This window comes from Streptomyces sp. NPDC048506 (assembly GCF_040651315.1).
GTDB lineage: Bacteria > Actinomycetota > Actinomycetes > Streptomycetales > Streptomycetaceae > Streptomyces.
Genome location: NZ_JBEZIX010000042.1, coordinates 1 through 97,768, shown reverse-complemented (window position 1 = coordinate 97,768; position 97,768 = coordinate 1). Strand labels below are relative to the sequence as shown.

General features: G+C 72.5%; 86 protein-coding genes and 5 pseudogenes. 35 read left to right on the top strand and 56 right to left on the bottom strand.

Translation table 11 applies throughout. From position 1 onward, the window contains the following. Window positions 1-38: 38 nt before the first annotated feature. Window positions 39-515: pseudogene (locus AB0C96_RS29855) on the top strand (hypothetical protein). On the opposite strand, the gene AB0C96_RS29850 reads toward AB0C96_RS29855, so the two are convergent. Then, the gene (locus AB0C96_RS29850) at window positions 512-1,336 is read right to left on the bottom strand and encodes an alpha/beta hydrolase (RefSeq protein WP_362921579.1); all 825 of its coding nucleotides are present in this window, start codon (window positions 1,334-1,336) and stop codon (window positions 512-514) included. The pseudogene AB0C96_RS29855 and the gene AB0C96_RS29850 overlap by 4 nt on opposite strands. 65 nt (window positions 1,337-1,401) lie before the next feature. On the opposite strand from AB0C96_RS29850, the gene AB0C96_RS29845 reads away from it, so the two are divergent. From AB0C96_RS29845 to AB0C96_RS29820, 6 genes are all read left to right on the top strand, one after another. Continuing rightward, on the top strand, window positions 1,402-2,001 hold the full coding sequence (locus AB0C96_RS29845; RefSeq protein ID WP_362921577.1) for a TetR/AcrR family transcriptional regulator: 600 nt from the start codon (window positions 1,402-1,404) through the stop codon (window positions 1,999-2,001). Between the two features lie 280 nt (window positions 2,002-2,281). After that, complete coding sequence (locus tag AB0C96_RS29840) at window positions 2,282-2,965, top strand: hypothetical protein (protein WP_362921576.1); 684 nt, start codon at window positions 2,282-2,284, stop codon at window positions 2,963-2,965. Between the two features lie 180 nt (window positions 2,966-3,145). Then, a complete protein-coding gene (locus AB0C96_RS29835) occupies window positions 3,146-3,352 on the top strand; it encodes a hypothetical protein (protein ID WP_362921574.1) in 207 nt (68 codons plus the stop codon). Between the two features lie 201 nt (window positions 3,353-3,553). Continuing rightward, window positions 3,554-4,480, top strand: a complete 927-nt coding sequence (locus AB0C96_RS29830; protein ID WP_362921572.1) for a carbohydrate kinase family protein — start codon at window positions 3,554-3,556, stop codon at window positions 4,478-4,480. Window positions 4,481-4,493: 13 nt separating this feature from the next. Then, on the top strand, window positions 4,494-6,725 hold the full coding sequence (locus tag AB0C96_RS29825) for a trehalose-6-phosphate synthase (protein ID WP_362921570.1): 2,232 nt from the start codon (window positions 4,494-4,496) through the stop codon (window positions 6,723-6,725). A gap of 220 nt (window positions 6,726-6,945) precedes the next feature. Further along, window positions 6,946-7,455, top strand: a complete 510-nt coding sequence (locus tag AB0C96_RS29820; protein ID WP_362921569.1) for a hypothetical protein — start codon at window positions 6,946-6,948, stop codon at window positions 7,453-7,455. A 73-nt stretch (window positions 7,456-7,528) separates the two neighbouring features. Here AB0C96_RS29820 and AB0C96_RS29815 read toward each other — a convergent pair whose 3' ends face one another. After that, window positions 7,529-8,263 carry a L,D-transpeptidase family protein gene (locus AB0C96_RS29815; protein ID WP_362921567.1) on the bottom strand — a complete coding sequence of 245 codons (735 nt, stop codon included), beginning with the start codon at window positions 8,261-8,263 and terminating at the stop codon, window positions 7,529-7,531. Between the two features lie 216 nt (window positions 8,264-8,479). Between AB0C96_RS29815 and AB0C96_RS29810 the strand changes: the two genes are divergently transcribed. After that, complete coding sequence (locus tag AB0C96_RS29810) at window positions 8,480-8,989, top strand: DUF664 domain-containing protein (RefSeq protein ID WP_362921565.1); 510 nt, start codon at window positions 8,480-8,482, stop codon at window positions 8,987-8,989. Here the strand turns inward: AB0C96_RS29810 and AB0C96_RS29805 are convergent. The 5 genes from AB0C96_RS29805 to AB0C96_RS29785 all read right to left on the bottom strand — a co-directional run bounded on the left by AB0C96_RS29805 (window position 8,962) and on the right by AB0C96_RS29785 (window position 12,374). Next, window positions 8,962-9,486 carry a metallophosphoesterase gene (locus tag AB0C96_RS29805; protein WP_362921563.1) on the bottom strand — a complete coding sequence of 175 codons (525 nt, stop codon included), beginning with the start codon at window positions 9,484-9,486 and terminating at the stop codon, window positions 8,962-8,964. The genes AB0C96_RS29810 and AB0C96_RS29805 overlap by 28 nt on opposite strands. Window positions 9,487-9,535: 49 nt before the next feature. Then, on the bottom strand, window positions 9,536-10,372 hold the full coding sequence (locus tag AB0C96_RS29800) for an SDR family oxidoreductase (protein WP_362921561.1): 837 nt from the start codon (window positions 10,370-10,372) through the stop codon (window positions 9,536-9,538). A 519-nt stretch (window positions 10,373-10,891) separates the two neighbouring features. Further along, window positions 10,892-11,551, bottom strand: coding sequence for a hypothetical protein (locus AB0C96_RS29795; protein ID WP_362921560.1), 660 nt, complete (start codon window positions 11,549-11,551; stop codon window positions 10,892-10,894). Continuing rightward, a complete protein-coding gene (locus AB0C96_RS29790) occupies window positions 11,551-12,093 on the bottom strand; it encodes a sigma-70 family RNA polymerase sigma factor (RefSeq protein ID WP_362921559.1) in 543 nt (180 codons plus the stop codon). Before AB0C96_RS29790 ends, AB0C96_RS29795 begins: the two co-directional genes overlap by 1 nt. After that, a complete protein-coding gene (locus AB0C96_RS29785; RefSeq protein ID WP_362921557.1) occupies window positions 12,090-12,374 on the bottom strand; it encodes a hypothetical protein in 285 nt (94 codons plus the stop codon). The genes AB0C96_RS29790 and AB0C96_RS29785 overlap by 4 nt, the downstream gene beginning before the upstream one ends. An 825-nt stretch (window positions 12,375-13,199) precedes the next feature. Between AB0C96_RS29785 and AB0C96_RS29780 the strand changes: the two genes are divergently transcribed. Then, window positions 13,200-13,886 carry a transglycosylase family protein gene (locus AB0C96_RS29780; RefSeq protein ID WP_362921556.1) on the top strand — a complete coding sequence of 229 codons (687 nt, stop codon included), beginning with the start codon at window positions 13,200-13,202 and terminating at the stop codon, window positions 13,884-13,886. Between the two features lie 411 nt (window positions 13,887-14,297). Here AB0C96_RS29780 and AB0C96_RS29775 read toward each other — a convergent pair whose 3' ends face one another. Next, window positions 14,298-14,732, bottom strand: a complete 435-nt coding sequence (locus AB0C96_RS29775; RefSeq protein ID WP_362921554.1) for a CBS domain-containing protein — start codon at window positions 14,730-14,732, stop codon at window positions 14,298-14,300. 206 nt (window positions 14,733-14,938) lie between these two features. Here AB0C96_RS29775 and AB0C96_RS29770 point away from each other — a divergent pair, with 206 nt between their 5' ends. Next, window positions 14,939-16,981 (top strand): M3 family metallopeptidase, encoded by a 2,043-nt coding sequence (locus AB0C96_RS29770; RefSeq protein ID WP_362921552.1) that lies wholly within the window; start codon window positions 14,939-14,941, stop codon window positions 16,979-16,981. 248 nt (window positions 16,982-17,229) lie between these two features. On the opposite strand, the gene AB0C96_RS29765 is transcribed toward AB0C96_RS29770, so the two are convergent. Continuing rightward, on the bottom strand, window positions 17,230-17,847 hold the full coding sequence (locus AB0C96_RS29765; RefSeq protein ID WP_362921551.1) for a maleylpyruvate isomerase family mycothiol-dependent enzyme: 618 nt from the start codon (window positions 17,845-17,847) through the stop codon (window positions 17,230-17,232). 84 nt (window positions 17,848-17,931) lie between these two features. Here AB0C96_RS29765 and AB0C96_RS29760 point away from each other — a divergent pair, with 84 nt between their 5' ends. Then, the gene (locus AB0C96_RS29760; RefSeq protein ID WP_362921549.1) at window positions 17,932-18,837 is read left to right on the top strand and encodes a LysR substrate-binding domain-containing protein; all 906 of its coding nucleotides are present in this window, start codon (window positions 17,932-17,934) and stop codon (window positions 18,835-18,837) included. Between the two features lie 171 nt (window positions 18,838-19,008). Here the strand turns inward: AB0C96_RS29760 and AB0C96_RS29755 are convergent, their stop codons facing one another. The 4 genes from AB0C96_RS29755 to AB0C96_RS29740 form a co-directional block, all read right to left on the bottom strand. Further along, window positions 19,009-20,472 carry an SDR family NAD(P)-dependent oxidoreductase gene (locus AB0C96_RS29755; RefSeq protein WP_362921547.1) on the bottom strand — a complete coding sequence of 488 codons (1,464 nt, stop codon included), beginning with the start codon at window positions 20,470-20,472 and terminating at the stop codon, window positions 19,009-19,011. A 151-nt stretch (window positions 20,473-20,623) separates the two neighbouring features. Beyond that, window positions 20,624-23,281 (bottom strand): MFS transporter, encoded by a 2,658-nt coding sequence (locus AB0C96_RS29750; RefSeq protein ID WP_362921546.1) that lies wholly within the window; start codon window positions 23,279-23,281, stop codon window positions 20,624-20,626. Continuing rightward, window positions 23,278-23,829, bottom strand: a complete 552-nt coding sequence (locus AB0C96_RS29745; protein WP_362921544.1) for a MarR family winged helix-turn-helix transcriptional regulator — start codon at window positions 23,827-23,829, stop codon at window positions 23,278-23,280. Before AB0C96_RS29745 ends, AB0C96_RS29750 begins: the two co-directional genes overlap by 4 nt. A 369-nt stretch (window positions 23,830-24,198) precedes the next feature. Continuing rightward, a complete protein-coding gene (locus tag AB0C96_RS29740) occupies window positions 24,199-25,125 on the bottom strand; it encodes a DMT family transporter (RefSeq protein ID WP_362921543.1) in 927 nt (308 codons plus the stop codon). Between the two features lie 257 nt (window positions 25,126-25,382). Between AB0C96_RS29740 and AB0C96_RS29735 the strand changes: the two genes are divergently transcribed. The 12 genes and pseudogenes from AB0C96_RS29735 to AB0C96_RS29680 all read left to right on the top strand — a co-directional run bounded on the left by AB0C96_RS29735 (window position 25,383) and on the right by AB0C96_RS29680 (window position 38,662). Then, window positions 25,383-26,153 (top strand): GntR family transcriptional regulator, encoded by a 771-nt coding sequence (locus tag AB0C96_RS29735; protein ID WP_362921541.1) that lies wholly within the window; start codon window positions 25,383-25,385, stop codon window positions 26,151-26,153. A 140-nt stretch (window positions 26,154-26,293) separates the two neighbouring features. Then, complete coding sequence (locus AB0C96_RS29730; protein WP_362921540.1) at window positions 26,294-26,521, top strand: ferredoxin family protein; 228 nt, start codon at window positions 26,294-26,296, stop codon at window positions 26,519-26,521. 95 nt (window positions 26,522-26,616) lie between these two features. Continuing rightward, window positions 26,617-27,498: pseudogene (locus tag AB0C96_RS29725) on the top strand (ABC transporter substrate-binding protein); the annotation flags it as partial. A 40-nt stretch (window positions 27,499-27,538) separates the two neighbouring features. Then, window positions 27,539-28,249, top strand: a pseudogene (locus AB0C96_RS29720) (ABC transporter permease); the annotation flags it as partial. A 41-nt stretch (window positions 28,250-28,290) separates the two neighbouring features. Further along, window positions 28,291-29,025: an ABC transporter ATP-binding protein gene (locus tag AB0C96_RS29715; RefSeq protein WP_362921589.1), complete on the top strand. Its 735-nt coding sequence runs from the start codon at window positions 28,291-28,293 to the stop codon at window positions 29,023-29,025. A gap of 13 nt (window positions 29,026-29,038) precedes the next feature. Then, a pseudogene (locus AB0C96_RS29710) lies at window positions 29,039-31,761 on the top strand (fumarate reductase/succinate dehydrogenase flavoprotein subunit). Between the two features lie 90 nt (window positions 31,762-31,851). Continuing rightward, window positions 31,852-32,565 carry a flavodoxin family protein gene (locus AB0C96_RS29705; protein ID WP_362921538.1) on the top strand — a complete coding sequence of 238 codons (714 nt, stop codon included), beginning with the start codon at window positions 31,852-31,854 and terminating at the stop codon, window positions 32,563-32,565. 20 nt (window positions 32,566-32,585) lie between these two features. Continuing rightward, a complete protein-coding gene (locus tag AB0C96_RS29700; RefSeq protein WP_362921536.1) occupies window positions 32,586-33,695 on the top strand; it encodes a PP2C family protein-serine/threonine phosphatase in 1,110 nt (369 codons plus the stop codon). A gap of 47 nt (window positions 33,696-33,742) precedes the next feature. Then, a complete protein-coding gene (locus AB0C96_RS29695) occupies window positions 33,743-34,024 on the top strand; it encodes a hypothetical protein (RefSeq protein WP_362921534.1) in 282 nt (93 codons plus the stop codon). A 678-nt stretch (window positions 34,025-34,702) separates the two neighbouring features. Beyond that, a complete protein-coding gene (locus AB0C96_RS29690) occupies window positions 34,703-35,041 on the top strand; it encodes a hypothetical protein (protein WP_362921532.1) in 339 nt (112 codons plus the stop codon). A 504-nt stretch (window positions 35,042-35,545) separates the two neighbouring features. Next, entirely contained in the window at window positions 35,546-37,354 is a 1,809-nt protein-coding gene (locus tag AB0C96_RS29685) for a M4 family metallopeptidase (RefSeq protein ID WP_362921531.1), read from the top strand. A gap of 108 nt (window positions 37,355-37,462) precedes the next feature. Then, complete coding sequence (locus tag AB0C96_RS29680; protein ID WP_362921529.1) at window positions 37,463-38,662, top strand: MFS transporter; 1,200 nt, start codon at window positions 37,463-37,465, stop codon at window positions 38,660-38,662. A gap of 63 nt (window positions 38,663-38,725) precedes the next feature. Here AB0C96_RS29680 and AB0C96_RS29675 read toward each other — a convergent pair whose 3' ends face one another. The 3 genes from AB0C96_RS29675 to AB0C96_RS29665 all read right to left on the bottom strand — a co-directional run bounded on the left by AB0C96_RS29675 (window position 38,726) and on the right by AB0C96_RS29665 (window position 42,058). Beyond that, window positions 38,726-39,973: a cytochrome P450 gene (locus AB0C96_RS29675; RefSeq protein WP_362921527.1), complete on the bottom strand. Its 1,248-nt coding sequence runs from the start codon at window positions 39,971-39,973 to the stop codon at window positions 38,726-38,728. Window positions 39,974-40,100: 127 nt separating this feature from the next. Further along, the gene (locus tag AB0C96_RS29670) at window positions 40,101-41,225 is read right to left on the bottom strand and encodes a 2-oxoglutarate and iron-dependent oxygenase domain-containing protein (RefSeq protein ID WP_362921525.1); all 1,125 of its coding nucleotides are present in this window, start codon (window positions 41,223-41,225) and stop codon (window positions 40,101-40,103) included. Between the two features lie 200 nt (window positions 41,226-41,425). Then, on the bottom strand, window positions 41,426-42,058 hold the full coding sequence (locus AB0C96_RS29665; RefSeq protein ID WP_362921523.1) for a TIGR03086 family metal-binding protein: 633 nt from the start codon (window positions 42,056-42,058) through the stop codon (window positions 41,426-41,428). A gap of 52 nt (window positions 42,059-42,110) precedes the next feature. Here AB0C96_RS29665 and AB0C96_RS29660 point away from each other — a divergent pair, with 52 nt between their 5' ends. Next, complete coding sequence (locus tag AB0C96_RS29660; RefSeq protein ID WP_362921522.1) at window positions 42,111-42,620, top strand: MarR family transcriptional regulator; 510 nt, start codon at window positions 42,111-42,113, stop codon at window positions 42,618-42,620. Between the two features lie 142 nt (window positions 42,621-42,762). Further along, window positions 42,763-43,236: an NUDIX domain-containing protein gene (locus tag AB0C96_RS29655; protein WP_362921520.1), complete on the top strand. Its 474-nt coding sequence runs from the start codon at window positions 42,763-42,765 to the stop codon at window positions 43,234-43,236. Between the two features lie 76 nt (window positions 43,237-43,312). Here AB0C96_RS29655 and AB0C96_RS29650 read toward each other — a convergent pair whose 3' ends face one another. From AB0C96_RS29650 to AB0C96_RS29615, 8 genes are all read right to left on the bottom strand, one after another. After that, window positions 43,313-45,283, bottom strand: coding sequence for an esterase-like activity of phytase family protein (locus AB0C96_RS29650; protein WP_362921518.1), 1,971 nt, complete (start codon window positions 45,281-45,283; stop codon window positions 43,313-43,315). Further along, window positions 45,280-45,669 carry a hypothetical protein gene (locus AB0C96_RS29645; RefSeq protein ID WP_362921516.1) on the bottom strand — a complete coding sequence of 130 codons (390 nt, stop codon included), beginning with the start codon at window positions 45,667-45,669 and terminating at the stop codon, window positions 45,280-45,282. Before AB0C96_RS29645 ends, AB0C96_RS29650 begins: the two co-directional genes overlap by 4 nt. Window positions 45,670-45,824: 155 nt before the next feature. Further along, window positions 45,825-47,147: an MFS transporter gene (locus AB0C96_RS29640; protein WP_362921514.1), complete on the bottom strand. Its 1,323-nt coding sequence runs from the start codon at window positions 47,145-47,147 to the stop codon at window positions 45,825-45,827. After that, entirely contained in the window at window positions 47,144-48,217 is a 1,074-nt protein-coding gene (gene pdxA / locus AB0C96_RS29635) for a 4-hydroxythreonine-4-phosphate dehydrogenase PdxA (protein WP_362921512.1), read from the bottom strand. The genes AB0C96_RS29640 and pdxA overlap by 4 nt, the downstream gene beginning before the upstream one ends. A 55-nt stretch (window positions 48,218-48,272) precedes the next feature. Continuing rightward, the gene (locus tag AB0C96_RS29630; protein ID WP_362921510.1) at window positions 48,273-49,592 is read right to left on the bottom strand and encodes a four-carbon acid sugar kinase family protein; all 1,320 of its coding nucleotides are present in this window, start codon (window positions 49,590-49,592) and stop codon (window positions 48,273-48,275) included. Window positions 49,593-49,677: 85 nt separating this feature from the next. Then, entirely contained in the window at window positions 49,678-50,466 is a 789-nt protein-coding gene (locus AB0C96_RS29625; RefSeq protein ID WP_362921508.1) for a DeoR/GlpR family DNA-binding transcription regulator, read from the bottom strand. Window positions 50,467-50,559: 93 nt separating this feature from the next. Continuing rightward, window positions 50,560-50,955, bottom strand: coding sequence for an SHOCT domain-containing protein (locus AB0C96_RS29620; RefSeq protein WP_362921506.1), 396 nt, complete (start codon window positions 50,953-50,955; stop codon window positions 50,560-50,562). Window positions 50,956-50,992: 37 nt separating this feature from the next. After that, the gene (locus tag AB0C96_RS29615) at window positions 50,993-53,716 is read right to left on the bottom strand and encodes a SpoIIE family protein phosphatase (protein ID WP_362921505.1); all 2,724 of its coding nucleotides are present in this window, start codon (window positions 53,714-53,716) and stop codon (window positions 50,993-50,995) included. Between the two features lie 448 nt (window positions 53,717-54,164). Between AB0C96_RS29615 and AB0C96_RS29610 the strand changes: the two genes are divergently transcribed. Then, a complete protein-coding gene (locus AB0C96_RS29610) occupies window positions 54,165-54,503 on the top strand; it encodes a hypothetical protein (protein ID WP_362921503.1) in 339 nt (112 codons plus the stop codon). Between the two features lie 133 nt (window positions 54,504-54,636). Here the strand turns inward: AB0C96_RS29610 and AB0C96_RS29605 are convergent, their stop codons facing one another. Then, window positions 54,637-56,112 (bottom strand): APC family permease, encoded by a 1,476-nt coding sequence (locus AB0C96_RS29605; RefSeq protein ID WP_362921502.1) that lies wholly within the window; start codon window positions 56,110-56,112, stop codon window positions 54,637-54,639. A 333-nt stretch (window positions 56,113-56,445) separates the two neighbouring features. Continuing rightward, window positions 56,446-58,530, bottom strand: a complete 2,085-nt coding sequence (locus AB0C96_RS29600; protein ID WP_362921501.1) for a SpoIIE family protein phosphatase — start codon at window positions 58,528-58,530, stop codon at window positions 56,446-56,448. A gap of 445 nt (window positions 58,531-58,975) precedes the next feature. Here AB0C96_RS29600 and AB0C96_RS29595 point away from each other — a divergent pair, with 445 nt between their 5' ends. Then, window positions 58,976-60,523: an AMP-binding protein gene (locus AB0C96_RS29595; RefSeq protein ID WP_362921499.1), complete on the top strand. Its 1,548-nt coding sequence runs from the start codon at window positions 58,976-58,978 to the stop codon at window positions 60,521-60,523. A gap of 59 nt (window positions 60,524-60,582) precedes the next feature. On the opposite strand, the gene AB0C96_RS29590 is transcribed toward AB0C96_RS29595, so the two are convergent. From AB0C96_RS29590 to ligD, 3 genes are all read right to left on the bottom strand, one after another. Continuing rightward, window positions 60,583-60,822, bottom strand: coding sequence for a hypothetical protein (locus AB0C96_RS29590; protein WP_362921498.1), 240 nt, complete (start codon window positions 60,820-60,822; stop codon window positions 60,583-60,585). A gap of 133 nt (window positions 60,823-60,955) precedes the next feature. Beyond that, window positions 60,956-62,182 carry a SpoIIE family protein phosphatase gene (locus AB0C96_RS29585; RefSeq protein WP_362921496.1) on the bottom strand — a complete coding sequence of 409 codons (1,227 nt, stop codon included), beginning with the start codon at window positions 62,180-62,182 and terminating at the stop codon, window positions 60,956-60,958. A gap of 199 nt (window positions 62,183-62,381) precedes the next feature. Continuing rightward, on the bottom strand, window positions 62,382-63,395 hold the full coding sequence (gene ligD / locus AB0C96_RS29580; RefSeq protein ID WP_362921495.1) for a non-homologous end-joining DNA ligase: 1,014 nt from the start codon (window positions 63,393-63,395) through the stop codon (window positions 62,382-62,384). 88 nt (window positions 63,396-63,483) lie between these two features. Here ligD and AB0C96_RS29575 point away from each other — a divergent pair, with 88 nt between their 5' ends. Then, window positions 63,484-64,545 carry an ATP-dependent DNA ligase gene (locus tag AB0C96_RS29575; protein WP_362921493.1) on the top strand — a complete coding sequence of 354 codons (1,062 nt, stop codon included), beginning with the start codon at window positions 63,484-63,486 and terminating at the stop codon, window positions 64,543-64,545. A gap of 18 nt (window positions 64,546-64,563) precedes the next feature. Here AB0C96_RS29575 and AB0C96_RS29570 read toward each other — a convergent pair whose 3' ends face one another. From AB0C96_RS29570 to AB0C96_RS29560, 3 genes are all read right to left on the bottom strand, one after another. Then, window positions 64,564-65,550, bottom strand: coding sequence for an MASE1 domain-containing protein (locus tag AB0C96_RS29570; protein ID WP_362921587.1), 987 nt, complete (start codon window positions 65,548-65,550; stop codon window positions 64,564-64,566). 1 nt (window position 65,551) lies between these two features. Continuing rightward, window positions 65,552-66,448: a PP2C family protein-serine/threonine phosphatase gene (locus AB0C96_RS29565; protein WP_362921586.1), complete on the bottom strand. Its 897-nt coding sequence runs from the start codon at window positions 66,446-66,448 to the stop codon at window positions 65,552-65,554. 294 nt (window positions 66,449-66,742) lie between these two features. Beyond that, window positions 66,743-68,314 carry an APC family permease gene (locus tag AB0C96_RS29560; RefSeq protein ID WP_362921584.1) on the bottom strand — a complete coding sequence of 524 codons (1,572 nt, stop codon included), beginning with the start codon at window positions 68,312-68,314 and terminating at the stop codon, window positions 66,743-66,745. 314 nt (window positions 68,315-68,628) lie between these two features. Here AB0C96_RS29560 and AB0C96_RS29555 point away from each other — a divergent pair, with 314 nt between their 5' ends. Next, a complete protein-coding gene (locus AB0C96_RS29555; protein WP_362921491.1) occupies window positions 68,629-68,883 on the top strand; it encodes a hypothetical protein in 255 nt (84 codons plus the stop codon). A gap of 137 nt (window positions 68,884-69,020) precedes the next feature. Here AB0C96_RS29555 and AB0C96_RS29550 read toward each other — a convergent pair whose 3' ends face one another. After that, window positions 69,021-69,374: an acyl-CoA carboxylase epsilon subunit gene (locus AB0C96_RS29550; protein WP_362921489.1), complete on the bottom strand. Its 354-nt coding sequence runs from the start codon at window positions 69,372-69,374 to the stop codon at window positions 69,021-69,023. 312 nt (window positions 69,375-69,686) lie between these two features. Between AB0C96_RS29550 and efeB the strand changes: the two genes are divergently transcribed. Together efeB and AB0C96_RS29540 are read left to right on the top strand one after the other, a co-directional pair. Further along, window positions 69,687-70,961 carry an iron uptake transporter deferrochelatase/peroxidase subunit gene (gene efeB, locus AB0C96_RS29545; protein WP_362921487.1) on the top strand — a complete coding sequence of 425 codons (1,275 nt, stop codon included), beginning with the start codon at window positions 69,687-69,689 and terminating at the stop codon, window positions 70,959-70,961. Window positions 70,962-71,247: 286 nt separating this feature from the next. Continuing rightward, window positions 71,248-71,499, top strand: coding sequence for a hypothetical protein (locus AB0C96_RS29540; RefSeq protein ID WP_362921486.1), 252 nt, complete (start codon window positions 71,248-71,250; stop codon window positions 71,497-71,499). 10 nt (window positions 71,500-71,509) lie between these two features. Here AB0C96_RS29540 and hypE read toward each other — a convergent pair whose 3' ends face one another. The 17 genes from hypE to AB0C96_RS29455 all read right to left on the bottom strand — a co-directional run bounded on the left by hypE (window position 71,510) and on the right by AB0C96_RS29455 (window position 89,794). Continuing rightward, a complete protein-coding gene (gene hypE / locus AB0C96_RS29535) occupies window positions 71,510-72,565 on the bottom strand; it encodes a hydrogenase expression/formation protein HypE (RefSeq protein WP_362921582.1) in 1,056 nt (351 codons plus the stop codon). A 64-nt stretch (window positions 72,566-72,629) separates the two neighbouring features. Further along, a complete protein-coding gene (hypD, locus tag AB0C96_RS29530; RefSeq protein ID WP_362921484.1) occupies window positions 72,630-73,754 on the bottom strand; it encodes a hydrogenase formation protein HypD in 1,125 nt (374 codons plus the stop codon). Next, on the bottom strand, window positions 73,751-74,047 hold the full coding sequence (locus tag AB0C96_RS29525; RefSeq protein WP_362921482.1) for a HypC/HybG/HupF family hydrogenase formation chaperone: 297 nt from the start codon (window positions 74,045-74,047) through the stop codon (window positions 73,751-73,753). Before AB0C96_RS29525 ends, hypD begins: the two co-directional genes overlap by 4 nt. A gap of 50 nt (window positions 74,048-74,097) precedes the next feature. Continuing rightward, window positions 74,098-76,545 (bottom strand): carbamoyltransferase HypF, encoded by a 2,448-nt coding sequence (gene hypF / locus AB0C96_RS29520; RefSeq protein WP_362921481.1) that lies wholly within the window; start codon window positions 76,543-76,545, stop codon window positions 74,098-74,100. Next, window positions 76,542-77,369: a hydrogenase nickel incorporation protein HypB gene (hypB, locus tag AB0C96_RS29515; RefSeq protein ID WP_362921479.1), complete on the bottom strand. Its 828-nt coding sequence runs from the start codon at window positions 77,367-77,369 to the stop codon at window positions 76,542-76,544. Before hypB ends, hypF begins: the two co-directional genes overlap by 4 nt. A 3-nt stretch (window positions 77,370-77,372) precedes the next feature. Then, entirely contained in the window at window positions 77,373-77,753 is a 381-nt protein-coding gene (locus AB0C96_RS29510) for a hydrogenase maturation nickel metallochaperone HypA (protein WP_362921477.1), read from the bottom strand. 236 nt (window positions 77,754-77,989) lie between these two features. Continuing rightward, window positions 77,990-78,712, bottom strand: coding sequence for a hydrogenase maturation protease (locus AB0C96_RS29505; RefSeq protein ID WP_362921475.1), 723 nt, complete (start codon window positions 78,710-78,712; stop codon window positions 77,990-77,992). Next, window positions 78,709-80,133, bottom strand: a complete 1,425-nt coding sequence (locus AB0C96_RS29500; RefSeq protein WP_362921473.1) for a hypothetical protein — start codon at window positions 80,131-80,133, stop codon at window positions 78,709-78,711. The genes AB0C96_RS29505 and AB0C96_RS29500 overlap by 4 nt, the downstream gene beginning before the upstream one ends. After that, window positions 80,130-80,840 (bottom strand): DUF6084 family protein, encoded by a 711-nt coding sequence (locus tag AB0C96_RS29495; protein WP_362921472.1) that lies wholly within the window; start codon window positions 80,838-80,840, stop codon window positions 80,130-80,132. Before AB0C96_RS29495 ends, AB0C96_RS29500 begins: the two co-directional genes overlap by 4 nt. Continuing rightward, entirely contained in the window at window positions 80,837-81,481 is a 645-nt protein-coding gene (locus AB0C96_RS29490; RefSeq protein ID WP_362921471.1) for a DUF5947 family protein, read from the bottom strand. Before AB0C96_RS29490 ends, AB0C96_RS29495 begins: the two co-directional genes overlap by 4 nt. 14 nt (window positions 81,482-81,495) lie before the next feature. After that, the gene (locus AB0C96_RS29485; protein ID WP_362921469.1) at window positions 81,496-82,065 is read right to left on the bottom strand and encodes a hypothetical protein; all 570 of its coding nucleotides are present in this window, start codon (window positions 82,063-82,065) and stop codon (window positions 81,496-81,498) included. Beyond that, the gene (locus AB0C96_RS29480) at window positions 82,062-83,846 is read right to left on the bottom strand and encodes a nickel-dependent hydrogenase large subunit (protein ID WP_362921467.1); all 1,785 of its coding nucleotides are present in this window, start codon (window positions 83,844-83,846) and stop codon (window positions 82,062-82,064) included. The genes AB0C96_RS29485 and AB0C96_RS29480 overlap by 4 nt, the downstream gene beginning before the upstream one ends. An 85-nt stretch (window positions 83,847-83,931) precedes the next feature. After that, complete coding sequence (locus AB0C96_RS29475) at window positions 83,932-85,020, bottom strand: hydrogenase expression protein HypE (RefSeq protein ID WP_362921466.1); 1,089 nt, start codon at window positions 85,018-85,020, stop codon at window positions 83,932-83,934. Window positions 85,021-85,211: 191 nt separating this feature from the next. Continuing rightward, window positions 85,212-85,949 carry a DUF4232 domain-containing protein gene (locus tag AB0C96_RS29470; protein WP_362921464.1) on the bottom strand — a complete coding sequence of 246 codons (738 nt, stop codon included), beginning with the start codon at window positions 85,947-85,949 and terminating at the stop codon, window positions 85,212-85,214. Window positions 85,950-86,203: 254 nt separating this feature from the next. Continuing rightward, a complete protein-coding gene (locus tag AB0C96_RS29465) occupies window positions 86,204-86,437 on the bottom strand; it encodes a hypothetical protein (protein WP_362921462.1) in 234 nt (77 codons plus the stop codon). 27 nt (window positions 86,438-86,464) lie between these two features. Continuing rightward, on the bottom strand, window positions 86,465-88,876 hold the full coding sequence (locus AB0C96_RS29460; protein ID WP_362921461.1) for an MFS transporter: 2,412 nt from the start codon (window positions 88,874-88,876) through the stop codon (window positions 86,465-86,467). Window positions 88,877-89,077: 201 nt separating this feature from the next. Continuing rightward, window positions 89,078-89,794: a ScbR family autoregulator-binding transcription factor gene (locus AB0C96_RS29455; protein WP_362921459.1), complete on the bottom strand. Its 717-nt coding sequence runs from the start codon at window positions 89,792-89,794 to the stop codon at window positions 89,078-89,080. 145 nt (window positions 89,795-89,939) lie between these two features. Here AB0C96_RS29455 and AB0C96_RS29450 point away from each other — a divergent pair, with 145 nt between their 5' ends. Both AB0C96_RS29450 and AB0C96_RS29445 read left to right on the top strand, forming a co-directional pair. After that, on the top strand, window positions 89,940-90,923 hold the full coding sequence (locus tag AB0C96_RS29450; RefSeq protein ID WP_362921458.1) for a ScbA/BarX family gamma-butyrolactone biosynthesis protein: 984 nt from the start codon (window positions 89,940-89,942) through the stop codon (window positions 90,921-90,923). A gap of 140 nt (window positions 90,924-91,063) precedes the next feature. Then, on the top strand, window positions 91,064-91,828 hold the full coding sequence (locus AB0C96_RS29445; protein WP_362921456.1) for an SDR family oxidoreductase: 765 nt from the start codon (window positions 91,064-91,066) through the stop codon (window positions 91,826-91,828). 37 nt (window positions 91,829-91,865) lie between these two features. On the opposite strand, the gene AB0C96_RS29440 is transcribed toward AB0C96_RS29445, so the two are convergent. From AB0C96_RS29440 to AB0C96_RS29420, 5 genes are all read right to left on the bottom strand, one after another. Then, window positions 91,866-92,633 (bottom strand): 2OG-Fe(II) oxygenase, encoded by a 768-nt coding sequence (locus AB0C96_RS29440; RefSeq protein WP_362921454.1) that lies wholly within the window; start codon window positions 92,631-92,633, stop codon window positions 91,866-91,868. Beyond that, entirely contained in the window at window positions 92,630-93,175 is a 546-nt protein-coding gene (locus AB0C96_RS29435) for a methylated-DNA--[protein]-cysteine S-methyltransferase (RefSeq protein WP_362921452.1), read from the bottom strand. The genes AB0C96_RS29440 and AB0C96_RS29435 overlap by 4 nt, the downstream gene beginning before the upstream one ends. A gap of 39 nt (window positions 93,176-93,214) precedes the next feature. After that, complete coding sequence (locus AB0C96_RS29430; RefSeq protein WP_362921451.1) at window positions 93,215-94,711, bottom strand: AlkA N-terminal domain-containing protein; 1,497 nt, start codon at window positions 94,709-94,711, stop codon at window positions 93,215-93,217. Between the two features lie 319 nt (window positions 94,712-95,030). After that, entirely contained in the window at window positions 95,031-95,318 is a 288-nt protein-coding gene (locus AB0C96_RS29425; RefSeq protein ID WP_362921449.1) for a hypothetical protein, read from the bottom strand. Then, window positions 95,315-95,542, bottom strand: coding sequence for a hypothetical protein (locus AB0C96_RS29420; RefSeq protein WP_362921448.1), 228 nt, complete (start codon window positions 95,540-95,542; stop codon window positions 95,315-95,317). The genes AB0C96_RS29425 and AB0C96_RS29420 overlap by 4 nt, the downstream gene beginning before the upstream one ends. Window positions 95,543-95,654: 112 nt before the next feature. Between AB0C96_RS29420 and AB0C96_RS29415 the strand changes: the two genes are divergently transcribed. Next, a complete protein-coding gene (locus tag AB0C96_RS29415) occupies window positions 95,655-96,878 on the top strand; it encodes a cytochrome P450 (RefSeq protein ID WP_362921580.1) in 1,224 nt (407 codons plus the stop codon). Next, a complete protein-coding gene (locus AB0C96_RS29410; protein ID WP_362921447.1) occupies window positions 96,865-97,470 on the top strand; it encodes an HD domain-containing protein in 606 nt (201 codons plus the stop codon). Before AB0C96_RS29415 ends, AB0C96_RS29410 begins: the two co-directional genes overlap by 14 nt. A gap of 198 nt (window positions 97,471-97,668) precedes the next feature. On the opposite strand, the pseudogene AB0C96_RS29405 reads toward AB0C96_RS29410, so the two are convergent. Continuing rightward, a pseudogene (locus AB0C96_RS29405) lies at window positions 97,669-97,768 on the bottom strand (2-hydroxy-3-oxopropionate reductase); the annotation flags it as partial.

Here is a 97,768-nt window from a genome sequence, read left to right as displayed (position 1 = left end):
ACCCCCCGGATCATGTGGTCCAACAGGGGGGAGAAGTCATGCCGGGCCCGGAGGCCGGGAGCCCCGTTGCGGGGCCGTGGAGAAGATAACGGGGGGGGAGCGCCGCGGCCCGCAGGAGCGCGGCGCCGGTCGGATTCGTGGTGCCGCCCGGGTTGCCGCCCCTCGCGCACGTGGTGCGGATGCACGAGAGGGACGGCTTCACTCCGTACGACAGCAGGGAAGAGCTGAGCAGGGTCGATGTGCAACTCCGGGAGGCGGACGGCCGGCTGCGCGTCCTCCCGCGGGTGGCACCGCTGTTCGGACTGCCGCCCCGGCCACGCCGCCCCCCGGCGGTACGCCTCGCCCTCGGCCAGTGGGTCCGCTGGCAGCTCAACTACCGCTTCAGCGGCGCGGCAGGCATGCAGGACTGGTCGTACTGGCTGGACACCTTCAACATTGCCTACGGCCCGGTGGCCGAGGGGGTGTTCCTGTCGGAGCCGAGCGTCCGCGTCGACGAGCGGGGGCCGGTTCGCTAGGCCGCGTCGTCCGCCGGTAGCGCGGCGCCGTCCAGCCGATCCGCGGGCCCGCGCTTCGGTACGGCCGGGCGGTCCGGGGGTGCCGGCGTCGGGTTCGACCGGGACGCGGTGGCGGCCGCCGCGGCGTCGAGCACCTGTCGCGCGACCGCCGTCGGATCGGCGAGGCTGCTGATGTGGCCCCGGCCCGGCAGGATCGTGAGGCGTCCCTGGTGGCAGGCGCGGGCGAAGCGGCCTTCCTGGCGGCGGAAGCGGTCGCGTTCACCGTTCACCAGCCAGACCGGTCCCGGATACGCCGCGAGTGACGCCAAGGGGTCCTGGCCGGCCACGGCGGCGACGATGTCCGAAATGATCTCGCTGTTCAAGCCGCCCGCGACCATGGCCTCGGCCAACGGGCCGGGGAGCGCACGGCGGAACGAGAAGACGCTGAGCCGATCGACCCCTTTCGGGTAGCGCGCGGCGACCCGTCCCGCTCCTCGATAGGTGGCACCGAAGAGCCCACGGGGCAGCGCCGTACAGCCCATCGCCACCAGACCGGCGACCCGCTCCGGGTGGCTGCCGGCCGTGGCCATCGCGACGTAGCCGCCCAGGGAGAGCCCCACGACCATTGCCCGGCCGCCGAGTTCGTCCACCGCTTCGGCGACCGCCGCCACGGCACCGGGCATGGTGAACGGCTCGCCGCGCCGGGCACCATGGCCCGGTAGGTCGGGCGCCGCCATGGGGTGGCGCGTTCCGATGGCCTGCATCACGGGCTGCCACATCGTGTGGCTCACGCGCATGCCGTGCACAAAGACGAGAGGCAGCGCGGGTTCGTTGGAATCCATGGTCGGCACGCTACATCAAATGCAACGCAACGTTGCGTTGTTTTTCGATGTTAGACTCTGACCTCATGAGCGAGCAGCGGCGGTACGCAGAGGGAGCCGGGCGCAGTGGCGGCCCCCGCAAGGCACAGCAGATCTTCGACGCCACACTGGACCTGCTCGCGGAGAAGGGTTACGAGGGACTCACCGTCGAGGGAGTCGCCCAGCGGTCCGGGGTCAACAAGACCACGCTCTACCGCTGGTGGCCCTCCAAGGGCGCACTCCTGGGCGCCGCACTCACCGGGGCACGCCAGCTCGACCTCGTCGCCCCCGACACCGGCAGCCTCCGCGGGGACCTGGAGGCCCTGATGCGGACGATGACGACGCTCCTCACCGCGCCACCGGCCGCCGAGATCGTCGTCGCGACCCTCGGCGCCGTCACCCACAGCCCCGAACTCGCCGGTCTCGTACGGGACTTCCTCGCCGACCGGTTCGCCCGCGAGCAGCCGATCTTCGACCGCGCGAAGGCCCGCGGCGAACTCCCCGCGGACGCCGATCCGATGCTGCTGGTGGACCTGCTGGCCGGGGCCGTCTGGGTGCGGGCCGTCCTGCGCCAACTCCCCCTCGACGACGACTTCCCCACCCGAGTCGTCGCAACGGTCCTCAACGGGGCCCGCACGGCCGGGTGATGTGACCAGTCGCCCGCACGGGCGGCTGATCCATCCAGCCGTTCACGAGGGCGCCACCCATGCCCTGCGCGCTACCTGACGGACCCTCCGGTTCGTTCCCCCTTAAAGGGACTGTTTCACCATCAACTATAACTTTACCGATTCTTGGTGTAGTTGACTCAGATTTCACTCCAGTCTCGAACGCAACGGCGACGGACGCGATCCGGCCCCCACTTCACGCCGGAACCGTCGCTTCCATGTGACGTGCGAACTGCCGAGAGGCACGAGAGGCAACAGCAAGATGACGCACAGGAACAGTAGGACGATCCGCTACGGGAGCCGGCTGGTGGCGCTGTCCACCGCCGCGCTGGGGCTGGTCGCGGCGATGACCATACCGGCGGCTGCCGCGGACGACGGCCCGACCCCGCAGCAGATCAAGGCCGACTGCGCTTCCGGCGAGGGGAAGTGCAGCTTCAACGAACCGACCCTCGGCAAGGCGTACCTCGGAGAATTCCGCCAGGTCTCCAACTCCCTCTACAATTGCAGCACTTCGGACGCCACCCAGTCGATGGGCTGGGCGGACACGGTGGGGTCGACGGACTCCGCGGGTGTCTCGGTCACCGTCGGCGGGAAGATCGCCGAGCTGATCGACGTGAGCGTGACCGCCACCTACAGCCACACCTGGTCCAGCTCGCACACCGAGAACAGCTCGCTGAACATGACGGTCAAGCCGGGTGAGGTGGGCTGGATCTCCCGGGCACAGGTCATGCAGACCGTCTCGGGCACCTGGCAGACGCATTACGACAGCCCGAAGTGGGGGCACTACTACTGGTTCGTGCCGGACACCGTCACCGGTCCCGCGGCCAACGGTACGGACGGGCAGAGCAATGCGGTGACGGTCAAGACCCGCAAGATGACCGACGAGGAAAAGGCTTCCTGCTCGTCCGGTGCGAAGCAGGGCCGGGCGTTCGTCGTCAAGCGCTGACGTCACGAACTGAGGACTGACGTCGAACGCTCACGTCGAGAGCTGACGTCGAACGCGCACGTCGAGGCCTGTCTTCAGCCTCGACGTGCGCAGGTCCTCCCCCGGCCGCGGGCATCCTCCCTCCTCCACGGAGGGCCCCGGTCCTTTACCGGGAGACTCCGCGCTCGGACTCCGGGGGTCTTGCTCGACGACCCCCTGCTCCGCCACCGCATCCACCCGTTGCCCTCCGCCCTCGTCCACACCGGCGACGCGTTCGAAGCCGAGTCCCGCCTGGCCTTCGTCCGGGAGCGGCCGCACCACCACCTCGACCCCCTCCTCCCCCGCACACCGGGCCGCGAGACGCACCGGCTGGCGGCCGAGCTGCGCGACGGTCGTCGGATTCCATGACCAGGCCCATCTGAACCGGCACTTCAGGCGCCATATGGGCACCACCCCGGCGCGCTACGCCACCTACGCGGTGTCCACCGACATCGACCGACGGTGACTTTTGGTCAACGGGCGCGTGGTGACGGACCGGAGTGCCGTCATTTCGGCCATCTCTCCCGGTTGTCGGCCCGATGCGCTGGGAGTTCTCCCTACAGTCCCGCCATGACGCATGGGCAGGTCGGGGCCGGGGGCGGGGTGCTGGTGGCCGGGGCGTACTCGGTCGATCTGGTGTTCCGGGGGTCGGCCGCCCCCGTCGCCTACGGGACGGAAGTGTGGGCCGAGGGGTTCGGCATGGTGCCCGGCGGGGCGTTCACCCTGGCCATGGGGCTGCGGCGGCTGGGCCGTGAGGTGGTGTGGGCGGCGGACTTCGGCACCGATCCGTTCAGCCGGGAGGTGCTGGCGGCCGCACGGGCCGAGGGGCTGGACGAGCGGGGCTTCCGGCACCACCGGCGCCCGGTGCGGAACGTCACGGTCGCGCTGTCCGGTCCGGACGACCGGGCGATGGTCTCCTACGCGGAGCCGGTCGCCACCCGCCCGTTGGCGGAGTTGATCGCGGCGTACCGCCCGACCCTGGTGATGCTGCCCTACCTCCAGTACGGGCCCGGGGTGTCCGCGGCCCTGGATGTCGCCGCGGAGTTGGGCACGGAGGTGTTCATGGACTGTCAGGACTTCGCCGGCAGCGTCGACATGCCGGAGGTGGCGAAGGTCCTCGGTCGGGTGACGGTGTTCGCGCCCAATGCGGCCGAGGCGCTGCGGGTGACCGGGACCGCGTCCGTCGACGATGCGCTGGAGGTGCTGGCGGGCATCGTGCGCACGGTGGTCATCAAGCGGGACAGCAGGGGTGCCGTGGCCGCCGAGGGCGGTGCCCGGATCGCTCAGCCGTCGCTGCCGGTGGACGTCGTGGACACCACCGGAGCGGGCGACTGTTTCAACGTGGGCTTCGTGCACCGGCGCCTGGCGGGCGGTTCGCTCGCCGCGTGTCTGGCAGCCGGTGTCGCCTGCGGCGCGGCGTCCGTCACCGCCGCGGGATCGGGCGCCGCGCCGGACGCGGACGGACTGGAAGAGTGGCTCGCGCGCCTCGGTGACTAGCGGGGAGCGGCCGGTGCGGACGACGGAGGACACCGCGCAGCGGGCTTCGGCGCAGGCTTCCGACGACAGCGGGAGGAACATGGCGGCGCTGGTGCCGGACGAGCAGGCAGGGTGGGAGCCGTCGACCACGGGGGCCGGTGTCAGGGTCCTGGTGACCGACCTGGACGGCACCCTGCTCGGCGGTGACACCACGGACCGCCGGCGGCTTCGGGCAGCACTCGACCGGCACCCCGAAGTGACCCTGGTGTTCGCGACCGGCCGTTCGCTGGCGTCCGTCGAGCAGATCCTGCGCAGCGATCCGCTGGTGCCCACCCCCCGGTGGATCATCGCGGACGTCGGGGCGAGTGTGATCGACGGGGCGGACCGCAGCCGCGTGGAAGCCGTGCAGCGGCGCCTGCGCCGCGGCTGGCCGGGGCGACGGCGGGTACGCGAGCGGCTGTCGGGCTTTCCCGGGCTGGTGTATCAGGAGGGGGTCGTTCAGGAGGCCCGTTGCTCGTTCTTCCTCCGCCCCGAGCAGCTCTCCGAGGAGCTCCTGGACGCGGTGCGGGAGCTGGGCTGTGGTTGGACGTACTCGGCGGGCCGCTACTTCGACGTCCTGCCGGCCCCGGCGAGCAAGGGCCATGCGCTGGCGCTGCTCGCCCGTGAGCAGCGGTGGCCGATGGGCTCGGTCCTCGTCGCCGGCGACTCCCTCAACGATCTGTCGCTGTTCCAACTCGGCGCGCTTGGAGTGATCATGAGTGGTGCGGAGCCCGCCCTGCGGGAGCGGGTTCCCGACGGTGCCCGTGTGCACCGGGCGGAGCGCCCCGGGGCGGGCGGCATCCTGTCGGCGCTGGCGGAGCTGGGCTGGACGGAGCGGGCCCGCCCGGTCGTGGTCGGGTACCACCGCCCGCCGGTGCGCTGGGCCGACGGGCGGTGGCAGCAGCCGCTGAGTCCGAACGGCGTACTGCCCACCCTCCAGGGCCTGTTCGGCCCGGACGGCCCGGACGCCGTGTGGGCCACCGCGCTGGTCGAGGACGGCACCCCGCACGCCCGCACCGGCCGACCGCACCGGACCGGTCTCCCGTTGGCGTTCCTGCCGGTGAACGCCGCCCAGTGGACGGAGTACTTCCACCGCGCCTGCAAGGAGACGCTGTGGCCCGCCCTGATGTGCCAGCCCGACCGGATCCGGTTCAGTCCGTCGGCATGGAGCCACTACGAGGAGTTCAACGCGCGCTTCGCCGAGCACATCAGCGCCCACGCGGACCGCGGCGCGACCGTCTGGCTGCACGACTACAACCTCTGGCTGGTTCCCGGCATCCTGCGCGCCACACGACCGGACCTGCACCTCGGGCTGTTCCACCACACGCCGTTCCCGCCCCCGGACACCTTCGCCCGCATCCCCACCGCCGGGCAGCTCCGCGAGGCGCTCGCCTGCCTGGACTGGGCCGGATTCCACACCGCCACGTTCGCGGACCACTTCCGGCGGGCGCTGGCCGGCGCCAGCAGGTCGCCCCGTACCGGTGTGCACCCTCTGGGCATCGACCGGCGGGCCGTCGAGGACCTCGCCCGTGCGCGCGCCCGGAACGCGGCGCCAGGGGAACGACAGGGTGCGCCACGGCCGGCCCTGATCCTGTCGGTGGAACGGCTCGACTACGCCAAGGCCCCGCTGGAGAAGGTCCACGCGATCGCCACGCTGCTGTCCCAACACCCGGGAATGCGCGGCCAGTTGACGTTCCGCCTGGTGTGCCCGCCGCCGGAGCCGGGCATCCGCGTCCACGATGCCACCCGCGCTTCCGTTGAGCGGGCCGTCGCCGAGGTCAACGACCGCTGGCGGGCCGACGGCTGGGAGCCCGTCGAGTACCTCCCCCGGCACCTGTCCTTCGGTGAGGTGCTCGACCACTACCTCGCCGCGGACGTGTTCTGGGTGACGTCGCTCCAGGACGGGATGAACCTGACCGCCAAGGAGTTCATCGCCAGCCACGCCGCCACCGGCCGTTCCGGGGTGCTCGTCCTCTCCCGGCACACCGGGGCGGCCAGCCAGCTCGGCGCCGCGGCCCTGCTCACCGATCCGCGCTCACCACAGGACCTCGTCGACGCCCTGCACCGCGCGCTGACCATGTCACCCGAGGAGCGCACGACCCACCTCACCCGTCTCGCCGCGCTGCTCGACGACCAGACCCCGACCCGGTGGGCCCGCCGGATCATCACCGCCATCCGCCGGCCGGCCCCGGCGACGTCCCGGACGCAGCCGGCGTCCCTCCGCTGACCTTCGCATACTCCCGTCACACCGCGCCGACTCCCGTCGCGCCGCCAACTCCCGCCGCCCCGACCCGACTTCCCCGTCCGGTCGCCCGGCCACCCGGCCGCCGCGGGTCCCCACTCCTCCGGGGCGACCGGTCAACCGACCGTTCGGGAGCGGGGTGCGCAGGGGCGAACAGCGGGTATCACCCCGGGGAATCCGCTTTTTGCGCTCCCGGGAGCCGCTCATGAAGCACACCCATCCCCTGCCCGGCGACATCGGACTCACCCAGATCTCCGGCGTCACCGGCCGCCTGATCCGCTTCGGACAGTGGATCAACGGAGACGGCTTCGCCGACTACCAACACGCCTTCCTCGTCCTGCCCGATGACCGGCTGCTGGAAGCCGAGCCGGGTGGGGCCCGCATCCGCCCCCTCACCGACTACGCCGCCGACGACGACGTGCTCTACGTCTGCCCGGCAGGCCTCACCGAACAGCAGCGCGCCGGCATCTGCACGGCGGCCACCCGCTACGTCGGGGTGCCGTACAGCTTCCTCGACTACCTCGCGATCGCCACGCACCGCTTCCGCGTCCCCGTTCCGGGGCTGCGGCGCTATGTCGCCAGCACCCGGCACATGATCTGCTCCCAGCTCGTCGACCAGTGCTACCAGGACGCCGGGGTGCATCTGTTCGCCGATCACCGCTGGCCCGGCTATGTGACGCCGCTGGCGCTCTACCAACGGCTGGCGACCGACTGACCCCACGCGGTCGCGGCACGGGCCCGCCCCGACGCCCCCGTCGGGGCGGGCTCCGGCCCGGGCGTGCCAGGGGTCAGGTGCCGGGCTTCCGCCCGAAGACCTGGACGTCGTCACCGGTCCGGAGCAGGGACCAGTACTTCTTGGCGTCGCCGGTGCGCATGTTGACGCAGCCGTGCGAGCCGGGCGCCGACCAGACACTGCCGCTGATCGAGTGGAAGGCCTGCCCGCCGTCGAAGAACTGGCTGTACGGCATCGCCACGTGGTAGAGGGTCGACACGTGGTGCAGATGGCGCCAGTAGATCTTCTTGGCGCCGGTACGGGTCTCGTATCCGTTCCGGCCGCTGCGGATCGGCACCGGCCCGAACACCAGCCGCGAGCCGTCCTGGATCCAGCTGAGCTGACGGGTCAGGTCGACGCAGGCGATGCGCCCCTTGTTGGTGGGGCACTTGTGGTCCTTGTTCGGATGGTGACCGGCCGCCTTCTGCTGCGCGACGACCCGCATCACGCCCCAGGTGACGGGGCCGGCGTAGCCGATGTCGGGGGTGATCCCGTGGCTGGTCTGGAAGGCGCGGATCGCCCGGCAGTCGGACGCCGACTGCCGGCCGTCCACCCGGAGCCCGAGGAACTTCTCGGCCTGCTTCTGATAGGGGCCGCGGGCCGCGGTGCAGGCGGACGCGGTGGCGGCCTGGGCGGTGGAGCCGAGGGCCACCGTCAGGGGGACGGTCAGCGCCGTGAGGGCGAGCGCCGCACCCGCCCGACGGCCGGCGCCGGACCGTCGCCGTATGCGCAGGTTCAGTCGTCTCTTCATGACCGGTATGACAATGTGCCGGACCCGACGGTTGCAGGCGTGACCGACCCGAAATATCGGCTATGCCGTGCTGAGGCCGGACGTCCCCGGTCGTCCCGTTCGACGGTGGCGCGGACGGAGCGGCCTCCCACCATTCGCCGCCCCGGCTTGCGACCATGGGCGCGCCGCCCGGGCCGCTGCCCTCCAGGGGCTGACCGTCGTCGCAAGGGAGCCGCCATGACCGCCAGCACGGATCTGCTCGTCGACGCCTTCGGCCGTGTCCGGGAGGCCGTCGAGGACGTGGTCGACGGACTCGACGTCGACGAGCTCGGCACCCGCCCGGCCGACCACGCCAACTCGATCGGCTGGCTGGTCTGGCACCTCACCCGGATCCAGGACGACCACCTCGCCGGTGCGGCCGACGCCGAGCAGATCTGGACCTCGGACGGCTGGTACGAACGCTTCGGCCTGCCGTTCACGGCCGACGACACCGGCTACGGCCACGCGCGCAAGGACGTGGCGAAGGTCAGCGGCCTGACCGCGGAGCTGCTGACGGGCTATCACGGGGCGGTCCACGCCAACACGGTGCAGTACCTCGCCGGGATCACCGACAAGGACCTCAAGCGCATCGTCGACCGCTCCTGGTCGCCGCCCGTCACCCTCGGCATCCGGCTCATCAGCGTGATCACCGACACCTTGCAGCACTCCGGCCAGGCGGCCTACGTCCGGGGTCTGCTGGGCCGTTGAGCCGGGGGCAGCCGGTGCAGCTCCACCGCGGTGAGCCGGCCCGCGCGCACCTCGGCCGTCATGTACGTGCAGTACGGCTGGCGCCGGCGGTCGGTCGGCGAGCCGGGGTTCAGCAGCCGTAGCCGGCCGTCGGCCACGGAGTCCCAGGGGATGTGGCTGTGCCCGAACACCAACACGTCGAGGTCGGGGAACCGCTCGGCGCAGCGGCGCTCGCGCCCCTTCGCGGCCCCGGTCTCGTGCACCACGCCGAGCCGCACGCCTTCCAGCTCCGCATGGGCCACCTCCGGCAGCCGTGCCCGGAGCTCGGGCCCGTCGTTGTTGCCGTACACCCCGATCAGCCGTTGGGCGCGGGCCTCCAGCAGGTCCAGGGTCGCGGTGTCGACCCAGTCGCCGGCATGGACGACGACATCGGCGCGGGGTACCTCGTCCAGCAGCTGCGGCGGGAGGACCTTGGCGCGCCGGGGCAGGTGGGTGTCGGAGAGGAGCAGGAGGCGCACGAGGCGACGGTAGCCGTCCGGGGCCCGGACGTCGCGGACGCGCCGCCGATCAGCGCTCCTGCGCGGTGGGCCGCACCATGATCTCGTTGATGGCGACATGGGGCGGCTGGGTGACCATGAAGGCGATGGTGCGGGCGATGTCGTCGGCCCTGAGCCAGGCGTCCTGCGGCAGTCCGTGGGCCGCGCCCGCCTGGCTGCGGCCGACCGTCGTCATCTCCGTCTCGGTCATGCCCGGTTCCACCAGCCCGACCCGGACGCCCCGCCCGGTCACCTCCTGGCGGAGCGCCTCGCTGAAGACGCAGACCGCGTGTTTGGTGGCCGAGTAGACGCTGTTGTCCCTGCGGGGCACCCGACCTGCGACCGAGCTGACGTTGACCAGGTCGGCGACGCCCCGGGGCCCCTCACCCGCCGCGCGCAGCAGGTGCGGGAGCGCGGCGTGCGACATCCGCAGCACCGCCTTGAGGTTGAGGTCGACCATCACCTCCCAGTCCTCGGGGTCGCTGTCCTCCACGGCGCTGCGCGCGCCGAAGCCCGCGTTGTTCACGAGGACGTCGAGCCGGCCGAAGCGGTCCACGACCTGCTCGACGGCCTGCGCCGCCTGCGCGGCGTCACGGAGGTCGGCGGTGACGGCGACGGCCGCGCCACTCCCCTGTTCCCGGACGGCCGCGGCGAGCTCCGCCAACCGTTCGGTGCGGCGGGCGACCAGTGCGAGCGCACAGCCCTCCCGGGCGAGCGCCCGGGCGGTGGCCGCACCGATTCCGCTGGAGGCACCGGTCACCAGCGCGACGCTGCCCGACAGCGCGGCGGTCCGCGCGTCGCCGGTGCCCGCCGCGGATTCGTCCCGGCGTGTCGTGCCGGCATTCGAGGTCTGCTGGGCGCCGCCCATGGTGTTCCCGCTCCTCTGCTCGATCCGTTTCCGACCTGGGCCGCGCTGCCCGTATGCCGCATGCCGCACCGCATGCCCGCATGCCCGCACCGCAACGAGTCGTACCCCGCCGCGCGTCCGATTCCCCTTCCCCTCCGCCATCCGCCATGCGCCACCCGCGCCGGCCAATTCCCACGACGGGCGTTTCCGCTACGCGATGTGTTCCGTGGGGCTCTGCCGCGACCCCGCCCCGTGCCGTACGGGCCATCGTCGGCTCTCCGAGTACCGGGCCGCATACCCGGACTGTCCGGCGGGCATACTGCGACCGCCGGACACTCACGGCATTCCTCCTTGTCGGCCTCGTCGGCCTCGTCGGCCTTGTAGGCCTTCTCCGTCTTCCCGGCCTACTCCGTCTTCTCGGCTCTTCTCCGCCCTCTCAGCTCTTCTTCGTCTTCTCGGCTCTTCTTCGTCTTCTCGGCTCTTCTCCGCCCTCTCGGCTCTTCTCCGCCCTCTCGGCTCTTCTCCGTCCTTTCCGTCTTCTCAGTGCGTCACGAGGTCGCGCGGCAGGTGGTTCTCCTGAAGGAAGGTCTGAAGGCTCCGGTCCCAGGTGCGGGCGAATCCCTGGGCGAGTTCCGAGGTTCCTCTGACGGGGACGGGAAGGTGGAGGTCGAGGGCGAATCCCATCATCCGGGCAATCGTGCGCCAGAGCCGGGCATCGGTGGTGCGGCCGACGGCGGCGTGGTGCACGGCCAGCAGATGTGCGGCGAGCTCGTCGCCGGCGCCGGCGGCGAAGCGCCACCAATACAGGGCGCTCTCCCACTTGTCGAGGGTGTAGAGGAGGCAGGCGAAGGTCCGTGCGCCGGCCGCGTCGTAGTCGGCGGCGAACGCCCCGAGGGTGTCGATGTCCTTGGAGCGGAGCACGACGTTGCACAGCCGTCGGGCCTCGGCGAGGACGGCCGCGGGAGGGGTCGCCTGGTCGACGATGGGGGTGGGCCGGCGGCGCCGGCGGGCGCGGGTGGGCGTCGGGCGTACGGGGGTGGGGCGGATGCCACCGACCGCGCCTCGGGTGACCGGGTCGGGGTCGCGGCCGGTGCCGTCGGCGATGCGGGCGGCCAGCCGTTGGGTGAAGGCCACCGGGTCGTGGTCGGCGAACTCCTGGTTGAGGGCCTCTGCTTGGCGTCGTAGCAGGTCTTCGAGCATCACGCGTCCTCTCCGGCTCCGCAGGAACCGTTCGTCATGATCGCTTTGAGCCGCTGAAGTCCGATGCTGGTGCTGACCTTCGCGGCGCCGGGGGTGGTGCCCAGCCGCTCGGCGATCTGGTCGTACGACAGGCCCGCGAGGTGGCGCAGGCGCACGGAGTTGGCCTGTAGGGGCGCAAGGGACTCCAGCTCGTCCAGTGCGAGGTCGAGCGGTTCGTGGCTGCGCAGCTCCTGGAGGTAGGCGGTGTCGGGCGGGTCGGCAAAGGGCTGTACGCAGCTGTTGCGGACCTCGCGACGGTAGAAGTCGGCGATCACCCCGTTGAGGATGGTGTACGCCATGGCCTTGGGGTTGACGTGCGCCAGGATGCGCTCCCACTTGGTGTACATCCGGCGGCCGGCCTCCAAGGTGGCCTCCTCCGCGTCCCGGCGGTCGCGGAGACGGGCGGCGGCGACGGCGAGGAGGGCCTTCTGCTCACGCTGGAAGAAGACCTCGAAGTCCAGCGGCAGGTCGGTCGGGCTGGCCAGGGGAGAGTGCTCGTTCACCGGGCCCCCTCACAACGGTGGCCCACCGGTGGTCGGGGCGGGGGCGGGACGGTGGCGTCCGGGGACGCGCCGCACCGCGGGCGGTCCGGGGTACGCGCGCCGCGCTGCGGGGGCGCGACGGTGGTACGGGCGGCGACGGTGGCGTGGTGGTGGTCGGCGCGGGCCTGCGAGGCGGTGCGCACCACGCGCCGGACAAGGGCGTCGAGTCCTGTGGCGGTCAACCGGTAGACGCCGACCAGTGCCAGCGCGTACCAGGGCCATGAGTGCCCCAAGTGCTCCACGAGCCCTCCCTTCATAAGAGTTGCTGCCACCCGCGTCGTTGCGGGTGGGTCGGAACGAGAGATGCGTTCCTTGCCCCTCTCACCGACGAGAGGGGCCCTCAGGGTTAACCAGGGTTCGTACATAATCAGCAGAAAGTGATCGATCAATTGCACACTGTGCCCTCACCTGCACTTTTGCCCTACGGGAGTGATCAACGCCACATTGACTACAGGTTTAACGACCAGTAACTCCCGTTCGAAAAGTGCCGGTTCACGTTCGCCAGCCAGACGACAGGGCGTCAGCAGCTCACCCTCACACCCCGGAGCGGTCGATTCCACTCACCCACGGGGGCCGCCATCCGTTTCGCCCCGATGAGGAGGGTTACGAACTCGTATGGCAGGATGGGTTGTTGCACCATCACTCCAGGAGCGGGACGAGACGGTGCACTCCCCAAAGGTCTGTGCGCGGTGCATGCGGTACTGCGCAGCGCGTGCACCAAGTGCGGTGGATGCGCTCGGCGGACACCCCCGTACCAAGCCCGTGATCATCCGGCCCCGGGGCGCCCTGCGCGGATGACGAGACGGGTGCGCCCCTGCCGGTCGGAGCGGCTGCGCCGTGGGCAGGCATGCCCGTGCTCCGGAGACAAGGGGGCAGGCCGAGCCGGTGCGGCGCTCCCGCGCGCTCTGCCGATGCGAACTCGGTGCGTGGTTGTCTCGTCCCCGTCGAATTCATGGCGCCGCACGGAAATCCCGAATCGGGTCCGGCTCGAACGCGATTACCGCGGCGGCGTCAGGTTTCCTCAAGAGCCGCCGGGGAACTGCGCGGCGAACGACGGGAGCAAACGCATGGAATTTCCTCACGAATCGGAGTCGACCGCCCGGAACGAATTCCGGGGCTATGGGGTCCGCGGCATCACGGCAGCCGCCGTACTACTGGCGGCCGGCGCACTGAACGTGGCGACCGAGCAGCCGGCCGAGGCCGTGGCGAGCGGCACGTGGGACCGCCTGGCCGGGTGCGAGAGCGGAGGGAACTGGCGTATCGATACCGGGAACGGGTTCTCCGGGGGGCTTCAGCTCGCCCACTCCACCTGGCGGTCCTTCGGCGGCCGGGCGTACGGGGGACGGGCCGCGCAGGCCAGCCGAACGCAGCAGATCCACGTGGCAGAACGGGTGTTGGCCCGGCAGGGATGGGGCGCCTGGCCGGCCTGCTCGGCGCGGTTGGGACTCTCGGGTTCCGCGCACCGCGCCCCGCACACCACCCGCGCGCACCACGCGCCGCAGCGCGAGGCACATGCGGCCCGGGAGCGCGTCCGGCACCCGCAACTGCCGGCGAAGCGGCACAAGGCGCGCACGCTGCCGAGCGTCGGCGGCGCCGTCGTCGTCAACTCCGGGGACACGCTGAGCGGTATCTCGTATGCGCACGGATTCCGCTGGCAGGAATTCTACCGGGTGAATCGCGAGACGATCGGTGCGGATCCGGATCTCATTTTCCCGGGTATGCGCCTGGCCGTACCGCACACCCACCGCAACTGAACACGAAAAGGCGGTCTGTTTGAGGGCCTGTTGAGGTCCTCATTGCGGGTCGATTGAACGCCGACAGGCGCCGATGGAGCGCATTGAGGAATACCCGGGTATTCCCTGGCGGTGGGTAGCAGGCCGTCCGTGGCGCCGCGGACGGCCTGCCCGCGTGGCGGCGGGCGCGGCGCGATGGGGGCGGCGCGGCGAGTGCAGCGCGATGCGGCAGAGGCTTGCGCTGCGGGTTGCGGCGTTGGCCTGTCGATCCGATGTCGGCATTCGCCTGTCGATGCCGGACGTTCGTGTCGAGCTCCGCCGGTGGGCGATCCCGGGCCCCCGGGAATACGCCCCGCCCCCACCACGTTGTGGCCCCGCAGGGGGCGCTGCCGTCCCCTACGGGATGTGTTCGCCCACCCCCTAAGGCCCGACCTAGGCCGTCGCGTACACGCGGGTCGCGAACTCCGCGATCTGTTTGTCGTTGAGGTTCTTGGCGACGTTGGCCTCGGTGATCATGCCGACCAGGCGGTGGCCGCCCTTGACGTCGATCACCGGCAGCCGCTTGATGTGGTTGTTCTCCATGGTCTCCAGGGCCTTGGAGGCGTCCGCATCGGCATCGATCCAGTGCAGTTCACCGGCCAGGGAACCGGCCTGCACGGTCGCCGGGTCGATCCCTTCGGCACAACAGGTGACGATGATGTCGCGGTCGGTGATCATGCCCGTGAGCTTGTTGTTGTCACCGCAGATGGGCAGGCATCCGACGTCGAGGTCGCGCATCATCTTGGCTGCGTCGTAGAGCGATTCATGCGCGCCCACGCAGCGCACACCGCCGGTCATGATGTCTCGCGCTGTCAATTTGCCGGCCATGGTTCCTCCCGTCTCAGGAGCGTTGCTTACCTCGCCTTCGATGACACCACGAATGGCCCCGTGTCGCTTCCCGGGAACGGGCCGGAGTGTGCGCTCACTCGGTGCGGTCCGGACAGGGCCGTCACGCGCGGGGTGACGCACCGCCTTTCGGCCGTCTTCGGTGACTACCGGGCCCGGTCGCACTCCCGCGAGTAGGGTCGGCGTCCGTGACGGCGAACCCCTTCTTCGAGCCGAGTGAGCTGCCCTACGAGCTGCCGCCCTTCGCGCGGATCCGGCACGAGCACTATCTGCCGGCGTTCGAGCACGGGATGGCCGAGCAACTGCGCGAGGTGGCGGCCATCGGCGCCACCACCGCGCCGCCGACGTTCGAGAACACCGTGGAGGCGCTGGAGCGCAGCGGCGCGGTGCTGAGCCGGGTGCGCGCGGTGTTCTTCAACAAGACGGCATCGGACACCGACGACGAGCTCCAGGCGCTGGAGGCGGAGATCGTTCCCCGGCAGGCCGCCCACGACGATGCGCTGCTGCTCGATCCCGCGCTGTTCGCCCGGCTGGACGAGCTGTTCCGCAAGCGGGATCAACTCGGGCTGGACGGTGAGCAGTTGCGCGTGCTGGAGCAGCACCATGCCCGCCGCGTACGGGCCGGGGTGCGGCTCGCCCCGGAGCAGCAGCAGCGGTTGCGCGAGCTGAACGCGGAGATCGCCGCGCGGAGCGCCGAGTTCCGGCGGAACCTGCGCGTGGCCACCGCCGGGGCCGCGCTGGTGCTGGACCATGCCGAGGAGTTGGCGGGTCTGCCCGAGGACGAGATCGCGGCCGCCGCGGAGGCCGCCAGGGCCCTCGGGCACAACGGCCGGTATGTGCTCGGCATGAAGAACTTCACCCAGCAGACCCAGCTCGGTTCGCTCCACGAACCGGCGCTGCGCGAACGGCTGCTGGCCGCCTCGCTCGGGCGGGGCGCCGACGCCAACGGTCGGGTCGCCGTCGCCCTGGCCGGGCTGCGGGCGGAGCGCGCCGCCCTGCTCGGCTACCCCAACCACGCCGCATGGCAGGTCGCCGATCAGACCGCCGGCACCACCGGCGCGGTCGAGGACCTCTTCCGCCGGCTGATCGCACCGGCCGTCGCCAACGCCGAGCGCGAAGCGGCGGCGCTGGCCCGCGAGGCCGGTGTCGCGGAGATCGGCGCGGCGGACTGGCAGTACTACGCGGAGCGGATCCGCAAGCGGCGATGCGGGCTGGATGCGGCGGCGCTGCGCCCGTACCTGGAGCTGGAGGCCGTCCTGCACGACGGCGTCTTCCACGCCGCGGAGCTGGTCTACGGGATCACCGTCACCGAACGCCCGGACCTGGTCGCGTACCACCCGGATGCCCGGGTCTTCGAGGTGCACGAGGCCGACGGCAGCCCGCTCGGCCTGTACATCGGCGACTTCCACGCCCGCGCGTCGAAGCGCGGCGGTGCCTGGGAGAAGGACTTGGTGACCCAGTCGCATCTGCTGGGCCGGCGGCCGGTGGTGGTCAACAACCTGAACATCGCCAAACCGCCGGCGGGCGAGCCCACGCTGCTGACCTGGCGCGAAGTCACCACGCTGTTCCACGAGTTCGGCCACGCGCTGCACGGCTTGTTCTCCGACGTCCGCTACCCGCTGCTGGCCGGGACGCAGGTACCGCGCGACTTCGTGGAGTTCCCCTCGCAGGTCAACGAGGTGTGGGCGGACTGGCCCGAGGTGTTGGCCCGCTACGCCCGGCACCACGTCACCGGCGAGCCGATGCCGCAGGAGCTGCCGGCCCGGCTGAGCGAGGCGGAGGGCTTCGGCGTCGGCTTCCGGATGGTGGAGCATCTGGCGGCGGCGATGCTGGACTGGTCCTGGCACACCCTGCCGGCCGGGCGGACGCCGGACGAGGACGGTGCGGAGGCGTTCGAGGCCGCGGCGCTGGAGCGCTGGGGCCTCTCCCTGGCCGCGATCCCGCCGCGCTACCGCACCGGCTACTTCGCCCATGTCTTCAGCGGTAGTTACCCGGCCGGCTACTACGGCTACCGCTGGGCCGAGGTACTGGACGCGGACGCCGCGCAGTGGTTCCGCGAGAACGGGAAGACGATCCGCGAGAGCGGTGAGATCTTCCGCCGGGAACTCCTGGGCAGGGGCGGCAGCGTCGACCCCCTCGAAGCGTTCCGGGCGGTGGTCGGGCGTGATCCGGAGGTCGGGCCGTTGCTCACCCGTCACGGGCTGGACGGGCTGGACGCGTTGGACGGCTGAACTCCGGTTCGTCCAGGGCGTGTTCGGTGCGAGCGGCGCAGTTAGCCGTTCGGCGGGAGCCGGTCCGGGGCCGGGGCCGGTAGCCGTTCGACGGGCGCGGGACCGAGGCCGGGGCCGGGGCCGGTAGCCGTTCGACGGGAGCCGGTCCGGGGCCGGGGCCGGTAGCCGTTCGACGGGCGCGGGACCGAGGCCGGGGCCGGGGCCGGGGCCGGTAGCCGTTCGGTGGGGCCGGGGCGGGGCGTCCGCCCTCACCCGGCCACGAACTGCTGCTGCCGCGCGCCCCGGAGGCGGCCCTCCGGCACCTTGCGGCCGAAGGCGACCAGCAGCAGGTCCTGGGCGGCGCCGGACAGCGGCGCGCCGGTGCCGAAGGTCCAGTCGAGGTCGTCGGCGCGGAGTTCGACGCCCTTGAGGTCGGCCCCGAAGAACCTGGCCGACCGGAGGGTGACATTGTCCAGGAGGACCCGCAGGCGCTCTGCGGGGACCCGGCGGTCGAGGCCGAGCGCCACGGTGATGTCGAGGCCGTGGACCACATCGTGGCCGAGCGCGGCCGCGACGCCGCCGACCGGGGGCTTCCACGGGTGGTGGGCGTTGTCCCGGAGGAAGTCTGCGAGCTCGTGCGTCGCCGCGGTGGTCGCGTCCTTACGGGCGAGCCGGTCCGCCATCTTGTTGATGTTGCCGCCGGCCTTGAGGAGTTCGGCGGCCACCTTGGGGAGCGGGTATCGGAACCCCATGGACATATGGGCCGCGACCTCGCGTACCCGCCACCCCGCGCACAGGCTCGGAGCGTCCCACTGCGCGTCGGAGAGTCCGTCCAACAGGTCCGCCAGCTCCCGGCGTTCGGCCGCTATCGCCGCTTTGATGTCCATGGGTCCATGCTCGTGCACCCGTTTCCATAAGTCCAAGAGCTAGTCATTCTTCCTTCCATAACCGTCAGTTCTAGAATCGCGGTCATGGAACTCCGGCAGTTGCAGTACTTCGTCGCCGTGGTGGAAGAGGGTGGTTTCACCCGGGCCGCCGCGCGCCTCCATCTGGCACAGCCAGGGGTCAGCGCGCAGATCCGGCAGCTGGAACGCGAGTTGGGGCAGCGGCTACTGGACCGCAGCGGGCGTTCGGTGACCGTGACCGAGGTGGGCGGGGCGGTGCTCGGGTACGCGCGGGCGGCGCTCGCCGCGGTCGAGGGGATCCGGCAGACCGTGGACGAGTACGCCGGGCTGCTCCGCGGCCGGGTCGCGATCGGTCTGCTGTCGGGCGCGGTGATCGGTGCCTTCGGCGTGCCGTCCTTGCTGGCCGACTTCCACGACGACCATCCGCAGGTGGAGATCTCCCTCACCGAGGACACCTCCGAGCGGATGCTCGCCGCGCTGCACGACGGGGCGCTCGACATCGCCGTGATCGGCCTCGCCGAAGAAGCCCCGCCACCGGGCGTCTCACTACAGATGCTGATCGATGTGCCGCTGGTGGTCGCCGTGGCGCCGGACGACCCGCTGTGCGCCGACCCGGGCCGGACCGGCGTCCCGCTGTCCGCGCTCCGCGAGCGCCCGTTGATCAGCCTGCCGCGCGGAACCGGTCTGCGCGGGGTGCTGGAGCGTGCCTGTGCCGAGGCGGGCTTCCGGCCCCGGATCGCCTTCGAGGCGGCCGCCCCGCAGGTGCTGGCGCAGCTCGCCGCCCGGGGGCTGGGTGTGGCGGTGATACCGGAACCGCCGGCGGCGGAGGAGTCCGGGCTGCGGACGTTGCAGATCATCGGGGCGCAGCCGCGCGGCCTGGTGGCGCTGGCCTGGCGCACGGAGGGGCCGGCCGGGCCGGCGGCCAGGGCGCTGCTGGAACGGCTGAGGAGCGGTCTGCCCGCGCCGCGGTGATCCGGGGCCCATACGGTGGTGATCCCGGGCCCACGCCACCGTGATCCGGAGCCCACACCGTGGTGATCCCGGGCCCACGCCATGGTGATACAGAGCCCTCACCGTGGTGGTACAGGGCCCGCGCCTCACCGCGGCGCGGGCCGCCGTCTCACCATGGCGCGGGCCGCCGTCTCACCAGGCCGCCGGCGCGTAGTCCTTCAGGAAGCAGCCGTGGATGTCCTCGCCGCGCTCACCGCGGACGATCGGGTCGTAGACCCGGGCCGCGCCGTCGACCAGGTCGAGCGGGGCGTGGAAGCCCTCGGCGGCCAGCCGCATCTTCTCGGGGTGCGGCCGCTCGTCGGTGATCCAGCCGGTGTCGACGGCGGTCATCAGGATGCCGTCGGTCTCCAGCATCTCGCGGGCGCTGGTGCGGGTGAGCATGTTCAGGGCGGCCTTGGCCATGTTGGTGTGCGGGTGGCCGGGGCCCTTGTAGCCGCGGCTGAACTGGCCTTCCATCGCCGAGACGTTGACGACGTACTTGCGGCGCGCCGGCGAGGCGGCCATCGCCGGGCGGAGCTTGCTGACCAGCAGGAACGGCGCGGTCATATTGCACAGCTGGACTTCGAGCAGCTCCACCGGGTCGACCTCGTCGACCCTCTGGATCCAGCTGTTGCTGGCGTGCAGGTCCGGTACGAGGCCGCCCGCGTCGATGGCCGTGCCCGCCTCGATCCGGGCGGGCGTGGCGGAGCCGGTGGTCAGCGCGAGTGCGGTCACCTCGTCGGCGGTCAGCGCGCCGGGCGCGGTCGTCGAGGCGGCGGGGAGAGCCACCGGGGCACCGCTGCCGAAGTGTCCGAGGACGACGGAGGCGGGCAGTTCACCGGCGGGCAGGGGCGCGGACTCGCCAGCCACCAGCTGCGTGTACGCCTCGGGTGAGCGGCGGACCGTCTGGGCGGCGTTGTTGATCAGGATGTCGAGCGGGCCTTCCGCGCTCACCGTGTCGGCGAGGGCGATGACCTGGGCCGGGTCGCGCAGGTCGATGCCGACGATCTTCAGGCGGTGCAGCCACTCCGCGCTGTCCGGCATCGCCGTGAAGCGGCGGACGGCGTCGTTGGGGAAGCGGGTGGTGATCGTGGTGTGGGCGCCGTCGCGCAGCAGCCGCAGCGCGATGTACATGCCGATCTTCGCCCGGCCGCCGGTGAGCAGTGCGCGCCTGCCGGTGAGGTCGGTGCGGGCGTCCCGGCGGGCCCGGTTCTCCTGGGCGCAGGTCCGGCACAGCTGGTGGTAGAACGCGTCGACCTCGGTGTAGCGGGCCTTGCAGACGTAGCAGCAGCGGGGGCGCTCCAGGATTCCGGCTATCTCCGTGGTCACCGAGGTGGTGAGGGCGAGGCCCTGGGTCTCGTCGTCGATCCGGTCGGCGGCGCCGGTGGCGGTGGCCTCGGTCACGGCACGGTCGTTGGCCGTCTTCGCGGCCCGGCGCTCCTGTCGCCGGCGCTGCTTGACCTTGCGGAAGATGCCGGCGGTGGCGCGACGTATGGTGATCGCGTCGGGGTGGTCGAGCGGGAGTGCGTCCAGCTCTTCGAGCACGCTCAGGCAGAGCGCCATCCGCTCCGCGTCGATACCCGTGCCATCGGCCCGGCCTGTTTCGGTCACCGTCATTGCCGCTGCCGCTTTCCTGGGGTCGTACGTACTGGTCAAGAGCGTGTGCAAGCTTCGGCGGAACTGTACGTAGACGGGGGCGGCTCCGCCAAACCGGCCGGGGCCCGGCGCTTGTCGGCGCCGGGCCCCGGCCATGCCGGCCTCGCGGGGCTCAGCCCACCGGGTCGTGGCGCAGTTCGACGTCGCACTCGGTCGCGCCGTCGGCCCCCAGACGGAGCGGGGTGGCCACCGGCGGGTAGCCGCTGGCGATCAGCGTGTACTCGCCGCCGTCGAGGTCGGTGAAGGCGTACGCGCCGTCCCGACCGCTGGTGGCGGTGCCCACGACGTTGCCGGCCGGGTCCAGCAGGGTCACCCGGGCGTCGTCCAGCGGGCCGCCGCCGGCCGAGCGGACGGTGCCGCGGACCTGTGCGCCCAGGGCCAGCCGGATCTCGTACCAGTTGCGGTGGCCGGTCGTGACCTCCACCTGGAGGGCGGCGGGGCGGTGGTGCTCGGCGTTGACGGCCAGGGTGTAGCTGCCGGGCGTCAGTTCACCGAAGGCGAAGGCACCGTCCTGGTCGGCCACGCCCGAGGCCACGACCTCGCCGCGGACGTCGGTCGCGACGACGAGTGCGCCGGGCACCGGGTCGTCGCCCTTCTCCTCGCGGACCTCACCGGCGAGGCCCGCGGCGCCGCTGAGGGTCAGGTCGAAGGTGAGCGGCTCCTCGCCCACCACGACGGTCATCGCCTGCGGCTGCCGGGACCCGGCGGAGCCGATCAGCACATAGGTGCCGGCGCCGGTGGTGGGCAGGGCGAAGCCGCCGTCGGCCGTGGTGGTGGTACGGCCCAGCTGGCGGCCGCCGACGCTGATCAGGGTGACGGCGGCGCCCGCGACCGGCCGGCCGGCGCCGTCGTGGACAGTGCCCTGGACGACCGGGCCGGTCGGTGCGGCCGCGGCGGTCGGCGGGGTCACCGGCGTCGGGGTGCGGTGGGGTACCGCGTCGGTGGCCGGCGCGCCCGATGCGTCCGGCACACCCGACACGGCCGATACACCCGATGCACTCGATGCGTCCGGTGCATCTGTTGCGTCCGGTGCGTCCTGCGTCGCGGAGGTGGCCGCTTCGCCGGTGGCCGCGGCCGCCCCGTCGGCCTCGGCCTCGGCCTGCGCCCGTGCCTGGAGCCCGGACATCTGCCGGAGCGGAAGCTCCTTGATGAACCACATCAGCACGAAGGCCAGCGCGACGACGATCGCGCCCATCAGGAACACGGTGTGCATGGAGTCGGCGAAACCGCGCTTGAACGGCTCGGCCAGTCGCGGGTCGAGGTGCTGGATGAACGACGAATCGCTGAGCACGCCCGAGGAGTTGCCGTTGCCGGTGTGCTTGAGCATGTCCAGTACGGGCTTGTTGGCCGGGTCGCGCAGAACGGCGGGGTCGTGCAGCGCGGCCTGGAAGCGCTCGGTGGACGCGGCGTGCCGGAACGCCGCGGAGATCTTGTCGCCGACCGTGCTGAACAGCACCGAGAGGAAGATCGCGGTACCGGCGGTGGCGCCCATCTGCCGGAAGAACGTGGACGAGGCGGTGGCCACGCCCATGTCCCGCGGCGGTACCGCGTTCTGCACGGCCAGCACCAGGGTCTGCATACAGCCGCCCAGGCCGAGGCCGAAGACCAGCATGTAGACCATGGTCTCCCACAGCGGGGTGTCCCACTGGACCCGGAAGTGGAAGAGCAGCATCGCCGCGATCATCAGCGCGGTGCCGACGATCGGGAAGACCTTGTAGCGGCCGGTCTTGGCGGTGGTCTGCCCCGACGCGATGGAGGCGATGAACATGCCCGCCATCAGCGGCAGCATCTCCAGGCCGGACCTGGTGGGGCTGGCGCCCTTCACGATCTGGAGGTACTGCGGGATCATCAGCATCCCGCCGAACATGCCCATGCCGATCAGCACGGACAGCAGACTGGTCTTGCTGAAGGTGCCGTTGCGGAACAGCCGCATCGGGATCAGCGCGTCGTCGCCGATCCACCGCTCGACGAAGATCCAGGCGATGATGCCGACGACGCCGATGACGTAGCAGGCGATCGACCGGGAGGAGTCCCAGCCCCACTCCCGGCCCTGCTCGGCGACGAGCAGCAGCGGGACGACGCCGACGGTGATGGTGAGCGCGCCCCACCAGTCGATGCGGTGGTCGCGCCGGGTGTGCGGAATGTTGAGGACCTTGGCGACGACGAACAGCGCGATGATGCCGACGGGCACGTTGACCAGGAAGACCCAGCGCCAGCCGGTGATGCCCAGCAGCTGGTCCTGACCGGCCAGTGCGCCGCCGATCAGCGGCCCGGCGACGCTGGAGGTGGCGAAGGTGCCGAGCATGTAGCCCTGGTACCGGGCGCGCTCCCGGGGCGGGACGATGTCACCGATGATCGCCAGCGCCAGCGACATCAGACCGCCGGCGCCAAGCCCCTGCACCGCACGGAACGCGGCGAGTTCGGTCATCGAGGTGGAGAAGGTGCACAGCACCGAGCCGACGACGAAGATGCTGATCGCGGCGAGGTAGTAGGGCTTGCGGCCGTGCAGGTCGGACAGCTTGCCGTACAGCGGGGTGGCGATCGTCGAGGTGATCAGGTAGGCGGTGGTCGCCCAGGCCTGTTCGCTGAGGCCGTGCAGGTCGTCGGCGATGGTCCGGATGGACGTGCTGACGATCGTCTGGTCGAGCGCGGCGAGGAACATCCCCAGCATCAGTCCGCTGAGGATGGTGAGGATCTGACGGTGGCTCAGGATTCCTGGCCCGGATATGTCCTTGGTTTCCGCCCCGGGCGGAGAGGTGGCGGTGCTCATGTACGTGTCTCTCCCTGCTCCACGGCGGCACCCTGGTCTCCCCCGGGACCCAGCCGTGTGTGTTGTCGTTCTGCCATGTCCTCGTTGAGCCGGCCCAGCAGCCGGATCAGGGCGGCCCGGTCCTCGGGCGACCACGGTTCGAGGAGTGCGGCCAGTTCGGCGTCGCGCTGGCGGCGGTAGTTCTCGAACGTGGCCCGTCCGGCGTCGGTCGCGGTCAGCAGCGACCCGCGACGGTCCTCCGGGTCGGGGCGCCGGGCGACCAGGCCGCGCTCGACCAGCGAGCGCACCTGGCGGCTGACCGTCGACAGGTCGAGGAAGGCGTCCGCGGCCAGGTCGGTCGCCCGCCGGTCGCCACCGACCACCAGCCTCGCCAGCAGCACCCGGTCGGCGGCGCCCCCGTCCGTCTTGGCGCGCTGTTTCCAGGCCGCGATCAGCCGGGAGAAGCGCACGATCTCCGTGCCCAGCCCGGCCGCGGCCTCGGCCAGCCCCGATGCGGCGGTGATCCGCGGGGCCGGCTCGTCACAGGCAGGGCCCCTGCCCTTGCTCATCGTCGTCTTCCTTCGCGGTGCGTCTCGGTCCACCCGAATACATTGCTTGTACCTAGCAAGGTTAACGTCGGGGGGGGTGACCGCCGTGCACCGGGGCTCGGGTGGTGTGCCGGGGCGCACGGGCTCAGATCTCGGGGAAGGCGTCCGGCGCGCCGAGCGCCCCGCGACGGCCCGCCAGATCGCCGCCTGGGCGGCCGGGACGTCGCTCTTGTGTGGCGTGCAGGATGCGGGCCAGAACCACGGGGGCCGACTACGGGCCGCAACAGCGCCGCCCAACTCAGTTCCACGGAAGGGGTGTTGAGCAGCGATCTCTCGCCGGCGGGCCTGCTGGGCTACACACGGATCAAGCACGTCATGCTGTGAGCCGGGTCAGGAGCCCGGGGTCCCGGGCTCCGCACCGGCGTCGGGCGCGGTCGCGGCCCGCTGCTCGGAGACGCCGACCAGGTCCCTCGCCAGGGCGACCCTGGAGAGCAGCAGGGCGCCCCACAGCACCAGGGCGATGCCCAGCGCTTCCGGGACCAGCCACCAGCCGACCCGGACCCGTTCGTCGAAGAGGGTGACGCCCAGCGACAGGCTCACCAGTGCGTCGCCGAGGGTGAGCACCGGCTGGGAGGCGGTCAGCGGGCCGGACTGCATGGCGTTCTCGAAGAGGAAGAGGGCCAGCACTCCGACGGCGGCGAAGCCGTAGGTCTGCCACGAGGAGAAGAACGCGGCCGGGCCGCCGGTCTGCCAGGTGTGGGTGGCGTCCTTCATCAGGGCCGCGGTGAGGGCGTAGGCGACGGCCGCGGAGGCGGCGAAGCAGGCCGCCCGTACGCCACCCGCTCCGCGGCGCAGTGCGGCGCCGGCGGTCGCGACGATCACCCCGGCGCACACCGCGAGGGCGGGCACCCAGCGGCTGAACGGGGCGTGGTCGGTGCCGAAGGTGGGCGCGGCGGCGGCGAGGGCGGTGCCCAACCCCACGACGAGCAGCGTCACTCCGGCCCACCCGGCGCGCGGGATCCGACCGCCCAGCACGGCCCGGCCGATGAGCAGGGTGAGCGGCAGTTCGAGGACGAAGATCGGTTGGACGATCGACAGCGCACCACGGGACAGGGCCAGGGCCTGGAAGCAGGCGGCGGCGATCACCGCGAGCATCCCACCGAGCCAGGCGGCGCGGTGCAGCAGATCGACGAGCAGGCCGAGGCGCAACCCGGACGACAGCGGGACGGTGCGCGCGGCGCGCCGCTGCAACACCGTTGCCAGCGCATTGCTGGCCGCCGCGAGCAGCGCGAACAGCACGGACGGCCATGTGGCCATGGGTCACCTCCTGCGCCGTTTGCCCGGTTTCGACGCTAGCGGGAGGGCGGCACCCAGCGGCCGGCGACACGATGCCGGGCGGTCGTGATCGCCGCGTCGCGCGGCCGCATCCGGTGCCTGCACAGGGCCCGACCGGGGTGGCAGATCTTCCCTCCACGCCCCCGGAACCGCAGGTCAAAGCCATTGTCCGGCGCCTCGGAGGTGGCGCAACACTGTGGCAACACCACTGGCCGGAATGCGTCGGTAAGGTCCCCCGCATGCCAGCCGAACGCACCCGCCAGCACACCACACCGGTCGCCGCCGCGCGCCGCCGCCGGCTGCGTGCCGACCGCGCCCGGCAGCTCGCCGATCTGCTGCGCCACCAGGTGCTCGGCGGGTGTTTCCCGGGCGGTGTGCTGCCGCACGAGGAGGTGATCGGAGCGGATTACGGAGCCTCCCGCAACACCGTGCGGCAGGCCCTCGACCTGCTGCGGGCCGAGCAGCTCGTGGCGCGTCAGCCGGGCGTGGGCACGGTGGTGGTGGGTCAGAAGTATCCGCACGGGCTCGATCGACTGATGGGGCTCGCCGAGACGCTGCACTCGCACGGCCGGGTCACCAATGAGGTGCGCACCATCAGCCCGGTGGCCGCGCCGGCCCCGGTGGCGGACCGGCTGCGGATCCCGCCGCACACCGAGGTGCTCTACGTCGAGCGACTGCGACGGCTGGACGGCCTGCCGCTGTCCCTGGACCTGACGTACGTCCCGATGGACATCGGGATGCCGCTGCTCGACGCCGACCTGGAGAACAACGACGTCTTCCGGCTGATCGAGGAGACCGCCGGGCAGCCGCTGGGCACCGCCGAGATCACCCTGGAGGCCGTCAACGCCGACGTGCACTCGGCCGCCGTGCTCAAGGCGCCGCGCGGCACGGCGGTGCTGATGCTCGAACGGCTCACCCATCTCGCCGACGGCTCCCCCGTCGACCTGGAGTTCATCCGCTTCCGCGGCGACCGCATCACCATGCGGGGCCTGCTGCGCCGCACGCTCTGATCCGCGCCCCCGCAGGCTCCGATTCCCGCCCCTCCGCAGGCTCCGCTTCCCGCCCCTCCGCACGCTCTGATTCCCACCCCACGCCCCGCTTCTCCTCCCCCTTCCCCCTTCCCCGTATCCGCCGTGTCCCGGAGACCCCCATGCCCCTTGCGCCCCAACGGGCCGACGTGCCCGTGACCATCGACGCGTCCAAGTGCATCGACGGCTGCACGCTCTGCGTCGACATGTGCCCGTTGGACTCGCTCGCCATCGATCCGGCCAGCAACAAGGCGTATATGCACGTCGACGAGTGCTGGTACTGCGGCCCGTGCGCCGCCCGCTGTCCCACCGGCGCGGTCACGGTCAACATGCCCTATTTGTTGCGATGAGAGGCACGTCCCCATGCAGCGCACGTCCACGCCCCGCACGCTCCTGAAGCGCACGCTCGTCCAGCGCACCGCCCCCGTCGCGGCCGCCGCCCTGTTCCTCCCGCGGCAGGCAGCTGCACGCTCCGACCCGGCTGGTCTCGGTCACCGGCTACAACCTCCGGGGTGCGCTCAACACCATCGTCACCAAGCCCGGTTCGGCGCTGCGCTCGCCGTCGGACCTGCGCGGCAAGATCGTCTCCAGCAGCGTCGGCTCGGCCGCCGACGGAACCCTGGTACGGGCCCTCACCCGGGCCGGGATCGGCCCGGAGCAGGGCATCCACAAGCTCAACCAGCAGCCGGCCGTGGGCGCTTCGGCGCTCCAGTCGGGCGGCGCGGACGCGCTCTCGCAGTTCGTCGCCTGGCCGGGGCTGCTGGCGTTCCAGGGCAAGGCGCGGGCGCTCTACGACGGGGGCGCGCTCGGTCTGCCCACCTTCCACGGCGTGACCGTACGGGGTGCCTTCGCCGACCGGCGCCCGGGGGTCGTCAAGGCGTTCCTCGCCGCGCAGCGGGAGGCGACCCGGTACCTCCAGCGCCATCCGGTCGCCGCCGCGCAGCAGGTCGCCGAGGCCACCGGGCTGCCGCCCGAGGTGGTCTACCTCTACAACGGCGCCGGCGGTGTCGCGACCTTCGACCCCACCCTCAAGCCGCGGCTGATCGCCGCGCTGAAGCAGGACGTCCCGGTGCTGCGGGCGGCCCGGCTGACCGGTCCGGTCGACGTCGACTCCTTCGTCAACGACCGTTACCTCAAGGAGAGTTACGGCAGCGGATACGCCGCGGCACTGCGCTCCACCGCCCACCCGTCCGCCGACGAGGTGTGGTTGCGCGGCGAGGACCGCACCCACTCCTTCACGGATCCGGCCGCCCTGCTGCGGTTCGTCGCCGCGCACCGCGCCCGGGTGCGGGCCGCGTACGTGGCCGATGCGACGACCGGCAGCCGAGACGGCGGCGGAGTTCGTCCGCCGGCTCGGCACCGCCACGTACTGGCAGGACATCGCCGACAGCCTCACCCGGATCGTCACCGGCTTCGCCCTGGCGGCCGTCCTGGGCGTGGCGGTCGGCACCGCCGTCGCCCGCTCCGCCCTCGCCTCCGACCTGCTCGACCCGCTGCTCGAAGTGCTGCGCCCGATACCGGCGATCGCGCTGGTGCCGGTGGCGATCCTGCTGTTCCCCGGCAATGAACAGGGCATGGTCTTCATCACCTTCGCCGCGGCGTTCTTCCCGGTCATGGTCTCCACCCGGCATGCGGTACGGGCGGTGACACCGGTCTGGGAGGGGGCGGTGCTGACCATGGGCGGCGGCCGGTGGCGGGTGCTGCGCTCGGTGGTGCTGCCGGGGGCGCTGCCCGGCATCGTCGGCGGGCTGTCAGTGGGCATCGGCGTCTCGTGGATCTGTGTGATCTCCGCCGAGATGATCTCCGGCGAGTACGGCGTGGGCTACCGCACCTGGCAGGACTACACCGTCGTCGACTACCCGGGCGTCTTCGTCGGCATGGCCACCATCGGGCTGCTCGGGCGGCTGACCGCCACCGCCGTGGAACGGGCGGGGCGGCGGCTGGTGCGGTGGCTGCCACCGACGGCCGGAAGTCCCGCACCGGTGCGCCGGTCGCCCCGTACGGCGAGCGGGCCGGACGCGTCCTCGGCGGGTCGGACGCGGCGCACCGGCCTGGCGACGACCGGGGAGCGCATGTGACCAGCACCGACCTCACCACCACGGCACCCGCCCAGGCCCCCGTGCGGGGCCTGCGGCTGACCCTCGCCGAGGCCGTGCTCGGCCGGCCCGGCGCGCCCGTCCTGTCCGGCCTGGACCTCGATGTCGCCCCGGGCGAGGTCCTCACCGTCCTTGGACCGTCCGGCTGCGGCAAGTCCACCCTGCTGCGCACCCTGGCCGGTCTGCTGCCACCGCTCGGCGGACGGCTGAGCCAGGACGGCGAGCCGCTCACCGGGCCCGCCGCCGACCGCGCCCTGGTGTTCCAGGAGGATGCACTGCTGCCCTGGCGCACCCTGCGGGGCAACGTCGAACTCCCGCTCGCCATCAGGGGGTTGGCGCGCACGGAGCGCCGGGCGCGGGCCGCGGACTGGCTGGCCCGGGTCGGGCTCGGCGAGCACGCCGGCCGGCTGCCGCACCAGGTCTCCGGCGGCCAGCGGCAGCGCACCCAGCTCGCCCGGGCGCTGGCCGGTCGGCCCCGGGCGGTCCTGATGGACGAGCCGTTCGGTGCGCTCGACGCCCGGACCCGGGCCGGGATGCAAGGCCTCCTCGTCGAAGTGTTGCAGGGCACCGGCGCCACCGTGGTCTTCGTGACGCACGACGTCGACGAGGCGCTCTCCCTCGGCGACCGGGTGGCTCTGCTCGGCACCGGCCGGGTCCTCCAGGTCCTCCCCGTACCCCGCCCCCGCGACCGCGAGGCGCACGCCGACCCGGCGACGGCCGCCCTGCGCCGTACCGCCCTCGCCTCCCTCAGCAGCTGAAAGGCAGCCCCGCATGGACATCCCCGCACTCGCCGACGCCGAGGAGCTGACCTGTGACGTGCTGGTCGTCGGCGGCGGCACGGCCGGCACCATGGCGGCGCTGACCGCTGCCGAACGGGGCGCCCGGGTGCTGCTCCTGGAGAAGGCGCACGTCCGTCACTCCGGTGCGCTGGCCATGGGCATGGACGGCGTCAACAACGCGGTGGTCCCCGGCCGGGCCGAGCCCGACGACTACGTCGCCGAGATCACCCTCGCCAACGACGGCATCGTCGACCAGTCCACCGTCCGCCAGACCGCGACCCGCGGCTTCGCGATGGTGCAGCGGCTGGAGTCGTACGGCGTGAAGTTCGAGAAGGACGAGCACGGCGAGTACGCCGTCCGGCAGGTGCACCGCTCCGGCTCGTACGTGCTGCCGATGCCGGAGGGCAAGGACGTCAAGAAGGTCCTCTACCGGCAACTGCGGCGGCGCGAGATGCGTGAGCGGATCCGCATCGAGAACCGCGTGATGCCGGTGCGGGTTCTGACCGGTGCGGACGGCCGGGCGATCGGGGCTGCCGGCTTCCACACCCGCACCGGCCGGTTCGTGGTGGTGCGCGCGGGCGCCGTGATCCTCGCCACCGGCGCCTGCGGCCGGCTCGGCCTGCCCGCCTCCGGCTACCTCTACGGCACGTACGAGAACCCCACCAACGCCGGCGACGGCTACGCCATGGCGTACCACGCCGGCGCCGAACTGACCGGTATCGAGTGCTTCCAGATCAACCCGCTGATCAAGGACTACAACGGCCCGGCCTGCGCCTACGTCGCCAACCCCTTCGGCGGCTACCAGGTCAACCGGCACGGCGAGCGGTTCGTGGAGTCCGACTACTGGTCGGGGCAGATGATGGCCGAGTTCGCGGCCGAGGTCGCCTCCGAGCGCGGCCCTGTCTACCTCAAGCTCAGCCACCTCCCCGAGGAGTCGGTCGCCGCCCTGGAGACGATCCTGCACACCACCGAGCGCCCGACCCGCGGCACCTTCCACGCCGGGCGCGGCCATGACTACCGCACCCACGACGTGGAGATGCACATCTCCGAGATCGGGCTGTGCGGCGGCCACTCGGCGTCCGGCGTACGGGTCGACGACCATGCCCGCACGACCGTGCCGCGCCTGTACGCGGCGGGTGACCTGGCCTGCGTCCCGCACAACTACATGATCGGCGCGTTCGTCTTCGGCGATCTGGCGGGCGCGGACGCCGCCCGGTTCCGGGCGTACCAGGGCGAGTTGCCCGCCGGCCAGTTGCGCGCGGCCCATGCACTGGTCTACCGGCCGCTCCGCAACCCCGACGGCCCCCCGCAGCCCCAGGTCGAGTACAAGCTGCGGCGCTTCGTCAACGACTACGTGGCGCCGCCCAAGAGCGGTGCCCGGCTGTCGCTGGCCATCGAGCACTTCGAGCGGATGCGGGACGAGATCGCCGGCATGGGCGCCCGGACCCCGCACGAGCTGATGCGCTGCGTCGAGGTCGACTTCGTCCGTGACTGCGCCGAGATGGCCGCCCGGTCCTCACTGGCCCGCACCGAGTCCCGCTGGGGCCTCTACCACCAGCGCACCGACCGCCCCCGGACCGATGACGGCGCCTGGCTGCACCACCTCGACCTGCGCAGATCCCCTTCCGGGAGGATGGAGTTCACCGCCCGTCCGGTGGCTCCGTACCTCGTCCCGGTGGCGGAGTACGCCCCGGTGGGCGTGCCGCCCGGTTCCTCGGTGAGGTCCGTCCCGAACAGGTCGCGACGGCCGGGCGCCGGGACACCCCGCCGGTGGGGTCGACGGCCGGCGGCCCCGGGCCCACCGCCACCGGCACGTCCGGGGCCGGGCCGGCGCCCGGCGCCCCGTCCCCCCGCATCCCGGAACTGCTCGCCCTCGCCGAGGACCAGCCCGACCTCGCGGCGCTGCGCCCGTACCTCACCGACCCGGACCCGGCCGTCCGCCGCGCGGCCGTCGAGGCGCTCACCGAGAGCGTCCCGCCGGGTACCGGCCCGGCCCTGGCCGCCGCGCTCGCCGACACCCACCCCGCCGTACGGGCGGCCGCCGGCGCGTCGCTCCGCGAGCTGGTCGAGGTGCTGCCGCCGGAGGCCGGACTGCGCGAGCCGCTGGCCGCCGCCGTCCGCGGTACCGACGCCCGGGTCCGGGCGGCGGCCCTGGACGTGCTGCGCGCGCTCCGCCTGGGCGACCGGGGGCTGTTCGCCGCCGCGCTCGCCGACCCCGCCGTGGACGTCCGCATCCAGGCGGTCCGCGCCCTGGTCTCGGTGGACGCCGCCGACGACCTGCGGCGCGCCACCGAGGACCGGTCCCGCGAGGTCCGGGTGGCGGTGGCACACGGCCTGGGCACCGTCGGCGGCCCGGACGACCTGGGGGTGCTGGTGCACGACGAGGACCCGCTGGTGCGGGCCGCGGCGCTCGGTGCGCTGGCCGCTACCGGCTGCCCGGCGCCGTACGACGCACTCGCCGTGGCCGCGCTCGGTGATGCCGCCTGGCAGGTGCGTGCCGGTGCCGCCCGGGCCCTGGCCGGTGCCGGACCGGACCGTGCGGTGCCGGCGCTGCGCTCCGCCCTGTCCGACGGGCACGCCGACGTCCGCAAGGCGGCGGTGCTGGCGCTGCGCGCCCACGCGGGCCGCGCGGACGTCCTGAGCGCGCTGGCCTCGGTCGCGGACGACCCGGATGCCGACGTCCGCGCGTACGCCCGGCTCGCGTCAAAGGGGTGACACACGTTCGGGCCGTCCCGGTGGCCCCCCGGCCCCGACGGCCGGAGGCTGGGGGCCGATGGCGCGTCCGCACCGCACGAGGAGTTCTCGATGGCCCCCACCTTCCACGATGACGACCTGAGAGCGCTGTTCGTCAACTGCACGCTCAAGCGGTCCCCGGAGACCAGCAACACCGAGGGGCTGGTCGACAGGAGCCGCGGCGTCATGGAGGAGAACGGCGTCACCACGGAGCTGGTCCGGGCCGTCGACCAGGACATCGCGACCGGCGTCTGGCCGGACATGACGGAGCACGGCTGGGCGTCCGACGCCTGGCCGGAGCTGTACCGGAAGGTGCTGGCCGCCGACATCCTCGTGCTGTGCGGACCGATCTGGCTCGGCGACAACAGCTCCGTGATGAAGCGGGTCGTCGAGCGGCTCTACGCCTGCTCCAGCGTGCTCAACGACCGTGGCCAGTACGCCTATTACGGCCGTGTGGGCGGCTGTCTGATCACCGGGAACGAGGACGGCATCAAGCACTGCGCCATGAACGTCCTCTACAGTCTCCAGCACCTCGGCTACACCATCCCGCCGCAGGCCGACGCGGGCTGGATCGGTGAGGCCGGGCCCGGCCCCTCGTACCTGGACCCGGGTTCCGGCGGCCCGGAGAACGACTTCACCAAGCGCAACACCACGTTCATGAGCTGGAACCTGATGCACCTCGCGGCGATGCTGAAGCGGGCCGGCGGCATCCCGGCGCACGGCAATCAGCGCACCGCGTGGGACGCCGGCTGCCGGGCGGACTCCGCCAACCCCGAGCACCGCTGAGCGGCCGGGCCGGGCACGCGGTGGGCAGCACGAGCGTCGCACCGCGCACCGCGCTCCCCCCTCGGTGGCCGCGCTACGTCGAGTTCGCCCCGAGCGTCCTGGTCGTCGCCGGGCTCGTCTGGAACGCGCTGTCGCCGCAGGAGTATTGGGGCGATCCGATGCTGACGGCGGCCAGTGTGACGGCCGGTGCGCTGCTGTCGCTGCGGCACACCCTCGCGATCGGGGCGACGATCCTCGTCGGCGTGTTCGCGCTGACGGTGAAGGACGGTACCGCCGACGACCTGGTGGGCCACCTGGAGCTGGTCAACACCCTGTTCGCGGCGCTCATGGGGGTCGGGGTCAACCGGGTGATCGCCCGCCACGGCCGTCATCTGGACATCGTCCGCACGGTGGCGGAGGCCGCGCAACGTGCGGTGCTGCCCGAACCGCCGGAGCGCATCGGTCCGCTGGCCGTCGCCGCCCGCTATCAGGCCGCCCAGCGCGAGGCCCAGATCGGGGGCGACGCCTACGCGGTGCAGCAGACCCCGTTCGGTGTCCGACTGCTGATCGCCGACGTGCGCGGCAAGGGGCTGGGCGCGGTGAGCGCGGTGTCGGTGCTGCTGGGTGCCTTCCGTGAGGCCGCGGTGCAGGAGCCGGAGCTGCCGGCGCTGGCCGACCGGATGGAGCGGGCCCTGCTGCGGGAGAGCGACCAGACCTCCGAGGAGGTCCGGCTGGAGGGCTTCATCACCGCGCTGGTCTGCGAAATCCTCCCGGGGGCCGGCGGCTTGCGGCTGCTGAACTGCGGCCACCCCGCGCCGTACCTCTGTCAGGGCGCCGAGGTGCGGGCGCTGGAGGTGGGCGAGACCGGCCTGCCGCTGGGCATGGGCGCACTGGGCGTGGGGCGGCCGCCTCCGGACGTCCGACCGTTCCCGGCGGGCAGCACCCTGCTGCTGATCACCGACGGGGTGACCGAGGCCCGGGACCGTCGGGGGAACTTCTACGACCCGGCGGCGCAGCTGGCGGGGCACGGACCGTTCCATGAGCCGCGGGAGGTGATCGACCTCGTGGTGCGGGACGTCGAGCAGTGGACCGGCGGGCCGCGCGACGACGATATGGCGGTCCTCGCGATCACCCGGCAGCCAACCGCCTAAGCAGGGGAAACTCCGGGCTTTTCGTCGTGTGTTACCGGCTGTGCACGGTGCCGGATGAGAAGATCGACCACAGCATCAGCATCCGCACCGAGCGATTTCCCGCTCCCGCGCAGTTGGGAGTTGATGTGTCCGACAACAGATCAGCACGGAACGACAGAGCAGCTCTGCTGAGTCAGCGCGCCGCCGTCATCTTGCTGCTGGGCGTCCTCACCGCCCTCGGCGCCGGTGCGCTCACCTGCTTCAACGGCGGCACCCTGGCCTCCGCGGCCCTCGTGGGCGGCGCGGCCTTCGGCGCCGGGGTCACCTTCTTCCATACCGTCATCGACTGAACGCTCCCGGGGCGCGCCTCGGCCACGTCGCGGCCGTCGCCGCGGCTTGCACCCGGACCGAGGTCGACACCCAAGTCCTTTGGTCGGCACGGCACTTCGACGAGCCGACGGTGTCGGCCGGGCGCAGTCCGAGGGCGGGTTCGCGACCGTCGATCGGCTGGTCCAGGTCGACGCGGACCGTAACACCGAGGTCGGTGGCGGCCAGGCCGGCACCGGCTCGGTTCGTTGAACGAGAAATCACCATGCCCCACCTTGGCCGGCCCTCCCACATTCCAGCCGTCCCGCATTCCACCCGTCTCGCATTCCAGCCGTGGCGAATCATTGAACTTTCATTGAACGCCTCATACCGCCGCCATCCATGCGGACGCCGGCCGACTACCGCACGTCCCGACCGTGACACCGGCAGACACTCCTCACCCACCGAGTGCCGGCGCGCGGACACGGACCGGGGGCTCGGCGCTCCGGACCGGAGTCCGCCGGGCCGCCGACTCCCCAGCGTGACGGGCGTACCCGATACCGCAGCCACCGCACCGCGACGGAGTCGACCCCCGCGTGGAGAGAGCCGGATATTTGCGGAATCCGGGGCCCCGCATGCGGTGCGCCGCCGCACCGCAAGTGCCAGACTTGAGACACCGCGCCCGGCCGCCGGCCGGAGACCCTGTCGCCGAGGGGAACATCATGACCTGGGCATCTTGGACCACCGTCGGAATCCACGCGCTCCCCAACGCGGTGCGCACCGAGGAGATCGGCGTGATCAACGGCGACCTGACCATCCACACCACCTGGTCCGAGGACCTGGCCCATGTGGCCGTGCAGCACACCGGCTCCTCGGACTGGTACACCATGGCCGGCAGCCCCGTCCCCTGCCCCTCCGAAGAGGCCAGCCGCAGCTTCCACCAGGCCGTGGTCGAGGCCGTACGGGGCGGCGAGCGGGCCGACGCTTCCCTGGAGGAGCTCTTCAACCCGCAGGCCGCCGCCTCGGCGGAGCCGCAGAGCCAGCGGCGCGGCGACTCCTAGCAGATCACCCACGCGGCCGGGCATCCTTCTCCGCTGCCTGACCGATAACGACCGCCCCGTGCGCACACCATCGCCGCGCCGGGGCCGTGTCATGTCTCGCTCCGGTTGACCTCCCCGCTCGGCATGTGGCGCGCCGGGCGGGCAGACCGACCTGCCGATGCGCGCCGTCCGCGTCGCCATCGCGCGCTCGGCCGCGTGCGTTCCGCTCCCTCCTCGGCGCGGCGACAGCAGCCGACATGAATTCCGGCAGCGGAGCAACCCTTTCGCGCCACTCCATGTCTCCTGAGGCAGAGCACAGTTGGTCACCCCGCCATCACCCAAAGGTGATCAATTATCAATTTTGGAACACAAATCTTTAATTCCGATCATTTCGCTTTACATGCCCATGCCAGGCCTTAGAGGGTTTGCGCGGGGCCGCACGGCGGCCCCCGTGGTGCTCAACGGCACCGCGCGTACGGGCGGTTGGGCAGCCGGCCGCCCCCGCATCGCTAAGGACCCTCAGCAGTGCGTAGACCCCACATACGCAGCCACCGCCTGGCCATTGCCGTTGCGGTGACCACTGCGGCGACCCTCACCGCCGGGGTGGCCACCGCCGCCTCCGCGGGCTCCGTGGCCGCTCCGGCCGCGGCCTCCTCCCCCTCCACCCCCTCCCTCGCCAAGGTCGTCGACGCGGCCCGCACCGCCGCGTTCGCCCACGCCTCGGCCACCGGCGTCGGCAAGCAGGACACCCTCAAGGCCGTCGACACGATGGTTGACCCGGAGGGTCGGCAGCACGTCCGATTCATCCGTGTCCACCGCGGACTCCCGGTCCTCGGCGGCGACCTCGTCGTCCACCTCACCGCCAAGTCCGCCTACGAGGGCGTGACCCGGGCCTACCGCCACCAGGTCGCGGTGCCCACCACGGACCCGAAGCTGTCGGCCGGTCAGGCCGAGGCCAAGGCCGCCTCCGTGGCCAAGGGTGACGCCGGCGAGGCCGAACTGGTCGTGGACGCCCGCGAGGACCAGACCACGCTGGCCTACCAGGTGCAGGTCACCGACAGCCGTACCACCGAGGCCGGCGGCACCCGCACGGTCGTCCTCGACGCGGTCACCGGCGAGGTGCTCAGCAACACCCCCAGCAACGACTCGTTCCTGTCGCCGGCCGTTCAGGAGAAGCTGCGCAAGCGGGGCGAACGCCTCAACCCCGCGACCGGGCTGACCCCCGTCGCCCCGCCCACCAGCGGCACATCGGCGGCCGTCGCCGGCTTCCCGGCCGCGGCCAAGGGCACCGGCTCGTCCTTCTTCGTCGGCAGTGTGCCGCTGACCACCACCCAGACCGGGCAGAAGTCCTTCGCCCTGAAGGACCCCACCCGCGGGAACACCGAGACCCGGGACGCCGGTGACAAGGAGCCGGAGAAGTTCTCCGCCGGCAAGGCGCTCACCAGCACCACCAACCGCTGGGGCAACGGCACCACCGGCGACCGGACGACCGCCGCCGTGGACGCCCAGTACGGCATCACCAGCACGCTGGACTTCTACAAGAAGACGTTCGGCCGCAACGGCATCAAGAACGACGGCCGCGGGGCACGCGCACTGGTGCACTTCGGCAAGAACGTCGGCAACGCCTACTGGTCGTCGGACTGCGGCTGCATGCTCTACGGCGACGGTGACGGCAAGACCTTCGCCAAGCCGCTGGTCGTCCTGGACGTCACCGGCCACGAGCTGACCCACGGCGTGGTCGATGCGACCGCCAACCTCCAGCCCACCCGCGTCGACACGGACGGCAACCAGTTCGGCGAGCCCGGCTCGCTCAACGAGTCGCTGGCGGACATCTTCGGCAGCGCGGTGGAGTTCGCCACCAACAACCCGAAGAACCCGCCGAACTACCTGATGGGCGAGAAGCTCGGCCTGGAGCAGAAGTTCCTGCGCCGCCTGGACAAGCCGTCGCTCGACAAGCTCGAAGGCACCGTCGACTACTGGTCGAAGGAGTCCTACGACACCGAGGTGCACGCCGGCTCCGGCGTCTCCTCGCACGCCTTCTACCTGCTCGCCGAGGGCAGCGGGAAGAAGACCATCGGCGGCGTCGCCTACGACTCCCCCACCGTCGACGGCTCCACCGTCAGCGGCATCGGCCGGAGCAAGGCCACGGCGATCTTCTACCGGGCGCTCACCCGGTACATGGTCTCCACGACCGACTTCCACGACGCCCGGACCGCGACGCTGCGCGCCGCGAAGGACATCTACGGCGCCGGAAGCACCGAGTACAAGACGGTCGACAAGGCCTGGGCCGCGGTGAACGTCACGGCGGCGAACAAGCCGTCGGCCAAGCACTGAGCACCGGCCCCCGGCCCACAGGTGCCCCCGCCGAACGGCGGGGGCACCGCGCTGTCCACGGTCCGCAGTCCTCGACGACACCACCGGACGGCGCCTACGTTGGAAGCCATGATCACCGATCGCACACGACGGCACTGGCGCCCCGGCTACCCGGTGGCCGCCGGCGTGTTCGCCATCGGCATGGCCGGTACCACCCTGCCCACCCCGCTGTACGGCCTCTACCGCGAACAGCTCGGGTTCTCCGAACTGACGGTGACCGTGGTCTTCGCCGTCTACGCCCTCGGTGTGATCACCGTGCTGCTGCTCGCCGGCAACGTCTCCGACGAGGTCGGCCGGCGACCGGTGCTGCTGTGCGCCCTCGGCCTCTCGGCCGCCAGCGCGCTGTGCTTCCTCTTCGAAGACGGGCTGCCGGCGCTGCTGCTGGGGCGGGTGCTGTCCGGCTTCGCCGCCGGACTGTTCAGCGGCGCCGCCACCGCGGCCGTACTGGAGCTGGCCGGGCCCGGCCAGGAGGGACCCGCCGGGTTCGCCGCGACCGCCGCGAACATGGGCGGCCTCGGCTGCGGTCCGTTGCTGTCCGGGCTGCTCGCCCAGTACTCCCCGTGGCCGCTGACGCTGCCCTTCCTGGTGCACCTCGGCCTGCTGGCCCTGGCCGCGGTGGCGACCTGGCTGCTGCCGGAGACCGTTGCGCACCCGCACCGGCCGCGCACCCTGCGGCCCCGGGGACTCCGTCTCCCGCCCGAGGTGCGCGGGGTGTTCGCCCCCTCGGCCGTCGCCGCGTTCGCCGGATTCGCGCTGCTGGGCCTGTTCACCGCGGTCGCACCGGCCTTCGTCGGCCAGACCCTGGGCGTGCACAACCTGGCCGTCACCGGGCTGATCGTCTTCACCGTGTTCCTGGGATCGACCGCCGGTCAGTTGCTCACCGGACAGATCGGCGTACGAAGGGCGCTGCCCGGCGGCTGTCTGGTGCTGGTGGTGGGGCTGTTGTTGGTCGCCACGTCCCTGGTGGTCACGTCGCTGCCCGTGCTGGTCGCCGGCGCGGTGTGCGGCGGCATCGGCCAGGGCCTGGCCTTCCGCGCCGGCCTGACCGCCGTGGGCCGCGCGGCCCCGCCCGAGCACCGCGGCGGCACCATCTCGGCCTTCTTCCTCGTCGCCTACTTCGGCATCTCGCTGCCGGTGGTCGGAGTCGGCGCGCTCACCCTGGAACTCGGGCTGCGCGGCGCGGGCCTGGCCTTCTCCGCCTGCGTCATCGTGGTCGTGCTGGCCGTCGGTCTGTACGTCCTGCGACGACCGCCGGTGGACGAGGTCTGATCGGCGGCCGACCGCGCCGCGTAAGCCCGCACCGATTGCCGCGGACCGCTACGGCGGGGGCCCTCAGCCCGTACCGGCCGGCGTCCGCACCGCCGCACGGGTGCCGAGCCGTACCCACAGCTGCCGCGGCCCACGGGTGAAGACGCCGGCGTCGGCCGGTTCCGTACCGTCCGCGAACCCCATGGCGGGGAACGCGTCGAGGAGCTGGTTGAGGCCGATCTCCACCTCGGACCTGGCCAGCAGGGCGCCCACGCAGAAGTGCCGGCCCAGGCCGAAGGCGACGTGTGCGGCGGCGGCGCTGAAGGCGCTGGTCGCGCCGAGTTCGGCGCGGCGGACGTCGAACGCGTCGGGCCGGGCGTAGCGGCGCGGATCGCGGTTGGCGGCGCCGATCAGGCAGGTGACCGTGGCGCCGGCGGGCACGGTGCCACCGCTGAGGGTGACGTCCACCTCGGGCTGACGCATGATCATCTGGACCGGTGGGGTGTAGCGCAGCGTTTCGGCGAAGGCGGCGGGGATCAACGTGCGGTCGGCACGCACCGCGGCGAGCTGTTCGGGGCGGGCCAGCAGGTTCCGGACGGTCAGGGCCAGGGCCTTGTCGGTGGTTTCGCCGCCCGCGGCCAGCAGCAGACTCACGAACGCGGTGATGTCCCGGTCGTTCATGCGGACGCCGTCCACGTCGGCGGTGCACAGTCGGGAGAGCAGGTCGCCGCCCGGCGCGGCGCGGCGTTCCCGGAGGATCGGGCGCAGGTACCCGGCGAGCTCCGCGCCCGCGCGACGGCCGGCCGCCGCGACGTCGGGGTCCTGCGCGAGGTTGGCGAGGAAGGCGACGACCGCGGTGTACCAGCCGTGGAAGCGGTCGTGGTCGGCCCGGTCCAACCCCAGCATGTCGACGATCACGTTGATCGGCAGGCGGGTGGCGAACTGCGCCACCAGATCCACGTCCTCCGCGTCGCGGAAGGCGTCGATCAGCTCGCGGGCGTTCCGCTCGATGAGGGGGTGCAACCTCTCGTGCAGCTCCCGGCCGCGGAAGGCGGGCGCCACCAGGGCACGGCGTACGGCGTGTTCGCGGCCGCTCATCTGCGGCAGGGTGCGTCCGCCGTGTGCCGGCTCGATCTGCCAGGCGTAGTTGTCGGTGCTGAACACCGGGTCGCGGAAGGCCCGTTCCACGTCCTCGTACCGCGAGATCAGATAACTGTCGGTGCCCTTGTGGTGGAACAGCGGGTAGTGGTCGCGCAGGATGCGGTACGCCGGGTAGGGGTCGGCCGAGAACTCCGGTGACAGGATGTCGGGGGGCTGAGGAAGGCTGGTCACGATGCGTGACGCTAGGGGGTGGGCCGTGGGCCCGTCCAGAGAGCCTTCGGGGTGCGCGGGTGCGCCGGGGGGCGCATGGCCGGCTGACCCTGCGGATCCCCCGGCCGGGCCGGCGCCGTCGGTGGCGTCAGTCGTGCCCGGCGGCCCGGAGCCGGGCGGCCTCGCGGTGCGCGTTCTCATTGGATCGTCCGGCGCGCGAGCCGGCGAGCTTCTCGGCGAGGTGCCGACCGACCGTGGTGGGCGGATAGAGCGGCTCGGTGCCGGCCGGGACGCAGCCGGGCAGACAGCTGATCTCCGCGTCCCAGTTGCCGTCGTGGAAGTACGCGGCCGAACGGCGCCGGACGACCCGGTCGGTGTCGTCGGTCGGCGGCAGGACCCGGTGCATCGTGGACCGCCACCGGTCGTTGGTCCAACGGGCCAGCAGATCACCGAGGTTGACCAGGAGACAGCCGGGCTCCGGCAGGACGTCGTGCCAGGCTCCGGTGGTGTCGAGGATCTGTAGCCCCCGCACCCGGTCGGCCCACAGCACGGTGACGATGCCGTAGTCGGTGTGCGCGCCCATCCCCATCTGGTCCCGGTCCAGGGTGGTCTCCTGCGCGGGGCGCGGATAGTGGTTCATCCGCAGCACGTCGAGCGAGTGGTCGGTGAACGGCACGAAGTAGCCCTCGGCGAGGCCCAGCGCGTGCGCGAAGATCCCGGTCAGCCGCCGGGCGAGCCCGCCCGCCCGGCCGCACCACTCGCCCACCGCCTCGCGGAACCCCGGCACGGACGGCCAGATGTTGGCCGGGTACTGCGCCTCGGGCAGGTCCAGCCCGGGGAAGTCGGACGCCTCCGAGCCGACGTTGAAGGCCTCGAAGAGGTCCGGGGCGGCGGCCGGCACCCCCAGGCTGAGGCTGAGCCGCTCGGTGCGCGGTGGGGTGTAGCCGCGGTTGATGTCGGGCGACGGCGCGCGCAGTTGCTCCTTCTCCTCCAGCGGCAGCGCGAACAAGGCGTCCAACGCGTCGGCGAAGGCCCGCACCGTGGCCTCGGGGATGCCGTGCCCGCGGATCTGCATGAAGCCGACGGTGCGCGCGGCGTCGTCGACCGCGGTCGCGATGGCCGCACGGCCGGTGCCGCCGCCGGTGTCCCAGCCGGAGATGTCGATGACGGGCACGTCGAGCACGGCGGCGCCGGTGTCCGTCCGCCGCCGCGCGCCGACCGTTGCCCCGTCCGACGCCTTGTCGTTCGCCCGCTCCGCGCTGCTGCCCGTCATGCCCCGCCGCCTCCCTCACCTCGTGCCCGACCACATGCCCGACCAGATGCCCACCGCTCCGGCTCCGCCTTCACCATTCTGCTGACGGGGGAACGGTCCGGTCCACGACGCGCCCGGAGTGGTCGGCCATGACAACACCCTTCGCCACCCCGCCCGTTCCGCTTGGAGGTGCGGCGGGGGCTCCCGCGGCCCGCCGGCCGCTACGCGGACCCGACGGGCCGCCGCCAGTCCGGTGCGCGGCCGAGTACGGCCAGGATCCGATCGAGCGCGCCTGCGTCGTCGTCCACGGGCAGGCCCGGCCGGAAGGCGCTGCCGGGGGCGAGGCGGGCGTCGTCGTCGGGGACGGCGAGGGCTGTCGGCAGTGCGGCCCGGAGGAGTTCCGGGCCCGGGGCGTAGTCGAGGTCCAGGGTGCGCGCGACGTCCCAGGCGTGGACGACGTAGTCGATGAGGTGGAAGCCGATCGCCTGGTGGGCGGGGAAGCTCTGGGCGCTGCTGAACTCCGGCAGGGCGAAGACGCGGTCGGAGTCGTCCACGGTGGCGAAGGCCTCGATGACCTGCTCGGCGGCGTCGCCGTACGACCCGACGGGGTCGGTGCCGAGCGGGTGGACCGACCAGTGGGCCAGGTCCTGACCGTGCCCGAGCGCCGCCGCCGCGAACCCGCGGTGCTGGGCCGTCATATGGGCGAGGAGATCGGCCAGGGTCCATGCCGAGCAGGGAGTGGGTCGACGGAGGTCGTCGGGGCCCGTGCGGCGGACGAGGGTCACGCTGTCCCGGACCGCCTGGGCGTGGAGCAGCTTGAGGTGCGCGAGGTGCGCGGCACTATTGATAGGCATGTGCCTACGATCTGCACCAGCGTATGAATTGTCAAAGGGTATTTTCTTGCCCATGGCCGAGAACGCAGCCGACACGGGCACCGCATCCAGGGGTCGGCCGACCCGACCCGATCTGGCGGCGATGGTCGTTCCGTTGGGGCGGGCACTGATGGCCGCCGAACAGCCGGTCCTCGACGCCCATGGGCTCACCATGTGGGCGTACGCGGTGCTGCTGCGCCTCGACGAGAAGCCGATCCGCACCCAGGCCGCGCTGGCCGAGGCCATCCGGGCGGACAAGACCCGCATCATCGCCGTCCTCGACGACCTGGAGGAACGCAAGCTGATCCACCGCCAGCCCGACCCCGGCGACCGGCGGGTGCGACTGCTGTCGCTCACCCCCGAGGGCCGCCGACTGCGGGACGCCACGCAGTCCGCGATCCAGCAGGGCGAGGAACGACTGCTCGCCCGGCTACCGACCGCCGACCGGGACGGCCTCCTCAGGGGGCTCCAAGCGCTGGCCGCCCTGCCGGAGCTGACACCGGGCAGGTCGGAGAAGCCGGGGAGGAGCAAGCGGGCGGACTAGCGGATGCCCTCCCGGCCTCCGTGGGCCTGCGACGCCTGGCGCCCCGGGCTCATCCGCGAAGAGCGGAAAGACACCCCTCGCTCCCGCACGCGACGCCGAAAACTGCGTTTGCCCTTCTGGCCTGCGCCTTTAGGCTTCGCGCATGGCCACCTCGCCCCGCTTGGAGAAGATCACCCCCGGCAACTTCGACGCCGCGATCGCCCTGAAGGTACGCCCCGACCAGGACCACCTGGTCGCCCCGGTCGTCAAGTCCCTCGCCGAGGCGTATGTGCACCCGGACGTCGCCTGGCCCCGGCTCATCCTCGACGGCGACCGACTCGTCGGCTTCCTGAGGGAGCGGTGCGCGCCCACCGAACTGCACGGATATCGTGCGCCCATGACAGACGATCAGAGTGCCGTGACCGTGGACAGTGGTGTCGAGATCCCGTTACCCGCCGACGGTGAGGTGTGGGCGGTCGGAGCGGTCGTCCTCAATGCGGACGGGAAGGCCTTCGTCCAGAAACGCGGCCCCGAGCGACGGCTCTTCCCCGACTGCTGGGACATCGTCGGCGGTCACGTCGAGCCCGGTGAGTCCCTGCTCGACACCCTCGCAGGCGCCGTAGCGGTGGCGGCATGAGACCTGACGCTTCGTCAGGTGCGTGAGTCGGAGTGGTCGCCTGCGGCGGTGCGGCCTTGAAGGCCGGCGACGGCCTTCAGGGGATGCGTACGCTCAACGCGTAGAGGCGGGTGGTCTGTTCGCTGTTGTTGTTGTCGTCCGACACCAGGTACAGCGGGCGCCGTCCCTTGTGCGGGCCGGTGGTCCAGGGCTCGCCCAGGGCCATCCCCTCCACGTTCTCCAACAGGGGATTGACGATGCGCCCGGGATGGGTCGGGACGACGCCGGGGTCGCCCGCGGGGCACCGGCCGAGGTCGAACAGCAGGCGGTGTTCGACGAAGACGTCGGCCGGCTGGTCGTAGAGCGCCTTGCTCTCGTCCATGGGTTGGGCGCCCTTGAGGGGCACGTCGTAGACCCGGACCGCATTGCCGATGCCGTCCACGTACTGCCGTTCCAGAGCGAGCAGCCGGTCGTCGGCGGACGCCACCAGCTCGGCGAGGTACATGCCTTCCTTGGCCTGGTAGGCGTACTGCCGGTCGAAGGCATAGGCCCCTCCGGGGGTGCCCACATAGCGCTGGATGCGGAGCATGGTGCGGCCGCGGGCGTCGCCGTCCTTGGCCAGCGCGCCCTCCATCGCGGCGTAGAGGTAGCGCCCGTCCGGGGAGACGGTCAGCGATTCGATGGTGCGCCCGGCCTGGCCCTGGCCCTTCGGGCTGGTCCGGAACTCCGGTGGAACGGGCAGGTCCCGGCCCACCTGGGTGCCCGTGGCCATGCTGAAGCGGCGGATGGCGGGGCCGGTCTCCGAGGCGACCAGGATCGTCTTGCCGCCCCGCTCCACGACCAGGCCCTCGCCGTCGAACCATTCGGAGGGTTTGGTGCCGCTCTGGGTGCGCAGCGTCTTGGCGGTGAGCGCCTCGGGCCGGAGCTTCTCGGGCGGGCCGAGACGAAGCGGGAAGACCCGGCCCGTCTGGTTGTCCGTCAGCGCCAGTGCCCTGCCGGGTCCGGTGAGCGCGAGCGCGGACAGCCCGCCGATGGTCTCGCCCGACGCCTGGCGTTTGTCCAGGGCGTCGGAGTAGCTGAGCAGGGTGGCCCGTGGTGAGCAGGCGCCGCCCGGCTGCTGGGGGTTGAGCCCCCGCACCCACTGCCATGCGGGCGGGGCGGCGAGCCCGGCCACCAGGCCGAGCGCCAGCGCTCCCGCGGCGAGCAGCCGACGGGAGGGGCGCGCCGGCGGGGCGGCCGGGGCGGCGACCGCCGCCGTCGGGGGCGGTGCCACGGCCACGTTGCGCACGAAGGGCAGCAGGCCGACGCCGCCCTCGTCGCGGTCCTGGGGCTCCTGCGGCTGGGGCAGCCGGCGTTCGGCCATCCGGTCGCGGACGGCCTCGAAGACGGCGTGCAGCCCGAGCATCTCGGGCCCGTCGGGTACCCCTTCGCGCAGCACCCCGACCAGTTCGCCGGTGAAGGCGGTACATCGCTTGGGGTCCGGGGCGTGCGACTTCCGGTCCCCCGAGGTGGAGGTCATCACATACGCGCCGCGGACCCCCCGCAGTGTCCGCCCGGACGCCCGGACGCCGCGGTCCGCGACGGACATCCCGCCCCTGAGGACCCGGCCGCTGTAGCAGCAGTCGAGCAGCAGGACGCGGCGCTCGGCGGAGCCGTGGTCGCGCATGGCCCGGCGGATGTAGGCGTCGCTGACCGCCGTCTCGGGCTGGTCCTCGACGGAGCCGGGGAGGGTGAGGTAGAGCTCCTCCTCGCTGCGATCCAGCAGGCCGTGGCCCGCGTAGTAGACGATCAGGGTGTCCGCGGCCGCCTTGGCCGCCTCGCGGATCGGCGCCACCAGATCGACGGCGGATTCCGGGTTCGCCACCGTGGTGATCCGCTCCGGGGCGATGCCCAGGATCGCCTTGTCGGTCAGCGCGGCGGCCAGTTCGGTGAGGTTGTGCCGGACGCTGCGCAGCGGTTCGAGTTCGGAGTACCGGTCCACCCCGATGAGTACGCAGGCGCAGCGGGCCGGATCGATCCGCCGCACCTCGTCGGTGCCGGCGTCCTCCGTCGTGGTGTCGACGGTCACTGGCCCCGGTCCCCTTCCGGCTGCGGCTGCGCCGCCGGCTCCGCCCCGGCGTCCGGGGCGGCCTGTACCGGGTCGTCGGGGAACGCCCGCCGGACCGCCGTGAGCTCGTCGGGTGCGGCACCGTGGACGTGGATGACGACCTGGGACCGGGGCCTGCGTCCCTCGCGCCAGGCGGCGTAGGAGAACGGCAGTTGCGCCAGTGCGGCGACCGTCGAGACGAGTGCGAGCACCGCCTCCAGGTCGCCGCCCATCGCGCCGCCGGACCGCTCGCGCACCGGCTCGATCCGCATCCCGTCGCGCAGCGCGCGATCGTCGTGCAGCCATGCGTGGAGCGACCGCAGCTCCCGCCGGCTGTCGGGACCGGTCAGTTCAAACCTGATGTCCATCGCACTCCCCCGGGCGTGCATGTGTGTCACCGTGATCCCAGTGTGCCTGCTGCCACTGACACACCTTCCCTTTCTTCACCGGACGTTACGCGTCCGTTCGCCGTCCAGGGGGAACGACGGCAACGAACGGGGAATGTCGGGGTGATGACGGAGCATCAGACGCGCTCGGGCGCCTCCCCGATGATCCGATGTACGGGCCGGGTGCCCGGGCGCAGGCCGAAGGTCACCAGTGCCACGGCCACCGCGAGGAAGCCGGACAGCACGGCGAAGCCGGTCACGCTGGAGCCCGTGGCGTCGGTGAGCCAGCCCACGAGGTACGGGCCGGCGAATCCGCCCAGGTTCCCCAGAGCGTTGATCAGGCCCATGGCGACGGCGACCACGTCGAGGCGGAGCAGCTGACCGGGGATGGCCCAGAAGGGCCCGTACGGTGCGTAGACCGCGGCGGCGGTGACGCACAGCAGCAGCATCCGGGGCAGCGCGCCGTCGACGGCCTGTCCCAGCAGCAGGGCGGCGATGCCGACGACGAGCGGGACGGCCACCGCCCGGCGGCGTCTGCCGGTGCGGTCGGACCAGGCGGCGTTGGCGATCATGACGACCAGCGCGAGGGTGAAGGGGATCGCGGTCAGCAGGCCCACCTCGGTGGCGGAGCCGTTGTGGGTCAGCTCCTTGATGACCGACGGCAGCCAGAGGTTGAAGCCGTAGAAGCCGGTGATCCAGAAGAAGTAGACGCCGATGAGGACGAGGACCTGCCGCTGCCTGACCGCGTCGAGGTAGGAGCCGTTGCCGGCCGCGGGTTTGGCGGCCTCGTCGGCGGCGAGCGCGCGGTCCAGGTGGTCGGCCTCGGCGCGGGAGATCCACCGGGCCTGCGCCGGCCGGTCGGCGACGGTGAACCACCAGACCACCGCCCACGCCAGGGGCGGCAGGCCCTGGAGCACCAGGACCCAGCGCCAGCCCGCGTGGTCCAGCATCCAGCCGGACAGCGGCGCCATCAGTACCGAGGAGAGCGGCAGGCAGGCCATCCACAGCGCATTGGCACGGGCGCGCTCGCGCAGCGGGAACCACGAGGCGAGCAGGATCAGCACGGCGGGCCAGACGCCGCCCTCGAAGAAGCCCAGGACGAAACGGGCCACATAGAACTGCGCCTTGGTCTGCACGAGTCCGGAGAGGCAGGCGGCCAGCCCCCAGGCCACCATGAGGACCAGGACGGTCTTCCGGGCGCTCCAGCGCTGGGCGAGGATCGCGGCCGGGATCTGGAGGAAGACGTAGCCGACGAAGAACACGCCGCCGACCAGGCCCTTGTCGGCGTTGGACAGGGCCAGGTCGCCGTGCATATAGGGGAGGATGACGGAGACGTTGTTCCGGTCGAGGTACGCCAACAGGTACATCAGGGCGGCGACGGGGATGACGTACACCCACCGCTTGGCGGGGATCGTGGGCGGGGCCGACTGCGGGGCCGGCCGTGGGGTGCGGTCCGTCATCGGGTTGCTGCCGTTCCGTAGGCGGCGCGGATCCGGTCGGTGCAGCGACTGAAGTCGGCGGCGGCGCGGAAGGCCGCTGCCATGGTGCGGTGCGAGGCCCGGCCGCTGCCCGCGATGTCGAAGGCGGTGCCGTGGTCGACGGAGGTGCGCAGGATCGGCAGGCCGACGGTGACGGACACGGTGCCGTCGAAGTCGACGGTCTTGGCGGGGATGTGGCCCTGGTCGTGGAAGTGGGACAGCACTCCGTCGAAGCGGCCTTCGAGGCCCTGGTGGAAGACCGAGTCGGCGGGGATCGGCCCGACGACGCCGAGCCCCTCGGCGGCCGCCTTCTCGACGGCCGGGCGCAGCGCGGTGATCTCCTCGTCGCCGAAGTGGCCGCCCTCGCCGCCGTGCGGGTTGACCGCGGCGACCGCGAGGCGGGGCGCGTCGTGGCCGAAGACGCGCAGTGCGGTGACGGCGTGCCGGATGCTCGCCGCGACCCGGTCCTCGGTGATCTGGTCCAGTGCCGCGCGCAGGGCGAGGTGGCGGGTGGTGAAGAAGATCTTGAGGCCGCGGACCACGAACATGGTGTCGAAGTGTGCCGCGCCGGTGAGTTCGCCGAGCATCTCGGTGTGGCCCAGGTGCGGTGAACCGGCCGCCCAGATGGCTTCCTTGTTGATCGGAGAGGTGACGATGCCGTCGACCTCCCCGGCCAGCGCGGCCCGGGTGGCGGCCTCGATGGCGGCGACCGCGGACCGGCCGGCCACCGCGTCGACGGTGCCCCACGGGAGGTCGTCGGGGGCGACACCGAGGTCGAGGACGTCGATGGTGCCGGGCTCGAACCGCGCCTCACCGGGCGCGCCGACCGCGTTCACCCGGACGTCGAGACCGCAGACCGCGACGGCGCGGCGCAGTACGGCGGCGTCCCCGACGGCGAGTCCGCGGGCGAGTGCGGTGCTCGCCGGGTCGGCGAGGGTTCGGGCGGTGATCTCCGGGCCGATGCCGACCGGGTCGCCGAGGGTGACGGCGAGGAGGGGCAACGGCTCTGCGGAGTCCGGCTGATGACGCTGCGTCAGCTGGCCGTGGGTCATGGCGTGGCCTTTCGAGGGGAGCGGTGAAGGGGCCGGCGGGGTGCTCGTCCGGTGGTCACGGCGGCGGTGCGGTGGTGTGCCCTCCGGTGCGGGGCGGGGTGCCGGGGGCGTACCGGATGCAGGCCGCGCGCAGGTGTTCCAGGCAGTCGCGGGCGGCGTCGGGGCCGCCTATCAGGCCGCCCTTGGTGGCGAACGGCAGCCCGTCGTGCGGGCCGCCCACCAGGTGTCCGGCGACGGCCAGCGGCAGCACCTCGGTCTCGATGGCGAAGCCGTCGGCGCCCAGCGCCGAGGTGACGGCCGCGGCGACGTCGCCGCCCGAGGCGTACAGCCCGCCGGGGCTCAGCTCGGCGACCGCGCGACGGGTGACCTCGGCCAGGCAGCGCAGCAGGCGCGCGGCGGTGCCGGGGTCGGGTACGGGGACCGGTCCGTCGGCGGCCACCGGTGCGGGGGCCACCCGGACGCCGAGCACCGTGGCCCCCTCCTGCGCGGCCGCGCGCAGCGCCGCCACCGTCCGGTCGGCGTCCGGGTCGGCGGGGTCGAGGTCGGCCCAGCGGGCGCCGAGCGCCGTTTCCGTACGGGCGAGTTGGGTGCGGGTGCGATCGGTGGTGCTGCCGACGACGGCCAGGATGCGGGCCGGTGGGCCGCCGGTGGGGCGCAGGCCCAGTTCGGCGGCGAGGGCCGCGCCGAAGGGGCCGGAGTCCAGTGCGACCCAGCGGATCCGGTCCGCTTCGGCGAGACGGGCGGCGGCGACCGCGACGGTGTGCAGGTGCGCGTTCTCGGTGGCGTCGCAGACGGTGACCTCGGCCCGGCTCTCCCGCAGGGCCGAGACCACCGCGTCCGGGCCGCGTTCGACCACGTCCAGGGCCAGTTCGCCGAGGGTGCGCCGGCTCTGGGCGCCCAGGACGGCCGTGACCCGCGCGTGCCGCACGGGGTCGAAGGGGTCGCGGGCCACGGCCGTGCGGGTCAGCGGGACGCCGTCGACGAGGTGCAGGCCACCGACGGTGGTGCGGCCGGCGTCGGGGAAGGCGGGGACGGCCAGCGTCCGGATCGTGGCGGACGGCTCGCGGGCGGTGAGCTCGTCGAGGAGCGCGTCGAGCTCACTGCCGGGGTTGCCGCGGAGCGTGGTGTCGACGCGTTTGACGATCAGGGGTGCCGGGCCGGCCGTCCGGGCCGCGGCGCGGACGGCCGCGTAGGCGCGGGCGGCGGGCCAGTGGCGGGACGCGGTGTTGATGACGAGCACGTCGACCCGGTCGGCATAGCGTTCGGCCTGGGCGAGCGCGCCGACGGTGACGGCCCGTAGGCCGAGGCGGGCGTAGAGCGCGCCCGTGGCGTTGCTGCCGGTGAGGTCGTCGCCGATGACGAGCACCTGGGCCATACGACCCTCCTCCCAAGTGACGGAATCACGCATTTCTTCATGCGTGATTCACGCAACTCAGGGTGGCGACCCGTCGGACGGACTGTCAAGAGGGGTGCAGCGCAACGCCGTCGACCGTACGCACCGGCCACCCCGCGTCCGTGAACGCGCCCAACTGCCGCTCCCCGCCGCCGGAGATCAGCCCCGTACCGGCGGGCATCGCCGCCCAGTACGGGAAGCCCCGCCGGCCACCGAGCTTGGAGTGGTCGGCGAGCACCCAGGCGGCCCGGGCGCACTCGGCCATCGTCTCCTTCAGCGCGGCCTGTTCGAGGTCCGGGCAGTTGATCCCGCGACGGGGGTCGAGTCCGTCGACGCCGAGGAAGGCGACGTCCGGGGTGAGCCGGCGCAGCGCCTGCTCCGTACGGGTGCCCAGCAGGGATTCGTTGGGGCGTCGCAGCCGGCCGCCGAGCACCACCACCTCCACCTCCGCGTCCGCCAACTCCACCAGTGTGGACAGCCCGTTGGTGACGACCGTGACGTCGGTGCGGTCGCGCAGCTCGTGGGCCAGCCGCGCGACGGTGGTCCCCGCGTCGAGGAGCACCACGTCGCCGCTGCGGACCAGCCCGGCCGCGGCGCGGGCGATGGCGTCCTTCTCGGTGCGCCGGGCGCGCTCCTTGTCGCGCCGGGGTCGCTCCACGGCGCGGTGGTCGACCGCACCGCCGTAAGTGCGGGTGATCCGGCCGCCGGCCGCCAACGCGGCCAGATCGCGGCGGACGGTGGACAGCGAGACGTCGAACTCGGCGGCCAGGTCGTGCACGCTGATGTCGCCCGCCCCGAGCAGTTCCACCATCCGCTCCCGACGGTGCCGGGTGGCCGAGCGCTCCCCACTGGTCACGTCATTCCCCGCCTCTCGAGTTGCGCGATTCGCGCAACTCGAGACTAACAGTCGGTGCGCCGGCCGTGGAGCGGACCGTGCGGGAGTCCGTCCTCAGGCGAGCACCTTCGCCTTGGCCTGCTGGAACTCCTCCTCGGTGAGGTCGCCGTGCGCCTTCAGCTCGGCGAGCTTCGCCAGCGACTCGGCGTGCCGGGCGCCCTCCCCCTCGGTCGCGGCGGTCTCCCGGATGTACGTCTTCAGCTGCTTCTGCTGCTGTTCGAGTTGGGCGACCTCGCGCTCGCTCATGCTGCGGCCCCGTGCGAGGACGTAGACGAAGACGCCGACGAAGGGCAGCAGGATCACCAGGACCAGCCACCCGGTCTTGGCCCAGTTGTTCAGGTCCCGGCTACGGAAGATGTCACCGATGATCCTGACCAGCAGGAACAGCCACATGACCCAGAGGAAGATCAGGCACATCGTCCAGAATGCGTTGAGCAACGGGTAGTCCATCACGGCCTCCTTACCGCTCCGAGCCGTGCCGTCACCTTCAAGCATCCCCGCCGTCGGCCGCCACCGCGACCAGGTCCCCGTCGGGGAGCGCCTGCTCCGTCCAGATGACCTTGCCGCTGCTGGTGTAGCGCGTCCCCCAGCGTTCGGCGAGCTGGGCGATCAGGAAGAGGCCCCGGCCGCCCTCGTCCGTGGTGGCGGCCTGCCGCAGGTGTGGCGAGGTGCTGCTGCGGTCGGAGACCTCGCAGATCAGCGAGGTGTCGCGGATCAGCCGTACGCGGATGGGACCGGAGGCGTAACGGATCGAGTTGGTGACCAGCTCGCTGAGGATCAGTTCGGTGGTGAACGCCTCGTCCGGCAGCCCCCACTCGATCAGCTTGCGGACGGCCCCGGCCCGCACCTGGGCCACGGCGGAGGGGTCCGGCGGCACGTCCCAGTCGGCGACGTGCGCGGCGTCCAGCACCCGGGTGTGGGCGACCAGCAGCGCGATGTCGTCGCTGGGGCGCTCGGGCAGCAGCGCGCCGAGCGCCGCCTCGCAGATCTCCTCCGGGCTCCGTTCGGGGTGGTCGGCGAGGGTACGGGTGAGCACCGCCATGCCCTCGTCGAGGTCGCGGTCGCGGTCCTCGACGAGCCCGTCTGTGAACAGGACCAGCTGGCTGTCCTCCGGCAACTTCCGCTGCCAGGTCTCGAAGGGCAGACCGCCCAGACCGAGCGGCGGGCCGCCCGGCACCTCGGCGATCTCGGCGGTGCCGTCCGGGCGCAGGACCAGCGGCTGGACGTGCCCGGCCCTCGCCATGGTGCAGGTCCCGGACGCCGGGTCGTAGATGGCGTACAGGCAGGTGGCGCCGGTGACCGCGGCCTCGGCCCCTTCGGCCCCCTCGTCCTGGTCGATGCGGGTGACGAGTTCGTCGAGGTGCCAGAGGATCTCGTCGGGCGGCAGGTCCAGGTTGGCGAAGTTGTGCACCGCGGTGCGCAGCCGGCCCATCGTGGCCGCGGCGTGCAGGCCGTGCCCGACGACGTCGCCGACGACCAGGGCCACTCGGGCGCCGGGCAGCGGAATGATGTCGAACCAGTCGCCGCCGACGCCGCCGAGCCCGCTGCGGCCGGCCTGGGCGGGCAGGTAGCGGTAGGCGGCCTCCACGGCGTTCTGCTCGGGCAGCCCACGTGGCAGCAGGCTGCGTTGCAGGGTCACGGCCATGGTGTGCTCGCGGGTGTACCGGCGGGCGTTGTCGATGCTCACCGCGGCGCGGGCGACCAGCTCCTCGGCGAGGGAGAGGTCCTCCTCCTCGAACGGCTCGGGGTCCTGGGAGCGCCAGAAGATGACCACGCCGAGGATGGCGCCGCGGGCCCGCAGCGGGACGGCGATCCTGGAGTGGATGCCGTGCGCGACGATCTTCCGGGCGCGCTGTGGGCTCTGTAGGTGCCAGCCGCTGAACTGCGTCAGATCCGGTTCGAGGACCGCCTCGCCGCGGGCGATCCCGGTGCCGAGCGAGGTGGCCGGCTCGAAGCGGATCAGTGTGCCGACCTCGTACAGGCCGCTGCCCGGGGGAACGCCGCTGGCCGCGGTACGCCGCATCTCGATGCCGATGCCGGCACCGCTGGGCGGCGACGGCTCCTCGCCGTTCAGCACCTCCTCGGCGAGGTCGACGGTGACGATGTCGGCGAACCGGGCCACGGCGAACTCGGTCAGCTCCTCGCAGGTGCGGACCACGTCGAGGGTGGTGCCGATCTCCGTACCGGCGTCGTAGAGGAGCTTGAGGCGCCCGCGGGCGACATCGGCGCGGCCGGTGACCACCCGCAGCTCGGTGGTGTCGCGGAGCGTGGTGACACTGCCGGGCGGGCCGCCCGCCTGGTCCGTCGAGCGCTGGTTGACGGCCAGCAGCCGTTCGCCGACCGGGTGGACCTCGTCGGTGACCACGCGGCCGGAGGCCAGCAGCTGGGCCGTGGCGGGGTCGAGCCCCAGGTCCGCGACCTGGCGCCCCTCGACGTCCTCCGGCAGGGCGAGCAGCCGGCACGCCTCGTCGTTGGCGAGCAGCACCCGGCCGTCCCCGCCGACGATGATCACGCCCTCGCGCACCGCGTGCAGCACCGCGTCGTGGTGCTCGTACATCCGGGTCATCTCGGCCGGGCCGAGGCCGTGGGTCTGACGGCGCAGCCGTCGGCTGACCAGTGCCGTGCCGCCGGTGGCGAGGAGGAGGACGCCGGCCGCGGCACCGAAGAGCAGCGGGAACTGCTGGTCGACGACGCCGCTGACCTTCTTGATGGTGATGCCGGCCGAGACCAGCCCGATGACCTTGCCCTTGTCGTCGAAGACCGGCACCACGGCCTGCACCAGGGGTCCGATGGTGCCGACGATCTTCTCGGTGACCACACCGCCGTTGAGCGCCGGCTGGATCGTGCCGACGAACTTCTTGCCGATCCGGTTCTTGATCGGGTGGGTGTAGCGGATGCCCTCGGTGTTCATCACGACGATGAAGTCGACGCCGGTGAGCCTGCGGGCGGCCTCGGCCCGCGGTTGCAGTACGGCGGTCGGGTCAGGGCTCTGCAACGCCTCCTGGATGCCGGGGGCGGTGGCGACGGTCTGGGCAACGGCGACCGACCTGTGGCGGGCCTCGCGCTCCGAGTCGGACCGGGATTGCAGCACAAGCGCCGCCATGGCGGCGGCGACGAGCATGACCACGATCGCCACCTGCAGGAGAAAGACCTGACCTGCGACAGTTCTCATCCTCAGAACCGAACGCGGGCGGCCGTAGCGTCCGGCCATGTCCTCTTTCTACACCTCCCGCATACGGTGGGCGAGCCGCGCACTGCGGAGCGCAGCAGCCGCTGAGGCCCGTTCGTACCGGCCGGCCTCACGGGTTGTTCGAGGATCGTCCCGTGATCTGCGGCCGGGCGCCAGAGGGCGGGAAGTCCCAGCGGTAGGTTTTACTGCCGCACATATGCGAATGTCCTCGACGAAGAGGACAGATGCGCCGGTCACCGACGGGCACCCGACCCGCGACGACCGGCTCAGGTTCTGGACTGCTCATGTAACTCTCCCCACAGATTTGAAGTCGCGTCGGGCGCTGATATGCCGGTCGAGTGATCCGGCACTGGGCACAACGTGCCTGGTCAGTACGGGTTAGCGGGCGTCCGGAGGCGGGGTGCGGGGGCCGTCGGGGGCGTGCGGGCGGCCCTATGGCCCGGTTCGACGGTGTGAGACGTTCTTGGGCATGCATGTTCCCGAGGAGATCCGTGCAGAGGCGGCCGCGCTCATCGACCACCACGCGCTCGGACCGTGGAAGCCCGACGACGCCGACCGGCGGGTCGCCGTGGCGCTGTTCCGCCACCTCGAAACCGGCCTCCCCCTCACGGGTGAGGAGATCCGGTCCGTCCTGAGGGACGCGGAACCGTCGAACGGCGACGGCGCGCGGCTGCTGGAGCTGCTGCGGATGACGGCCGGTCTGCTCGACGACGCGGCCACGGCCGACGGTCCCGCCGGCCGCGACGCCGTGGACCACGTGTGCCTGCTCCTGGACGCGCTGGCGCTGTCGCGCCCTGCGGGCCAGTAGGCGGGACTCTCTCCCGGCGCACCCACGCACCGCGCCCACCCCCGCACATGGACCCGCCCACCCCCCGAAGGGGGGTGGGCGGAGGGGAAAACGGAGGGGAAGGCCGAGAGGCCGTTTGGGCGGGGCCCTGCGGTCAGCCGTGTGACACGGGCGCCACCGCCGCCACGGGCTCCTCGACGGGGGCCTGACCGTCCTCGGGGACCGAGATGACCCAGTGCGTGTCCTGGCGCGGGCGCAGGTAGAGCGCCCAGTACAGCGTGGCGGCGGCGACGATGGCTCCGGTGATGACCAGGCTCTTGGTGCTCTGCTGGTAGAGCACCCAGGCCAGCACCACGATCAGCAGCGCCGGGATCGCCGGCCACAGCGGCATCCGCCAGGCCATCCGGTGCTTGTGCTCACCACGCCGCGAGACCAGCGCGCCCAGGGCGACGAAGACGTACATCGCGGCGACGGCCACGCCGGTGACCTCGCTGAGCGTGTCGAGGTTGACGAAGCACAGGGCCGCCCCGGGGACGCCGACCGCGAGAGTGGCCGCCCAGGGGGAGCCGAAGCGCCGCCCGACGTGCGAGAAGACGCGGTTGACCACCGTCGGCCAGGCGGCGTCGCGGGCCGAGGAGAAGACCACGCGGGAGTTCTGGATCACCATCACGATCGTCGCGTTGATGATCGCCAGGGCGATGCAGAGGCTGACGAAGGTGCCGATGCCGGAGTTGCTCCACTCCTGCACCATGCCGGCGATGTCACCCGCACCGAGGGTCTTGAGGTCGGGGGCGCCGAGGGTGATCGCGACGACCGGGATCAGGACCACGGCGGCGCCGATGGCGAGCGTCCACAGCACGGTGCGGGAGACGTTGCGGCGCGGGTTCTCCATCTCCTCGGCGAGGTACACCGCGGTGGAGAAGCCCTGGAGGATGAAGAGCGCGGTGGCCAGTCCGGTGACGATGAGGCCGGCGGTCACGGCCGTGCTGTGTCCGTGCCCGGCGTCGATGACCGGGTGGACGAGTACGGACGCGGAACGCTGGGTGTGGCTGAAGCCGAGGAAGGCGACGACCGCACAGGCCACGACCTCCAGCACCAGGAAGATGCCGGTGATCCAGGCGTTGGCGCGCAGGTCGAGCAGGCCCATGGCGGTGGCCAGCAGCATCACACCGGCGGCGGTGTACTGCGGATCCAGATGGATGACCGGCGCCAGGTAGTCGGCGGTGCCCAGGGCGATGATGGGCGGCACGATCATGACGACGATCAGCGAGAGGATGAAGACCAGCCACCCCGCCAGGCGGCCCATGAGGGTGCCGACCATCGCGTACTCGCCGCCGGAGCTGGGGATCAGCGTGCCGAGCTCGGAGTAGGTGAAGGCCACTCCGATGCACAGCAGGCCCGCGATGGCGATGGTGAGGGCGGTGCCCGTGCCCAGGCTGGCGAACGAGTCCGGCACGATCACGAAGAGCGAGGACGCCGGGGTCAGACAGGACAGCGTGAGCAGCGTGCCGCCGACCACTCCGATCGACCGGGTCAGCTTGGGGGTGTGGGTGGCGTCCCCGTGCGCTGCATCGCGGGTGTCCCGCTCAGGAGCTGCGGAGGCAACAGGCGTGTAGGGCATATCGGTCATCCGTATCCCATCGATGCTGGCGGCAGGAGGGGGCACTTTCAGGGAAGTGCGCCGTGGAGCGGCAGTGTCCGGCTCAGCGCAGGCGCCGCTGTGGTGACCGAATAAAACCCCCGCCGTCGACTCCCGTCAAGGTCTTGTTAAGAGCGTGAGACAACGAAATCCGTAGCTGATGGAGCGTCTACCGACCCTTATCCATAGCGATGACGAGACAGAAGAGCGGATTCCGCGGCCGCATGGGCGGCTGCGGAATCCGCTGGCGGCTCCCCCGCCGACCGTCGAATCCGTAGCGGCGGCGTGCCGCCGGGCCGGAACCTCGGAACGTCCGGCCGGGCCTCATGCCCGCTGCGCGTGGACCCGCGCGATGAGCAGGGCGACGTCGTCGTGCCCGTGCTCGTCGCGCAGCGCACCCAGGAGGCGGTCGCACAGGCCCTCCAGGTCCGGCTCGGGCTTGGCGAGCATGGTGAGCAGGGTCTCCAGGCGGCTGTCGATGGACTCCTGGCGGGTCTCGATCAGTCCGTCGGTGTAGAGGACGAGCTGGTCGCCTTCGTGGAGCGGGACCGTGGTCTGCTCGAAGGGCACACCCCCGACGCCGAGCGGGGCGCCGGTGGGCAGGTCGAGCAGCTCCGGCGACTGTCCGGCCCGCACCAGGACGGGCGGCAGATGCCCGGCGACGGCGATCCGGCACAGGCTGCGGTGCGGGTCGTAGACCGCGTACAGGCAGGTCGCGAAGGCCGGGTCGAGGCCGACGGCGATGTGGTCGAGGTGCCGGAGCACCTCGTCGGGGTCGAGGTCGAGGTCGGCGAGCGCACGGGCGGTGGTGCGCAGCTGACCCATGGTGGCCGCGGCGTTGATACCGCTGCCCATCACATCGCCGACGACCAGGGCGGTCTTGTCGCCGACCACCGGGATGGCGTCGAACCAGTCTCCGCCGACCTCGCTGGCCGCCTGGGCCGGCTGGTAGCGGTAGGCGATCTGCATGCCCGTGGGCTGCGGCGGCCGGTGGTTCATCAGGTGGCGCTGGAGCGTGAGCGCGGTACGGCGTTCGCTCTGGTAGGAGCGGGCGTTGTCGATGCACACCGCCGCCCGGGCGGCCAGCTCCACGGCGAGCACCACATCGTCCTCGGCGAACGGCAGCGGATTGCGTGCGCGGTACAGCGACAGCGCACCGAGCACCTCACCCCGGGCGATCAGCGGCACCGCCAGATAGGAGTGCACTCCGGCCCGCCCGAGGAGGGCGGCGCCCTCCGGGTCCGCGGCTATGTGCGCCAGGTCCTCCTCGGCCACCTGGGCGACGTGCACCGGGCGGGCCTCGGTCACACAGCGGGTGATCAGCCGGTCGGTCTCGTACGCGGCGATCTGGCCGGTGGGGTCGGCGGCGCGGAGGGCGTCGGTGGGGTAGGCCGCGGACACCGCGAGCGCACGGAAGCGGGCGGGCCCGCCGCGGGTCAGCGCGCTGGGGCGACGGCCGTCCAGAACGGCGTCGAGGACGTCGACCGCCGCCATGTCCGCCAGTTCGGGCACGATGACGTCGGCCAGTTCATGGGCGGTCTGATCGACGTCGAGGGTGGTGCCCACGGTCGCCGAGGCGTCGGCGATGACGGCCAGCCGACGGCGGGCCCGGGCGGCCTCGGTGGCGGCGCGGTGCTGTTCGGTGACGTCCACGACGGAGGTGGCCAGCCCCAGCACCCGGCCGTTGGCGTCCTCCAGCCGGTAGTACGACACCGACCAGGCCTGGTCGGCGCCGGGGTCGGCGGCGGTTCCGCCGACGGTGAACTGGTCGAGCAGCGGACTGCCGGTCTCCAGGACCTCCCGCATCCGGGACACGATCACGTCGGTGTCCAGATAGGAGAGGGCCTCCCGGACGTGGCGGCCGATGTGCTGGTCGGCGGGGAGGCCGTTGATGCGCTCCAGGGCGGGGTTGACCATGACGAAGCGGAGGTCGGTGTCCAGGACCGCCAGACCGATCGGCGACTGGGCCACCAGGCGCACCGACAGCGCCAGGTCCCGCTCCACCCGCCGCAGCACGGCCTGGTCGGTGGCGATGCCCAGGGCGTAGTACTCGCCGCGCTCGTCGAGCAGCCGCATGTTGCGGAACTCGACGAGCCGGGTGCTGCCGTCCTTGTGCCGGACCGGAAAGACCCCGGCCCAGCTCTCGCCGCCGGCCATGACCTCGGAGAACAGTCGCAGCACCAGGTCGACGTTCTCGGGTGCGACCAGCAGCCGGGCGGCGTGCCGGCCCAGCGCCTCCTCCGCGCTCCACCCGAAGAGCTTCTTCGCCTGCGGGCTCCACAGGGTGATCCGGCCCTCCGCGTCCAGCATCACGGCGGCCACACCGAGCACGTCCATCAGGCCGCCAGGCTGCCCCGGTGCGGCCCCGACCGGGGCAGCGCCCTCGGGGATCGCGTCGGTCGCACCCATCCAGGCACTCCTTCCGCCGGTCACCGCTGACCGACAGCCGTGGCGCTCTCCGTACATCGGCCGATTCTCGCCGTGTTTGCCGCTGCCCCCCATCATCCCTCCACACGGGACGGCCCCGCAGGGAGAGCGGGAGCCGCAGGGCAGGGGCGCCCCGTGCGCGAGGGAGCATTATCCGCCGCCGTGCACAGGTCGGCGACCGTGTTGGCGATATTCAGGGCGCCGATTCCGGTCGGGGTTCGGCGATGCGGGCGCGGACCGACGGCCGTACGCCGCAAGGGCCGTGGGCGGTGCGGGGTGCCGGACGACGCCCGGTCCGACGGCTCCGACTTGGGGATGTCGATCTCCAGCGACTACCCTTGCTTCGTTGCCTCTAGCAACTAAATATCGTATCGCGCCCCGGCGACAGTGACCGCGTCCGCCGGGTGTCAGGAGGAAGCCCACCATCATGTCCATCGCCGACCGGACATTCCGCACCTACGTGGAGGAGAACCTCGATGTCCTTAGCGCAGACCCGACGCGTGAAGCCATGGTCCATCAGGGACGCCGGGTAACCGCGGGCGAGTTCCGCACGCTGGTCCACCGCATGGCACGGGCGCTTCAGTCCCGTGGCGTCGAGCGGGGCACCACCGTCACCCTGCTCAGCGGGAACCTCCCGGAGACGCTCGCCGCCCGCTACGCCGCCAACCTGATCGGCGCCCGGGTCAACCACCTCTACAACAAGTTGTCCGCCGAGTCCCAGGCCGACATCGTCCGTGACGTCGAGACCCGTGCGCTGATCGTCGACCCGCGGTACGCCGAACGGGCCGCCGAGGTCACCGAGTTGGCCCCGGTGCCGGAGGTCCTGGTCCTCGGCCCCGCGAAGGTGGGGACGGACCTGCTGGAACTGGCCGCCGGCCGGTCCGACGCGCCCTTCGCGAGCCTGGCCCGCCCTGAGGACGTCTGCACCATCCGCCACACCGGGGGCACCACCGGCCACCCCAAGGGCATCTGCACCACCTTCGAACAGGCCCGCTGGTTCCGCGGAGTACTGCCGGAGAACTCCGCGCCCGAGCGCCGGCAGCTGGTCTGCACGACCCTCGCGCACGCCGCGGGACTGATGGCCGACAACACGCTGCGCACCGGGGGCGCCGTCGTCCTGCTCGACGACTTCGACCCCCGGGCCGTGCTCGCCGCCATCGAACGCGAGCGCATCACCGACATGTTCCTGCTGCCGCCGCTGCTCTACCAGCTGATGGACCACCCGGACGCGCGGCACACCGACACCTCCAGCCTGCGGATGCTGACCTACGGCGGCTGCCAGGCCTCGCCGGCCCGAATAGCCGACGCGGTACGGAGGTTCGGCCCGGTACTGCTCCAGGGCTACGGGCAGAACGAGGCCGGCGGGATCAGCGTGCTGCGCCAGGAGGACCACGACCCCTCCCGCCCCGACCGGCTGCGCTCCGCGGGCAAGGTGCTGCCCGACGTCGAGGTGGCGATCCGCGACGAGTCGGGCCGCGATCTGCCGACCGGCGAGCACGGCGAGGTCTGCGTCCGCTCCGAGATGATCATGCAGGGGTACTGGAAGCAGCCCGAGCTGACCGCCGAGGTGCTCCGGGACGGCTGGCTGCACACCGGGGACATCGGATTCCTCGACGACGAGGGGTACTTGACCATCGTCGACCGGATCAAGGACATGATCGTCGTGGTCGGCGGCCATGTGTACACCACCGAGCTGGAGGACCTGCTGAACTCGCACCCGCAGGTACTGCAGAGCGCGGTCTTCGGCGTCCGTGACGCCGACCGGATGGAGCGGGTGCACGCCGCGGTGGTGCGGGAGCCCGACAGCACCGTCGACGAGCGGCAGCTGCGCGCGATGGTGTGCGCCGAGCGCGGCGCGATGTACGAACCGGCCCGGATCACCTTCGTCGAGGCGCTGCCGCTGACCGACGCCGGCAAGCCGGACAAGAAGGAGCTGCGCCGGCTGGCCGAGCAGGAGACCGCCGCCGCCCGATGACGGGCCGGCACGGGCCGCCACGGCATGGCGCCGCGGCGGCCCGAGGTGGCCGGCGCCGGTCAGTCCCAGCCGAGCAGGCTGAACGGAAAGCCACGGCCGATGCCGAAGCTGAAGGGCCCGTAGGTGAAGCGGCGGTCCTCCTCGTGGTGCCGCTTGTGACTCTTACGACCGTGCTGGCCGTGGCCGGACGACTGCGCGCACGGCTTCCCGTGGGCGGCCGAGGCCACACCGGCGAACGGGACGACGGTGGCGGTGGCGAGCACCGCGGCGGCCACCGAACGTCCTATGAACTTGCGCATGGCGTTCTCCTGATCGGCAGGAAATCTGACAGTCCGATGGATACCGCGCGCTGTCGCACGCCCCGCAGACACGGCGCACACTCACTCCAACGGGCCCGGGAATTGCGCCACTCGCCGTGCCGCACCGGCCCGGTCAGAGCCGGATGACGACGAGCGCCGTGTCGTCGGTGGCCCCGGCCGGCGGCAGCAGTTCGGCCAGCAGGGCGTCGGCGAGCGTCTCGGGGTCCACGCCCTGGTGCCGGGCCAACGCCTCGGCCAGCCGGGTCAGACCGACGTCGATGTCCTCACGGCGACGCTCGATCAGCCCGTCCGTGTAGAGGACCAGCACGGCACCGTCGGTGAAGGCGATCCGCGCCTCGGGGCGGGCCACGTGCTCGGGCCGCGCCCCCAACGGCGGATCGGTCGCCCCGTCCAGCAACCGGACCGTGCCGTCCGGGTGCAGCAGGGCCGGCGGTGGATGGCCCGCGCTGCTGTAGGCGATGGTGTGGCTGCTCCAGTCGATGATCGTCTGGACCGCGGTGGTGGACTCGGCGCCCTCCACCGAGCGGGCGTAGAGGCCGAGCACCTCCAGCGCCTGGGCGGGGCCGCGGGCGACCAGGGTGGCGGCGCTCAGCGCGCTGCGCAGCTGGCCCATGACGCAGGCGGCGTCCAGCCCATGGCCCACGACGTCACCGACTGCCACGGCCACCCGGCCCCCGGGCAGTTCGGCCAGGTCGTACCAGTCGCCGCAGACGTTCAAGGCGCCGATGGCGGGCCGGTAGCGGACCGCGGCCCGGTGGTGCCCCACGGGGCGCGGCCTGGGCAGCATCGCGTCCTGGAGGGCCAGCACCACCTCCCGTTCCCGGGCATGGGCCTGCCGCAACCGGTCGTTGACCTCCTGGAGTTCCTGCGCACGGGTGTAGAGCTCGGCCTCCAACCGCTCCCGGTCGTCGTGCTCCTCGGAGCCGGCCCGGACGATCTCGGTGACCTCCTCGACCCGGTGCACGATCAGCCGGACCCGCCCCTCGGCGTCGACGACGGGCGCGTTGACCGGGCTCCAGTAGCGCTCCTCGAAGAAGCCCGGTCGGCCGGGCGCCTCGACGTCGTAGCGCTGAAGCGCCATGGTGTCGCGTTCGCCGGTGGCCACGACCCGTTCCAGGGACGCCAGCAGGTTGCGCTGCCCGGTCGCCTCCGGGTCGTCGGGGTTGTCGGGGAAGACGTCGAAGAGGTGGCGGCCGACCACCTGGTGGCGCTCCCGCCCGGCCCGGTGCAGCAGCGCCTCGTTGACATCGACGATCACGAACTCCGGACTGAGCAGTATCACCGCGCCCGGGAGCGCCTGGAAGACCGCCTCGTAGTCGATCTCCGGTCCGCCCCTCATGTGCTGCCCGCATCCCACGCCGGGCCGTGCGCCGGGCCGCCGCTCTCCTCCGGTGCGCTGCTGTCCTTCGCCACGTGCGGAATGATCCCGCCCGAACCGCCCGGGCGCATGCCGGGACGGGTGCCGGGTGCCCCCGTCGGGGCACGAACGGCGAGTCCGGTGCGCACGCCGTCCCGCCCGTCGGCCACCGCCGTTCGGGTCAGCGCTTCCGGGCCCGGCTCGGCTGGACCCGGGCCGGCTCGCCCGCCATCTTCGGATGGTCGGGGGGATAGGGCAGGTCGCCCAGCCCTTCCTGCGTCGCGTGCCGCTCCGCGAGTTCCAGGACCGACTCCAGGCCGAAGGCGTGGTCCGCCATGTCCGCGTGCACATCGCCGAGTTCCGCGAAGCGCACCGGGACCGTCCGCAGATCGAAGTCCTCGGGGGCGGCGTCGGACAGCTCCTCCCAGCGCAGCGGGGTGGACACGGTGGCCCGCGGCCGGGCACGCAGCGAGTAGGCCGAGGCGATGGTCCGGTCCCTGGCCATCTGGTTGTAGTCGACGAACACCTTCGCGCCGCGCTCCTCCTTCCACCACGCCGAGGTCACCAGGTCCGGCATCCGCCGCTCCAGCTCCCGGGCCACGGTGATCGCGGCCCGTCTGACCTCGGTGAACGTCCAACGGGGCCGGATCGGCACATAGACGTGCACCCCGCGACCGCCGGAGGTCTTGGGCCAGCCGCGCAACTGGTGGTCGGCGAGCAGTGCGCGCAGTTCCTGGGCGACCCGGACGGCGTCCGCGAAGTCGGTACCGGGCTGCGGGTCGAGGTCGATCCGCAGCTCGTCGGGGTGGTCGGTGTCGCCGCGGCGTACCGGCCACGGGTGGAAGGTCAGGCATCCCAGGTTGGCGGCCCACAGCACGGCGGCGGGCTCGGTGGGGCACATCTCGTCGGCGAACCGGCCGCTGGGGAAGGCGATCCGGGCGGTGGGCAGCCAGTCCGGCAGACCCTTGGGCGCCCGCTTCTGGTAGAAGAACTCGCCCTCCACGCCGTCCGGGAAGCGCTGCATGGTGGTGGGCCGGTCGCGCAGGCCCCGCAGCACCCCGTCCGCGACGGCAAGGTAGTACTGCGCGACGTCCAGCTTGGTGAAGCCGCGCTCCGGGTAGTACACCTTCCCGGGGTTCGACAGGCGCACCGTGCGCCCCGCGACGTCCAGCTCGACGGCTCCGCCTCCGGCCATGACTCCACGCTAGGTTCCGGTCGGCTCCGGCGCGCGCCGGGCGGGCTCCCGGCGCGCGGGAAGCGCCCCCAGCGCTCAGGATCGGACCATGGACCTGCCCGTCATGCCCCCGGTCTCCCCGATGCTCGCGAAGCTGGTGACGGACATCCCCGCCGGCATGCAGTACGAGGCCAAGTGGGACGGCTTCCGGGTCATCGTCTTCCGGGACGGCGACGAGGTCGAGATCGCCAGCCGGACGACGAAGCCGCTCACCCGCTACTTCCCCGAGGTGGTCACGGCCGCCCGGGCACAGCTGCCGCGGCGCTGCGTCCTCGACGGGGAGATCGTGATCGCCCATGACGGCCGGCTGCACTTCGAGGAGTTGCTGGAGCGCATCCACCCGGCCGACTCCCGGGTCCGCACGCTCGCCGAGCGGACCCCGGCCTCCCTCGTCGCCTTCGACGTACTGGCCCTCGACTCCGACGCGCTCCTCGACGAGCCGCAGGCCGGGCGCCGGGAGGTGCTGGTCGAGGCGTTGCGGCCGGCCCGGGCACCGGTGTACACGGCGCCCGCGACGACGGACCGGGAGCTGGCGCGGCGCTGGTTCACCCAGTTCGAGGGGGCGGGGCTGGACGGGGTGGTGGCCAAGCCGCTGGACCTTCCGTACCGGCCGGGCGACCGCGCGATGTTCAAGGTCAAGCACGCCCGTACCGCCGACTGCGTCGTCGCGGGCTACCGGCTGCACAAGAGCGGTCCGGTGGTCGGTTCCCTGCTGCTGGGGCTCCACGACGACGCCGGGCGGCTGCAACACGTCGGGGTGTGCGCGTCGTTCCCCATGGCCAGGCGGCGCGCGCTGGTCGAGGAGCTGGCGCCGCTCCGGCTGGACGACGTCGCCGACCATCCGTGGGGGGCGTGGACGGACGAGGCGGCGCACGCGTCCCGCCGGATGCCGGGCGGGCCCAGCCGGTGGAGCGGCGGCAAGGACCTGTCGTGGGTGCCGCTGCGCCCGGAGCGGGTGTGCGAGGTCGCCTACGACCACATGGAGGGCAGCAGGTTCCGGCACACCGCCCAGTTCCGCCGCTGGCGCCCCGACCGGACGCCGGAGAGCTGCACCTACGCCCAGCTGGAGGAGCCGGTCGGTTACGACCTGGGAGAGCTGCTGCCGGACTGAGCGCGGCTCGGCACCCGCTCAGCGCGGATCGTCCTCCGGTGGCCAGCGGCGCCGGCTCTCCCCCGGCGCCAGCCGGTCCACCACGTCGGCGAGTTCCCAGCAGGCCAGCTCGATCTTGCGCCGGATGGCGTTCTGCTCGGTGACGATCGCCGAGAGCAGCAGTGCGGTGAGCGCCGCGGAGGCGTTGAGCGCCTGAAGGTTGACCATCGCCTCCAACAGGCTCTCGCCCTCGAACGGCCCGGCGCGGGCGGTCGCCGCCGAGATCGCCAGGACGGACACCAGCAGCACGCAGGGCGCCGCGCCGCCCAGTTGGAAGCGCAGCGCCGCCCACACGATCAGCGGGAAGACCAGGAACAGCAGCGACAGCCGGCTGTGCACCGCCACAAGGGAGACGGCGATCGACGTGACCAGCAGCGTCGCCGCCTCGACCCACCGGAGCCCGGAAACGTCCCAGGGACTGCGGAGCGAACGGAGGGCGAGCAGGAGCGGGGTGACGACGAGGATGCCCATGGCGTCGCCCACCCACCAGGCCGCCCAGGTCCGCCAGTAGCCGCCGGCCGGGAGCGCACCGGACAGCAGCAGCGTCCCGCTGCCCAGGGTCGCGCTGATCAGCATCCCGGCGAACGCCCCCAGGGCGACCAGCGCCACCCCGTCGCGCAGCCGGTCGAGTTCGACCCGGAACCCCACCCGGCGGAGCATCAGGAAGGCACACACCGGGGCCAGGGTGTTGCCCGCCATGATGCCCAGGGCCGAGACGTCGAGCGGACTGATCGAGGCGATGACCAGCAGCGTGCCGATCGCGATGCCCGGCCAGGTCCAGACGCCGACGAGCAGCAGACAGCTCAACGAGATGCCGGTGGGCGGCCATAACGGCGTGACCCTGGCCCCCGCGACGACCACCTGTTCCAGCAGACCGATCCGTGCGGACACGTAGTAGACGGCGGCGAGGACGCAGATCGTCAGGGTTGCCGGTGCGAGTCGATGGAGTTCCTCGGTGCGCACCACGTCAGCCATCAGACAACGGCGACCGCTGGGCGACGGCCACGACACGCGCGCCCGTCCCGCGCTTCACCCGGCGCTCGCCCCCGTCACCCTCGAAACGCAACACCATCACCGCGGAGTCGTCGGTGTGCCCGGTGAGCTCGGCCACGCTCATCACCGCGGCGGCCACCGCGGCCGGTTCGCCACCGGCATTGGCGCTGACCAGCCGGGTCACCCGGCTCAGTCCGTCCTCGATCGGGAACGACGGCCCTTCGATGACCCCGTCGGTGAGCAGCACCAGCGCCCCGGTCGTGGCGAGCCGACGGCGGGTGACGGGGTAGCGCTCCCCCGGCATGATGCCGAGCGGTAGGCCCCCCGGCTCGTCGGCGAGGCCGGAGCGGCCGTCGATGGTGGCCCAGACGCCGGGCACATGCCCGGCCCGCGCGATGGACAGCTCCCAGGTGACCGGGTCGACGCAGACGAAGGTGCAGGTCGCGAAGAGTCCGCAGTCCACCGAGAGCAGCAGGTCATTGGCCCGGCTCAGCACCTCCCCGGGGTCCGCGGCGTACGCCGCGACGGCCCGCAGCCCGAGGCGGATCTGCCCCATGAAGGCGGCGGCCTCCACGTCGTGGCCCTGGACGTCTCCGATGCAGAAGGCGAGCGCTCCGTCCGGCAGCGGGAAGCCGTCGTACCAGTCGCCGCCGATGTCGAGGCCGTGCCGGGCCGGGGCGTAGGTGGCGGCGGTGCGCAGCCCGGGCAGTTCCGGCAGTCGGGTCGGCAGCATCTCGCGTTGCAGCGCCTCGGCCAGCTCCACCCTGGCCCGCTGTTTCTCGGCGCCTTCCCGGGCCTGGGCGGTGAGCCGTCCGAGCGTGGTCAGCAGGTCGTCGGCGCTCGCCGACCGCGGGGGACGACGCCGCAGCATGGATCGCTCCAAGGTGCATCGGTACGTGGGCCACTGCGGGGCGCGCTCCGCGCGGCAGTTCCCCGCGGCGGCCTCCTGACCTGGCCTCATGGGGCTCTTGAGGGGGAGCCCGCCTTTCCCGGTTCATCATATTTCTGCGGTGTGAGTTCCGCTTGACGACCGGCGGCGGCCGGCGCCGCGGCGCGTTTACGCACGGTGCGCCCGCGGATCGCCCTCTGTAGTCGGGGTGCCGGGATGATGACGCTCACGCTCCGCGGCTCCCGGCAGCCGGCGCGGCCCGTCCGGCCGCCGGGCTCACCCGGTCGCCGGGCGGCCCACCGCGAGGTGCCGGACGCCGGACCGTACCGCCCAGAAGAACACCGCGAGCGCGACGACCCCCACGGTGAGCGAGTCGTACGGGGCCGGCAGTCGGCCGGAGCCCTCGAAGGTGCCGAGCCAGGAGAGCAGTGTCAGGGCGACGAGGTAGACCACCAGCCAGGCGCCGGTGCGGAGTTCGGCGCTGAGCGGGCGGGCGGGGCCGGCGCCGTCGCTCTCGATGGCCGCGCTGTCGCCGCGGGCGCCCGGTCGGTGCATGGCGAGGAAGATCAGCAGGCCGGCGAGCACCAGGGGCAGGGCGAGGCGCAGGTCGTGCCAGCCCGACCAGTAGACGAACTCGCTGGCCACCACGAAGCTCAGCGGGGCGATCCAGCGCAGCCCTGGCACCCACCCGGCCGTCCCGCCGCCCGGTTCGGCGCGGAAGACCGCGACCGCGACCGCGGAGGCGGCGTAGATCAGCAGGTACATGTCGCCCATCACGCTCACGATGTCCTGCCAGCCGCCGAACGGCAGCAGGAAGACCACGATGACGAGCAGGTTGATCGCCAACGCCCGGCGCGGGATGCCGAACCGCTCGTTGACCTTCATGAAGTACCGGGGGATGGTGCCGTTCTTGGCCAGCGCGTAGGTATGCCGGGCATCGATCGCCACGCCGACGTACGCGGAGCCGCCGGGCGAGATCACCGCGTCCGCGTAGAGCAGGCTGGACAGCCAGTGCAGGTTGAGGATGAGGGCGAGTTGGCCGAAGGGCGACTCGAAGGAGACCCCCTGCCAGCCGTGCCCGAGGAGGTTCTCCGGGACGGTGAAGAGGTAGGCCAGTTGCAGGGCGAGGTACATGGCCACGGCCAGGGCGATGCCGGTGAGGACGGCTCCGGGGATGGTCCGGCGGGGGTTGCGGGTCTCACCGGAGAAGTCCAGCGGCGCCTGGAAGCCGTTGACGGAGTAGACGATCCCGCCGCCGGCCAGTGCCGTCAGGCAGGCCACGTAGCCGTACGGTGCGAAGCCGCCGTGGTCGGTGAGGCGACCGGAGTGCCAGCCGGAGGCGATCAGCGCGCAGACGGTGATCACCGGGACGGCGATCTTGAACACCGAGATCAGGTTGTTGAGTTGGGCGAACATCCGCACCGCGAACCAGTTCAGCGCCGTCAGCAGCACGCTGAGCCCGGTGGCCAGGGCCAGCCCGGCGAGGGTGAGGGTGTGGCCGTTGTAGATGCCCGGGAGATAGTGCGCGGCGTACTGCATGATCGCGCTGATCTCGGCCGCGGTGCCGCCCACCGACAGCAGCGTCGACCAGCCGATGAGGGTGCCGACCAGTCGGCCGCTGGCGAACAGCGGCCAGCGCACCGTGCCGCCGCCCTCCGGCCGGGACGCACCGAGCTCGATCAGGACCAGGGCGATCAGACCGCAGAGCAGACCGGCCCCGACCCAGGACAGCAGCGCGGCGGGGCCGGCCACCTGTGCCGCGTACATGGCGGCGAACAGCCAGCCGGAGCCGACGATGTTGGAGAAGCCGATCCCGGTCAGCCCCCAGAACCCCAACTCCCGACGCAATCGGCGCTCCTGCGCCTGCACTTCCGGCGCGCCGGCCCCGTCGGCCCCCGCTGGTACCTGTCGTTCCGCCACGAAACGGTCTCCTCGCCTCACTGTTCCGGCTCGCCGGACCCTACTCGACGATCATCGGACGGGAGTCCTCCGCTCCGCCGTCGCCCGGACAGGGGTGGCGCACCCCGTACCTGACCGCGACGCACACCGGGGATTTCCGCGCATACTCTGCCGAGAGCGGGTAGAGGAGCACCAGGGGGCGGCGTCGATGCACCGGGACGCCGGCTCCTCCGTAACGGGCGGATCGAGGCGAGGAGCACCGGATGGCACTGCCGTGGCGTGAGGACGAGAGCTGGCGCCGTCGCTATCCGCAGTCGGGGCCCGACTGGACGCTCGGCATGCCCCAGGGGGCGACCGACCCGCTGGCGCCCATGGGGCGGATCGACCAGTACGGCAGGATGGGGAGCGCGCTGGGCGGCGGCCACCTCGCACCCTGGCAGCGGAAGGTGATCCTGGGATTCGTCGTCGGTGCCGTGGTGCTCACCGCGGTGTCGCTGCTGCTGGTGTTCTTCGGCTGACCGACCGACCGGCGGTACGAGTCGGGCGTCGGCGCGCCGACCGACGGTACGAGCCGGGCGCCGGCGCGCCGACCGACGGTACGAACCGGGCGCCGACCGCCGGACACCCGCACGCGGCGCCGGACACCGGCACGAGGTCAACTACAGGTCCAGCAGCCCGACCAACAGGCGGCGCGGCCGGCGCGGTGTCCCCTGGGGTGACGCCGGTCGTCCGGGCGCTGTTCGGGCCGCTCCTGTTCGGCGAGCAGGCGCAGGGCCGCGAGCTGGGCACACAGCACGACGGTGACCGCGGCGAGTTCCTCGGGTTCGGCGTGGCCCTTGTCGATCCGCAGCGAGAGCCCGGGCGGTGGGTCGGTGCTCGCTCCCTCCGCGGCGGGGATCGCCTCGTCGTTCGGGGCCTGCTCGCCGCCGGGTGACGTCCCGTCGTCCGCCGCGGTCTCGTCGCGCTGAGTGCCTTCGCTGGGTCTGCTCTCGTCGGTGAATGCGTTCATGCGTGGGGGTCCATGGGCTCACTGGTGGTGCCCGGCGGGTGACGCACCACCTCGGCGTCGCACCGTGCCGTGATCAGGGCCGTGTTCAGGCAGGTCACAGGGGTGACGCTAGGAGCGCTGCGGGTCGCTGTCGCGCGGGGGGCCGGTTGACTGCGCCGTTCGGGCGACCGGGCAGCGCTACCGGCGTGATATCCCGCGCCGGGGCCGTGTTGCTCCCGCCCCCTCAGCCCCTGGCGGCAAGCATGTCGTGCAGGTATGTGCAGGCACGCGAATGCCGGACGGCGCAGTCAGGGCAGTCAGGATGGCGGGACGATGAAACGTGATCAGACCGGTGACGAGCGTGTCCCCGTGCGGGACGACGGGCGCCGGGAATTCCTCAAGTGCGCGGCGGGGTTCGCCGGGGTGGCAGCCGCCACCGGGGCGGCGACCACCGCGGGACTGGGCGGGAGGGCCGCCGCGGCGGACCGGTCGGCGGACGGGCGGCCGGGTGATGCCCGGCAGCTGCCCGACAAGCTCCCCTTCCACGGCGACCATCAGGCCGGCATTGTGACCCCCCAGCAGCTCTTCGCCGGTTTCGTCGGCTTCGACGTGCTGGCCGAGGACCGCAACGACCTGGTGGAGCTGTTCAAGAGACTCACCTGGCGGGCCCGGGTGCTGACGGCCGGGGTGAAGCCCAAGGACGAGGTGGTGGCCGCGGAGCCGCCGACCCCCGATTCGCTCACCATCACGCTCGGCTTGGGTGCGTCGCTCTTCGACGACCGGTTCGGGCTCTCCGGGCACAAGCCCCGGCACCTCAAGGCGATGCCGGCGTTCCCCAACGACCGGCTGGAGCCGGCGCACTGCCACGGCGACCTCTCGCTACAGGTCTGCGCGGAGCACCCGGACGCCCTCGTGCACGTACTGCGCGACCTGGGGCGGGAGACGGAGGGACTGTTGCGGCCGCGCTGGCGGGCGGACGCCTTCCTCAACCCGTCCCGGCCGTCCGGTGCGCGGCGCAACTTCCTCGGTTTCAAGGACGGGATCGTCAACCCCGACACCGAATCGCACCGGGAGATGGGTCGGCTGATGTGGGTGACCCCGCCCTGCGGGGAACCGGACTGGGCGCTGGGCGGCTGCTACCAGGTGCTCCGGCTGATCCGCTTCCGGGTCGAGAAGTGGGACAAGGTGTCGGTGGCGGACCAGGAGAGGATGTTCGGGCGGCGCAAGGCGAGCGGCGCACCGCTGGACGGTATCCGGGAGACCGACCACCCGGACTACACCAGCGACCCGCACGGCCAGAAGATCGCCCTCGACTCGCACATCCGGCTCGCCAACCCGCGGACCCAGGAGAGCGACAACTCGCGCTTCCTGCGGCGGAGTTACAACTACGACAACGGCTTCGACCAGAACGGGCGGATGGACCTCGGGCTGGTCTTCTGCGGCTACCAGCAGAACCCCGAGCGGCAGTTCGCCACCGTCCAACGACGCCTCGAACACGAGCCGCTGGCCCGCTTCATCACGCCGACCGGCGGCGGCTACTTCTTCGTCCTGCCCGGCGTACGGGACGCCGACGACTGGTTCGGGTCCCGCCTGCTGACGAAGGCCTGACCGGGCGGACCGGGCGGACCGCGGGGCGCGCGCGGCGGGTGATCGACCCGCGGCGCGCGCCCGCGTCCTCGTCGCACCGCCGTGGCCTCGTACCGCCGTGGCCTCAGCCGCAGTTGCCGACGGTGGGCCGCTCCGCGAAGCGGTCGGCGAGCCAGTCGGCGGCCGGCACCGAGCCCACGATCGCGCCGAGGACGTGTTCGCCCGGGGGAATGGGGGTCCACTGGACGGTGGCGCCCCTGACGCACCAGTCGGCCCGTAGCGCTTGCCGACCCCGTAGGTGCCGAGGGTGGACGCGCGCAACCGGCGCTGCCAGTCGGGCTGGTACAGCGGGTTCTCGACCGTGACGTCGGAGATCCTCGCCCTCCAGCAGTCGCGTTACGTCTCCCGCGCGGTGCTGATCGGCGACCGCCGCCCCTACCCGGTCGCCCTCCGCACCGGGGAGTTCACACCGGCGTCGACGGTGCGGCGGGCGGCGGTCGCGGAGCGCTGCGCCACGCAGATCGAGGAGCTGTACGCCGCGCCGGCGACGGCCTGGTAGCCGCCGGTGGTCAGCAGATCCTCGGCAGTTGCTCGCCCAGCGGCAGGTCGACGACCCGGGTGCCGCCGAGCGGGGTGCGGGCGACGACCATGCCGGGGTGGGTGGCGACGGCTTCACCGATGATCGCGGCGCCGCTGCCGAGGGGGTGGGCGCGCATCGCGGCGAGCACCGCGTCGGCGTGTGCGCGGGGGACGAAAGCCACGAGCTTGCCCTCGTTGGCGACGTACATGGGGTCCAGACCGAGGATGGCGCAGGCATTGGCGACGGTCGGTGGGACGGGGATGGCGCGCTCCTGGATGACGATGCCGGTACAGGAGGCGGTGGCGATCTCGCAGAGCGCGGCGGCCAGCCCGCCGCGGGTGGGGTCGCGCAGGACGTGCAGGTCGGGCGTGACGCCGAGCATCGACTCGACGAGGCCGCCGAGCGCGGCGCAGTCGCTCTCGATCTCGACGCCGAACTCCAGGCCCTCACGGACGCTCATGATGGCCACGCCGTGCACGCCGAGGTCGCCGCTGACGATGACGACGTCGCCGGGGACCACGCGCTGCGGGCGCAGGTCGACACCGGCCGGGATCAGGCCGATGCCCGCGGTGTTGATGTAGACGCCGTCGCCGTGGCCGGCCTCGACGACCTTGGTGTCACCGGTGGCCACTTCGACCCCGGCGGCCCGCGCGGCCGCGCCCATCGCGTCGGCGACCCCGGCGACCACCGGCATCTCGACGCCCTCCTCCAGGATGAAGCCGCAGGAGAGGTAGGCGGCCCGGGCGCCGCTCATGGCGAGGTCGTTGACGGTGCCGTTGACCGCGAGGTCACCGATGCTGCCGCCGGGGAAGAACAGCGGCCGGACCACGAAGGAGTCGGTGGAGAAGGCGAGCCGGGCCCCGCCGAGGGACACCGCCGCGGAGTCCCCGAGCTGGGCGAGCACCTCGCCCCCGAAGGCGGGCACGAAGATCTGCTCGACGAGTTCGGCGGAGAGCGCCCCGCCCCCGCCGTGCCCCATGACCACGCGGGGCTGATCGCGCAGCGGGGTGGGGCAGGTCCAGCCGGAGATGTCGACGGTGGGCAGGCCGCGGCTCTCCGGTGTGGGGGTGCCGACGTCCGGAGTGGTGAGGGGTCGGGTCTGGGGGGTGTCAGGCAACGGGGCTCGCCTCCAGCGGGGTGGGCGTGGTGCCGAGTCGGCGGTAGAGGTAGTAGGCGGCGCAGGCTCCCTCGCTGGAGACCATGGTGGCGCCGAGCGGGGTGCGCGGGGTGCAGGTGGTGCCGAACGCCTCGCACTCGTGCGGTTTGATGAGTCCCTGGAGGACCTCCCCACTGCGGCAGGCGGCCGGCTCGCGGGTGGCGATGCCGTGGACCGCGAACCGGTGCTCGGCGTCGTACTCGCGGTAGCGCTCGGACAGCCGCCAGCCGCTGGCGGGGATGGTGCCGATGCCGCGCCAGGCGCGGTCGGTGACCTCGAAGACGTCCGCGAGCATGGCCTGCGCGGCCGGGTTGCCCTCGGTGCGGACGGCGCGCGGGTAGGCGTTCTCCACGGTGTGTTCACCGCGCTCCAGCTGGCGGACGGTGCGGCGGACGCCCTCCAGGATGTCCAGCGGTTCGAAGCCGGTGACGACGACCGGGACCCGGAACCGCTCGGCCAGGGAGGGGTACTCCCCCATGCCCATCACGCTGCACACATGGCCGGCGGCGAGGAACGCCTGGACCCGACAGCTGGGCGAGGTCATGATCGCCTCGATGGCGGGCGGCACCCGGACGTGCGAGACCAGCAGGCTGAAGTTGGGGATGCCGAGCCTACGCGCCTGGTGGACCGTCATGGCATTGGGCGGTGCGGTGGTTTCGAAGCCGATGCCGAAGAACACCACCTCGCGGTGCGGGTTCTGCTGGGCGATCTTCAGGGCGTCGAGCGGGGAGTAGACCACCCGCACGTCGCCGCCCCGGCTGCGCACCTGGAACAGGTCCCGGTCGCTGCCGGGCACACGGAGCATGTCACCGAAGGAGCAGAAGATCACATCCGGGCGGGCGGCGATCTCCAGCGCCTTGTCGATGACCTCCAACGGGGTGACGCAGACCGGGCACCCCGGTCCGTGGATCAACTCGACCTGATCGGGCAGGAGTTGGTCGATCCCATGCCGGATGATCGTGTGGGTCTGGCCGCCGCAGACCTCCATCAGCGCCCAGGGCCGGGTCACCGTGGCGTGGATGTCGTCCAGCAGCCGGCGGGCCAGCTCCGGGTCCTGGAACTCGTCGATGTACTTCACTGCCGTGCCTCCCGCACCGTCTCGCCCATGGCGGCCGCCGCCTCCCAGGGGTCGCCGAACTCCTCCTGGAGCAGCCCCAGTTCCTCGAACAGCGCGAGGGTCTGCCGGGCCGACTCCTCGTCCAGCCGCTGTAGCGCGAAGCCGACGTGGACGATGGCGTACTCGCCCACCTGTAGATCGGGGACGTACTCCAGGCACACCTCCTTGACCACGCCGCCGAAGTCGACGGCGGCCATCCGGGTGCCGTCCCGCTCCTCGATGTCCAATACCTTGCCGGGTACCGCCAGGCACATGGGCCTCTCCTCGTCATGGGTACGTAGCGTCTGCCTCGCCGCGACACCGCTCAGGGCAGCCCCACCCCGCCGTACAGCGGTGTCGTCCGGGCCGCCACGACGATCTGACCGAGCGCCAGTCCCCCGTCGTTGGGCGGAACGCGGCGGTGGCGCAGCACGGTGAAGCCGTCCTGCCGCAGCAGCCGGGCGGTGGCCTCGGCCAACACGGTGTTGGCGAAGACACCGCCGGTCAGCGCGACGGTGTCCACCCCCGCCTGCTCCCGGGCCAGCACGCAGCCGCGGTGTACCAGCTCGGCGACGGCGGTGTGGAAGCGGGCCGCGATCAGCGCCGGTGCGGTGCCCGCCCGGACGTCCGCGACGACGGCGGTGAGCAGCGGCGCGGGGTCGGCGATGGTGTCGGCGTCGGCCGCCCCGCCCGGTGGTGCGGTGCGCAGCGCGAACGCGTAGCCGGGGCGGCCGGGCGCGTCGTCCGCGGCGGCCAGGGCGGCGGCTTCGAGTTCGACGGCGGCCTGGGCCTCGTACCCGGCGTGGTGGCAGATCCCGGCCAGCGAGGAGACGGCGTCGAAGAGCCGGCCCATGCTGGACGTGGGCACGCAGTTGAGGTGCCGTTCGAGCTGCCGGGCCAGCAGCCGCCGCTCGTCGGGCGGGCAGGCCGCGACCGGGGGCAGGTCCTCGGCCCAGTCGATGCCCGCCGCGCGCAGATGGGCCAGCGCCATCCGGTAGGGACGGCGCACGGTGGTGTCGCCCCCGGGCAGCGGGACGTAGGCGAGCTGCCCGAAGCGGCGGTATCCGTCGTAGTCGGCGAGCAGGATCTCACCGCCCCACACGGCCCCGTCGTCGCCGTAGCCGGTGCCGTCGAAGGCGACGCCGATGACCGGCCGGCCGCCGTCGAGGCCGTGTTCGGCCATGGCGGCCGCGACATGGGCGTGGTGGTGCTGCACCCGGACCAGTGCCCGGCCCTCGGTGTGGCGCTGCGCCCACTGTCCGGAGCGGTAGCCGGGGTGCCGGTCGGCGGCGAGGAGTTGCGGGCGCACCCCGGTGACCGTCTCCAGGTGCGCCTCGGCCCGCTCGAACGCCAGCTGGGTCGCGAAGTCGTCCATGTCGCCGATGTGCGCGGAGAGCCAGGCGCGACGCCCCTCGGCCAGGGCCAGCACGTTCTTGAGGTCGCCGCCGGCCGCCAGCGCGGGCCGGACGGACACCGGGAGCGGGACCGGGAACGGTGCGTGGCCGCGGGACCGGCGGACGAACAGCGGCTCGCCGTCGCTGATCCGGACCACCGAGTCGTCGCAGGGGATGCGGATCGGCCGGTCGTGGCAGAGCCAGGCGTCCGCCAAGTGCGCCAGCCGGAGCAGCGCCTCCTCGTCGTCCGTGACGATCGGTTCGCCCGCGAGGTTGCCGCTGGTCATCACCAGCAGCCGGGGCCCGGGCGGGTCGCCGGGCAGCCCGAGCAGCAGGTGGTGCAGCGGGGTGTACGGGAGCATCACGCCCAGGTCGGGGCTGCCCGGGGCGACGGCGCCGGACGGCACCGGTGCGCCCGGCGGCGGCGTCCGGCCGGGGGTGCGGCGCAGCAGGACGACCGGGCGGTCCGGACCGGTGAGCAGCGCGCGTTCCTCGGGCCGTACCCGCACCAGGTGCTCGATGTCGGCGATCTGACGGGCCATCAACGCGAAGGGTTTGGTGCCGCGGGCCTTGCGGCGGCGCAGCAGGCCGACGGCGGTGTCGTCGGAGGCGTCGCAGACCAAGTGGTAGCCGCCGAGCCCCTTGACGGCGACGATCGCGCCGTCGGCGAGCAGCCGGCGGGTGCCGGCGACCGGGTCGGCGCCGGGCGCGGGGCGCGGCGGTGCGGCGGGGTCGTCGGTGTCGGCGGTCAGCAACCGCAGCCGGGGGCCGCAGTCGTGGCAGGCGATGGGCTGGGCGTGGAAGCGCCGGTCGGTGGGGTCCGCGTACTCACGGGCGCAGCGCGGGCACATCGGGAAGCGGTCCATGGTCGTCAGCGCACGGTCGTACGGGAGCCCGTTGACGATGGTGAAGCGCGGCCCGCAGTGCGTGCAGGTCAGGAACGGGTGCCGGTGGCGGCGGTCGGCCGGGTCGGTGAGTTCGGCGAGGCAGGCGTCGCAGGTGGCGCTGTCCGGGGCGACCAGGGTGCGGGTGGGGCCGTCGCCGCGGGACGGCAGGATCCGGAATCCGGCGTCGCCGACGGCTGTGAGGTCCTCCCGTTCGACGGCCTCGACCACGGCGAGCGGTGGCGCCTCCGTGGCGACCCGTTCGGCGAAGCGGGCGAGCGCCTCGGGGGCGCCCTCGACCTCGGCGACCACGCCCTCGCCGGTGTTGCCGACATGGCCCGTCAGGCCCAGTTCCGTGGCGAGGGTGTGGACGAACGGGCGGAATCCCACGCCCTGGACGACGCCGCGCACCGTGATCCGGCAGCGTCCGCCGGCCGTCGCTGCGGCGGCCCCGGCGGCTGGCGCAGGGGGCCGGTCGACCTGCCCGGTGGTCATGAGCGACTCGACGCCACAGTGCCGGAGCCGGTCGGGTGGGGGTGGCCGCCGCGCACGCGCGTCCGGTGGGTGTGCGGGGCGCCGGTGCCGCCCCCCTCGTGCGGACGGCCGTCCGCCGCGTCGTGCACATGGTGCGACGTGCGGGTCATGACCGGGATGTGCACCGGCGCCCCGTCACGCGCCGCCAGCGCCCGGTCCAACAGCACACCGCCCCCCTCACCGCCGCGGACCGAGGTGTGCACGACCTCCACGCCGGGGTTGATCCGTTCGACGTTGGCGCGGAACTCCGCCTCGTCGAAGGAGACCGCGTCGGCGATGTCGGTCTTGGTGACCACGACCAGGTGCGCCAGGCCGAAGGCGGTGGGGTACTTCAGCGGTTTGTCCTCGCCCTCGGTCACCGACGCGAGCACCACGCGCAGCGTCTCGCCCAGGTCGTAGGAGGCCGGGCAGACCAGGTTGCCGACGTTCTCGACGAACAGCAGCCGGGTGTCGGCGGGCAGCCAGTCGTGCAGGTGCCCACCCAGCATCTCGGCCTCCAGGTGGCACAGCCCGTCGGTGAGCACCTGTTTGACGGGCACACCGGAGCGGGCCAGCCGTACCGCGTCGTTCTCGGTGGCGAGATCGGCGGTGAGCGCCGCCACCGGGATGCCGCGGTCGCGGGCGAGGGTGAGTTCGCGCTCCAGCAGGGCGGTCTTGCCGCTGCCGGGGCTGGAGAGCAGATTGACCACCGCGGTGCCCCGGGCCGCGAGGTCCTCGCGGAGGGTGTGGGCGCAGGCGTCGTTCTTGGCGAGGACCGCCTGTTGCAGGTCGACGACACGGCACATGGTTCAGCGCTCCTGGGGAATCGGTGGGTGTGCCGGCGCGTCGTCCCAGCACACACTGGCGATCTGCAGTTCACGGCCGGACAGCAGCCCGTCCGACGCGCCGCCGCAGCGCGGGCAGCCGAGCTGCGGCGGCATGCCCGTCGGCCAGGTGTGCGCGCAGGGGCCGCAGCGGGCGCGCGCCGGCACCGGCTCCACGACGAGCTCCGCGCCCTCCAGCACCGTGCCCGCACAGGCCAGTGCGAAGGAGAAGGACAGTGCGTCGGGGACCACCCCGGCCAGTTCGCCGACCTGTAGCCGGACGCTGCGGACCGCGGTGGCCCCGGCGGGCCGGTCCGCGCCCTCGATCTGGTCCACGACCGCGAGCGCGATGGACATCTCGTGCATCGGTCCCTCTCCGGTGCGGGGACGACGGGGAGCCGCTCGGCTTCATTAGACGGCGTGGCCGCGGGGCGTCCGTGGTGCCTCGCCGGGGCGGCCCGACCGGGTACGCCGTTCGGTGCAGCATTCGCCCCGTCCGGTCGGTCACATGGACCGGATGCGCAGGTAGCGCTTGATGTCGGGCAGCAGGGACCGCATGACGAGGGCGAGCGCGGCGACGGCCGCACCGCTCATGGCGAGCTTCAGCATGGCGTGGTGTTCCTCTCGCTGGTGTCCGCCCCGGCGGCGACCGGTGCGGGCTGGTCCGTGGGGGCCTCGGGTGGTGCATCCGCGGCATCCGGTGCCGCGTCCTCCGCCGCGTCCGCCCCTGGGGCGTCCGCGGCAGCCTGTGTCGGGGCGTCCGCCGGTGCGTCCGCGGCAGCCTCTGCCGGTGCGTCCGCGCCAGCCTGTGTCGGTGCGTCCGCCCCGACGAGTCGCAGGATCAGCCGGACGGCCTCGTCGACGGCTGCGTCCACCGGTTCGCTCAGTCCGATGCCCTCGGCGACGTCGGCGGGCTCGCAGCCGACGACCAGGACCCGTTGCGGGCGCCGGCCGCCGGTGCCCGCGCTGAGCATGTCGAGCAGCGCGAGCACGGTGTCGGGCGTCATGTGGTGGCCGTCGAGCGCGGTGCTCTGCGGGCGGGCGGCGGCCGGTTCGGTGGCGTCGAGGAGGTAGACGGTGCCCGGTTCGCCGCCGCGCGCGGAGGCGTCCACGAGGAGCACGGTGTGGTAGTCGTCGAGCATCCGGTAGGCCAGGTGGACGCCCCGGACGCCCACGTCGACGACCTCGACGCCGTCCGGCAGGGGGTGCTCGCCGAGCCGGCGCACGGCCTCCACGCCGAAACCGTCGTCGCCGAGGAAGATGTTGCCGACACCGGCGATCAGCGTCCTCGTGGGCCGCCCGGCGACGGCGGCGTCGGCGTTCACGCGTCCTCCAGGGGGGCGATCTCATCGGGTTGGAAGTACAGGAACCGGCCCTGCTCCCGCCGGATGTCGGCGCCCGGGTCGCCCTCGACGGTGACCGCGAGGTGCACCCCGCCGTCCACGTCGTGCAGTACGGCCTCGACCTGGGCGACACGTCCCTGGAGGAAGAGGTCCTGGGCGTCCGTGCGGCGCGGGCCCGGCTTCAGCAGCACCCGGCTGCCGGCCCCGACGGACCGTCCGTCGACGGTGATCCGGTCGTGCGCGGGGTCGACGCTGCGGTCGCCCGCCGGGTCCCACCAGGGCGTGTCCGGGCGCAGACCCGGCACCTCGGGCGCGGTCAGCTCGTCCGGCGCGGCCGGACCGGGGCCGGTGACCTCGCGCAGTGCCCGTACCGCGCCGTGCAGCCGCTCCAGCACCTCCGGCGGCATGTTGTCGGCGAGTTCGATGACCTCGGCGGCGCGCGGGTCGGTGCCGCGGGCCTCGCGCTTCTCCTCGTCGGTGAGCGCGGCGGTGCGCAGCGCGAGGATCTCGTCGATCTCCAGGGCGTCGTAGAGCGCGCCGGGGCTCTCGGGAGCGATGGCCGGGTGGTCCTCCAGGATGATCGGGGAGGACAGCACCACGTCGGCCCGGCCGGCGGCGCCGGCCAGCACCGGCCAGACGTGCTCGTTGCAGCAGGACGCGACGGCGGCCCTGGCCCATTCGGGCGGGTCGGTCATCGACAGGAACGAGCCCGCGCTCAGGCCGAGCAGCAGATGGGATCCGACCAGCGAGTGCGGCAGCGCCGTGTCCCGGCCGTCGCCCGCCGCGTCCGGCTTCCAGGCGCTGGTGTTCTCCACGGTCGCGGTCAACCGCAGCGCCGTGTAGGGCCCGTCGAGTTCGCTCGCGGTCAGCCGTACCAGGCCGGTGACCTCGGCACGGTGCCGTACCAGCTGGCCGACGAGCTGACCGTCGGCGTCGTGCACGGGCTCGGTCTCCTCACCCGCGGGCCGGGTGAAGGGGATGGCGAGTCCCTCGTCGACGAGGGTGGCGACGTCGGTGTCGAGCGTGATGCGCTCCTCGGCGCCCTCGTCCCAGGGGACCAGCACCCGGTCCGGCAGGTGGAGTTCCTCGACGGTCTCGAACTCCCCGCCGGATCCGAGGCGTTGGACGGTACGGCGCTGGGCGTGCAGGAACCGCAGTTCGGCCGAGAGCCGGGCGCCGGACCGGGGCTCCATGAGGCACTCGGTGCGCTGGACGGAGTGTTCGGCGCGGTCCGCGCCCCAGTGCGGTGGGACGAGGACGCCGAACTGCCAGCGGAGCCGGTTCTTGGCGGCGGAGGCGCGGTACGGGTAGAGCACATAGCCCTCGAAGAGCACCGCGTCCGCCACCTGGCGGGCGGCGGCGAAGCGGTCGGCCGTCTCGTCGGGCCGGACACCGGTCGTCACGGTGCGGTCCTCTCGCTGACGGGGCGGGCCGCGGCACCGGGGAACAGCCGGGCGCGCGGGGCGGGCGGCGGCTCGGGCCCGTCGGCGTGGGCCAGCAGCGCCTCGACGGTCGCCTGCCAGGAGGGCAGGGCATGCCGGGAGCGGTAGGCGAGCAGTGCGTCGAGGGTCTCCCGGGGCAGTCGCAGCCAGCCGCAGCCGGGGAAGTGGGCGTCGGTCATCTCCTGCCAGACCGCCACCGGCATCCGGACGGACGCCTCCTTGTCCCAGGGCACCGGCTGGACCTGGAAGCCGCCGGGGCCGGCGAACACCGTGCCGGAGAAGAGCAGCAGCAGCGGCACCTCGCCGTCGCGCAGCGCATGGAAGTAGCGCCCGGCCGCCACTTCCAGGTCGTAGCCGCACGGGACGGGGAGGTCCACCTCGGCCTCGCCGGTGAAGCCGGGGACGACGAGGGAGACCTGGGCGAACTGGAGCGGGTGCAGGGTGTTGCTCCAGCGGGACGGCGCGCCGAAGAGGTCGGCGAGCGCCTCTGCCTCGTCGGGCCGGTAGCCACGCCGGGCCGGTTCGATGCGGATCTGGCAGCGCAGGGCGATGGCGTGCACCCGGACGGCGGGATCGGGGGCGGTGATACGGAGCCGGAAGAGGAGGGTGGGGGCGGCGGCGTAGCGGTCGGCGCGTACGCCGGTGCAGACGAAGGACAGGTCGGTCACGGCCGGTCGTCCTCCTTCGGGAGGCGGGCCCGGCGGGCGAGTGTGGTGAAGAAGTCGGTGAGTGCGGCGCGCGCCTCGGCGCCGCCGTCGAAGCCCCGCCACAACAGGCGCATCCGGCCGACGAGTTCGTAGCAGACGTCGACGGGCACCAGGTAGCACTCGATCCGGCCTTCGAAGCGGCGCAGCAGCAACGCCTCCACGTCGGGCCGGAGCAGGGCGGGCAGCCGGCTGGCGGCCAGCACGGTCTGCCAGGCGGACGCGTCGAGTTCGCTCTCGGTGGCGCCGGCCGGGCTGGGGTAGAGCGCGACCAGCCGGTCCAGTTCGCTGTTGTGCAGGAAGAAGGCGACGCCGACGGGGATCCGCAGGAGGTCCCAGGCCGCCTCGTCGAGGGTGTGGTCGGGGTCGGCGAGGCAGCGGTCGGGGACGGTGCGGAACTGCCCGGCGCCGGGCTGTTCGAAGAGCAGCGCGCAGTGGGTGCAGGCGCAGGCCAGCGCGCGGCGTTTGGTGTCGACCAGGTGGCGGTGGTTGTGCTGGGCGAGCACCACGTCGCACAGTTCGCAGCGTTCGGCGGCGGGGGGCGCCGGCGTGCGGAACCGACGCAGACCGCGGTGCGCGGCCGGCGGTCCCAGGCGCGTGGGCACCGTCTGCGGCCCGCTCACGGGGCGGTGGCGGCGGTCGGCGGCCGGCGGGAGATCTGGAGCAGTGTCGGCTCCGGCGGTGCCGTCACCGTGTCCCACTGCACCGTGGTCACCTCCGGTGCGAAGCAACTCAGCGCGGCTTCGACGGCCTGCTGGGCGGCCTGCCCGGTGCTCGGGCAGCCACAGCCGCCGGAGTCCGCCGTCCGCAGCCGCAGCACCCCGGCGTCCGCGTCGAACTCGGCGACCTCGGTGGGGTGTTGGCGGCGGACACTGTCCAGGGCGCGGTCGATCCGGGCCGCGGTGTCCTCCGGGTGCAGGTCGTGCAGCACCAGCAGGCTGGTCACCAGCTCGTCCCGGAGCAGCACCGCGGACGGGTCACCGGCTTCGGTGCCGCGCTCCAGGAGGTGCATGATCCGGGCGAGCCCGGCGCCGTAGAAGTCCATCAGGACCCGGACGAGCTCCTCGGCGGCGGCGCTCGCCTCCCGGTCACCGCGCCGGGCGAGCCGGTCCAGCACGTCCTCGACGTGCCGGCCGGCCTCCTCGGCGTGCGGTGCGGCGGCCGGTGCCGGGGCGGTGCGGGCGCTCATCCGGCGAGCCCGCTGAGCCCGGTGGGCACGTGCATCTTCTGGACGGACTTGCCGCCGCCGACGTACATGTGGACTCCGCAGGGCAGACAGGGGTCGAAGCTGCGGACCGCGCGCATGATGTCGATGCCCTTGAAGTCGTCCGGGGTGTTCTCCTCGAAGATCGGGGTGTTCTGCACGGCGTCCTCGTACGGGCCCGGGGTGCCGTAGCTGTCGCGGGTGCTGGCGTTCCACGGGGTCGGCGGGTACGGGTGGTAGTTGGCGATCTTCCCGTCCCTGATGACCATGTGGTGCGAGAGGACGCCGCGCACCGCCTCGGTGAATCCGCAGCCGATGGACTCGTCGGGCACCTCGAACTTCTCCCAGGTCTGGGTGCGGCCGGCGCGGACCTCGTCCAGGCCCTGCTCGGCGAAGTGCAGTGCCATGGCGGCCGAGTACGCCTGGAAGTAGGTGCGGGCGCGGTTGCGCTCCAGCGCGTTGCTCCACTTCGGGATCTTCCACTCGAAGCGGGCCTCGGGCCTGGTCATGCTGCGCGGCAGGTCGATGACCACGCTCTGGCCGGTGGCCTTGACGTAGGGGGTGTCGACGAGGCCGTTGAGCGCGGTGGACCACAGCCTTGCGAGCGGGCCGCCACCGGTGTCCAGCGCCAGGTGCTCCTTGCCGTCGAACCAGCGCGGGGACATCACCCAGCTGTACTTGTCGGCGAAGTCGCGCTTCTGCGGGGCGGGGATGGTGTGCTGGTTCCAGGGGTGGCGGGCGTCGACGGGGTTGCCGAGCGGGTCGTGGGTGACGAACTTCTCCTGGCCCTCCCAGTCCTGGTAGTAGGAGCTGCCCAGCAGGATCCGGATGCCGAGGTTGATCTCGGTGAGGTCGTTGGTGACCAGCTTGCCGTCGACGATGATGCCCGGGGTGACGAACATCTTCCGGCCCCAGTCCGTCATGTTGCGGTAGGTGAAGTCGCAGTGCTCGGGGTCGTTGAGGGCGCCCCAACAGCCGAGCAGGACCCGCCGCCGGCCGACCTCCTCGTAGCCGGGCAGGGCCTCGTAGAAGAAGTCGAACAGGTCGTCGTGGAGCGGGACGACGCGCTTCATGAACTCGACGTAGCGCATCAGCCGGCTCATGTAGTCGGTGAACAGCTGGACGCTGGCGACGGTGCCGACACCGCCCGGGTAGAGCGTGGAGGGGTGCACATGGCGGCCCTCCATGAGGCAGAACATCTCCCGGGTGTAGCGGCTGACCTGGAGCGCCTCGCGGTAGAACTCGCCCTCGATGGGGTTGAGGGCGGTCATGATGTCGGCGATGGTGCGGTAGCCGTGGTCGCCGGCGTGCGGGGCTTCGGTGCGCTGGGCGAGCTCCCACACCCCCGGGTTGGTCTCGCGGACCATCTTCTCGCAGTAGTCGACCCCGACCAGGTTCTCCTGGAAGATGTTGTGGTCGAACATGTACTCGGCCGACTCGCCGAGGTTGATGATCCACTCACCCAGGTGCGGGGGCTTGACCCCGTAGGCCATGTTCTGGGTGTAGACGGAACACGTGGCGTGGTTGTCGCCGCAGATGCCGCAGATCCGGCTGGTGATGAAGTGCGCGTCGCGCGGGTCCTTGCCGCGCATGAAGACGCTGTAGCCGCGGAAGACGGACGAGGTGCTGTAGCACTCCGCCACCCGCTTCTGCTTGAAGTCGATCTTCGTGTGGATGCCGAGGCTGCCCACGATCCGGGTGATCGGATCCCAGGACATCTCCGTCAGACCGCTGCCGTCTCCGGCCGCCTTCGTCGTGGGTGCCATCGTGTGTGCCGTTGCCCTTCTGTGCGCGCGAGTGGGGGGGTACGGACGGAGAGTCCGGGCGGGTCTCACGGTTGCCCGGTGCGGGTCACCACGGTTTCCGGTAGCCGGTGGTCAGTCGGTCGCCGCGGTGGCGCCACTTGGGCTCGTGGTCGACGGTCCTGGCCGTGATGCCACGCAGCCGTCGGACGAGGCCGCCGTACGTGGCGCTGGCGGTGGTGGAGACCTTGGCGCCGGGCGGCTCGTCCATGAACGGCATGAAGTTGTCGGGGAAGCCGGGCATGGTGCAGGCGATACAGATACCGCCGACGTTCGGGCAGCCGCCGATCCCGTCCATCCAGCCCCGCTTGGGCACATTGCATTTGACCACGGGACCCCAGCATCCGAGCTTCACGGAGCACTTGGGCGAGTCGTAGGTGGTCGCGAACTGCCCCTGTTCGTAGTAACCGGCCCGGTCGCAGCCCTCGTGCACGGTGTTGCCGAAGAGCCAGGTGGGGCGGAGCTGTTCGTCCAGCGGGATCATCGGGGCCGCGCCGGTGGCCTGGTAGAGGAGGTAGGTGAGGGTCTCCGCGAAGTTGTCCGGCTTGATCGGGCAGCCGGGCACACAGACGATCGGGATCCCGGCCTTGGAGGTCCAGTCCCAACCCAGGTAGTCGGGCACGCCCATGGCGCCGGTCGGGTTGCCGGCCATCGCGTGGATGCCGCCGTACGTGGCGCAGGTGCCGATCGCGACGACGGCGAGCGCCTTGGGGGCGAGCCGGTCGATCCACTCACTGGTGGTGATCGGCTGCCCGGTCTCCGGGTCGTCGCCGAAGCCGCACCAGTAGCCCTCCGGCTTGATCGTCTCGTTGGGAATGGACCCCTCGATGACCAGCACGAACGGATCGATCTCGCCGCGCTCGCCCTTGAAGAACCACTCGATGAACGTGTCCGCGCCCTGCACCGGTCCGCTTTCGAAGTCGATCAGCGGCCAGTGGACGGCTACCTTCGGCAGCCCTGGCAGGGTGCTGAGCGCGATCTCCTCGATGCTCGGCTGGGTCGCTGCGGTGAGCGCCACCGAGTCACCGTCACAGCTCAGACCTGCATTGATCCACAGGACATGGATCGGGGACTCGTCCTCGGCGGACGACTTTCCGTTCGCGGCGGCCTTGGAGGCCGTGCTCGGTGCTGCGGGCATGGGGACGTCTCCTCGACGGTTATGCAACGAAAGCACTCGTTCAAGGCTTATATCCCCTTGGTAACACCCGTTCCCGGGCCCGGCCGGTCATCCGCGGCCATTGCGGTGACGCACCATGTCGGGTTCGCCCGACACGCACAACGGGCGCCCGGTCCGAGGAACCGGGCGCCCGCACGGGCCGTGGCCGGCGGTCAGGGCATCTCCCCGGCCTCCACGGTGGTCACGTCGAACCGTCCGCCGCAGACCCGCAGCCCACGGCTCCCCGTGGTCATCGGCTCCTTGGAACCGGGCGGGTAGACGAAGACGAGCTGCGAGTCGGCCCAGCACGGGGTGTCCGAGATCCCCTCGTTGAGGGTGTGCAGCACGGCGTGCGCGCTCTGGCCGGGCTGAAGCCGGACGACTCCGCCGGCACCGCCCTCGCGGGAGGCGGGCTTGCCGACGGCCGAGCCGTCCCGCTTGATCAGCGAGACCCCGGGGAAACCGCTCAACGTACAGGCCTCGGTGCCCTTGTTGGTGAAGACGAGGGGGTAGCGGATGTTGCCCGCGCCGATGTCGGAAGGGCCCAGCCGCAGGGACATGTCGGCGGCGGTGCAGCGGTCCGACGCCGTCATGGACGAGGCGTCCGACTCGGTCGCGTTCGGGGTGCCGGTCGCCTCGCCACCGGCGGAGGCGGAACTCGCGGCGGTCGCGGACGGCCCCTCGCCGGAGGCCGAGGGCTGCTCCTTCGCACCGGTCGGCTCCTTCGCACCGGACGACGGGGTGTCGCCCTGCGCGTTGCCGTGGGACGTGGCGGGCGCGGCTGCCGACGAGGGGCGGGATGCGCTGCCGGTCCCGTCCTGGCAGGCGGTGAGCGTGAGCGCCGCGACGGCGATCAGCGACGCGGCGGCGACACGACGGCCGCGGCCGAGCGTCATGGTGGTGAGCGACATGAGTGTCCCCCTCGTCTGGTGGATGCGAGCTCTCGTAGGGGTGGGTGCGGTCCGTCCGTTGTTCTTCCCGTGTCCTTCCAGAGTGACCCAGGTCACTGCCGGACCGCTAACGAGGCATTAACACACCACTAACGAGCCGGCGTGCCCGGCACGCCGATCACCCCGGCACCTCCTTGACCAGCCGGGATTCCGCGTGCGCCGCTCAGACTCGCAGAAAAACCCCCGGTTGCGGATGCGGCACCACCAGATTCGGCCTACTTGCCGCTCCCCTGGTCGGCGCCGATGTTCGGCGGGTCGCCGCGCACCGCACCGGTGTCGGCCGCGGGGACACCGGGGGTACGGGCGTAGAGGTTGTGGTCGTAGGTGTTGTGTGCATCGGCAATCGGGGAGCCGGCCGCGGCGCCGGCGAAGACGTTGTCGCGGAAGGTGACGCCACCGGGGCGTTGCCCCGGAAGGTGCGGGCGGTGCGGGGCGCGCGCCGTGCGCACGCCCCGCACCGCCGGGTGCCGCGACGGTCAGCCGGTGACGCCGGACGGCTGGACGAGGTCCAGGTCGAGCGTCTCGCTGGCGCCGCCGGCGAGGGATATCGGTGCGGCGTGCGGCGGGTAGCCGGCGGCGGTGAGGGTGTAGTGACTGCCGCTCAGGTCGGCGAAGGCGAAGGCGCCGTCCCGGCCGGTGACGGTGTGCCCGGCGACCGTGCCGTCCTCGACGAGGGTCACGGCGGCGTCGGCCAGCGGCCGGCCACCCGGACCGCGCACCGTGCCGCGGACCGTGGCGGTCGGCCACAGTCGGGCGTCCTGCCGGTCCGGCTCGCCCCCGGACAGCGCGAGGGCACGGGCCTGCGGCCGGTGTCCGGGGGCGCCGAGGACCAGGGTGTAGCTGCCGGGCGGCAACTGCGCGACGCCCCAACTCCCCTCGGCACCGGACGTCGTACGGGCCACCACCGCTCCGCCGACGTCGGTGACGACGATGCTCCCACCGGCCAGCGGGGCGCCCTCGGGGCCGCCGAGCAGCACGCCGCCCAGCCGCCCGGCGCCGGCGAGCATCAGGTCCACCTCGACCGGGGCGCCGTCCGCTCGGTGCGTGGCCGAGGCCGCGTACGGGGCGTGGCCGGGTGCGGCGCCGGTGAGCACGTAGCTGCCGGCGGCGGGCACGGCGAGCGCATAACGGCCGTCGCCGGTGGTCGTGGTGACACCGGCCTGGCGCCCCTGACGGTCGATGAGGGTGACGCTGGCGCCGGGAACCGGCACCCCGTCGGCGCCCAGGACACGCCCCCGGAAGCCGTCCGCACCGCCCGGGCCTGCGTCGGCGTCCGCCGTCCCGTCCACGCGCCGCCCGACCGCGCCCGCCGTGCCCGGCTCGTACGCCACGCCCGGCTCGTTCGGCTCGTTCGCGGTTCGCCCCACCGCATCGTCCTCGTCGGCGCCCGGAACGTCCGCCCCCTGCGCGACGAGGGTCGGGTGGGGCGTCTTCCGCTGTGGCGGCAGGAAGGACGCCAGGGCCACGCCGACGAGGACCGCGGCCGTGGCGATCAGGAAGGCGACCCGGAAGCCGGCCAGGGTGGGCACCGTGGCCGGCCCGAAGCGCTGGGACATATGGGCCAGCACCATGCCGATCACGGCGCTGGACACCGAGGTGCCGATCGAACGCATCAGGGTGTTCAGGCCGTTGGCCGCACCGGTCTCGGACGGGTCGACGGCGCCGATGATCAGCGCGGGCAGCGAGGAGTACGCCAGGCCGATGCCGGCGCCGATGACCACCGCCACGATGACCGTCTGCCAGGGGGCGTCCATCAGGCCGATGCCCGCGCCGTAGCCGACCGCGATCACCGACATGCCGATCAGCAGCGAGGTCTTGGGGCCGCGCCGGGCCGCGATCCGCGCGTACAGCGGCGCGACGAACATCATCGTCAGGCCCAGCGGCGCCATGCACAGACCGGCCACCACCATCGACTGACCGAGGCCGTAGCCGGTCGACGTGGGCAGTTGCAGCAGTTGCGGCAGCACCAGCGAGACCGCGTAGAACGCGACGCCGACCGTGATCGAGGCGAGGTTGGTGAGCAGCACCTCGCGGCGGGCGATGGTCCGCAGATCGACCAGCGGATCGGTGATGCGCAGCTCCATCACGCCCCACAGCACCAGGATCAGGGCCGCGATACCGAACAGACCGAGGGTCTTCGGCGCACCCCAACCCCAGTCACTGCCCTTGGTGATGGGCAGCAGCAGGGCCACCAGACCGGCCGACAGCCCGATGGCGCCCGCCACGTCGAAGCGCCCCCGGGCGCGTACCGGTGGCTCCGGTACGACGAGGAGGGTGAGCAGGATGGACAGCAGGCCGAGGCCGGCGGCGCCGAAGAACAGGGCGTGCCAGTCGGCGTGTTGGGCGACCAGCGCCGCGACCGGCAGGGCCAGCCCACCGCCGACGCCGATCGACGAGCTCATCAGGCCCATCGCCGCGCCGAGCCGCTCGCGCGGCAGCGCATCGCGCATGATGCCGATGCCGAGCGGGATGGCACCCATGGCGAAGCCCTGTAGCGCCCGGCCGACGATCATCGTGAGCAGATCGCTGGTGACACCGCAGACCGACGACCCGACGACCATGACCCCGAGGCTGGTCAGCAGCATCCGCCGTTTGCCGTAGAGGTCGCCGAGCCGCCCCATGATGGGCGTGGCGACGGCACCGGCGAGGAGGGTGGCCGTCATCACCCATGTGGCGTTGCTGGGCGCGGTGTTGAGCAGCACCGGAAGGTCCTTGATGACCGGCACGAGCAACGTCTGCATCACCGCGACGACGATGCCGGCGAAGGCGAGAACCGGGACGATGCCGCCGCGGACTCTGCGCGGCCCGCCCTCGAACGGGTCGGGCACCGGGGGTGCGGCGGCCGTGGTGGCCGCCCTTCCGGGCGGCTGGTCCGTCGTCTGGGTCATACGTGGGGCCTCCAGGGCAGCAGGAGTTCGGGCGCGTGGCCCTTGATACGTGCATGACGAACGTTCCCCCGCGGGGCCCTATTCCGCGACACCCTCCACCTGCACGGATCCACCGCGGCGGGCGGGCGGACCGCACCGCACGCGCGGCATGTTTCCCATCGACATCAGGCCGGACCGCCCCACTCGGCGGCTCCGGATCCGTCAACTCGCCACGGCGTCCACGTCGTCATGGACGTCCGCACCCGACGAGGCCTTCTCCTGGAGCGCGGCGTCCAGCTTCTCCCCGCGCTCCGGGTCCAACGTGAGCTTGGCGAGTATGGCCGGCACGGCGACGCTCGGCAGGGTGTGCTGGAAGAACACGGTCAGCCGGTGATTGAGATCGGCCCGGTTGGTCAGCGCGTGCGACATCATCTGCAACCCGGCGAACGCACCGACGAACAACTCGGCGGTGTCGTGCACCTCGATGCTCTCCAGGATTTCGCCACGGTCCCGCGCCTCGTTCAGCAGACCCTCGACGAACCGGGTCCACGAGAGCATCGACTGCTTTCGGTCGAGGTGATTGGAGCCCTGCTCGACGGCGAGCCGGGCCGCGCCCCGCTGAATCGGGTCGTTGCGCAGTCGGTACGCCAACACCTGGCCGGCGTCCACGAACTCCTGCAACTTGATCTGCCGCGGCTCCACGGCGATGTCCAGCACATGCTCATCGAGTACGGCCATCGCGAGCTGCTCCTTGGAGGCGAAGTGGAAGTACAGGGCGCCCTTCGTCACGCCGGCGCGTTCAAGGACTTCGGCGATGGTGGCGCGGTCGTAACCGCGGTCGTCGAAGACCGCCGCCGCCGCTTCCAAGATCATTCGACGGGTCCGGATCCCGCGGTCCTGTTGCGCCACAGGACGCCTCCTACCTCTCGAAGTCTCCATGTTCCGCTATCGCTCACCAGAGCTCAAATCGCCGCCCGATCAGCCTATTTCCCTTTTCCGCCAGCCCGGCATTGAAAATAAAACCGGATGGTACGTATCTTATCAGCGACGGACCTCATCCCGTAGAGACGCCTGGGGGGCAGTCATGAGCGAGACGATGCACGTCCGTGGCACGGTCCAGCCCAATGCCCCACACGAGTTGTGGTCGAAGCGGAACCAACAAACCACTCAGCGACCCCCTTCCGGCGCGCATGTCCGCTGCGAATTCGTGCACCGCCCCCTCGTCGACGACATTTTGGTCACCTCATGGCGACGGATGGACGACCGCCACTTCTCCGTTACCGCCCGCTGGCCCCATGAACACGGGTATTTCGCGCCGCACCGCGGTCGCCACTCCCTCATCCTCACCGGCGAGACGATCCGCCAAGCGGGGCTGTTGCTCTCGCACACCGAACTCGGCGTACCGGTGGGTCACCACTTCATCCTCGGCGACCTCGTCTACACCACGCACCCCGAGGAACTCGACGCCGAAGACGGCCCCACCCCGCTGACGATCGACATCGCCCTCAGCGATCTACGGATCCGGGCCGGCACGATGACCAGCGGCCGCTTCGACATGACCATGCACACCGCGGGCCGGTTCGTCGCGACCGGACACTCCCATGTCACCGTCACCTCTCCGGCCGTCTACCGCCGGATACGCGGGGAGCGACTGACCGCCCGACGCAGCCTCGGCCCGCTGCCCCCGTCCGTCCCGCCCCGACTGACCGGCAGCGCCAGCGAGCACGACGTCCTGCTCTCCCCCACCGACCGGCCCGATCGCTTTCTGCTGCGCATCGCGCCCGGCCACGCCTCGGTGGTGAATCCGGCGAACGACCACGTCCCCGGCATGGTGCTGGTCGACGCCGCCCAGCAGGCCGCACACGCCCTGACCGCGCCCGACCGCTTCCTCCCGTACGCCTTCGGCACCACATTCCGCCGCTACGCCGAGCACGGCACCCCCTGCGTCATCGAGGCCCGCCGCCTCCCCTCCGCGCTGTCCGGTACCACGACGGTCCAGGTCATCGGAGTGCAGAACGGCGAGCCGGTGTTCATGTCCACTCTCACGGCGCTGGACGAACGCGCCTGAACGGACCCCGTCGCGCACGGCGCTCGACACCGCACACGGGCACCGCGACGGGTTCCCGGAGCTCCACCGCGATCAGGAACAGATCGACAGTCATCGGCGGCAGCTCGCCGCCGCAGACACCGGAAGGGTCAACGCACATCATGGGTGACCTCAGCGGAAAGACCGCGCTGGTAACGGGATCCGGCCGGGGCATCGGCCGGGGCATCGCCCAACGCCTCGCGCGGGACGGCGCCCTGGTGGCCGTCCACTACAACACCGACGACGCCGCGGCCAAGGAGACCGTCGCAAGCATCGAAGCCGCCGGAGGACGGGCGTTCGCCATGGGAGCGGAGCTGGGCGTGCCCGGTGACGCCGCAGCCCTGTTCGCCGCCTTCGACTCCGAACTCGCCGCGTACGGCGCCGAACCCGGTCTCGACATACTCGTCAACAACGCGGCGACCAGGTTCTCCGGGCGCATAGCCGAGGCGACGGAGGAGGAGTTCGACCGCACCATCGCGGTCAACGTCAAGGCGCCGTTCTTCCTCGTCCAGCACGGTCTGCGCCGGATGCGGGACGGCGGGCGCATCATCAACATCTCGTCGGCGGTGACGCGTACGGCCTACCCGTCGTCCATCGCCTACAGCGTCTCCAAGGGCGGGGTCGACACCCTCACCCTCACCCTCGCCAAGGACCTCGGCGACCGCGGGATCACGGTGAACACCCTGGCTCCCGGCTGGGTCGAGACCCATGTCACCGCGGCGCGGACGGCGACGCCCGAGGGGCGGGCCGCGCTGGCCGCCTGCTCCGTCTTCAACCGCATCGGCCAGCCCGCCGACATCGCCGACGTCGCCGCCTTCCTCGCCTCCGACGACTCCCGTTGGATCACCGGCCAGCGCATCGATGTCACCGGTGGCTCCACGCTCTAGAAACCGCCGGACGCCTCCCCGGGCCCGTCCCGGCGCGTCAGGCGTCGTGGAAGACCAGGCCCAGACAGTGCCGCCGGCCCGAGCGGACGGTGCTCACGCCGTGCCGCACCGGGCCGGCCGACCAGCCCCGGGCGGAGCGCACGGGCCGGTCGCGGGTGGTGAAGACCAGGCCGTGGCCCTGGGGCAGGACGGCGCTGGTGCCGCGGGACTGGGCGCGCGGCCGCTGTTCGACGAGCAGGAATTCACCGCCGGTGTAGTCGCTGCCCTGCTCGTCCAGGCCGACGACCACCTGGAGCGGGAAGACCATCTCCCCGAAGAGGTCCCGGTGCAGCGCGTTCCAGTCGCCCGCGCCGTAACGCAGCAGGATCTGGGCGGACTTGGTCTGCCCCGCCGCATGGCACATGGCGCGCCACTCCTCCAGGCTGTCCGGCCAGGGCGCCGGCCTGCCGAGCCGGTCCGCCCAGTCGCGGGCGATGGTCAGCAGGTACGGGTAGAACGCCTCGCGCAGGGCCTGCACCGGCTCGGGCAGCGGTTCGGCGAAGTAGCGGTACTGGCCCGATCCGAAGCGGTGCCGCGCCATGTCGACGGTCGAGCGGAAGCGGTCGGGCTCGTCGTAGAGCGCGCCGAGGGCACGGCACTCGGAGGGGGTGAGCAGCGGTGGCGTCACCGCGCAGCCCACCGCGTCCAGCTCCCCGGCCAGCGCGGTCCAGTCGGCGGCCGCGACGCGCTCGGCGAGCACCGCGGGCCCCGAACGGCCGACGGGGCGGGCGGCCCCGCGCAGCCCGCCGGCGCACCGGGCGGTCATGACGCACTCCGGTCCCGGCCGGCGGGTGCGGACTCCACGGCGCCCTCCAGGCCGAGCAGTTGCCGCTTGCGCTGCGGCCCGCCCGCGTAGCCCGAGAGCGACCCGTCCGCGGCGATCACCCGGTGGCAGGGCCGGACCACCAGCAGCGGATTCGCGCCGATCGCCGTCCCGATGGCACGCACCGCGCCCCGCGCGGCACCGATGTCCGCGGCGATCCGCCCGTACGTGGTCGTCACCCCGTACGGAATCGACTCCAGCGCCTGCCAGACGCGCCGCTGGAAGTCCGTGCCCCCGGTGACCGCGGCGTCCGCGTACTCGATGCGGAAGCGGGTCAGCGTCCCGTCGAAGTAGGCGGCCAGCTGGCGCGCGATCTCGGCGAACGCGGCCGGGTCGTACCGCCAGTCGTCCCGTACGGTCGCACCGCCCTTCTGGTCCGGTACGGACAGCGAGGCGAGTGCGGTGCCGCCCGGTGCAGTGGCCGATTCCTCGCCCACCAGCAGGAGTTCACCCAGCGGGCTGTCGAGTGTGGTGTAGAGCGTCATGGGGGTTCTCTCTCCGTGGTGCGGTGGGCGTGCGGAAGGTCAGGGGGTGCCGGTCCGCTCGGAGACGGACGGCACGTTCCAGAAGTGGTGCATCGCGTACGAGCGCCAGGGGCGCCAGGCCCGCGCCCGTCCGCGCAGGTCCGCGGTCGGGGCTCCGGCCCGTCGCATGCCGGCCAGTACGGCGGCGTCGCCGAACACCAGGACGTCGGGGTCGCCGAGCGCCCGCATCCGGATGGCGCCGGTGGTCCGGGGGCCGATGCCGTGCAGGTCGAGGAGTCGGCGTTCGGCCTCGTCGCGGTCGGCTCCGGCGTCCAGGGTGACGGTGCCGTCGACGAGCGCGGCGCTCAGGGTGCGCACGGCGGTCCGTCGCGACTCGGGGACGCCGAGCTCCGCGAGCGAGGCCTGCGCCAGGTCGTCGGCCCGGGGGAAGAGGTGGGTGAGCGCGCCGGACGGCTCCGGCAGCGGCTCTCCGTGGGCGGCGACCAGCGCGCCGCCGAGCGCCCGGCCCACGGCGACCGACACCTGTTGGCCGAGCACGGCGCGGACGGCGAGTTCGTGCGGGTCCGCAGTGCCCGGTGAGCGCAGCCCGGGGCGCTCGGCCACCAGCCGCGCCAGGACCGGGTCCGCGCCGAGCCGCTCCGCCACCGCGTGCGGGTCGGCGTCCAGGTCGAAGAGACGCCGGACGCGCTGGCTCGCGGTGGTGAGATCACGCAGCGCGGTGAGGCGCAGCCGACACTCCAGCCAGCCCTCCCCGAGGCGCTCGTCGACCTCGGCGACGCCGGGACCGTTCGGCAGCCGCAGGGTCCGCCGGTAGGTCCGGGCGCCCGGGTCCCCGGTCACCTCCTCGACCCCGCTGATCGCGCGTCGCTGGAGGTGATCGAAGATCTCCCGCACGGCGTACGGACCGCGGTGGGCCAGCCGGAGCGGCAGGACGCCGATGGTGGTGTGCGGGGCCACCGGGCCGTACCGGGCGGCCTTGCCGGGGCGGGCGGCGCGCAGGGCGCTCGGGGTGAGCGCATAGATCTCCTTGAGGGTGTCGTTGAACTGGCGCACGCTGGCGAAGCCGGCCGCGAAGGCCACCTCGGACACCGGCAGGCCGGTGGTCTGTAGCAGGATCCGGGCGGTGTGGGCGCGCTGGGCCCGCGCCAGCGCCACCGGTCCGGCGCCCAGCTCGGCGTTGAGCTGCCGCTGCACCTGCCGTGCGCTGTAGCCGAGCCGGGCGGCCAGCCCGGACACCCCTTCCCGGTCGACCACACCGTCGCTGATCAGGCGCATCGCCCTGCCGACGACATCCGCTCGGGCGTTCCACTCGGCCGAGCCGGGCACCGCGTCGGGCCGGCAGCGCCGGCAGGCCCGGAACCCGGAGCCCTGCGCGGCCGCCGCGGTCGGGAAGAAGGCGACGTTCCGCCGGCGGGGGGTGGTGGCGGGGCAGCTCGGCCGGCAGTAGATGCCCGTCGTGGACACCGCGAAGAAGAACGCCCCGTCGAACCTGGCGTCCCGGCTGCGCACCGCCTCGTACCTGCTGTCCTCGGTCATCACGGGATCCACTGTGCAGCAGGCCGGACGCCGGCGCTGGCGGAAATCGGACATGGCGTTTCCACCGCGGGCGTCCGCCGTCGGTCGTCCGTCGTCCGTCGTCCGTCGTCCGTCGTCCGTCGTCGGTCGTCCGTCGTCGGTCGTCCGTCGTCGGTCGTCGGTTCGTCCGCCGGCTCCGCGCGGGGCCGGACGCCGGCACTCACCGAGCGCGCCGCAAGGGCGCGGCCCGGCCCACCTCCTGGGTGCGCCCGCCCCACCCCACCTCGCCGCCCCCAGACGGCTGACCAACTCCCTTTGACGGGAGAGGAGTTAGAGGCTCTCAGTAGTTCGGGAGCGCAGGCCTCCGACTGCCGGGAGCGAGGCCGGCCGCGGCGGCCGTTCGAAGTGCGGCATCGAGGTCGAACGGGCCGGTGCGGTGCGGATCGGCGCAACGGAGGACGTACAGCAGGACCTCGGCGGTCGGTATGCCGGCCCGGGCGGCGGCGAGGAGCGCATCGGCGAGGGCCTCCGCCTCCGGAAGGTCACCGACGCCGTGGTACCGCTCGAAGAGACGGCAGTCGAAGCCGCTGTACGGGGCCGGCGGCCCCCGGTACGGGCTTCGTGTCACGCCGAGGGCATCGGCCAGTCGTCCAGCGAACCGCCCCGCCATTCGACGAGGCTGGGATCGTCGAGCCGGATGTCCTCGGCCGGGTCGGCGACTCCCGCACGACGGAGGAATTCGGCGACGTCGCCGCGGCCGTGGGCCAGGCCGACGATCTGCCCACGCACGGTCACCCGACGGCCACCGGACGGCGTCGGCGGATGCACGATGACAGGCGGATGCTCGGTCATGACTCCAGCGTGCGCCGGGCTCCCCACTCGCGCACCTCGACAGCCGCCGCGGGCGGCAATCGTTGACCCTGCAAGCACTCGCTAGGCTGGCCGGGTGGCAACCAACCACCCCATGGAGTCAGCCGAGTTCTCGCGGGACCCGTATCCGCTGCTCGCCGCCCTGCGGTCGCGCGGTCCCGTGCAGCGGGTACGGACCGGCAACGGGCGGACGACGTGGGTGGTCACCGGGTGGGCCGAGGCGCGGGTCGCCCTGGCGGATCCACGGCTTTCGAAGGACACCGCCCGCTACTTCGCGGGCCGGCCGAGCAGCCGCGATCTGGCCCCCGCGGTGAGCCGGACCATGCTCGCCACCGATCCGCCGGACCACGGTCGGCTGCGGAAGCCGGCGATGGCGGCGTTCACCCCGGCGGCCGTCGCACGGTTGGAGCCCCGCATTCGGGCGATCGCCCAGGAGCTGGCCGACGGCCTGGCCGCGCGCGGGTCGGCGGACCTCGTCGAGGAGTTCGCCGTACCGCTGCCGATCGCGGTGATCTGTGAGCTGTTGGGGGTACCGGAGTCCGAACGGGCAGCGGTGCGGCGCTGGTCCAACGAGCTGTTCGCGGCGGCCGACCCGGACACCGCGGACCGCGCCTCGCACGCCCTCAGCGACTTCATGACCCGACTGGTCGCGACCCGGCGCGCGGCCCCCGGCGACGACCTCCTCAGCGAGCTGATCGCCGCCCGGGACCAGGAGGACCGACTCTCCGAGCCCGAACTGGTCTCGCTGGCCGTGCTGTTGGTGGTCGCCGGGCACGAGACGACGACCAACCTCATCGGCAACGGCGCGCTGGTGCTGCTCCGGGACGACGCGCTCCGGGCCCGTCTGTGCGCCGATCCCGGGCTGCTGCCCGCCGCGGTCGAGGAGTTCCTCCGGTACGACGCCCCGCTCACCCTGGCGACCTTCCGGTACGCCACCGAGCCGTTCGAGCTGGGCGGAGCGCGGATCGGGGCGGGGGACGTGGTGCTGGTCTCCCCCGGCGCCGCCAACCGCGACCCGGCACGGTTCGCGGCGCCCGACGAGGTCCGCCCGGGCCGCCCGGGCGGTCATCTCTCCTTCGGTCACGGCCCGCACCGCTGCCTCGGTGCGCCACTGGCCCGCGCCGAGGCCAGGATCGCGTTCGAGGTGCTGCTGGCGCGGTTCCCCGACATCCGTCCGGCGGTGGCGCGTTGGGACGACCTGGAGTGGCGGCGCACCCGTCTGATGCGGGGCCTGACGAGCCTTCCGGTGCTCCTCGGCGACCCGACCTCGACCGGCGTTCCCGCGGTACGCGACAATCGCGGCCATGACGATGGATGATCTTGCCGTTCCGGACACCCGTATCTGCCGAGCGGCGCTGGAGGTGGCGCGCGCCTACTGCTCACCGGCGCTGCTCAACCACTCGGTGCGGGCGTACCTGTGGGCCGCCGGCTACGCCGCGGCGAACGACATCGCCTTCGACGCCGAGCTCCTCTATGTGTCCGCGATGCTCCACGACATCGGGCTGGTCGAGGAGTTCGACAGCCACACGGTGCCCTTCGAGGAGGCGGGCGGCCATGTGGCGTGGGTGTTCGGCGCGGGCGCCGGCTGGCCGGTGGAGCGGCGGGAGCGGGCCGTCGACGTGATCGTCCGGCACATGTGGGACGCGGTCGACGTACAGCTGGATCCGGAGGCCCATCTGCTGGCGTTCTCCACGTCGTTGGACATCTCCGGGCGGCGTCCGGACGCCCTGCCGGAAGAGCTGCGCGCCGAGGTGCTCCAGCGCTACCCGCGGCTCGGTCTCGGTGCGGAGTTCGTCGCCTGCTTCCGCGGCCAGGCCGAGCGCAAGCCGGACAGCGCCGCCGCGGCCTCGGTGCGCAACGGCATCGCCGCCCGCATCGCCGCCAACCCCCTGGACGCGTACGGGGCGTAGCCCGTCGCTCAGCCCGCCCGACCGAGCGGACGCGGTCTCCGGCGCGGAGGCGCCCCGGCCGGACGGGGGGGAACCGGCCGGGGCTGTTCGGGAAGGGCGTTCCGCAACACCCTCACCCAATTCAACGGTGAACAAGCGGTGTTCGTTCCATGGAGACGACGTGACGACCGTCACGACGGGACGTCCCCGCGGTCCGGCTCAGCTCTCGGTGGTGTGTCCGGAGAGGCGTTCGACGCCGCGGAGGAGGGCGGAGTGGTCCAGGCCGCCGTCGCCCTGGGCGCGGAGGGAGGCGACGAGG

Bases quoted from the DNA above. Each gene is read 5' to 3' on its own strand.
- AB0C96_RS29420 (WP_362921448.1), bottom strand. From the start codon at position 95,542: ATGACCGAGCATCCGCCTGTCATCGTGCATCCGCCGACGCCGTCCGGT.
- AB0C96_RS29755 (WP_362921547.1), bottom strand. From the start codon at position 20,472: ATGACGGTGACCGAAACAGGCCGGGCCGATGGCACGGGTATCGACGCG.
- AB0C96_RS29620 (WP_362921506.1), bottom strand. From the start codon at position 50,955: ATGGACTACCCGTTGCTCAACGCATTCTGGACGATGTGCCTGATCTTC.
- AB0C96_RS29660 (WP_362921522.1), top strand. From the start codon at position 42,111: ATGGCCGAGAACGCAGCCGACACGGGCACCGCATCCAGGGGTCGGCCG.
- AB0C96_RS29735 (WP_362921541.1), top strand. From the start codon at position 25,383: ATGCCAGCCGAACGCACCCGCCAGCACACCACACCGGTCGCCGCCGCG.
- AB0C96_RS29445 (WP_362921456.1), top strand. From the start codon at position 91,064: ATGGGTGACCTCAGCGGAAAGACCGCGCTGGTAACGGGATCCGGCCGG.
- AB0C96_RS29645 (WP_362921516.1), bottom strand. From the start codon at position 45,669: ATGGACATCAGGTTTGAACTGACCGGTCCCGACAGCCGGCGGGAGCTG.
- AB0C96_RS29850 (WP_362921579.1), bottom strand. From the start codon at position 1,336: ATGGATTCCAACGAACCCGCGCTGCCTCTCGTCTTTGTGCACGGCATG.
- AB0C96_RS29485 (WP_362921469.1), bottom strand. From the start codon at position 82,065: ATGAGCGCCCGCACCGCCCCGGCACCGGCCGCCGCACCGCACGCCGAG.
- AB0C96_RS29670 (WP_362921525.1), bottom strand. From the start codon at position 41,225: ATGACGGGCAGCAGCGCGGAGCGGGCGAACGACAAGGCGTCGGACGGG.
- AB0C96_RS29610 (WP_362921503.1), top strand. From the start codon at position 54,165: ATGCATGTTCCCGAGGAGATCCGTGCAGAGGCGGCCGCGCTCATCGAC.
- AB0C96_RS29435 (WP_362921452.1), bottom strand. From the start codon at position 93,175: ATGACGCTCTACACCACACTCGACAGCCCGCTGGGTGAACTCCTGCTG.
- AB0C96_RS29475 (WP_362921466.1), bottom strand. From the start codon at position 85,020: ATGCCCGCAGCACCGAGCACGGCCTCCAAGGCCGCCGCGAACGGAAAG.
- AB0C96_RS29705 (WP_362921538.1), top strand. From the start codon at position 31,852: ATGGCCCCCACCTTCCACGATGACGACCTGAGAGCGCTGTTCGTCAAC.
- AB0C96_RS29555 (WP_362921491.1), top strand. From the start codon at position 68,629: ATGGCACTGCCGTGGCGTGAGGACGAGAGCTGGCGCCGTCGCTATCCG.
- AB0C96_RS29765 (WP_362921551.1), bottom strand. From the start codon at position 17,847: ATGGACATCAAAGCGGCGATAGCGGCCGAACGCCGGGAGCTGGCGGAC.
- AB0C96_RS29585 (WP_362921496.1), bottom strand. From the start codon at position 62,182: ATGAGGGGCGGACCGGAGATCGACTACGAGGCGGTCTTCCAGGCGCTC.
- AB0C96_RS29450 (WP_362921458.1), top strand. From the start codon at position 89,940: ATGAGCGAGACGATGCACGTCCGTGGCACGGTCCAGCCCAATGCCCCA.
- AB0C96_RS29745 (WP_362921544.1), bottom strand. From the start codon at position 23,829: ATGAGCAAGGGCAGGGGCCCTGCCTGTGACGAGCCGGCCCCGCGGATC.
- AB0C96_RS29810 (WP_362921565.1), top strand. From the start codon at position 8,480: ATGACCGCCAGCACGGATCTGCTCGTCGACGCCTTCGGCCGTGTCCGG.
- AB0C96_RS29815 (WP_362921567.1), bottom strand. From the start codon at position 8,263: ATGAAGAGACGACTGAACCTGCGCATACGGCGACGGTCCGGCGCCGGC.
- AB0C96_RS29575 (WP_362921493.1), top strand. From the start codon at position 63,484: ATGGACCTGCCCGTCATGCCCCCGGTCTCCCCGATGCTCGCGAAGCTG.
- AB0C96_RS29590 (WP_362921498.1), bottom strand. From the start codon at position 60,822: ATGCGCAAGTTCATAGGACGTTCGGTGGCCGCCGCGGTGCTCGCCACC.
- AB0C96_RS29550 (WP_362921489.1), bottom strand. From the start codon at position 69,374: ATGAACGCATTCACCGACGAGAGCAGACCCAGCGAAGGCACTCAGCGC.
- AB0C96_RS29510 (WP_362921477.1), bottom strand. From the start codon at position 77,753: ATGCACGAGATGTCCATCGCGCTCGCGGTCGTGGACCAGATCGAGGGC.
- AB0C96_RS29565 (WP_362921586.1), bottom strand. From the start codon at position 66,448: ATGCTGCGGCGTCGTCCCCCGCGGTCGGCGAGCGCCGACGACCTGCTG.
- AB0C96_RS29795 (WP_362921560.1), bottom strand. From the start codon at position 11,551: ATGCTCGAAGACCTGCTACGACGCCAAGCAGAGGCCCTCAACCAGGAG.
- AB0C96_RS29760 (WP_362921549.1), top strand. From the start codon at position 17,932: ATGGAACTCCGGCAGTTGCAGTACTTCGTCGCCGTGGTGGAAGAGGGT.
- AB0C96_RS29600 (WP_362921501.1), bottom strand. From the start codon at position 58,530: ATGGGTGCGACCGACGCGATCCCCGAGGGCGCTGCCCCGGTCGGGGCC.
- AB0C96_RS29690 (WP_362921532.1), top strand. From the start codon at position 34,703: ATGACCTGGGCATCTTGGACCACCGTCGGAATCCACGCGCTCCCCAAC.
- AB0C96_RS29740 (WP_362921543.1), bottom strand. From the start codon at position 25,125: ATGGCCACATGGCCGTCCGTGCTGTTCGCGCTGCTCGCGGCGGCCAGC.
- AB0C96_RS29615 (WP_362921505.1), bottom strand. From the start codon at position 53,716: ATGGCCGGACGCTACGGCCGCCCGCGTTCGGTTCTGAGGATGAGAACT.
- AB0C96_RS29410 (WP_362921447.1), top strand. From the start codon at position 96,865: ATGACGATGGATGATCTTGCCGTTCCGGACACCCGTATCTGCCGAGCG.
- AB0C96_RS29730 (WP_362921540.1), top strand. From the start codon at position 26,294: ATGCCCCTTGCGCCCCAACGGGCCGACGTGCCCGTGACCATCGACGCG.
- AB0C96_RS29525 (WP_362921482.1), bottom strand. From the start codon at position 74,047: ATGTGCCTGGCGGTACCCGGCAAGGTATTGGACATCGAGGAGCGGGAC.
- AB0C96_RS29595 (WP_362921499.1), top strand. From the start codon at position 58,976: ATGTCCATCGCCGACCGGACATTCCGCACCTACGTGGAGGAGAACCTC.
- AB0C96_RS29640 (WP_362921514.1), bottom strand. From the start codon at position 47,147: ATGACGGACCGCACCCCACGGCCGGCCCCGCAGTCGGCCCCGCCCACG.
- efeB (WP_362921487.1), top strand. From the start codon at position 69,687: ATGAAACGTGATCAGACCGGTGACGAGCGTGTCCCCGTGCGGGACGAC.
- AB0C96_RS29840 (WP_362921576.1), top strand. From the start codon at position 2,282: ATGACGCACAGGAACAGTAGGACGATCCGCTACGGGAGCCGGCTGGTG.
- hypF (WP_362921481.1), bottom strand. From the start codon at position 76,545: ATGACCACCGGGCAGGTCGACCGGCCCCCTGCGCCAGCCGCCGGGGCC.
- AB0C96_RS29820 (WP_362921569.1), top strand. From the start codon at position 6,946: ATGAAGCACACCCATCCCCTGCCCGGCGACATCGGACTCACCCAGATC.
- AB0C96_RS29440 (WP_362921454.1), bottom strand. From the start codon at position 92,633: ATGACCGCCCGGTGCGCCGGCGGGCTGCGCGGGGCCGCCCGCCCCGTC.
- AB0C96_RS29630 (WP_362921510.1), bottom strand. From the start codon at position 49,592: ATGGCCCAGGTGCTCGTCATCGGCGACGACCTCACCGGCAGCAACGCC.
- AB0C96_RS29455 (WP_362921459.1), bottom strand. From the start codon at position 89,794: ATGGAGACTTCGAGAGGTAGGAGGCGTCCTGTGGCGCAACAGGACCGC.
- AB0C96_RS29800 (WP_362921561.1), bottom strand. From the start codon at position 10,372: ATGGGCGGCGCCCAGCAGACCTCGAATGCCGGCACGACACGCCGGGAC.
- AB0C96_RS29430 (WP_362921451.1), bottom strand. From the start codon at position 94,711: ATGACCGAGGACAGCAGGTACGAGGCGGTGCGCAGCCGGGACGCCAGG.
- hypB (WP_362921479.1), bottom strand. From the start codon at position 77,369: ATGTGCCGTGTCGTCGACCTGCAACAGGCGGTCCTCGCCAAGAACGAC.
- AB0C96_RS29780 (WP_362921556.1), top strand. From the start codon at position 13,200: ATGGAATTTCCTCACGAATCGGAGTCGACCGCCCGGAACGAATTCCGG.
- AB0C96_RS29460 (WP_362921461.1), bottom strand. From the start codon at position 88,876: ATGACCCAGACGACGGACCAGCCGCCCGGAAGGGCGGCCACCACGGCC.
- AB0C96_RS29415 (WP_362921580.1), top strand. From the start codon at position 95,655: ATGGAGTCAGCCGAGTTCTCGCGGGACCCGTATCCGCTGCTCGCCGCC.
- AB0C96_RS29655 (WP_362921520.1), top strand. From the start codon at position 42,763: ATGGCCACCTCGCCCCGCTTGGAGAAGATCACCCCCGGCAACTTCGAC.
- AB0C96_RS29605 (WP_362921502.1), bottom strand. From the start codon at position 56,112: ATGACCGATATGCCCTACACGCCTGTTGCCTCCGCAGCTCCTGAGCGG.
- AB0C96_RS29750 (WP_362921546.1), bottom strand. From the start codon at position 23,281: ATGAGCACCGCCACCTCTCCGCCCGGGGCGGAAACCAAGGACATATCC.
- pdxA (WP_362921512.1), bottom strand. From the start codon at position 48,217: ATGACCCACGGCCAGCTGACGCAGCGTCATCAGCCGGACTCCGCAGAG.
- AB0C96_RS29480 (WP_362921467.1), bottom strand. From the start codon at position 83,846: ATGGCACCCACGACGAAGGCGGCCGGAGACGGCAGCGGTCTGACGGAG.
- AB0C96_RS29845 (WP_362921577.1), top strand. From the start codon at position 1,402: ATGAGCGAGCAGCGGCGGTACGCAGAGGGAGCCGGGCGCAGTGGCGGC.
- AB0C96_RS29470 (WP_362921464.1), bottom strand. From the start codon at position 85,949: ATGTCGCTCACCACCATGACGCTCGGCCGCGGCCGTCGTGTCGCCGCC.
- ligD (WP_362921495.1), bottom strand. From the start codon at position 63,395: ATGGCCGGAGGCGGAGCCGTCGAGCTGGACGTCGCGGGGCGCACGGTG.
- AB0C96_RS29830 (WP_362921572.1), top strand. From the start codon at position 3,554: ATGACGCATGGGCAGGTCGGGGCCGGGGGCGGGGTGCTGGTGGCCGGG.
- AB0C96_RS29680 (WP_362921529.1), top strand. From the start codon at position 37,463: ATGATCACCGATCGCACACGACGGCACTGGCGCCCCGGCTACCCGGTG.
- AB0C96_RS29775 (WP_362921554.1), bottom strand. From the start codon at position 14,732: ATGGCCGGCAAATTGACAGCGCGAGACATCATGACCGGCGGTGTGCGC.
- AB0C96_RS29665 (WP_362921523.1), bottom strand. From the start codon at position 42,058: ATGCCTATCAATAGTGCCGCGCACCTCGCGCACCTCAAGCTGCTCCAC.